Genomic DNA, 115,343 nt, shown 5'->3' on the forward strand with positions numbered 1-115,343 from the left:
CGCACGATTGCCAGCGCCCGCCGCCGCACTGCCGGAGCGGGTCGGGCATTACGAGGCGCAGCTCATCCGCGACGCGCTGCGCGACCATGGCGGCGACGTGCGCGGCGCCATCGACGCGCTCGGCGTGCCGCGCAAGACGTTCTACGACAAGCTCAAGCGCTATGGCATCGCCGCATCTGATTTCCGTCCCTCTTGATCTTTCCAAGCGAGTATCGCGAAAGCCATGAACACGACACTTGAAACGACCGCCGATCCCCTGCCGGAAGAACTCGCCTTTCTCAGTGAACGGCTGACGGCGTTCAACGACGGCGATGTCGGCGCGTCCGAAAAGAAGGCGCTGGCGGTGTTCGTGCGCGACGAGATCGGGGCGATCGTCGCCGGCATTTCAGGCTACACCGCCTGGGGCTGGCTCTACGTGCAGTGGCTGTGGGTCGACGAAGGGCTGCGCGGCCAGCACATGGCAGGCCGGATGCTCGACGCGGCCGAACGCGAAGCCGTGGCGCGCGGCTGCCAAAACGCCTGGATCGACACATTCAATCCCAACGCCGCCAAGGTCTATCAGAGGCAAGGCTACCAGCCTTTCGGGACGCTGGCCGATTTCCCTGTCGGCCGCAGCCGCATCTTCCTGCGGAAGAAACTGGTCGACTGATCAGCCAGCCAGCTTTCCGCCGCGCATCGGCCGCGGCGCGCCCGTCGTGCTCGGGAAACTGATCGGCAGGCCGCGCAGCACGCGAACCGCGAGGAAGGCAAAACACTCCGCCTCCACCGCGTCGCCGCTCCAGCCGAGGCTTTCGGCCAGCACGACCTCGACGCCGGCGCGGCCGGCGAGCATCGCCATCATTGTCGGATTGTGGCGGCCGCCACCGCTGACCACCAGCTTCTTCGGCCGGCTGGGCAGAAGGTCGAGCGCCTTGCCGACAGCCGACGCGGTGAAGGCGGTGAGCAGGGCCGCGCCATCCTCGGCGCTCAGGCCGTCGGCCATGGCCGCGCCGAAATCGAAACGGTCGAGTGATTTCGGATAGGCCTTGGTCAGATAGGGATGCTGCAACAGCTTGGCGAGCCGGGCTTCGTCCACTTTTCCCGCGCGGCCAAGCGCGCCGTCGCGGTCCATTTCGCCGAGCCCCTTCGACTTGATGAAATCGTTGAGCGGCGCGTTGGCGGGGCCGGTGTCGAAGGCGATGACATTGTCGGCGCCGTCCCACCAGGTGATGTTGGCGACGCCGCCGAGATTGAGTACCGCCACCTCGCCACTGGCGCCGGCGCCGCGCATCAGCGCGGTGTGATAGGCAGCGGCCAAAGGCGCGCCCTGTCCGCCGGCGCGCATGTCGGCCGAGCGGAAATCGTAGGCTACCTTGGTGCCGAGGATGGCATGCATGAGCTCGCCGTCGCCGAGCTGCCGGGTCTGGCCGAGCCGTCCGACCTGCGGCGCGCGATGCAGCACGGTCTGGCCGTGAAAGCCGACGACCCCAATCTCGGCCATCGTCATGCCGTAACCTTCCACGAGTTCCTTCACCGCCGCCGACTGCGCGCGCGTCAGCGCCTCTTCGGCCTTGCGGAAAATCGCAGGTTCCGGCCCGGTGAAATTCCAGGCCCGCGCCGCCGCCAGCGTCTCTTCCAGCAGCGACCGGATCGAGGCGGGATAAGGCATCAGCCGGTAAGTGCCGAAATCGTCTATCCGCTCGCCATCGGTCTTGATCAGGGCGACATCGATGTTGCCGTCAAGCACCGTGCCGGTCATCAGGCCGACGGCCCAGATTGGTTCCATCATTGAGCTCCATTGATGAGGTCGCCGACCGCTTGCCGAAGCTGAACGATGCCGCTGTCGAAATGACGTGTCGGATGGATCCGGTTGGTAAGCAAGGTCCACGCCTTGCCCTTGTCGAAGTCGATCCACAATCCTGTGCCGGTGAAGCCGGTGTGGCCGATCGTTCCCGGACCGCACAGCGCACCGCCGGACCAGCCTTGGTAAGGGCGCTCCCAGCCATGGGTGCGGGTGGCCGACAGGGGCTCGCGCATCAGCGCGATCAACCGTTCGGATGCGCCGGTTCCGTCCAGCAATCCCCAGGCGAAATCGAGCACCGAAGCAGCTGTGCCGAACAGGCCGGCATGACCCGCACCCTGCAGCGCCGAGCAATTGTCGTCGTGGACCTCGCCGGACAGCACGCGATGGCGCCAGGTGCAGTCCTCGGTCGCCGCGGCGGCATCGGGTTCCGCGAACCAGGCAAAGCCTGGGCCGGGTTCCATGGCGCGGATGCTCTTGCCCGACAGCCGCTCCATCGCAAAGCCGAGCAGGATGAAGTTGATGTCGGAATAGACAGGGTCGCGCGCCCGCCATTCGCGCTGCAGGACGAAGGCGCGCAGCAGCTCGGGGTCCCGCCCATAGGTGTAGATCGGCTCGACGGCCGGAAAGGGCGTCTGGTGGCCGAGGCACTGGCGAAACGTCACCTCCCGCTCCCATGCGTTCGCGTCATACTGGCGAAGGTCGGGAAGCAGGGAAATCAGCGGCGCGTCGAGATCGATGATGCCGTCCTGCGCCAGCGCCAGGATACGCGGCGTGGTAAAGATCACCTTGGTCAGCGACGCCAGGTCGAACCAGGTCTCAACAGTCATCGGCCTGACCTTAGGCACAAGCTGCGCGGAGCCGATCGCTCTGGTGATGCGCTCGCCATTTCTGCCGACCAGGCCGAGCACGCCGCCGGGAATGCGCGTGGCCGCCACTGCCGCCGCGAGTGGCTGGAACGCGCGGTCGAAGAGCTGGGCGAGGGGGCTCAATGCCGGCCTCCGCACGTGGGCATGTCGTCAAACGGAAAAGTCGGCGATCCTTCGCACCCCCCTCTGTCCTGCCGGACATCTCCCCCGCAAGGGGGGAGATTGGCCGTAATAGCGGCTTTCGCCAATCGCCGACGTCGCAGGAAGGGGCGGGATGCCGAAGCTGCTAATCTCCCCCCTTGCGGGGGAGATGGCCGGCAGGCCAGAGGGGGGTGCTGTCCCGCCGACCTTGCATATCCCAGTGCACCGTCCATCACACCTCCACCCTCGCCATATGATCCCCGCCAAACTGCTCCCATCGCGCCGGCGCCGGCTCAAACCCTCTCGGGCGCACCAGCGAAGGCACCTGGCGCGTATCCAGTTCGAAACGCTCATGTCGCCGGTCGATGGTCGGAACGGCTGATATAAGCTTCTTCGTATAGGAATGCTTCGGCTTCGACAGCACGGACTGTGCGTCGCCGATCTCGACGATCTGGCCGGCATAGATGACGGCGATGCGATGCGCGATCCGCTCGACCACCGCCATGTCATGCGAGATGAACAGATAGGCCAGCCCAAACTCGCGCTGCAAGTCGACCAGCAGCTCCAGCACCTTGGCCTGCACCGACACATCGAGCGCCGACACTGCTTCATCGAGGACCACGACGGACGGGTTGAGCATCAGCGCGCGGGCGATGCACAGCCTTTGCCGCTGGCCGCCGGAGAATTCATGCGGATAGCGCTCGAGGCTGTTCTTGGGCAGGCCGACGCGTTCCAGCAGGCGCGCCATTCTGGCCCGCGTTTCGGCATCCACCCGGCCGCCGGTGGCGATCACGGGTTCCGCCAGAATGCTCTCGATCGTCAGCCTTGGATTGAGAGAGGCATAAGGGTTCTGGAACACCATCTGCATGGGCTTGGCGCTGCGCCTCGGCGAGGCCGCTCGGGCATCGACCGAGAAGCTGCCGCGCGCCGGCCGCACAAGCCCTAGCACCGCCTTGGCGGCAGTGGATTTGCCCGAACCGCTTTCGCCGACGATGGCCAGCGTCTCGCCGTGCATCAGGTCGAAATCGACGCCGTCCACGGCATGCACCGCGCCGGTGGCGCGGCTGAAGAAACTGCTCTTGAGGGGAAACCGAACCACGAGGCCATCGACCTTCAAGGCCGGTTCGGCGCTCGCGCCGTTGTCACGTTGCCCATCCGAGCGCGTCGCGCGACCGCTGGCGAAATGCGGCACGGCGTGCAGCAGATGCTGGGTGTAGGGATGCTGGGGGCTGTCGAGGATCCGGTTGAGCTCACCCTGTTCGACGGCCTGCCCGTTCTGCATCACCATCACCTTGTCGGCGATGCCGGCAACCAGGCCGATATCGTGGGTGATGAAGATGACGGACATGCCGCTTTCGCGCTTCAGCTCGGCAAGCAGCGCCATGATCTGTGCCTGCACGGTAACGTCGAGCGCCGTCGTCGGCTCGTCGGCGATCAGCAGGCGCGGGTTGCAGGCCAGTGCAATGGCGATCATCACCCGCTGCAGCATGCCGCCGGACAGCTGGTTGGGCGTGTATTTCAGCCGCCTTGCGGCATCGGGAATGCGCACGCGGTCGAGCGCGTCCTTGGCTGCCGCAGTAGCCTGCCGGCCGGTCAGGCCGCGATGCAGGCGGAACGATTCCTCGATCTGGGTGCCGATGGTCAGCACCGGGTTGAGCGAGGTCATCGGTTCCTGAAAAATCATGCCGATCTCGGCGCCGCGAATGCCGGTCAGTTGCGGTTCGGTCGCGGTCGTCAACTCGAAGACGGTCCCATTGGCCCGCTTGAGCTTCATCGAGCCACCAGTGATGCGGCCGCCACCGAAATCCACGAGCCGGTTGATCGACAGCGCCGTCACCGACTTGCCCGAGCCGCTTTCGCCGACAATGGCCAGGGTCTCGCCGTCGGCGATATCGAAACTGACGCCGCGCACCACCTCATTGGCCCGGGGGTCGCGGCCGAAGCCGACGCGCAGGTCCGAGACTGACAAGAGCGGGGTCATGCGAACGCGCTCCGCATCCTCGGGTCGAGGATGTCGCGCAAGGCGTCGCCCAAAAGGTTGAAGCCCAGAATGCTGATCATGATCGCCAGGCCTGGGAAGATCAGCAGCCAGGGTGCCGTCTCCATCAGGTTGCGGCTGTCGCTCAGCATCAGGCCGAGCGACGCGGCGGGCGGCTGCGTGCCAAGGCCGAGAAAGCTCAAGCCGGCTTCGGTCAGCAGCGCCCAGGCGAGCGCCAGCGTCACCTGCACAGTCAACGGCGCCACGAGGTTGAGCAGCAGGTGGCGCATGACGATGTAGCTCGAACTGCTGCCGAAGGTACGCGCGGCGTCGACGAATTCGCGTGTCTTGAGCGACAGCGCGGGGCCGCGCACCACGCGGGTGAAGATCGGCGTGTAGACGATGCCGATGGCAACGACGCTGGTCCAGGTGCCGGGGCCGGCAACGGTGACGATGAGCAGCGCCAGGAGGATCGCCGGGAAGGCCAGCAGCACGTCCATGATCCGCATCACGACGCCGTCCCAGCGGCGCCCGAGCCAGGCGGCGGCCAACCCCAGGATCGTTCCGGCAAGCGCCGCGAAGGCCACCGAGAAGAAGGCGACGGTAAAAGACTGGCCGATGCCCGCCATCAGGCGGCTGGCGACGTCGCGGCCGAACAGGTCGGTGCCCATCCAGTAGGCGGCGCTGGGCGCATGCAGCCGGTCGATACGGTACTGCGTGATCGGATTGTGCGGCGTCAGCCCGAGCAGGCCGAGGATGGCAAGCAGCAGATAGACGCACACGATGACGCCGCCGATGCGGCCGCTGCCATGGCCGAAGATGGCACGCAGGATGCGCATCACTGTTCCCCCAGCCGGATGCGCGGATCGAGCGCGACATAGGCGAGGTCGACCAGGAGATTGACGATCATGAAGTTGAAGGCGATGAACAGCACGCTGCCCTGCACCAGCGCGTAATCGCGCTGCAGGATCGCGTCGAGCACCATGCGTCCGAGGCCGGGCAGGGCGTAGATCTGTTCGACGATGACGGCGCCGCCCAGGAGGTAGCCGAATTCTATGCCGCTCAGCGTCACGACAGGGATCAGCGCATTGGGAAGCGCATGCCGCCAGATGACGCTGCGCGCCGAAGCGCCCTTGCTGCGTGCGGTGCGCACATAATCGTCGCTCAACACGTCGAGCATTGCCGATCGCGCAATGCGGGTGACCGACGCCGCGAAGGCAAAGCCCAGCGTGATGGCGGGCAGGATCAACTGGCTGAGATTGCGCAAGGGATCCTGCCAGAGCGGCACGAATTCACCCATCGCCGGCAGTACGCCGAAGCCCGCCGACAGCGTGTAGATGATCAGCAAGCCAAGCACGAAGCTCGGCGTCGACTGGCCGATCATGGCGACGACGCGCACACCGAGATCGGACAGCTTCTCGTTGTGAGTGGCGGCGTAGATGCCGGCCGGCATGCCGACGGCAAGTGCAATGATCATAGAGAGGAGCGCCAGCTCCAAGGTCAGCGGGAAGCGCTCGAGGATGACCTCGAGAACCGGCCTGCCATAGGTGACGGATATGCCGAAATTGCCGTGCAGGATGCCGCCGATCCAGCGCCAGTACTGGACGAACCAGGGCTGGTCGATGCCGAAATAGGCGGCGAGCGAATCCCGTTGTGCCGGCGTCAGCAGGCCGGCCTCGGTGCCCAGCATCGCCGTGATCGAATCGCCGGGCACCATCCGGATCGCGACGAAGACCAGGATGGACACGCCAAGCAGGACGAGAGGAAACGTCGCTAGCCGTCGCAGGAGATAGTTCACGCCAGGAAGACCTCTCGTCCCGTTGCCGAAGCTACTGGATCGTCACCTTGCTCAGGCTGAACAGCGTGCCGGTCGGCGTCGGCACGAAACCGGATATGTTCTTCTGCTGCGCCGTGTAGCTGTAAGAGGTGTAGAGCCAGATCCACGGCGACATTTCGGCGAGATGCTTCTCGAATTCGGCGAAGATCGCTTTGCGTTTGGCTGGATCGGTCTCTGCGCGGCCCTGCTGCATCAGGCTGTCGAGCGTATCGTCGATGTAGTTTGCCACCTTTTGCAGATTGCCTGATTTGGTCCAGTAGCGGTTGTACATGGTATAGGGGTCGGCCCGGCCGCCATTGAGCGCGATCGCCATGTCGAAATCGCCCTTCAGCCAGGCGTCGACATAGACGTTGAGCTCCATCATCTTGATATCGAGTTTGACGCCGATTTCGGCGAGCTGCGACTGGATGACCTGGGCTTCCGCGGCTGCCGTCGGCGGCTCGCCCGTGGCGCCGATCACGGTCGCCGAAAAGCCGTCGGCAAAGCCGGCCTCGGCCATCAGCTTCTTGGCCCTTTCGACATCGCGCTTGTAGCAGAACAACTGGCTGGGATCGGTGGCCAGCGCCGGGATGGTCAGCGGTCCGGTGACCTTGCCTTCGCCCAGCGCGGCGGTGTCCAGCACCTCCTGCCGGTCGATGGCGCAGGAGATCGCCTGGCGCACCTTGAGCTCGGTCATCGGCTTCCGCGACGGGTTGAGCTGCAGCACGTTGTAGGCCAGCACCGGCACGCGGTTCAATTGCAAGTTGGCTTCCTTCGGCACCAGCGTGGCGACGAGCGGATCGTTGAGCAAGGCGAAATCGATCTGCTTGGTGCGCATGGCGGCGAGGATCGCCGCCTCGTCGGGCAGCACACTGATCTCGATGCCGTCGACGCCGGTCGCGCCGCCGGCCCAGTTCTTGTTGGCGCTCAAGACTTCCTTGGCGTTGGGATCCCACTTGTCGAGCTTGAACGGGCCCGAACCGACCGTCCTGGTGCCGATCGAGCCGGCCTTGATCTCGGTCGCCGGAACGATGGCCGCGTTGACGTCGCTCATCGCCGTCAGGATAGGTGCGTCGGCCTGCGACAGGTGGAACACGACGGTCGCCGCATCCGGCGTGTCGATGCTGGCGATCGACAGGAAGTTGGCGCGGGCAGCGGCACCGGTCTTCTCGTCGAGAATGCGCTCGAACGACGCCTTGACGTCGGCGGATGTCACGGCGGTGCCGTCCTGGAATTTCGCCTTGGGATCGAGCTTGAAGGTCAGCCCCTTGCCGTCCTTCGAAAACTCCCAGGAGGAGGCGATGGCGGGAATGATCCGCAGGCTGGCGTCGACGCGCACCAGCGGCTCATAGATCAGCTCCAAAAGCCGCAGCGAGGAAAAGGCCGTCTGCTTGTGCGGATCAAGCCCGGTGGCGTCCTGGGACCAGGCCATGTGCAGCGTCGCCGCCTGCGCCGAAACCGTCGCGATGCCGAGCATCGCGGCAAGGGTGATGCCCGAAAGCAGCCTTCTTGTAAGATGAACCATTCTCGTCTCCCATTATTGAACTCGGTGCCTTGCAGTTTCCGAGGACCGCTTCCAAGGCACACATGCTATGGAGTGTCGGCCCAGTCTATGCGGCTTGACGCCGTCTTGTCTAAAGTGGCTTCAGGTTGCTTCGTCGCCGATCGCCTTTCGCAGGAACCCTCCGGCCCTGGACAAAGCGGCCCGCGCCGCGTCCACGTCGAGGCCGGTGATGGTCACCAGGATCGCCAACTTGACGTCCTTGCCGGTCCGGTCGAGCGCCTGCCGCGCCTGCGGCGCGGTACAGCCGGTCGTCTGCATGACCATCCTGATCGCCCGGGCCACCAGCTTCCTGTTCGATGGGTTCAGGTCGACCATCAGATTCTGGTAGCTCTTGCCGATCCGGATCATCGAGGCCGTGGTCAGCATGTTGAGCACCAGCTTCTGCGCGGTTCCCGATTTCAGCCGGGTCGAGCCGGTGAGCACTTCGGGGCCGACGACGGGCGAGATCGCGATGTCGGCGATACCGGCAATGGTGGATGCCGGATTGCAGGAGAGGGCGACCGTCGTTGCGCCGATCTGCCTGGCATGGGTCAGCCCGCCGATGACATAGGGCGTGCGTCCGCTGACCGCGATGCCGACCACCACGTCGTCGGGTGTGAGTCCGATCCCCTGCAAGGCCTTGGCGCCCATCTTCGGGTCATCCTCGGCGCCTTCGAGCGAGCGCACCAGCGCGTCGGACCCGCCGGCAATCAGGCCGACCACCATGCCTTCGGGCACGCCGAATGTCGGCGGGCATTCCGAAGCGTCGAGCACGCCAAGCCGACCGCTGGTGCCGGCGCCCATGTAGATGAGGCGTGCGCCCCTCTCGAAGGCAAGCACGATCCGGTCCACCGCGGCGGCAATCTCGGGCAGCACCTTTTCGACGGCCGCTGGGACGATCTTGTCCTCGTCATTGATCCTGCGCAGCACGTCGAGGGTCGGCAGCAGATCGATGTCGACGGTCCTTGGGTTCCGACCCTCGGAAACCAAGCGATCCAGCTCAGACATCAACCCTTGCTCGGTCATCCCAGCGCTTTCAAAAGTTCTGCCACACGGCGCCCGGCATCGCTCGACTGGCAACCAGTGCAGACGGACCTTGGGTCTGTCATCGCAGTTTTTCTTTGTTAACTTTTTAGAATTTGATATTCACATCGTCAACAGAGATTTGGAATATTTTATTCCTGCCCGTGCTGGCTATCCCTTGCAAACCGAACGCTTGGCAAGAATGATCGCGCCGGATACGGCGTCGCCGTCGGCGGGCTTCAGGCGGCGGCGCACATCGGGAGAAAGCCAGGGCTCCAGCGGGCTGGCGAGGCCGCCCAGCAACGTCACGCGCAGTGCGCCTTTTTCGAACAATACCCGCACCAGCGTGTCGATCTGTTCGGCGGCACCTTGCACGATGCGCCGCCCAACGGGATCCCCCTGGTCGGCATGGCGCATCACCATGGGTGCAAGCGCGGCATAGTCCGTGGCGCTGGCGCGGTCCATCCAGGCGACAGCCTCCATGGGGTCGCCCGCGAAGCGCTGCATGACCTCCGCCAGCAGCGCCGTGCGCTCGTGGCGGCCGTCATGGGCGCGCAATGCCAGTTGCACGGCTTTCAATCCAAGGTCGGCGCCGCTGCCCTCGTCGGAGATCGGAAACCCGTAGCCGCCGGCGCGCAGGTCGCGGCCCTCGACGAAGCCGAGGCCGATCGAGCCGGTCCCGGCGATGACGATGGCGCCGTCCCGGCCGGAATGCGCGCCAAGGCAGGCACCGATGCCGTCGCTGACGAAGTCGATGCTGGCAAAGGGATGCGCGATTGCCCGCAACGCCTCAAGCGCGCCTTTGCGGCCGATGCCGGCAAGGCCGATGCCGGCATGGATCTTGGCGGTTTCGGCTGGCGCGAAACCTGCTTCCTCGATCGCCGCGCCGAAAGCTTTCGCGATGGAGGTCCAGGCTGCCTCGATGCCGAGCCGCGTCGTCGCCGGCCCCGACAGGCCCTGTCCCAGCACCGTGCCTTGCGCGTCCTCGAGACGGGCGCGGCAACCGGTGCCGCCGCCGTCGACGCCGAGAAAATAATCCGCTTCGGTATTCATGCGCCCAGCCGCTCGATATCGGCGCCGCACAGGCGCAGCTTGCGGTCCAGCTGCTCGTAGCCGCGGTCGAGGTGATAGACGCGGTTGATTGTCGTCTCGCCTTCACAGACCAGCGCCGCCAGCACCAGCGACACCGAAGCCCGCAGATCGGTGGCCATCACCTGCGCGCCGTGCAATTTCTCGCCGCCGCGCACCAGCGCCATCGTGCCTTGCAGCTTGATGTTGGCGCCGAGCCGCATCAGTTCGGGCACATGCATGAAGCGGTTCTCGAAGATGGTTTCGCGCAGCAGCGACGCACCCTGGGCGCAGCACATCAGCGCCATGAATTGCGCCTGCAGGTCGGTCGGAAAGCCCGGATAGGGTTCCGTCGTCAGATCCGCGGCCTTGAGCGGCCGGTCGCGCGAGACGATCAGACCGCGGTCGCCTGGCCAGACGCTGACGCCGGTCGCCTCCAGCAATTGCACCACCGAGGCCATGTGCTCGAGCCGGGCGTGCGTCAGTTCGAGCTGGCCGCCGGTGATGGCGGCCGCGATGGCATAAGTGCCGGCCTCGATGCGGTCGGGGATGATGTCGTGCCTGGCGGCGTGCCAGCTGGTGTCGCCCGCGATCAGGATACGGTGCGTGCCGGCGCCTTCGATGCGCGCGCCCATGGCAACGAGGCAGGCGGCGAGATCGGCCACTTCCGGCTCGCGCGCCGCGTTCAGGATCTCGGTTTCGCCCTTGGCCGCGGTCGCCGCCATCATGGCGGTTTCCGTCGCCCCGACCGATGGCGAGGGGAGCACGATGCGCGTGCCGGTCAGCCCGTTCGGGGCCGAGGCGACGATCAGGCCGTTCTCGACGGCGATCCTGGCGCCAAGCGCGGCGAGTGCGGCGACATGCATGTCGACCGGCCGCGCGCCGATCGCGCAGCCGCCCGGCAGCGAAACCCGGGCATGGCCGAACCGCGCCAGCAACGGCGCCAGGACGAGCACCGTCGCCCGCATTTTCCGTACCGTGTCGTAGGAGGTCTCCTTGGAAACGGCGGTACTTGTGTCGATTGTGGCGGCATGGGCGGACCGGGTGATTTCGGCGCCGTGAAGTCGCACCACGCCGAGCATGTTTTCGACGTCGGTCACATCGGGCAGGTTGGTCAGTTCCAGCGGGTAGGGGCTGAGAAGAGCGGCCGCGATCTGCGGCAAAGCGGCATTCTTGGCGCCCGATATGGTGACCGCGCCTTCCAGTCTCTGTCCGCCGACGATCCGCAATCTGTCCATGGCTGAAACCTTGACGGCCACGTCCGGTGACCTGCCCGGGATCCCGAGCGATGACCTCGGGTCGGTCGAGAATTAATTCTGCGTTCTTGGCTGTCAATCAAAATTGGAATAATTTATTCCTCGTCTTGCAGTGAAGAGCGAGGGGTTTCCGTGTCCGTCTTAAGCAGGATCAGTGCCGAGCTCGACGGCATGGCGCCCGGCGATCGCGAGATCGGCCGTTATATCATCGACAATCCCGACCAGATGCTGCGGCTGTCGACGGCCGCGCTTGCGGCCGAGATCGGCCGCAGCCAGTCTAGCGTCGTCAAGTTCAGCCAGAAGCTCGGCTATGACAGCTATCAGGAGCTCAAGCTCGCCGTCAGCGAGGCCAAGGCGCAGGATTGGCAGGTGCCGGCCGGCGTCATCCACGGCTCCATCGAGGTGGGTGACGGTTTTCCGGTCATCCTGAAGAAGCTGATCGGCAGCAAGCTGCTGTCGATGCAGCAGACCGTCGCCGCCAACAGCGAGCGCATCCTTTCCAGGACGCTGGACCTGCTGGATGGCGCGCGGCGCATCCATCTGGTCGGCGTCGGCGCCTCCTCGCTGGTGGCGCGCGATTTTTCATACAAGCTGATGAAGCTCGGCCGCAATGTGCTGCATGACAGCGACAGCCACATCCAGATGGCCAACGCCTCGACGCTCGGGCCTGACGATGTGCTGTTCGCGCTGTCCTATTCCGGCGCCAGCATCGAAACCTTGCGTATCGCGGAGCTTGCCAGCAAGCGTGGCACGACGGTGATCGCCGTCACCGGCCTGCACGACAATCCGCTGAGCCGCGTCGCCGACATCCGCCTCTACACCCTCGCCGACGAGGAACGCGCGCGCTCTTCCTCCATCACCGCGCGCGACGCGCAGCTGACGCTGACCGACCTTCTGTTCATCCTGCTGGTACAGAAGCAGCCCGACGCCAACGACTACGTTCACAACAGCGAGGCGGCGGTCACGGTGCTGAAGGCCGAGCGCTCGTCGTAAAGGCCTCAGACGCTTTCGAGATAGGTCTCGATCTCGAAATCGCTGACGTTGAGGGCAAACGTATTCAATTCCTGGCGTTTGCAGGCGACGAAGGAGTCGCGCAGGATCGCCGGGAAGATCTCCGCCACATGCGTCCCGCCTTCAAAGGTTGCGATCGCCGACGCCCAGTCCGGCGGCAATTTGGCCGGGGCAACGCCTTGCCCGTCATTCCCCGCCGGGTCGCCCGGCGACATCTGCTTCTCGATGCCGATCAGCGCGGCGCCCAGTATGGCGGCAAGCACGAGATAGGGGTTGGCGTCGGCTCCCGAGACGCGATGTTCGATGCGGCGCGCGCCGGTCGGGCCGCCGGGGATGCGGATCGCGACCATGCGGTTCTCGTAACCCCAGGCGACCGCGGTCGGCGCGTAGGATCTCGGGCGCAGCCTGCGGTAGGAATTGAAGTGCGGCGCGAACACCAGCGTGCTTTCGGCCATCGCCGCCAGCAGCCCGCCGACCGCGTGTCGCATGGTGTCGGAACCCTGGTCGGTGCCGTCGTCGAACACGTTGCGCCCATCGGCGTCGACCAGGCTGAAATGGACATGGAAGCCGTTGCCGGCGCGGTCGCCATAGGGCTTGGCCATGAAGCAGGCGGCAAAGCCGTGCTTGCGGGCAATGCCCTTCACCGTGCGCTTGAACAACACCGCATCGTCGGCGGCCCGCAAGGCGTCGGCGACATGGTTCAGGTTGATCTCGAACTGGCCGACGCCGTTTTCGGCGATTGCCGTATCGACGGGAATGCCTTGCGCGCGGCAGGCTTCATAGATGTCGTGGATGAAGGCTTCGAAATCGTCGATCTCGTCGATCGACAGCGCCGCGTCGGAATCGAGGCGCCGCCCGGTGACCGGCGAGACCGGCCCGACCGGCCGCTGCGATTGCGGATCGACCAGGTAGAATTCGAGTTCGGTCGCCGCGACAGGCGTCAGGCCGAGCGCCTTGTAGCGATCGAGGATGCGGGCCAGTGCCCGCCGGGGGTCGCCGAGATAGGGCGCTCCGCTCTCATCGGCGAGCCAGAGCGGGACGAGCGCCGTCGGATGCGCCGTCCATTCCACCGGCAGAATGCCGCGACCCGTCCATTGGCAAAGGCCATCGGCATCGCCGGTCGAGAAGACCAGGCTGTTGCCTTCGATGTCCTCGCCCCAGACGTCGAGCCCGATCAGCGAGTAGGGCATGCGCAGCTTGCCCTCCAGCGCCTTGCGGGCCTGCTCGACGGGGATGCGTTTTCCCCGCATGATGCCGTTGAGGTCGCACACCGCGGCCCTCAGGCTCTGGATGTCGCTTCGGCTTTCAAGCCAGTTCAAAACGTCCGCAATTGCATCGCCCAATTTCAAACCTCTGGTTCCCTGCGGTGTCGCGTCTGAGGCGAGCACCCTATTTCTACGACAAAGCAGCTGATGAGTTCATGAAGGCACCTCCGACATCGGTCGGAAAAGTTTCCTTCATTTTTTCAAGCAGTTAGCCGGTATGTCGGGAGGCATTTCAGGAACCAATTGCGCGATCTGCGATCGCAACATAGCGACAAGGCAAGGGAAAGCCAAGCGGCATCTGGGGTGCAGGAGACACCGGCCTAGCTCCTCGCTTCCGGGAATCTGACCTGCCGCAGGATGTGGGCAGCACCCTCGTCGATGTCGCGAACGATGGCCGCCCGCGCTCGCGCACCGTCCTGCGCCTCGATCGCGGCAACGACTTCCTCGTGATAGTCGATGTCCAGGATGGAGGAGAGGTCGTCCTCGAACCCCACGGCGAGGTTTCTGAGAAACGGGCCGACCTGCATCCACACCGTCTCGATCAGGAAGATCATCTGCTCGTTGCCGCAATGGCGATAGATCGAGAACTTAAAATCGTGGTTCTTCCTGAGATAGTCGCCGATATCGCCTTTGCGGGCCGTCAGGGTCAGTTCTGTGCAATGGCGTCGGATCGCCCGCAGATTGTTGCCGTTGATCAGTTTCGTCGCAAGCTCGGTCGCCGGGCCTTCGAGCAGTGTGCGCACGGCGGTCAATTGCGAGAATCGCTCGGCCGAGATCACCGGCACCTCGACGCTGCCATTCGGCATCGGGCTCAGTGCACGCAATGCCTGCAGCCGCATGAAGGCACTGCGCACCGGCATGTCGCTGGTGCCGAGTTCCCTGGCGAGCCTGCGCGAGGTCAGCTTCTGACCGGGCAGGAATTGGCCCGACATCAGGGCTCGCACAAGCTCCAGATAGACCTTCTCGTGCAAGGGCACGGTGTCGACGGCGGTCAAACCGAAATGTGTTCTGCCGGCCATTGGCGGGGCGCACCTTCATCCGTTCTGAAAATGACCTGACGACACGCGCCGCGGACAAAGCTTAGGCCCGGCACGGCGGGAACACCCAAGCCGCCGATTGATCGGGCATGATAGACGCTTCGGTCGTTGCGCGGCAAGCCAACCGCCGGAGCCGGCGCGGTGCGGCGGGCTGCCTTCTTTTCCGGCTATCGATCCGGGGCCGGCCCGCTCTTTTCCAGCGCCAGATGCGTCAGCAAATTCCTGGTGATCCGGCCGACGTCGTTCATGGCATCGCCCGCGGGCAAGGCGCCGCACCAGGCGACCGAACTCGCGCAGAAGATCAGGCCGCCCGAGGGCAGATGGCGCAGCGTCATCTCCGCGCAGCGGCGCTCGTCGCGCTCTCTGTCACCTCCTTCGTACCAGCGCGTGGCGTCATGGACGAAGCTGTCCGGGAACCCGGTCGCACGGGCAATGACCATGGTGTCGGGGGATGTGCCCAGATGCGGGTCGGTGGCATCGACCTCGTAGCCGGCGGCGCCGCCAAGCACGATGCCCTCGTCGCCGAAGGTCTCGCTGGTGACGCCGTCGAACAACCACGCGGCCGAGGGCTGACGGCTTTCCGGCGTACGCGTGAAAGGCCGCGCGCCATCGAAACCCATCAGCGAGATGGCGACGCCGGTCAGCGAGAACTCGCCGCGCCCGCTGGCGCGCAGGTAGCCTCCCGGCTGGTTGGTAATCGACAGTGACTGTTCGGCGATGGGGCCGTCCCAGGTCCGGCCCGCCTCGAGCGGCGAGCGGCGCAATTCCATCAGATCGTCCTGGAACGCCACCTTGCCGGCAAAGCCATTGCCGCCGAGATAGGCGATGCTGCCGCCCGCCGCCGCGAATTGGCGCAGCGCATGCTCCATCTCGACCGACATGTATTCGGGATGGCTGCCGGTGATGACCGCCTGATACTCCTGCAGGCCGGCAAGACCCAGTTCGTGCAGGTCGCGGTCGGTGATGAGATCGAAGGCGATATCATTGTTGTGGCAGAAGCGTAGAAAATGCAGGTCGACCGGCAGATTGTGCGGGCAGCCGCAGAGCGGATACTTGTAGTCGTCACGCAGCGTCGCCTTGGGCTTCCTGGTGGAACAGATCGACACGCCGCTGAGGTCGCTGTGATAGTCGTAGAGCGACTTCAGATTGTTATCGATCGCGAAGCGATGGCCGCGATCTTCGCACATCCATTCGTAGAGATGCGCCGGCAGGAATTCGTCCGCGTAAGCGAGATAGGTGGCCGTCGGCACCAGGAACAACAACGGCGCCCGGCGCTCCGACGAAGTGATGAAGAAGACGATACGCTCCGATCCTTCATCGTGACCGACCTCGAAGGCATAGACCCCGGCGGGCGCCTCGGCGGGAACCTGCAATTGGTATGAGGCCGGCCACTGCAACGCCTCCATGTCGTCGTCGTGGCAATGCACGGCGTCGTAATGCGACGGCACCAGCCGGGGGTCGAAACTCGACCCGTCCCAGCGGCGCGAGGTCATGCAGAAGGCGGGCTGGTTGACCGTTTCCAGGAAGAGGACGCGATCGGTGCCTGTCGAGGCGAGCGGGCCTCTCGGCAGCAGGGTCGGAAACGTCCAGGCGATACGGCCAGCCGCGGTTTGCAGCGAGATCGTCGAGAATTTCGCGTTGAGCGACCTGACATCGTTTGCCGTGCTGGCGCCGAAGACCATGTCACCGGTCAGGAGCCGCCACGGCAGGTCGAATCGACGATCCAGGCGAAACGGCGACAGGAGATCGTCCGAATCGATCCGCAGCACGGTCGCGCCGTCGTTCGACGAAATCTCGACCTTGAGCCAGGTGTTTGCCGGCAAGACCACGTCGCTATCGGGCGAGTTGCCGTCGTCGCCTGATATCAGCCGCCCGTCCTGCAAGCCGAGGCGCAGGTTTCCGCTTTCGAACAGCACGCGGGCGCCATCGTTGCGGGTCAAGTATACTTCGAAGGCGACGCCTTCGATCTCGGTGGCCTTGGCAAGTTCCGCCGCCGCGACCCTGAGGAAGGATCCGTGATCGAAATCGCGACGGGACACGGCATTTCCCGTCGGCTCGACGCGCCAGCCCATCGGCTCGGCCGCTTGCGTGTCGAGCCGCACGACGTGCACGTCGCGTACCGGCCGCGACGACGAGACATGGAGGGCGACTGGTGTTCCTGCCGCTGTATGCCAAGGAACGGTATAGCCTGAGACGGCCATGGCGCCGTGGTCGACGGGGCGTTTCATCGCCGCAAAAATCCGCGTCGCGATCCCGGCTGTCGCACTCTCCCCGGCTGTCGCACTCTCATTGATGGCAAACTGGACAATTCTTTCATACCTTTGGGTCAGGAGGGCGCATATATCCCCTCGGCCTTGCTTGCTGATTAAGTCCGTAGAAATCTCGCTCAGCCATCGATGGCCTCGGCAAATGCGAGTTCTAGGCATCCGTCGCAGGCATCCGCTTGGTGCCTGATCCACGACGACATTATCGCGATCGTCCGAAACCGGACAGTCGTTCTCGAAGGTCGGCCTCTTCATCACAAAACTTGACCTTCACGCTCTTGCACGTCCGGCCGCTCTCTGGCTTTTTGGGGTACCCATCCGAACGGACTGATTCGCGTCATGCCGCTCGATTGCAATGTCTTGCAGGCAGTCTGCTTGTGGGTCGTGAAGCGCACGCAATTGGCGAAGGAGAAGCAGGCATGGCCGAGTTCAAGAAGCCGGAAATCTCCGAGATGAGACCCAAGATCACCGTGATCGGCGTCGGCGGCGGCGGCGGCAACGCGATCAACAACATGATCGTGGAACAGCTTCAGGGAACCGAGTTCATTGCCGCCAACACCGATGCCCAGGCGCTGACTATGTCGAAGGCGACGCGGCTGATCCAGCTTGGCGCGCACGTCACGGAAGGCCTTGGCGCCGGCTCGTTGCCCGAGATCGGCCGTGCCGCGGCCGAAGAATCGCTGGACGAGATCATGGATCATTTGGCCGGCACCCACATGTGTTTCGTCACTGCCGGCATGGGCGGCGGCACCGGAACCGGTGCGGCCCCGATCATCGCCCAGGCGGCGCGCAAGGCCGGCATCCTGACGGTCGGCGTCGTCACCAAGCCGTTCACCTTCGAGGGCAGGCGCCGCATGCAGATGGCCGAAGAGGGCATCGAGCGGCTGCGCGAGGCCGCCGACACCGTGATCGTGATCCCCAACCAGAACCTGTTCCGGATTGCCGATGCCAAGACCACTTTTGCCGATGCCTTCGTCATCGCCGACAGGGTGCTTTATTCAGGCGTCAGCTGCATTACCGACCTCATCGTCAAGGAAGGCCTGATCAATCTCGACTTCGCCGACGTCAAATCGGTGATGCGCGGCATGGGCCGCGCCATGATGGGAACCGGCGAGGCTTCGGGCGAAGGCCGGGCGATGAAGGCGGCGGAAGCCGCGATCGCCAATCCGCTGCTTGACGAAATGTCGATGAAGGGCGCCAAGGGCGTGCTGGTGTCGATTTCGGGCGGCCGGGACATGACCCTGTTCGAGGTCGACGAGGCGGCCACGCGCATCCGTGAAGAGGTCTATGAGGACGCCGATATCATCGTCGGCGCCATCTTCGACAAGAGCATGGAAGGCCGCTTCAGGGTCTCGGTGGTGGCGACGGGCCTCGATCGTTCGCTCGGCGAGGGTGATGCCGATGCCGGCATGGCACATGGCCATTCCGTGCCGTCCGCCGCACGGACCCTGCAGTAACCTTTCTCTTCGATTGACCTCCCGGGCAGGCGACCCGCGGTATCTGCCGCGTCCCCGGGGCGGAAAAATTGCTCTTCAGGACGCCTTCTCGCCGATGAGCTCGAATCGCTCGATCTCGCATTCGCGCGCGACCAGCGCCAGGATTTCCGTCGAGGGTTCGGCGGCGTCGGACTGTCTCCATTCGAGATTGAACGAGTACACGAAGCGGTCGCGGCTGGGATCATGCTCGATCTTGGCAAGGCGCGCGCCGTAGCCGAGCGGCCGCACCATCTCCGGAAGGTCAGGTGGGAATCCGTTTGCCCAGGAAACCGACAGGATCGCATGGTGGTCGCGCGGCAACTTGAGGTCGACCCATTTCAACACCTGAAGTGTCAGTAGCGTCAGCACGGTTGCAATTGCCGCAAGACCAAACTGGCCGCCGCCAACGGCAAGTCCGATCATCGTCATGATCCACATGGTGGCCGCGGTGGTGATCCCAGTCACGAGATCGCCGCGCCGAAGGATGGCGCCGCCGCCGATGAAGCCGACGCCGGTCAGCACGCCAAGCGGCAGACGCAGCACGTCCATGCTGGCGAAGAAGTCCATTCCCTTACCCGTGGTATCAAGCAGTATGTTGGCCTGGATCATGGCCACAGCGGCTGCCAGGGCGACCAGGATGGTCGTGCGAAGCCCGGCGGTGTGGCCGCGCGCTTCCCTGTTCAGGCCGATGAAGAAACCAGCCAGCAGCGCAAGCAGCAACCGGGCGACAAGATCGGGCCATGTCGGATGAAGTGGCATATCGCAGCAAAGCGGCTCGAACATCGCCCTGTCAGGGCGGCGCTGGTGCTCCGCCCTCCATTTTTCTCAGGATTTCGGCGCCCTCGCTGACGACGTTGCTTGCGGCTGGCCGGTACGTCGCGACCTCGGGCTGTCGATGTAAGAACCTTTTTGCCTTCGTGAGGTTCCCGGCGAACCGTCGCGCGGCAGCCGACCAAACGCCATGCAATTTGAAGGTGGCGCTTGACTTCGTCCGATCCGTGTGAAAAATTTTGCAGCAACTGATAAAAATATCACCGGGATGGAAACGTGGTTGGTTTTGGAAACGGCCTTTTGCGGGACGATGATGCCAGCATGGCGGCGCGGGCCGCGTGGCTTCATTACGCCGGCGGCCTGACCCAGTCCGAGGTCGCCAAGCGGCTGGGGCTGACCAGCCTCAAGGCGCACCGCCTCATCACCAAGGCCAACCAGGAAGGCCTGGTGAAGGTCTATATCGACGGCGAAGTGTCGGAATGCGTCGAGCTCGAGGACGAATTGTCCCGCCGCTACGGCCTCGACTATTGCGAGGTGGTTCCGGATTTCGATTCCGAGGATCTGCCGCTCAAGGCGCTCGGCATCGCCGGCGCGCAGTTCCTCAAGCGCGAGATCGAGCGCGGCGAGCAGGCGCTGATCGGCGTCGGCCATGGCCGCACGCTCGCGGCCTGCGTGGAATATCTGCCGCGCACCACCACCGACCGCATCCGTTTCGTCTCGCTGCTTGGTGGCCTGACGCGGAAATTCTCGGCCAACCCGCATGATGTCATCCACCGTCTCGCCGAACGCACCGGTGCCGAAGCCTATGTGATGCCGGTGCCGATGTTCGCCAACACGGCGGAGGACCGCATCGTGCTGCTGGGCCAGAAGGGCATTAGTGAGGTCTTCGATCTCGCCAGATCCGCCGACCTGTTGTTTGCGGGCATCGGCACCGCCGAACGCGAGGCTTCGCTTGTCGCCACCGGCATGATCGAGAAGGGCGAGATGGAGGAGATCCGTCGCAATGGCGGTGTCGGCGAATTGCTCGGCCATTTCTTTGACGAGGCCGGCAAGGCAGTGGCGACGACCGTTTCCAACCGGGCGCTGGCACTGGCGCGCGAGGATATCGCCAGCCGCCGGATTGTCGCCGTCGCCGGCGGCAGGATTAAGGTTCGCGCAATCAAGTCGGTGCTGGAGGGGCGCTATCTCAAGGGCCTGATAACGGACGAGCGCACGGCGCGATCGCTCGTGGAAGAGACGCCGGTCGGGTAGCCGGCAACAGTCCAGTTGAAACTACCCTGTGGAGGAGAAGACGAAATGCATGAGAAAGAGAAAGACCTGATAGATGCCTTCCTGCGCGGACAAGTCGACCGTCGTGGACTGATCAAGGGCCTGGGTGCCATGGGTCTCGCCGCCGGCACCGCCGGCACGCTGCTCAACCTCGGCCAGACCCGCGCGCTTGCCGCGGACTTCGACTGGCAGGCGCATAAGGGCAAGACCATCAAGCTCTTGCTCAACAAGCATCCCTATGCCGACGCCATGATCGCCAATCTTGAGAACTTCAAGAAGCTGACCGGCATGAACGTCGTCTACGACGTATTCCCCGAAGACGTCTATTTCGACAAGGTGACGGCCGCATTGTCGGCGAGCTCGCCCGAATATGATGCCTTCATGACCGGCGCGTACATGACCTGGACCTATGGCCCAGCCGGCTGGATCACCGACCTCAACGAATGGATCAAGGATCCGGCCAAGACCAACCCGAACTATGCTTGGGACGACTTCCTGCCAGGCGTCAAGAATTCCTGCGCCTGGAACGGCAAGCCGGGCGGAGCTTTGGGATCGGAAGACGCCAAGCAGTGGTGCATTCCGTGGGGGTTCGAGCAGAACAACATCACCTACAACAAGGCGATGTTCGACAAGGCGGGCGTCAAGGTTCCCGGCAATATGGACGAGATGGTGGCCGCTGCCGCCAAGCTCACCAAGGATGTCGGCGGCGGCGTCTACGGCATTGGTGTGCGCGGCTCGCGCTCCTGGGCGACCATACACCCGGGGTTCCTGTCGGCCTACGCCAATTTCGATCAGAAGGACCTGAACGTGTCGGCCGACGGTAAATTGTCGGCCGCCATGAACACCGCCCAGTCCAAGGCTTTCCACAAGCAGTGGGTGCAGATGATCCAGGAGAGCGGCCCGAAGGACTGGTCGACCTACACCTGGTACCAGGTCGGCACCGATCTGGGCGCCGGCGCCTCGGCGATGATCTTCGACGCCGATATCCTTGGCTACTTCATGAATGGTGGCGACAACAAGATGGCCGGCAAGCTTGCCTTCGCCGCCTTCAAGGCGAATCCGGAGGCCAAGGCACCAACGCCGAACATCTGGATCTGGTCGCTGTCGATGTCCAACTTCTCCAAGGACAAGGACGCCACATGGTACTTCATGCAATGGGCCTCCGGACCTGAGCATGCGCTGTTCGGCGCCACCAAGATGGATTTTGTCAACCCAGTCCGCCAGTCGGTCTGGAAAGATGAGGTCTTCCGCGAGAAGCTGAACAAGAGCTATCCGGGCTATGTCGAGATGTTCGACGCCTCGGCACCCGGCGCCTCGATCAAGTTCACGGCGCAGCCGTTGTTCTTCGATCTCACCACCGAATGGGCGGCGACGCTGCAGAAGATGGTGTCCAAGGAAGTGCCGATCGACGAGGGCCTCGACAAGCTCGCCGAGAGCATCAACGGCCAGCTCAAGGAAGCCGGTCTCGGTTAAGTCGCAACGAGGGCCGGCCTGCTTGGCGGTTCGGCCCTCGCCACATCTTTCATGTTTGCGATGCGGTGCCGAAAGGTGACCGCCATTTCGCCCCACCGGCCGCCTTGCTCCCTTGGGCGGCCGGCAGGGCGAAGCGACAGCAACAACGGAGCAGCTCGATGACTGCGGTGGTATCGCAAAGGCTCAAGCCATCCGGCTTCAGGATCAGCAAGCGGGTGCTGCCCTATGTGCTCAGCCTGCCGGCCTTGCTGGTCTGCATAGGCATCCTGATCCCGTTCCTGACGTCGGTCGTTTACTCGTTCCAACGCTATCGTCTGAGCCAGCCTTGGGCGCGCCAGTTCAACTGGGGCGACAACTACATCTCCTTCTTCACCGACCCGAAATTCTGGAATACGTTGAAAGTGTCGCTGCTCTATGCCGGCACCACGGTCGTGCTGGAACTGCTTCTCGGTCTCGCCATCGCGCTGCTGCTGCAGAAGCGCTCGACGCTCAACAACTTCATCTCGATCATGCTGTTGATGCCGCTGATGACGGCGCCCGCGCTGGCAGCACTGATGTGGAAGCTGATGACCAATCCGGGCTTCGGCGTGCTGAGCTATCTCGCCAGCCTCATCGGGCTGCAGGATTTTCGCTGGGCGTCGTCACCGTCGACGGCGCTGTTCACCGTCGTGCTGGTCGACATCTGGGTCTACACGCCCTTCATCATGATCCTGCTGCTTGCCGGCCTGCGCAGCCTGCCAACGCAGCCCTTCGAGGCCGCCGCGCTCGACGGCGTGCCGAGGAGCTTCGTCTTCTTCCGCATCACCTTGCCGATGCTGACGCCCTACATCCTGACGGCGACCTTGTTTCGCCTGCTCGATTCCATCCAGCAGTTCGACATCATCTACGCCATGACACAGGGCGGGCCGGGCGACACACTGACCGTGTTCCAGGTCGAGGCCTATCTCAACTTCTTCCAGTCGACCAATGTCGGCCGCTCGGCGGCGCTGATGATCATCCTGTGGGCGATCACCTATTTCCTCTCCAACATCTTCATCAAGAACTGGCTCAGGCTGCGCGAACGCGCCCGCGGCCAGGCATAGGAGGCGGCGATGGAACATACCTCGCCTCTCGAACGCATCCTGCGCGGCGCGGCACTGACGCTGGTCGTGATCTTCTTCATGTTCCCGATCCTGTGGATCTTCATGATGTCGTTCCAGACCAACGAGACCATTCTGCGCATCCCGCCGCAGCTCATCTTCGAACCGACGCTCGCCAACTACACGGCGTTGATCACCGGCAAGCTGATGACGGCCGCCGGCACGCTCGACATCGCCTTCATGCGCAACCTCTGGAACTCGGTATTCCTGTCGGTGACCTCGGTGGCGGTTTCACTGCTGCTCGGCGTGCCGGCGGCCTACGCCTTCGCGCGCCACAAATTCCGGGGTTCGGAGGACATCGCCTTCACGCTGCTGTCGTTCAAGTTCGCGCCGGCACTTCTGGTGCTGCTGCCGCTGACCCTCTACTTCCAGAAGCTCGGCCTGGCCAACACCTATATCGGGCTGATCTGGGTCTACCAGTTGATCTGCCTGCCGCTGATCCTGTGGATCGTGCGCGGCTATTTCGAGGATATTCCGGCCGACATCGAATATGCCTACCGCATCGGCGGCCATTCCTGGTTCGCCACCTTCCGCAAGATCGCGCTGCCGCTCGCCGGCCCTGGCATCGCGGCGGCCGGCCTGCTCGCCTTCATCTTCGCCTGGAACAATTTCGTTTTCGCGCTGGTGTTGGCTTCGGCCGACAAGCAGCCGGTGACGGTCGGCGCGTTGGCCTTCATCACTTCATCGGGCATCCAGTACGGCCAGATTTCGGCGGCCATAGTCTTGTCGATCACGCCGACGCTGGCGCTCGCCCTTTACGCACAGCGCTATCTGGTCGAGGGCCTGTCGCTCGGCGCGGTGAAAGGATAGAAATGGCCAGCCTCGAACTCAGAAACGTCGTCAAGCGCTACAAGAGCCAGACCGTCCTCGACAATCTGTCGCTGACCGTTGCCGATGGCGAAACGCTGGTGCTGTTTGGTCCCTCGGGCGCCGGCAAGACGGTGCTGTTGCGGCTGGTCGCCGGCGTCATCGATCCGGACGAAGGCAAGATCCTGATCGGCGGCGAGGACATGACCGATGTCGACGCGGAATTCCGCGGCGTCGGCATGGCGTTCCAGAATTTCGCGCTGTTTCCGCATATGAGCGCTTTCGACAATATCGCGACGCCGCTGGCGGCCAAGCGCTCGTCGCAGAGCGCGATCAAGGCCGGTGTCGAGAGCGTCGCCAAATTGTTGAAGATCGGCCATGTGCTTTCCCACAAGCCGCGCGCGCTCTCCAACGGCCAGAAGCAGCGCACGGCCCTTGCCCGCGCTTTGGTCGGTTCGCCGCCGCTGCTTCTGCTCGACGATCCCTTGCGCAATGTCGACGCCAAGCTGCGTTTCGAGATGCGGCTCGAACTGCCGCGGCTGCTCGCCGATCGCGGCGCCACCGTCGTTTACGTTACCCAGGACTACAAGGAAGCCATGGCGCTCGGCGACCGCATCGCGGTGATGTCGCAAGGCGTCATCAGGCAGCTTGGTACGCCCGAGCAGATCTATCGTGAGCCCGCCAACATCGAGATTGCGCGGCTGTTCGGCGATCCGACCATCAACCTGCTCGACGTCAAGCCCGCGCGCGATGCCCGGGGGGGCTATGTCGGCCTGTCCAATGTGCAGGTCCATCTCGCCGATGCTCCCGAGGCCGCCATCGGCCGCGACTGCATCATCGGGCTGAGACCCGAGGCCCTGCATTTCGTCGGCGAAAACGAACCCGGCGCCGTTCCGGTGATCGTCGAGGCGGAGACGCCGCTCAACGAAAAGATCGTTACCCTGGTGCGCACCGTGCGCGGCCGTGAAATCCTGGTCTCGCGCCCGGCCGGAACCCCGGGGCGCAGCGAAGGCAAGGCGCATATCGCCGTCGACGGCAAGAGCGCCCTGCTGTTCGATCGGGCGAGCGGCGAGCGCATCGGCGCCAGGAATGTCGTCAAACTGCGCAACGGAGAAGCGGCATGAGCCCGAGCGCGCTCACCATATCGGGCGTCGACAAATTCTATGGCCCGATCGACAGGGGCGTTCACGCCGTCAAGAACCTGACGATGGAGATCGGCAAGGGCGAAATCGTGGCGCTGCTCGGCTCGTCGGGCTGCGGCAAGACCTCGACCTTGCGAATGATCGCTGGCTTCGAGGAGGTGTCGCGTGGCGCGATCGCGGTCGCCGGCCGCAAGGTACACACCTTGCCGCCGGTCAAACGCAACGTGGCGATGGCCTTCGAGGGCTATTCGCTCTATCCGCCGCTCACCGTGCGCGAGAACATGGCCTTTGCCCTCAAGGCCGCAAGGCTGCCCAGGAGCGAGGTCGACGCCAAGGTCGCCAGCATCGCAAAGCTGCTGGAGATCGAGGACATATTGGAGCGCTATCCTAGCTCCATTTCGGGTGGCCAGCAGCAGCGCGCCAGCCTTGGCCGGGCGCTGATCCGCGAGGCCGACCTGCATCTGCTGGACGAGCCGATGGGCCAGCTCGAGCCGCAGCTTCGCGCCGTGCTGCGCGGCCGCATCAAGCACTTCATCAAGGAACGCGGCCTGACCGCGATCCTGGTCACCCACGACCAGACCGAGGCGAACGCGCTGGCCGACCGCATCGCGGTGATGGAGGGCGGCGTGCTGCAGCAGTTCGATACGCCGGACCGGATCAAGGAGCGCCCGGCGAACCTGTTCACCGGCACCTTCGTCGGCGAGCCGCCGATGAACGTCTTCGAGGCCTTTGTCGGCACGACCGCCGGCCGCATCAGTCTCAAGCTGCCCGACGGGCTGTCGCTCGACTATGACAAGGACGCCTTCAGCACTCCGGTTCGCGACCAGCTGCTCAGCCGCGAGCGGGTGGTCATCGGCATCAGGCCCTATGCGGTCAGGCGCTCGAAGGAGGGTGTTCCGGCCAGGGTCTCGGCCAACCAATGGCTCGGCGACCAGACCCACATCGCCGCCGACTTCGCCGGCGGCTCGCTGGTCCTGGTGGAGCATGACCGCACCCGGCTCGACCTCGGCGCGCCCATCAATGTCAGCATCGATCCCAAAAACCTGCACGTCTTCGACCAAGCGAGCGGCATTGCGATCTCGCACGGCATGGAGCTCGCGTGATGCGCGATCTATTAATAGGCATCGATGCCGGCACTTCCGTCATCAAGTCCATCGCTTTTGACACGAAGGGCCGCCAGATCGCGGCCGCGGCAACGCCGAACCATTACGAGACGCTGCCGGGCGGCGGCGCCGAACAGGATCTGGCCCGCACATGGGCCGATGCCGCCACCACCTTGCGCCAGCTTGCCGACGAGGTGCCCGATCTCGCCAGCCGGACCGTCGCCATCGCGGTGACCGGGCAGGGCGACGGCACCTGGCTGATCGACGGCAAGGGCGAGCCGGTGGCCAAGGGTTGGCTCTGGCTCGACGCGCGCGCCGCCGGCGTCGTCGAGGAAATCCGTGCGCGGCCCGATGACCGGCTGCGCTTCGAGAAGACCGGCAGCGGGCTCGCCGCCTGCCAGCAAGGCTCGCAGTTCGCGTTCATGAAACGCACCATGCCCGAAATGCTCGGCAAGGCGGCGACCGCGTTCCACTGCAAGGATTGGCTCTATTTCAAGCTGACCGGCGAACGCGCCACCGATCCGTCCGAAGGGACCTTCACTTTCGGCGACTTCCGCACCCGTGACTACAGTGGGGACGTGCTCGACGTCCTCGGCGTCGCCGATCTCAGACACCTGCTGCCGCCCATCGTCGACGGCACGAGCCACAGCGCCGGACTGTCGCCGGCCGCCGCCGAAGTCACCGGCATGCTTGCCGGCACACCCGTCGTGCTCGGTTATGTCGACGTCGTCTGCACCGCGCTCGGCGCCGGCCTCCTCGACCGCGAGCGCAAGCCCGGCTGCTCGATCATCGGTTCCACCGGCATGCACATGCGGCTGGCCGAGACCCCTGATGATGTGCAGCTCAACGAAGCGGCGACCGGTTATACGATGGCGATGCCGGCGCCGGGCGTCTTCGCGCAGATGCAGTCCAACATGGCGGCGACGCTCAACATCGACTGGGTGCTTGGCCTCGCTTCGGGCATTCTCGCCTCGCAAGGCATAACCCGCAGCAATGGCGAGATGATCGCGCTGGTCGACGCCTGGATCGCGGCCTCGCAGCCGGCTTCGCTGCTCTACCAGCCCTACGTGTCGGAAGCCGGCGAGCGCGGACCGTTCGTCGATGCCAATGCCAGGGCAGGCTTCGTCGGCATTTCGTCGCGTCACGGCTACGCCGATCTGGTGCGCGCCGTCTTCGAAGGCTTGGCCTTCGCGGCGCGCGATTGCTACGCCGCCATGGGCCCGCTGCCGCGCGAAATTCGCCTGACCGGCGGCGCCGCCAGAAGCCCGGCGCTGCGCAAGATCCTGGGTGCGGCCATTGGTGCCGACACGCGCACCAGCGCGCGCGAGGAGGCCGGTGCGGCCGGTGCCGCAATGATCGCGGCGGTCTGCGTCGGCCAATACGCCTCCATGGACGAATGCGTCGGCGAATGGGTGACGCCGCTGCTCGGCGAGGCCGAGCCGAGCGACCCGGATCTCGCCGCGATCTACGACAGGATGACCCCGTCCTACATGCTGGCGCACCAGGCCCTGCGGCCGGTCTGGCGTGCCATGGCGACATCGCAGGAAAATTGAGAAGTCGAGTATGCTGAGGAAAATAGCGATCATTGGCGACAACTTCATGCTGCCGGAGGTGTTTCGCGCCAAAATCGAGAAGGTGGCCAGTGGCGACCTCGATATCAGGACATTGCGGACGGCCTGGCCCGACGAGCCGATGGAGTTCGGCAACGCCGCGCTCGGCCTCGACAAGGTCAAGGAATATTTCGGCCATCCCGACGAGGTCGTCGACTTCATCGACGATGCCGAAATCCTCGTCACCCAGCTTGCGCCCCTGTCGGAGGGCATGATGCGGCGCCTGCCGCGGCTCAAGCTGGTCGCGGTGTCGCGCGGCGGCCCGATCAACATCGACATGGAAGCGGCCAGGGTGCACGGCATCACCGTGGTCAATGTGCCCGGCCGCAACGCCACTGCCGTGGCTGAGTTTACCATCGGCGCCATCCTGGCCGAGACGCGGCTGATCCGGGTCGGCCACGAGGCCTTGCGCAAGGGGGAATGGCGCGGCGATCTCTACCGCGCCGACCGCACCGGCCGCGAACTCGGCGAAATGACCGTCGGCGTGGTCGGCTACGGCAATATCGGCACGAAGGTGGTGCGCCTGCTGCGCGCCTTCGGCTGCCACGTCCTGGTCAGCGATCCCTATGTGCAACTGAGCGCCGAGGACCGCAACGCTGGCGTCGAACTGGTTGCGCTCGACGACCTCCTGTCGCGCTCCGATGTGGTCACGCTGCATTCACGGGTGACGCAGGAGACACGCGGTCTGATCGGCAAGGACACCATCGCGCGGATGAAGCCGGGCGTGATCTTCGTCAATACGGCGCGTGGCCCGCTGGTCGACTACGACGCACTCTACGAGGCGCTGGTTTCAGGGCAGATCGCCAGCGCCATGCTGGAAACCTTCGCGGTCGAACCGGTGCCGTCGGACTGGCCCTTGCTGCAGCTGCCCAATGTGACGCTGACGCCGCATATCGCCGGCGCTTCGGTGCGCACCGTGACCTATGCCGCCGAGCAGGCCGCCGAGGAAGTGCGCCGCTACCTGGCCGGCCTGCCTCCGGTCAATCCGTGCTGAGAGCGATGGCCATGATGCGAAAATCAGGCAGTGGGGCGACGGCAAGATGAGCGTCGGCCCTGACATAGTCGACCTCTTCGTCATTGGCGGCGGCGTCAACGGCGCCGGCATCGCGCGCGACGCCGCCGGCCGCGGGCTTTCCGTCATCCTGTGCGAAAAGGACGATCTCGCCGAAGGCACCAGCTCGCGCTCGGGCAAGCTCGTCCATGGCGGTCTGCGCTACCTCGAATATTACGAGTTCCGCCTGGTGCGCGAGGCGCTGATCGAGCGCGAGGTGCTGCTGGAATCGGCGCCGCACATCATCTGGCCGATGCGCTTCGTGCTGCCGCACAGCCCGGACGACCGGCCGGCATGGCTGGTGCGGCTCGGCCTCTTCCTCTACGACCACCTCGGCGGCCGCAAGCGGCTGCCCGCCACGCGGACGCTCGACCTGCGCACCGCGCCCGAGGGGGCGCCGATCAAGGACAGTTTCAAGCGCGGCTTCGAATATTCCGACTGCTGGGTCGACGATGCCCGCCTCGTCGTCATCAATGCGCTCGACGCCGCCGAACGGGGAGCGAAGATCCTCACCCGCACCGCCTGCACCGCGGCCCGCCGCGAGGGCGGCCTCTGGGTTGTCGAGATGCGCGACGTCAGGACCGGCATCAAGACCAGTGTACGGGCCCGCGCGCTGATCAATGCCGCCGGCCCTTGGGTCAATGACATCGTCAACCGCGTTGCCGGCCAGAACTCCAGGCGCAACGTCCGCCTCGTCAAGGGCAGCCATATCGTCGTACCCAAATTCTGGGAGGGAAGGCAGGCTTATCTCGTCCAGAACAACGACAAGCGCGTCATCTTCATCAATCCCTACCAGAACGATCTAGCCTTGATCGGAACCACCGACATCCCCTACGAGGGCCGGCCCGAGGATGTGAGGGCGGATGAGAGCGAGATCGATTACCTCATCAAGGTGGTCAACCGCTATTTCAAGCGCGGCCTTGCGCGGGGCGACGTGGTCCATTCGTTCTCCGGTGTCCGGCCGCTCTATGACGACAACGCCGACAATCCGAGCGCGGTGACGCGCGACTATATTTTCGAACTCGACGCGCCGGACGCGCAGGCGCCGCTGCTCTCCGTCTTCGGCGGCAAGATCACCACCTTCCGCAAACTGGCCGAGCATGCGCTGGACAGGATCGCACCGTTCTTTCCCAGCATGGGCAAAGCCTGGACCGCGAGGGCGCATCTGCCAGGCGGCGACATCGCCAATGCCGACTTCGAACAGTTTCTTGGCAACCTCGCAAGCGAGTATCCATGGATGCCGGCATCGTTGCTCAAGCATTACGGCCGGCTCTACGGCACCAGGACGCGGTCCGTGGTCGGCGGCGCCCGATCGCTCGCCGCACTGGGGCGGTGCTTCGGCAAGGATTTCTTCGAGCGCGAGGCGAACTACCTCTTTGAACAGGAATGGGCGGAAGACGCGGCCGACATTCTCGAACGGCGCACCAAGCATGGCCTGCATTTGTCCGCCGAGGAGAAGTCGGCCTTCGAGCATTGGTGCGCGAGCCGGCAGGCGAGGGCAGGCTGATGGCGCTCATCGCCCCTGTTCTGCGCCGGCGTTGACGGGATCGCGACCTTGGCTTTCACGCTCTCCCTCAACACCAATCCGCTGGTCAACCGCTTCGCCGAGCCGGACGACCTGATCGATACCGTCGCCTATGAGATCGGCATTCGCGACGTTCAGCTCACGCATGAATTCGTCAACCCAGGCTGGCCGGCGGCGACGATCGTCAAGTTCGTCCGCCTGTTCCGCAACGCCTTGAATCGCACCGGCGTGCGCGTCACCTCCGGCATGACCGGCCCCTATGGCCGGCTGAACCATTTCGGCCATCCGGATGCCGATGTGCGCCGCTACTATGTCGACTGGTTCAAGACCTTTGCCGACATCTCGGCCGAGCTTGGTGCCAGCGGCATGGGCACGCAGTTCGCCATTTTCACGCATCGGGACTATGACGATCCCGCCCGTCGCGCCAAGCTGTTCGACATCGCGCTGGACTGCTGGCGCGAGGTCGCCGAGCACGCCCGAGCGGCAGGCCTGACCTATCTGTTCTGGGAGCCGATGTCGGTCGGTCGCGAATTCGGTCACACGATCGAGAATTGCCGGATGCTGCAGGACGCGATTGACGCGGCCGGCATGGCCATTCCGCTGGAGATGATGGTCGACATCGACCATGGCGACGTCACTTCCTCCAATCCGGCCGACGTCGATCCCTATGCCTGGGCCGAAGCTTTTCCCCTGAAGTCCCCGATCATCCACATCAAGCAATCGTCGATGAACAAGGGTGGCCATTGGCCATTCACCGCGGCCCACAACAAGGACGGCCGCATCACGCCTGAGAAGCTGCTGGAGACGGTGCGACGCGGCGGCGGCACCGACAACGAGATCTGCCTCGAACTGTCGTTCCGCGAGCGCGAGCCGGTAGACCACCAGGTCGTCGCCATGATTCGCGAGTCGGTCGATTACTGGGCGCCGTTCATTGACGCCGGCAGGGCGGGGATTTCGCCGAAGGACGGATAGAAATCGGACAGGAGCCCACGCGGCTCCTGTCCATGAAATGCTACCGGATCGAACTCAGGCGAATTTCGGATCGAGGCTGCCCGACTTGTAGCGCTTGGCCATTTCCGAAACCGGTAGCGGCTTGATCTTCGGCGCATTGCCGGCGGTGCCGAACTGCTCGAAGCGCTCCTTGCAGAGCTTCCTCATCGCCGCCATCGCCGGCGTCAGATATTTGCGCGGATCGAACTCGCTGGGATTTTCGGTCAGCACCTTGCGGATCGCGCCGGTCAGCGCCATGCGGTTGTCGGTGTCGATGTTGATCTTGCGCACGCCATGCTTGATGCCGCGCTGGATCTCTTCCACCGGGACGCCCCAGGTCGGCTTCATCTGGCCGCCATATTTGTTGATGATCTCCTGCAGGTCCTCCGGCACCGAGGACGAGCCGTGCATGACCAGATGCATATTCGGCAAGCGCCGGTGGATCTCCTCGATCACGTTCATCGCCAGCACCGCGCCGTCGGGCTTGCGCGAGAATTTATAGGCGCCGTGGCTGGTGCCCATGGCCACCGCCAGCGCATCGACATGGGTGTCGCGCACGAACTGTTCGGCCTGCACCGGATCGGTCAGGAGCTGGTCGTGACTGATCGCGCCTTCGACGCCGTGGCCGTCTTCCTGCTCGCCGCCGCCGCTCTCGAGCGAGCCCAGCACGCCGATCTCGCCTTCGACCGACACGCCGCCCCAATGCGCCATGTCGACGACGCGCTTGGTGATGCCGGAATTATAGGCATAGTCGGCCGGCGACTTGCCGTCTTCCTTGAGTGAGCCGTCCATCATCACGGAGGTGAAGCCGTGCTGGATCGCGGTGACGCAGGTGGCTTCGTTGTTGCCATGGTCGAGATGCATGCAGACCGGGATGTCGGGATGGATTTCGACCAGCGCGTCGATCAGCTTGGCCAGCACCACGTCATTGGCATAGGCGCGCGCGCCGCGGCTCGCCTGCAGGATGACCGGGGACTTGGTCTCCTCGGCAGCCTCCATGATGGCGAGGCCCTGTTCCATGTTGTTCATGTTGAAGGCCGGCACGCCATAGCCGTATTCGGCGGCGTGATCGAGCAATTGTCTCAGTGTGATGCGAGCCAACGATTAGTCTCCCGTATCTGGTTTCGAACCTGTGGTTGCGGGCCGCCCGCGCATCGTTCAGCCCACCGATGCTTCTGGCCGGAATCCCGCGCAACCGCAACCGTGACAGACCGTCCCGGCAGCAATTCTTGTTACAGCGGCGCGATAAGAGCCGGCGAATATCCCACGGAAATATCTCATTATCACAAAAATCATGATACCTATGCGATCATATCTGTTATATCTTCGCTCGATCAAGGAGCCAGCTTCTGCGTTGGCGGGTCGGCGAGAATGAAGAGCGACAACAGACGCCAAGGCATCATGGACTTCCTGGTGGACGCCGGCGCGGCGAGCGTCGACGATCTTGCCTCCCGCTTTGGCGTCTCCAGGATGACCGTGCATCGCGACCTCGACGAGCTCGAGGAGAGCGGTTTGCTGCGCAAGGTGCGCGGCGGCGCCTCGATCCAGCCGAGCAGTCTGTTTGAAAGCGATTTCCGCTACCGGCAGAAGCAGGCGATCGGGGAAAAACAGCGCCTTGCGGCGGCGGCCGTGGCTATGATCGAACCCGGCCAGACGGTCATCATCGACGACGGCTCGACCGCGGGCGGTATCGCGCGGTATCTCGCCGATCTCAGGCCACTGACGGTGATCACCAACAACCTCGCCGTCATCCAGGATCTGGCGGGTGCCGCAGGCATCAACCTGATCGCGCTCGGCGGCCAGTATTCGAAGAAATTCCACGGCTTCTTCGGCCTGCTCGCCGAAGCTTCGCTGCGGTCGCTGCGTGCCGACGTCGCCTTCCTGTCGTCGTCCGCCATCCATGGCGCCTCCGCCTTCCATCAGGACCAGGAAGTGGTGCAGGCCAAGCGACTGATGATGGCCGCGGCGACACGCAAATATCTGCTGGTGGATCACGGCAAGTTTGGCCGCAGCGCGCTGCATTTCCTGACCGATCTCAAGGCATTCGACGCCGTCTTCACCGGGCGCGGGCCGGAGCCCGGAATGCGCGACACGCTGGATGCGGCCGGCGTCTCGCTGACGGTGGTCGCCGACAAGGATTGATGATCAAACGGGGACTGAGGATCAAGGAGTGTACGCGTGGTTTACTGGGTCGGTACAAGCTGGAAGATGAACAAGACGCTCGCCGAGGCGCTTGACTTTGCAGGCGCACTGGCCGGCTTCGTGGCGGGTTTCGACGATCGCATCCAGCCTTTCGTCGTCCCGCCTTTCACGGCGGTGCGCGAGGTCGGGCAGGCGCTGTCGACGACGCGCGTCAAGGTCGGCGCGCAGAACATGCATTGGGCCGACGCCGGCGCCTGGACCGGCGAGATCTCGCCGGTGATGCTGAACGATTGTGGCCTAGACCTGGTCGAACTCGGCCACAGCGAAAGGCGCGAGCACTTCGGCGAGACCGACCGCACGGTTGGGCTGAAGACGGCGGCGGCGGTCAAGCACGCACTGATACCGCTGATCTGCGTCGGCGAGACGCTGGCCGAGCGCGAAGGCGGCAAGGCCGATGCGGTGCTGACCAGCCAGGTCGAGGGTGCACTGCAATTCCTCGAGGGCGAGGCGAGGGGAGCAAAAATCCTGTTCGCCTACGAGCCGGTCTGGGCGATCGGCGACAAGGGCATTCCGGCCAGTTCCGACTATGCCGACAAGCAGCAGGCGCTGATCAAGAAGGTCGCGGGGGGTCTGCTGCCGTCCGTGCCGCCGGTGCTCTATGGCGGCAGCGTCAATCCCGGCAATGCCGCGGAACTGATCGCCCAGCCCAACATCGACGGCTTGTTCATCGGCCGCTCGGCCTGGCAGGCCGAAGGCTACATCGACATCCTGCGCCGCGCGTCGGCCGCCATCTGAATCATCGAACTGGAAAGGACAAAAAATGAAAATAGCCATTGGAGCCGACAGCGCCGGCAAGCCGCTGCTCGACGTCATATCAGCGCATCTGGCGACCAAGCCGGGGCTCACCGTCAGCGACCTCAGCCAGGCCGGCTTCTATGCCGATCTGTCGCGGAAACTTGCCCAGACGATCGTCGACGGCGAGAACGATCGCGGCATCCTGTTCTGCGGCACCGGCATCGGCGTCTCGATCTCGGCCAACAAGGTGCCGGGCATCCGCGCCGCACTCACCCACGACACCTATTCGGCCGAACGCGCGGCGAAATCCAATAATGCCCAGATCATCACCATGGGCGCCCGCGTCATCGGCCCGGAACTGGCCAAGGCCATTGTCGATACCTGGCTGGCCTCGGAGTTCGACGAGAAGGGACCGTCGGCCGGCAACGTCCAGGCGATCGACAGGCTCGATGCGGCGAAGAGCTAAGCGAGACTGTCGCGCATCGCGCCGATGACGGTGACGGCCGAAGCCGCACCGGGATCGATATGGCCGAGCGAGCGCTCGCCGAGCCGCGACGAGCGGCCCTTGGCGGCGATCATGTCCTTGGTCGATTCCGCGCCGCGCTCGGCGGCGGCAAAAGCGGCCTGGAGGCTTTCGGCAAGGTTTTTTCCTGCTGCATTGCTGGCGCCGGCCGCTTCCGCCGCCGGTTGCCAGGCGTCGACCATTGTCTTTTCGCCGGTTTCGGCCTTGCCGCGATCCTTGATGCCTTGCGCCATGGCCTGCAGCAGCGCGACGACATCGGCATCCGCCAGCGTCGCCTTGCCCTTGACGGCGGCGGCGGCGCGCATGAAGGCGGTGGCATAGAGCGGGCCGCAGGACGCGCCGACGGCATTGAGAAACGATTTCGCCGCGGCGTTGAGGAGCGCGGTCGGCTCGGCCGCCGTAAGGTCGAGCGATGCCAGAGCATCGCGCGCGGCGTTGAACCCGAGCGCCATGGCAATGCCGTGGTCGGCGTCGCCGATGACGCCGTCGAGCTGGCAAAGCCGGTCTCTGTCGGCTTCCATCGCCACGGCGATCGCATCGAACATTCTTTTCAGGTCGAACGCGGCGATGGTCATGGAGCGCTCCTCAGCCGGCACGGAACATGGCGCAGTCGCAGGGGTGGTCGAGCATCGCCTGCAATTCTTCGTCGAGATGGAAAAGCGTCACCGAAGCGCCGGCCATTTCCAGCGACGTGCAGTAGTTGCCGACCCAGGTCGCGTGGACCGAAACGCCGATGGCGTCGAGCCTCTGCTTGACCCGGCGGTTCATGATGTAGAGCTCCATCAGCGGCGTCGAACCCAGCGAATTGACCAGCACCGCGACCTTGTCGCCGCGCTTCGGCGCCATCTCGGCGAAAATCTTGTCGAGCATCTCGTCGGTGATTTCGTCGGCGGTCCCGAGCTTGCCGCGGGCGATGCCGGGTTCGCCATGGATGCCCATGCCGATTTCCATCTCGTCCGCGCCGATCTCGAAATTCGGCCGCCGGGTCTGCGGCAGCGAGCAGGGCGACAGTGCCACGCCCATGGTGAAGGTGCGGTCGTTGGCCTTGCGCGCGACGCGCTCGCATTCGTCGAGGGAGAGCATCAGGTCGCAGGCGGCACCGGCCGCCTTGAAGATGAAGAAATTACCGGCGACACCACGGCGCTTCCGCCGCTGGTCACGCGGCGCCGAGGCGACGTCGTCGGTGGTCAGCACCGTGCGCACCTCGATATCGTCCATGGCGGCCATCTCGGCCGCCATGTCGAAATTCATCACGTCGCCGGCATAGTTGCCGTACATGAACAGCACGCCGGCGCCGCCGCTGACCGCCTTGGCGCATTCGAGGATCGGATCGGGCGGCGGCGAGGCAAAGACGTTGCCGACAGCCGCCGCGTCCGCCAGCCCCTTGCCGACAAAGCCGAGAAAGGTCGGCTCGTGGCCGGAGCCGCCGCCGATCACCAGCCCGACCTTGCCGGGCCTCGGTCCATCGCGGGCGATGATCGAGCGCGGACTGCCGTCCACGCTCCCGAGATGGCGAGGATGCGCGGCCAGGATCCCTTCGAGCATTTCGTCGACGGCACGGTTGCCGTCATTGATGATCTTCTTGGTCTGCACCGGCATCCTCCCGAACTCAGTATTTTCCGGGATACTACAGCCCGTTACCGGGATTTCCACCCCGGCAGCGCCGCTTCAGGCCGCGATCTTTTCCCGCGCGGCGAGTATCTGCACACAGGCGTTTGCCGCTTCCTTCCCCTTGACCGTGAAATGCTCGAAGAAGAAGCGATGATGCTCGGCGCTGTCGTGGAAATTGTGGGGCGTGAGCACCGCCGAAAGCACGGGCACGCCGGTCGACAACTGCACGTTCATCATGCCGTCGATAACAGCGTTGGCGACGAAGTCGTGCCGGTAGATGCCGCCATTGACGACGAATGCCGTGCCGAGGATAGCGGCGTAGCGGCCGGTCCCGGCAAGCGTCTTGGCATGGAGCGGAATCTCGTAGGCGCCGGGCACGTCGAAGATATCGACGGCAAAGCGTCCGCCGCCAATCTCGGCCAGTTCCGCCCCAAAGGCTTGCACGCACTGGTCGACAATGTCGGCATGCCAGCGCGCCCTGATGACGGCGATGCGGATTGTTTCATAGTCTTTGTGGGAATGCTGATTCATGGGTCCATCCTTCCGTTTCGAACCAGAATCAGGACGCACGATACGAAATGCGGCCCGCCGGGGCGGTCCGTCTTCCGTTTCGTTCTCTTTCATCCGGACTGTAACCGTCGGCTCCGGAATCACACCGGATCTGCTGACCTCTCCGATACCGGAGAGCGCTCGCGGGCTGCGGCCGAAACCGTTACCGCCGGTGGGGACTTTCACCCCGCCCTGAGAACATTAACGCGCTTTGTATGGGAGGATGGTGGGGCCGCTGTCAACGCAGCAGGTGTCCTTGGCCAATCACGTTTTGCCGATTGGAGCAATGCAACAGGCGGATCGTTCTAGCGTGTGCGCCATGCCGCCGCGCCAGCGGCAATCAGCATCAGCAAGGCCGCAACTGCCGCGCATGTGGCGAAGCCGAAGCCGGAATAGAGCGGCCCGAAGCCGGTGGTGCCGACGAACACCGCGAGGTAGGTCACCGCGCTGTTCAGCCCCATGATCGTGCCCCGCCGCGACGGATCGAGCGCCGACAGGCGCATCACCAGCACGTTCAGCCCGAAATGATTGGCAAGTCCCCAGGCAGCCACCATGGCGAGCGTCAAGCCATAGCTGCCGCTGGTCGCGGCGATCGCCACGTAGACGATGGCGACGAGAAGGTAGGCAAAGGGCATGACGCGTCGGGCGCCCAGCCGATCGATGATGCCGTCGAAGAGCGCCGCCGTGCCAAATCCCGCGCCATAGGCGAGGGCCGCCAGCCCATTGGCGCTGACGGGCTGCCCCAGCCCGCTGTGGAGGTGGTCGCCAAGGTAGCCATAGACACCGTAGAAGGCGGTCATGAAGGCGCCGCACGCGATGAGAAGCGGCACAATGCCGGGAATGTTCAACGCCACCAGCGGGGCGGGTGCCGGTCCGGCCTTCCGGACATCCGGGAGCGACGATGCGCTGAGGCCGCCAAGCGCTAGTGCCGCCAGCACGGCCACGGCGACAAAGACGGCGCGCCAGTGCACGAGATCGGCAAGCACCGCCGACAGCGAAACGCCGGCCACCATGCTGAGCGTCCACCCGGTCAGCACCACGCCGATCGTGCCGCTTTCCCGCCCGGGCGGGGCGATGGCCGCGGCACTGGCATAGATTGCCGGCATGGCGACGCCGGCTGCGATCCCAGCGACAAGCTGCGCGGCAACCAGCGCGCTCACCGTCGACGCGGCCGCGCTGGCGACCAAGGCCAATGCCAGCAGCAGCAAGGCCGCCCGCAGCATCCGGCGCGCGCCGAGCCGGTCGATATGGCGTGCCAGGAACAGGGCGCTCGCCGATGTGCCGAGGCCGAACGCGGCCGCCGCCATCATCACCATGGGGACGCTGGTCGAGAACGACACGGCCACTGCCGGAGCGATCGGGCCCAGCACCAGCGAATTCGAGCCGATCACGGCGATGCATCCGGTCAGCAGATAGGCGAGGGCCGGGATGGGCGGCCTGGTGCCCGCGCCCAAGGCTGTAGCTTGATCGTTGTTCGACATATCATCATAATGGCCGTATTAAATTCCGTGACAATCGGGAATACCGCTATGGATGAAGAAACAGATGGCATTCCGCGGAACAGGCCGGCGGCCCGGGATGTCGACGCGACCGACCGAAAAATATTAGGCGTTCTCGTCGAAGACGCGACTGTCAGCTATGCCGAACTCGGCGATCGCGTCGGCTTGTCGCCGCCGGCAGCGCACGAGCGCGTCAAGCGGCTTCGGCGCAGCGGCGCCATTCGCAATACGGCCGCCATCATCGATCCCAACGCGGTGAGAAAACCGCTGCTCACCTTTGTCCACATCGACACCAGCGGCTGGGGCAAGACTCCGGAACTGATGGCGATCTCGGAATATCCCGAGGTCGAGGAGATCCACACCGTCGCCGGCGATACATGCGTACTACTCAAGGTGCGCACCGAGGACACCAAGGCGCTCGAAGGCCTGCTGTTGCGTCTCTACGAGACACCCGGCGTCACCTCGACGCGCAGCTACGTGGTTCTGGCGACCTATCTCGAACGGCCGGTGCAACCCGGCATCACCGCGCAGTGGCCGACGCCCAAGCACATGGGCAAGCCGTTGTATTGAACGGCCTGGATCGTCGCTTAGCTTCCCAGCCGGATCGTCTCGAAATAGGCGTCGGTGCCGACCTGGCCGCCTTTCAGCGCTATTTCGAGGCCATCGATCTCACCGCCGCCATGGGCGACGCAGAGCGGAGATCCCGGCGATTGCGGTAACGGCATGCGCACGGTCAGCGCGTCGATGGCCAATTGTCCGAGCGCGTGGCTGGACGTATCGCCACCAGCGATCACCGCGCGCTTGAGTTTCTGCTCGGCGATCAGACGGCGCAGGATGGTCCCCAGCGCCCGCCCGAGCGTGTTCCGGGCGCCCTCGATCCGGTCGATCTCGGCGCCGCGATCGGCCTGTGGACCAAGCGCGGTGTAGAGGATGACGCTGCGGCCCTTGGCAAGGCTCGCCAGCCCGGCCGCGACCGCCTGCTCGATCGCTTCGCCGGCGCCCTCGCGGACCAGCCGCATCGCATCCATCTCAATACCGTCGAACCCGTGGGCGAGTGCGTGGCGGATTTGCTTTTCCGTGGTGGGCGAGACGCTGCCCGACACCACGGCGAGCCGATCCACCGGACCGGGCGACGCGAATGCCGCATGCCCCGACACGATGCCTTTGGCTGCCCACTCGGCAAGCAAGGCATATTCGGCGCCGGAGGATCCGACGACAAAACCATGGCCCTTTTCATGGATGCGCCAAAGCTGTTCGCCGACCCGCTGCTGAGTCCGGAGGCTATCGACGTCGAACAGGACGATGTCCTTGTCTCGCAGGATCTGATCGACCGTTTGCGAAAGATCGTCCGCCTGCAGCGCCGCCAGGTCGACCAGACCGGAACTTAGGCTGGTCTGGCGCGAAAGGTGGATGAGCAGGTCGGCCTCGTCCATCGGCGTCACCGGATGCCTGCTCATCACCGGATGCCGGTCGATGCGGAAATACGCGCCGCGGAATGCCGCGAAGAGATTGCCGAAGGCGGTGTAGCGCTTGAGCTGCGGCGCCCCGACCACCATCGGCACGCTCGCTCGGCCGAAAATACGCCTGCCGATTTCGGTGGCGCGGCCAATGCTGCCGACCGCCGGGCTGGAATCGAAGGTAGAGCAGATCTTGTAGTGGCAGATCGCCGCCCCGAGGCCTTTCAGCCATTCGAAGGCCGGCGTCAGGTTTTCCTCCATCCATTGCGGCGTTTCGCTTCGGCTGGTGCCCGCCAATCCAACCGCGCGGCAATGCGAAAATCGCGCCAGCAAGGACGGATCGGGCTGGTTCATGAACAGCACCGTCGGAACGCCGCCGAGCTCAAGCGCCTCCATGACGTCCGTCGAACCGGTAAGGTCGTCGCCATAATAACTGAGGAGCAGGTTTTGCGCGGCCATGCTCATGCTGCCTTGCCGTCGCCGAACTTTTCGATCGATCGGGCCAGTTCGATGTGATCGCGGGCATAGTCCGCCAGCGCAATGCCCTCGACCGCCGCCTGCCAGGCTTGCAGCACGGCCCGCACGCCGGCACCGGGTCCGTCCGGATGGCTGACGATGCCGCCGCCGCAGAGGTAGAGGAGGTCGACCGTGCGGCCGGTGCGCTCATAGGTTTCGGGTGCCTGGCCGCCCCATTGGCCCGAGCAGGCCACGGGCAGCGCGCAATCGTCTGATGAAAACAGCGGCGTCGTCACTGCCTCGAAGGAGCGGATGAAGGAATCGTCCGGCTCCCAATATTTCGAGCCGATGCCGTTGATCTGGAACTGGTCGACGCCGAGCAGCCGCCAGAATTGCTGCCAGACCTTGAAGTCCATGCCGAGGCCGGGGTGGCGTGTGAGAATGTCCCAGCCATTGCGATGGGCATGCAGCACCAAGCCGGAACGCTTCCGCAGAAAAGCCATGCCACCGAAGCCGATCGAGTTGATGTTGACGACCGCGCAATTGCCGCCGGCTTGGAGCACAAGATCGTGGTTGCGCATCATCTCGTCGGGATCGGCATGCGAGATGCCGAAGGCATACATCACCTTCTTGCCGGTCTTCTGCTCATGGTCGAGAATCCCTGGCATGATCGCCTTCACCCGCTCCGCCAGCGGCGAATAGGCAGGGCTCATCAGCTTCTCGTCGTCCTTGATGAAATCGACGCCGGCCTCGATCAGTTCGCCCACCATCGCGGCCGTCTCGTGCGGCCTGAGACCAAGCGCCGGCTTGACGATGGTACCGATGATCGGGCGGCCCTCGACACCGGTCAGCCCGCGGCTGCCCGCAACGCCGAACTGTGGACCCGGATGGGCACCCCGGTATTGTTCCGGCAGCTTCATGTCGATGACGCGGATGCCGGACAGGCCCCTGATCGAATAGGTGCCACCAATGGCAATGGTCATCAGTGCCGACAGGTCGGTGCCGATGGCGTCGAAGGGGAAGGCGATGTCGACATCGGCGCGCCGGAAGGGCCCGCTGCCGGATCCGGGGAGAGAGGGTTGCGTGGCATCCGGCAGGTGCCGGATCGCCAGCACGCGCGCCGCCACGCGCGCCTTCAGCTCCTCGGTCTCGCCCGGCAGCGCGACGAAGGTGCCGGTCGACTGGTCGCTGGCGATCTTGGCGGCCAGCGCCTCGATGCTGCCAGAGGTTTCGATGCGATAAGTAAGCGTGATCATGATCAGTCCGCCGCTCGAAAAAGGTTCGAAAAAAGTTTCGTCGCGCAGGAAATCTGGTATAATGAGTACATAAGTATTGCAAGAAATATCCACGCCTCGGCAAGAGTGGGTGGGCTGCCGCAAAGCTGGAGCGAACCCGCTCCAGGCGCGGGCATTCCGGTAATCCTGCCGGGAATGCTAAACAGGAACCGGGCCAGGGAGTGATTCGTCACGATGAACCGTTCGGAGCCGATCGTCCGGCGCAAACTTTCCGACGAAGTCTTTGCAAGATTGAAGCGGCTGATCACCAGCGGCGAACTGCAGCCGGGCGACGACATGCCGTCCGAGCGCGAGTTGATGGAGCGCTTCGAGGTCGGCCGGCCGGCGATCCGCGAGGCCATGCAGGCGCTGAGCAATATGGGGTTGGTCGCCATCTCGCATGGCGAGCGCGCCAAGGTGCTGCAACTCACCGCCAAGTCGATCATCAAGCAGGTCGACGGTGCGGCCAAGATCATCCTGTCCTCGTCCCGGGACACGCTGGAGCACCTGAAGACCGCGCGCATCTTCTTCGAGCGCGGCATGGTCAGGGAAGCCGCGGAAAGGGCCAAATCAGAGGATGTGCAATTGCTGAAGGCGACCGTGGCCGAGCAGCGCGCCGCGCGCGGCGATTCCGAAGCCTTCATCTCCGCCGACATGAAATTCCATACCCAGATCGCGTCCATTTCAGGCAATCCGATCTATGTCGCCGTCAGCGAAGCCACACTGGGCTGGCTGAAGGAATACCACACCGAAATGCTGATCTGGACCGGCAAGGAAAAATACACGCTGACCGAGCACGAAGAGATCATCGACCGCATCGAGCACGGGGATGCCGACGGCGCCGAGAAGGCGATGATCAAGCACCTCGAGCGCTCGCGTGCGCTCTATGTGATGAATTCCGAGAAGTAACCGATCCTGGTAATCGCATAGGGAGACATCACGAGATCGCCCCGGCCAAGCGCGGAAGCGTCGACCCGCATGTCGTTCGGTGTCAGGTTCGCCAGCCAGACGATGGTCTCGCCCGACGCGGAGCGGCCGGCCAGCGCCAGGACCCGCGTCTCGTCGCTCGTCATGGCGGAAACATGCGTCAGCCCGGCCAACTCACAAAGCCCTTTGACGGCCTGGAAAATCGGCCGCGGCGATCCCTCTGCGGCGGGTTCGCCCGATCCCGCGACCACGCCGAACGGTCCAGCGAAACTGGACAGAGTCAGCATCTCCAGTCCCGCCGGCGCGACCCGCGCGGCATAGCCGATCGTCCATGCGGCGGCGAACTGCGCGGCGTGGCGCGGGTCGCGGTTCGCCATGGCGATGCGCTGTCCCTGAGGATTGTCCTTGGTCGCGCCGCCATACGGGTTCTGGCGCATGGCAATCGTCGATGGTCCGATCCGGTACGGCTTTGTCCCGAAGATCGCCCGCGTGGACCGGGTGATGAAGGGCAGCGCCTCCAGCGACTGCATCACGCTGAGATCGTCGGCGGCATGCACGATCGGGTTGGTGCAGTGGGTGATGAAGTCGAGCTGGCCGGCTGGAACGCGCTTGCGGTTGAGTTCGGTGAAATAGCTGAACATGCCGCCGCCGAGGCGGAGGCCGGGAAAGGCGCGGCGGGCGGCCGCGTAGACGTCCTCGAGCGGTGGGCATGCCGGCCAGGCACTGCCCGGCGGCGTCGATTGCCGATCGACCGCAGGCGACACCGCGATGGCGTCGAGCCGCAGGCCTGCCCGGCGCACCATGTCGGCGACCTCGGAAAGTTCGGCGTCCAGATCGCCGGCACAAGCGACCACGCACTCCAGCGTCGTCGAAACAGGATAGGCGGCCGCCAGCCGGGCATGGGCGCGCAGCGCCTCGCGGCCGTGACCACGCGTCGGGTCGAAGTGGAAAAGCAGTTGCCGGGGACCGAGCCCTCGCAGCAACGGCAGGTCGGCAAGTGCCGCCTCGATCTCCTCGGGATAGACCACGATGCCGATATCGGGCAGCTTCGCGCCGGCTTGCCCGAGCTCGACGCGGACCGGTTCGGCCGGCGCCGCCGAGGCAGGCACATTGGCATCGCCGGTGATGCGCAGGCTGATCGTCTGGCGCATCGGTTCGCCGGCTGGCAGCACATACGGCCATGGCAGCGCCAGCGGCCGCACATAGGTTTTGTACGAGGCGTCGGACCAGTTGCGCTGGTCCTCCATCTCGAATGCGTCGCCTTCCATCCGGCATTGCGCGACAACGCCGGGCCGCACCTGATGCGTGATGGCGCGCAAATCCTTGAACGGCTGCCAGGGGTCGATCAGATCGGGGAGTTCCGTCTCGACCACGCTGCCGTCGGTGTGCTCGACGGTCACCGGGCTGCCGGCGAGGCCGGCGATCGGGTGCAGGATGCAGAAGCCGCAGCGGTTGGTTTCGAAATCGCTCTCGGGCAATGCGATTACGTCGAAGACCAGCCTGCCGTCGGCGGAGCCTTCGATTGTCGCGTGGAAGCGGAGGCTGCTGTCATCCGGACCGGTGCAGCTCGCCTCATAGCTTATCGAGAAACGGTCGTCCTTCTGGTCGACGGTCAGGTCCGTCAGGTCGGGCTCATAAGTGCCCCAGTCGCGGTCGCGCACGATGTAGGCGATGGCGCGCAGCACTTCGGTGCCGCCGTGGCGGATGGTGCGCAAATTGCCGTTGACCAGTTCCGCGCTCAATGCCCCCGCACGCAGCGTGACCGGCTTGGGCTCGGCCGCGCGCGTGCCGTAGAGCTGGAAAGCGTCCGCCGTCATCTGAGCAGCGCGTCGATCTGCACCGGTTCTCGGCTGGCGGCACCGGCATAGGCGGCCTCGACCAGGGCGAATGTCCTCAGATTGTCCGCGCCTGAAGTCGCCGGTTCCTGGCCTGATGCAAGGCAGTCGACCCAGTGCCGCTGGATGGCCAGCACGCTTTCCTGGATGTTGTGCCAAGGCCGCGAGGCCCAGGGCAGCAGCGGCGGCGAGATGTCGCTCACCTTGGTTCCGCTCTTGCCGGTGACGGTCAGCCGATAGCCTTGCGCCAGCCGGATCGTGCCGTCGCTGCCGTCGAGTTCGATGAGCGTCTCCGGGAACGGCTCCACCGCAAGCTTGGTCGCATAACTGCAATCGACCACCGAGGTGGCGCCGCCGGCGTGATCCATGAGGATCGTGGCGACATCCTCGCCGGCGATGGCCGGGTTGATGCGTTTGGTCCGCGCGGTCAGGCTCGACACATCGCCGAGCAGGAAGCGGGCGATATCGAGGATATGGATGCCGAGATCCTCGATGATGAAGCGCTTGCCCGTCGCGAGATAGGGCTGGCCGGAAAACACGTCATAGCCGGAGCGGAAGGAGATGCGTCCGAAGAAGGGCGTGCCGATCTCGCCGCTGTCGAGCACCGCGCGCACCGCCTGGATCGGCGATTGCCAGCGAAAATTCTCATGCACCATCAGCGGCACGCCGGCATCCGCGCAAGCCTTCACCATCGCCTTGGCGTCGGCCAGCGTTGGCGCGAACGGTTTCTGGCAGATCACGGGAACGCCATGCGCGGCCGCCATCTCGACCAGCGGCCGATGGCTGCCGACCGTGGTGGCAATGTCGACGAAATCGAGCGTCTCGGCGGCGAAAAGTTCCGCCGCATCGGTGTAGCGCCGCGTCACGCCGAACTGGTCGCCGACTATCTTGAGCCGCTCGGGATCGCGGTCGCAGACGGCGATGATCGCGGCGCCTTCGATGTCACGCCAGGCATGCATCTGGTTGACGGCGAAGAAGCCGCAGCCGATCAGCGCTCCACTTAAGCCCGCCATTCTCTCAACCCGCCTTTGCCGTCTGCATGAGGGTGACACGCTGCTGCAGCCGGCGCTGCGCCTGGTCGACGACCACGGCGACGATGATGACCAGCCCCTTGATCACCATCTGCCAGAAAGAACTCACGCCCATCATCACCAGCCCGTCCGACAGGATGCCGATAACGAAGGCGCCGACGATGGTGCCGCCGATCGTGCCGCGCCCGCCCGACATCGAGGTGCCGCCGAGCACCGCCGCGGCGATGGCGTTCAATTCGAAGCTCTCGCCCGTCGCCGGATGCGAGGCCATCAGCTCCGAGGAGATGATCAGGCCGACGATCGCCGCGCAGAAGCCGGAAAACATGTAGACGAACATCTTGACCATGTTGACGCGCACGCCTGAGATGCGCGCCGCCCTCTCATTGCCGCCGACGGCGAAGATGTGCCGGCCGAGCGGGGTGTAGCGCGCGAGATAGGCAGCCCCCAGCGCCACCACGATCAGAATCCAGATCGACACCGGCAGGCCGAGCAGCCGGCCGGCGCCGAGGAAGCCGAAGCCGGTGGTGCCGAGTTCCGGCTTGCCGACCAGGTTGGGGAAGGTGCGGCCGTCGGAGGACAGCAGCGCGAAACCGCGCGCGACATAGAGCACGCCGAGCGTGGCGATGAAGGGTGCGACGTTGAGCCTGGTGATCAGCAGCCCGTTGACGGCGCCGATCGCTATGCCGACCAGAAGCGTGATCAGGGCGATCTCGACGACGTTGAAATAGATGGTGTAGCCGATCTGCAGGTCGATGCCGTTGAGCACGAGATAGCCGGCCACCATGCCGCACAGGCCGACGATCGAGCCGACCGAAAGATCAATGCCGCCGGTGATGATGACGAAGGTCATGCCCATGGCCAGGAAGGCGTTGAGCGCCACGTGCTTGGCCATCAGGATCAGGTTCGCCGCAGACAGGAAGTTCGGCGCGGCGATCGAGAAGAACACCAGGACCGCGATCAGCGCGATAAAGGTCCTGAGCTTCATCAGTGTCAGCAACGCGGAGCCGCCGGAGGCGGAAGGAGCGGTCGCCTTGGCCGGAATGTCAGTCATCAGCGTTGCTCCCCATGTGCGGCCGGTCCGTGGCCCAGCGCCGACGCGGCGACGATCGCCGCCTCCGTCGCTTCGGTGCGGTCGAACATGCCGGTCAATCTGCCATTGCTCATCACCGCGATGCGGTCGGACAGTGCCATCACTTCGTCGAGGTCGGAGGTGGCGAACAGGATGCCTAGCCCGTCGCGCGAAAGCTTGCGCATGGTGCGGAAGACATCGGCCTTGGCGCCGACATCGATGCCACGGCTGGGCTCGTCCATCAGAAGCACTTTCGGTCCGGTGAGCAGCGCCTTGCCGATCACCACCTTCTGCTGGTTGCCGCCCGACAGCGACGAGACTTCCTGCGCCGGGTCGGCGACCTTGATTGCCAGTTCCCGCACCATCTGCATCACGGCCTGCCGCTCGGCGCCGCCACGGATATGGAACAGGCGTACGAAACGCGACAGGCTCGCCAGCGTCAGGTTGCTGGCCACCGAGAGGATCGACACCAGGCCTTCGCGCTGGCGGTCCTCGGGGATCAGTGCAAGCCCGCGCTGGATACGGCGCGTCGTGTCGCGCTCCTTCACTTGCCTTCCGGCGATGAAGATCTTGCCGCTGGCATGGCCGTGGCGACCCATGATGCAGTCGAACAGCTCGCTCCGCCCGGCGCCCATCAGCCCGTATATGCCGAGGATTTCGCCGGCGCGCAGCGACAGCGAGACATGGTCGACCGCCAGTCCGCCGGTGACGCGCGGCAGGCAGATCTCCTCGGCGCGGAAGATTTCCTCGCCTGGCTGGTGGCCGTCGGCCTTGGCGAAATCCTTGGCATCCGAGCCGATCATCTGCCGCACGATCCACTGCGTGTCGACGTTCTTCATTTCCTCCTGGCCGGTGATGCGCCCGTCGCGCAGCACGGTGACCGTGTCGCCGATGCGGATCAGTTCTTCCAGCCGGTGCGAGATGTAGACGATAGCGACGCCGCGCGCCTTGAGGTCGGCGATCACCTTGAACAGGATTTCGACTTCCGTAGCACTCAGCGCCGAGGTCGGCTCGTCCATGATCAGGATCTTGGCGTCGAGCGATACCGCTTTGGCGATCTCGACCAGCTGCTGCTGGCCGATGCGCAAGTCCTCGACCAGCATGTCTGGCCGGATGCCGGCCTCGAGCCGGTCGAGGAATTCGCCCGCCCGCTTTTCCTGTGTCTTGCGATCGATCTTGCCCAGCCGGTTGGTGATCTCGCGTGTGGCGAAGATGTTCTCGGCCACGGTCATATTGCCGAACAGGTTCAGCTCCTGGAACACCATGCCGATGCCGCGCGCGACCGCGTCTCCCGACGAGGAGAAGGAAACCTCTTCGCCTTCGAGCAGGATACGGCCGAGGGTCGGCTGCTCGACGCCGGCGATGATCTTCATCAGCGTCGACTTGCCGGCGCCGTTTTCGCCGACCAGCACGTTGACGGCCCCCTTGTGCACCTCGAAGTTCGCCTGCTTGACCGCGACCGTGCCGGCATAAACCTTCGAGACGTCCTCCAGCTTGAGGATAACCTCGTGAGCGGGGCTCATGGCTTCGGCCCGATCTCGGCCTCCGCCGGGGTCACCAGCGGCAGGTCCTGGCCGCCTTCGATCGTATAAGCGCCGATCACCTTGGCGGTGCGGCCCTCAAGCGCCTCGCGAGGCAGTTTGGACAGCACGGTCTTACCGGCATAGGCGTTGAAGGCCTTGCCGAACTGGGCGAAGTCGATCTGATTGGTGAAGTCGTTGAACTGGACGAAATCGAGGCTGTCTCTAAGTGCAGTGCCGCGTATCGCCGGCCCGATCTGGACGCGCGCATCGGCCTTGTCGTCGCCGTCCACGTCGACATCCATCGTTGCCGCGCGCGACTGCGTGTTGGCGGCGACGATCTTGCCCTCGACGCGGACCGCGAAGGTCCATGGCGAATTCGCCTGCTTCCTTGGATTGCCGTATTTGGCGCCGGCCGCCGCCGGATCGGTTTTCGCCAAGGCATGGACCTCGGCGAACGGCCCAGCCTTCTGCCTGAGGTAGGGGATGACCTTCGGGGCCCAGATGTCCTCGACCATCTTGTCCGGGTTAAAGGCAGACGCGCTGTTTTCACTCTGCGCCACCGGCGTCGGCAGGATTTTGCAACCGCCGAGGCCAAGGCCCGCGAGCGCGACAAGCGTCAGCCAACTAAAAGGGGTTAGCCAGGTCAATGTCTTCGGCATGGCGGTCAAAAGCACCCGGAACGTGAAATTAGAGCAATTCCAGGAAAACTGTGAAACGGTTTCCCGTCCGGAATTGCATCAAAATAAAGCACTGAGGGGCGAACGCGTGTCCGCCCCTCGCAATTATATCGTGCCGGCTCAGTTCTTCAGCGCGAAGGTTTCCAGCTTGGCGGCATTGTCGCCATTGATGAGCACGCAGTCCATCAGCTGCTTTTCCTTCTCGGGTGACTTCTTGTTCTTGATGAAGTCGTTGGCCTGTTCCACCGCCATCTGCGCCTGGGCGTAGGCCGGCTGCAGCACCGTCGCCTTGATGCCGCCCGAGGTGATGGAATCGCGCACGTCGTTCGAACCGTCGAAGCCGACGACGATGACATCCTTGCGGTTCGCCGCCGCGAGCGCCGCATAGGCGCCCATCGCCATCGTGTCGTTGCCGGAGATGACGCCCTTGATGTCGGGGTTGGCCTGCAGGATCGATTCCATCTTGGAATAGGCCTCGGTCTGGCTCCAGTTGGCCGATTGCTGCGCGACCATTTTCAGGTCCGGATAATCGTCGATGACGTCATGGTAGCCCTTGGAGCGGATGCCGGCATTGGTGTCGGATTCCTTGCCGACCAGCTCGACGAAATTACCCTTTTCGCCCATCAGCTTGACGAACTCCTGCGCGCCGAGCTGGGCGCCCTGGTAGTTGTTGGAGACGATCTGCGCCACGGCAACGCCTGTGGCGTTGATCTCGCGATCGATCAGGAAGGAGGGAATGCCGGCGTCCTTGGCCTTCTGCACGGCGGCGACGGTCGCGTCGGCGCCGGCATTGTCGAGGATGATCGCCTTGGCGCCGCGGCCGATCGCGGTATCGATCAGCTCGGACTGCTTGTTGGCGTCGTCGTCATGCACCAGCACCAGCGCCTCGTAGCCGAGTTCCTTGGCCTTGGCCTCGGCGCCGACGGCTTCCGCCTTGAAGAACGGATTGTCGTGCGATGGGGTGATGATGGCGATGAGGTCCGCCGCGTAGGCGGGCATCGCCGTGCCGAGCGCCAGCACGCCGGCGAAGGCGGCAAGCGTCATTCTGCGTGTCAGTTTCATGAAGTCCTCCCGTTTGAAAAGCCTGTGTCTCGATCGTTCGAGCCACTTGTCTGTGTTTGAATTCGTCAGCGTGTGAAGGTTGCGGAACGCCCGGGCTCAAGCCCACCAGCTCCGCCAAGGCAAGTTCCTATTCCCCCATCCTCCACCCGTCTCAGCATCGAACTCCCGGCGAAGCGTGATCCGAGCGAACATTAGCTTAGCTAACTGGTATGATGAGTCAACCACAAATTCAGGTGATCTGTACCTAAGGCAGATCTGTACCTAGAGACGCTCAAGTGATCCGCTGGATGCTGGCCGCGATCTCTTCGGGCTCGAAGACGCGCTTCCAGTCGTCGCGCATCAGCACCGGCTTGCCAAACTCGATCGCCTTGTTGCAGGCATCCGAGAACACCCCCTTGGTTTCGCCGAAGATGACGGCGCCGAGCACGTTCATGTGGCCAAGCAGGAAGTCGAGTGCCGCCTGCTGGTCGACGCCGCGCGCCACCACCTCGTCGACCGCTTCCTTCATGACGACCAGCAGCGAGGCGCACACCGTTTCCGAAAGTCCCGGCTCGAGCAGCGCCATCTGTTCGACGGAAACGCGGTGCGAGCGCATTACCGGCGCCCAGATGATCTTGGCGATAGCCTCCCCCTTGGCGTAGTCGGCCTCCGGTCCCTGCATCAGTGCGCTGACCATGTGCTGCTTGGCCTTGACGCCGCCGAAATAATCCTTCTTGGCCGCCATGTCGGTCTCGTCGTTGAAGATCGGCGGATGACAGGGATGGGTGACGAAGTAGGTCAGGTCGGGACGATTAGGCAGATGGCCGGCAAACGGTGCGGCGGCATCGAGCACGATGACCATCGTGCCCGGCGCAAGCTTGCTCTCGATGCCGGCCGCGACCTTGCCGATATGGGTGTCCGGCACGGCCAGGATCACCACGTCGGCGCCTTCCAGCGCCTCGTCGGCGCTGACCGTGTCGAAGCCCAGTCCGGTCTTCAGCCGCTCGCGCCCGGCCTCGCTGACCTCGACATGGCGGATTGTATAGGGCGAACCGCGGAAATTGGTCGAAAGGCGGTAGCCCATTTTGCCACCGGCACCGAACAGCGCAATCGTCGTCATCTAGCCCTTGCTCCTTGGTCGCGGACGCCGGCATTGCCGATCGTCACCTTATCTACTGGTATGATCACTCTACCACAGCTTGGCAAGAGAAATCATCACTCGGATTTCAGCGTGCCGTCGTCGCCTGCGCGGTCGACGGCGGCTCGCCTCGACAGCACCTGGCGGCCGGCCAGCGCCAGAACGAAGATGACGACGATGCCTTGCACGATGTCCTGCGCACCTGGCGGCAGGCCGACGATCTGCATGGTGGTGACGATGAGGATCAAAAGGATGCTGGCGAACAGCGTGCCGACGGCGCTGGCCGAGCCGCCGAAGATCAGCGTCCCGCCCAGAACCACCGCAGCGATCGACTGCAGGAGATAGGGCTGGCCCATTTCGAGGAAGGCGCCGCCTATATAAGCGCCGAGCAGCAGCCCGTTGAGCGAAGCCAGCACCGCCGAGATGATGAACGCCGACGCGATGATCCGGTTGTTGCGGATCGCCGCCAGTCGCGCGGCGGTGCGATTCTGGCCGACCGCCGACAGCAACTGTCCGAACACCGTGTAGCGCAGCACGAACGCGGTCGCGGCCACGCCGACAATGGCGATGACGGCCATGATCGGCACGCCGGAGACGCGGCCCGTCGCCAGCGTCTTCAAGAGCGGGCTGACGGCGAAACCCGATATGGCGCGGTTCGACAGCAGCGTTGCCGTCGCCAGCACATAACCCGTCGCCAGCGTGGCGATGATGGCTGGTATGTTCAGCCCGACGACGAGCAGCGAGTTCAAGCCGCCGACCGCAAGGCCGAGCAGGATCGCCGCACCCACGCCGATGGCGAGGTTGGCATCCTGGCCCTTGATGGTGAGCAGCGCCACGAAGGCGCTGAGCGTGATCACCGACGCCACCGAAAGGTCGATATTGCCGCGCCCGGTGGTGACGACGAACATCTGGCCTATGCCGACAACGGTCAGGAACGACGCCGATAGAATGATGCCCGACAGGCTGGAGAGGCTGAACCGGTTGGTGACGATGGACAGCACCAGCCAAAGCACGAGCACGCCGATCGCCGACCAGACCCAGCGGTTCTTCTGCGCCCACAGGCTGAAGGCGGCGAGGCCGTTCATTGTTCGCTCCTGCGGTCGGCGGTCAGGCTGCGCAGCGTCAGCAGGGCGATGAGGATCAGCCCTTGCGTTGCCGCGTTGAAGTCGCTGCTCACGTTCAGCGTGCCGAGCAAGGCGCCGATCAAGGCCAGCGTGACCGCCCCGGCGACGGCGCCGACCGGCGAGATGACGCCGCCCAGCAGCGAGCAGCCGCCCATCACCACGGCGGCGACGCTGAGCAGCGTGAACGAATTGCCGGAATTGATATCGCTTGCCGTGTTGATCGCGGTCAGCGACAGGCCGGCGGCAGCCGCGAACAGTCCGGCGACGAGGTAGCGCACCAGCGCATAGCGCGTCGGCGACCAGCCGGAGCGGATCATGGCGGTCGGATTGTTGCCGAAGCCGCGCAGCACCACGCCGAGCGGCAGCCGGTCGATCAACAGCACCACCAGCGCGACCGCGGCGATGAGGATGATGGAGGTGGGCAGGAAACCCAGTGACCAGCTGAACATCGCCGACAGCCATTCGGGGCTGGCGCCGCCCGGCGTCGGCTGCAGCGCATAGCCCAGTCCCATCCAGATGAAAGAGGCGCCAAGCGTGACGACGATGGCTGGGATCTTGCGTGCCTGGATCAGGCCGCCAAGCCCGGCATAGGCGGCGACCGCCGCCACCAGCGCCAGCGCGCCGAGCCATGGCTGATCGTAGAGCAGCGTGGCGGAAAGCACGCTGACCAGGCCGGCAAAGGCGCCGACGCCGAGATCGATCTCGCTGCCGCCGACGATGAACATCTGCGCCGCCGTCACCAGCACCAGCGACAGCGCCGGCATCAGGAGCAGGTCGAGCCCGAAGATCGAAGCGACCGCCGGGTTGGCCGAGATCATCACTGCCAGCACGGCGGCGAGGCCGATGAAGGGAGCCGCGTTCACCAGCCGGCGGGCAAGCCCGGCGCCGGCGGTGCTGTGTCGCGGGCCGGCGCGCGTGTCCGCCTGCTGGGCGAAGGATGCGCCGACGACGGCCGATTCCGTGATCGCCGCTCCGCTCAATTCCTTGACGATGCGCCCGCCCGAAAACACCAGCACGCGGTCGCAGGCCAAAAGCTCGGCATCTTCGGTCGTATGCCAGACCAGCGTGCGCCCGCTGCGCGCGATCTCGTTGCAGAGCCTGTAGAAGTCCTGCTTGGTGGCGATATCGACGCCGCGCGTCGGATCGTCGAGCAGCAGGATCGGCGTGTCGGCGACGAGCGCCCGGGCAACCAGCGCCTTCTGCTGGTTGCCGCCGCTGAGTTCGAGGATGTTGGAGCCGAAGCGCTTGTCGTCGAGCCGCAGCCGGCCGGCCGCTTCGGCCGCCGCCTCGCGGTTGGCACGCTGCGAAACCAGCCCCAGTGCCGGACGGCGGGCAAGGCTGCCAATGCTGATGTTTCCAAGCACGCTCCACAGCGGGAACACGCCTTCCTTCTGGCGGTCGCCGGCAATGAAACCGGCATCGCCGCTCCGGGTCACCGCGGCCCCTCTGGCGGAATCCGGCTCGAAAATGGCGTGCAGCAACTCCTTCTGTCCGCTGCCCTCGAGCCCTGCCAGTCCGATGATCTCGCCGCGGCCGATCTCGATGTCGCGGCCGAGACCGGCGGTCAGGAAGCCGGACAGTTTGACCAGCACCTCGCCGCTGCTGGCGGCGGCGGCGCCGTGCTGGTGGATCGAATTGGCGTCGCCGCCCATGAGCTGCACAAGTTGGCCGATGGAGGTGCCGGCCACATCGCCGCGCCAGGCGGTGCGCCCGTTGCGCAGCACCATCACCTGCGTGGCGATGTCGATGATTTCCTGCAGCTTGTGGCTGATGAAGATGAAGGCAAGGCCGGATTTGGCTCGTTCGCGGATGAAGGCCCGCAACTGCCGCGAGCGGTCGAGGTCGAGCGAGGAGGTCGGCTCGTCGAGCACGATCAGCTTGACACCCGGCGTGGCGGCGGCGCGCGCGATCTCGACCATCTGCCGCTCGGCGATGGAGAGATGGCCGACTTCGGCGTTCACATCGATGCCGTTGGCGGGAAAGACGGCGTCCAGCGCCGCCCGGGCGCGGGCTCGATAGAGCGCGCGCCAGCCCGGCCGGTTGCCTGCGTCGCCTGGCGTCTCCAGGAAGAAGTTCTCGGCCACGGAAAGGTTGGCGCACAGCGACAGTTCCTGATGCACCATGCGGATGCCGCGCCTTTGCGCCTCCGCCGTGTCGTAGTCGGCGAAGCCCACATCCTGGCCGGTGAACGAAATCGAGCCGAGGGTCGGTGACGTCGCCCCGCACAGGATGCGCATCAGTGTCGATTTGCCGGCGCCGTTGCCACCGACCAGGCCGATGATTTCGCCGGCCGAGACGGCGAGGTCGATTTGCGCATTCGCCAGCGTCGGCCCGAAGCTCTTGGTGATCCGCGACAGCGAGACGACGTTTGGCCTGGTGTCGGGCACCGTAGCGGCTGCACCCTCCGGATCGGTTACGGCGAGATGGGACATTCGTCCTCCGTTTCTTACGGGCAGGGGGGGGGGGGGGGGGGGGGGGGGGGGCCGGGGCGGGGCCGTTGGGCGCGCCCGGTCCCTGGCAATGGCAGCCTTACTTGCTGAGCAGGTTCTGCTTGACCCAGTCGAGCGAATAGGTAGGGCTGATGATCTGGCCGCCCGGCAGCTTCGCATACTCCTTGAGATTGCTGGCATCGACCGTCGCCACCGGCATGATCATCAGCTTCGGTGCCTTGCCGCCGTTGAGCAACGAAAGGCCGAGCCAGAACGCGGCGCCGCCAATGCCCGGCGTGGTGTTCATCGAGACGGTCTGGTAGCCGTTCTTGGCATTCTCTTCGGCCCACCATTTGACGAAGTCGGTGCCGCCGCCGCCTTCGATGATCGGCATCTTGCCGGCATAATCGCCGCCATACTGGACGAAGGCCTGGGCGATGCCGACATCGTCGCTGCCGCCCTGGCCGAGCACGGCGTCGACATGTGGCAGCGAGGGCAGGACGTTGGCGATCGCCGCCTGCGCGACCGAGGCGGTCGCCTGGCCGTAGACGGTGGCGACAACCTTGATGTCGGGATATTTCGCCAGCACCGACTGCTGCGCGTTGAACATGTCGTTGTCGGGCGCAGAGCCCTTCACGCCGCGCACCTGGATGACGTTGCCCTTGCCGCCGATCATCTTGAAGACGGCTTCGGCCTGGGCCGCCTTGTAGCCCTTGAAGTCGAAGTTGAGCTGGTAGTTGCAGGGCGCCGAAGCAACCGAATCGAAGGAAACGACGATGATGCCGGCCTTGCAGGCCTTTTCGATGATGCCGTTGACCGCGGTCTCCGAGGCGGCGTCGACGGCGAGCACATCGACCTTCTTGAGGATCAGCTCGGCGATCTGGCTGTTCTGCTGCGCCACCGAGCCGTCACCGTTCATGATGATGTAATCGGCGATCTGGCCACCTGCCTTGGCTTCCTTGGCCGAGGCCTCGAACGCCTCCACCATCTGGTGGCGCCAGGTGTTGCCGTAATAGGCGTTGGCGAGCGCGATCACCGGTTTGTCCGACGATGCGATCGCCGGCAAAGCAGAAGCACTGGCCAGCGCGGCGCCGGCAAGCGCCGCCACAATTGAAAACTTCATGATCTCTCCTCCCAAAAATCGGCCGACCTGATCGGCTCGTCTGTCACTCCGTAAAGGTGTCTCTTCCGAAGGACACCATACCAGCTACATGTTATACCAGCATACCAAATAGGCAAGCCACTCGGAACCTCATTTGACTGCGTCCACGGGAGCAACGCGCCCGCCGGGTTCTCCGTCTCATCCCTGGCCAGTCGGGCCGTGCCGACACTATGTTTGCCGTCACGCGCCGCATTGAGACTGGCCACACTGGACGCTAGGTCATCATATATGTAATGTCAATTATTAGCGGGGACCTTGCCTGTTGGTGCGACTCGGGATCGATTGCCCCCGGGAAACGATCAGGAGAGATGCGGATGGAACCGGTCCAGAAGAAGAAGTTGTATGTCGAGGTGCTCGATCGGCTGATGGCGGCGATCTCGACATCCGAATTTCCGCCCGGTTCCCAATTGCCGTCGGAAAAGGAACTGATGACGATGATCGGCGTCGGGCGGCCGTCGATCCGGGAAGCGATGCTGACGCTGCAGCAGATGGGGCTCATCCGGATATCGCACGGCGAACGGGCGCGCGTCATCAACCCGACGCCGGAGGTGATCGTCGATCAGGTCTCCGCGGCAATGGTCATGATGCTGGCGACGAATTCGCGCGGCCTCGAAGAACTCAAAGAAGTCAGGCTCTTGCTGGAAACGGGCCTGGTTCGGATCGCCACGCGACGCGCCACGGCCAAGAGCCTGGAACGGCTTGCCGGGACCTTGCGCCACCTACGCGAGGCGAAGGGCGACCAGGCTCGGTTCGTAACCGCCGACATGGAATTCCACGCCGTCATAGCGGAAATGAGCGGTAATTCGATGATCGCGGCCGTGGCCAAGGGCATGCTCGAATGGCTGTCGCGCTTCAAGCGCGATCTCGTGGCCGTGAAAGGCGCCGAGCGTCTGACGGTCGAGGAACACGAACGCATCTACAAGGCGATCGCCAGCGGCGACGCCGAAGGCGCCAGCGCCGCCATGGCGGACCATATAGGCCGCGCCAACGAACTCTATTCGAAACTGGCGGGCAACGACGGCGGGGACTGACAGTCGAAAATTTTTTGACCGGGAAAACTCATGTGATGACATGATGTCTTTTTGATGCTATCGCTCCCGTTGTGAAGTTCATTCCAGCCGGGAAGCCTGCATTGACCGGTCGTCTTAACGCCACCTACCTGATCGAAACCCGCTATCCCATGGAGGTCGCCGCGGCCGCGATGGCGGGTGAGCAATCGAGCGGGACATTCCGTCCGATCCCTGGGGAGACGCCGGAACTGCTGCTCAGATTTGGCGCGCGCGTCGAATTCATCGAGGATCTTGGCGAGGTCGATGGCGAGGCGTTGCCGTTTTCGCGCGCGCCCGGAGATGCGGCGGCCGTCAGGCCGCGCCGGGCCCAGGTGGGTCTTTCCTGGAACATCGAGAACATGGGCACCGTGCTGGCTTCGGTCTGGTCGACGGTGCTCGGCAATCTGTTCGAGCTGCATCATTTCTCGGCCATGCGTCTGCTCGACGTCAGCTTTCCCGATGTCTTCGCTGATGCCTATCCGGGGCCGGCTTTCGCTGTCGAAGGCACGCGTCGTCTGACCGGCGTCACGGGACGGCCGCTGATCGGCACCATCGTCAAACCGAGCGTCGGCCTTACGCCGCGGGAGACCGCGACCCTGGCCGATACGCTGATCTCAGCCGGCCTCGACTTCATCAAGGACGACGAACTGATGGGAGATCCCCCGCATTCGCCGTTCGAACAGCGGTTCGAGGCGGTCATGGCTGTCATCGACCGGCACGCCGACAGGACTGGGCGCAAGGTCATGTACGCGGCCAACATTTCCGGCGACATCGACGCCATGCGCCGCCAGCTTGACCTGATCGAGCGCCGTGGCGGCACCTGCGCCATGCTTGTCCTCAATTCCGTCGGCCTGTCGGGTGTCGTCAAGATGCGCCGGCATTCCGCCGTCGCGCTGCACGGCCATCGGGCGGGCTGGGGTCTCTTCAGCCGTTCTCCTGATGTCGGCATGAGCTATCTCGCCTACCAGAAATTCTGGCGCCTGGCCGGCATCGACCACATGCACGTCAACGGGCTGTCCAACAAGTTCTGCGAGCCCGACGATTCGGTGATGGCATCCGCCCACGCCTGCCTCACTCCGATGTTCGGCCGGGCCGACCGGCCCGATACGGTGATGCCGGTGTTTTCGTCCGGACAGACCGCGGTGCAGGCGGGCGAGACCTATGGAAGGCTCGGCACGAACGATTTCATCTATTGCTGCGGCGGCGGGATCATGGCGCATCCCGGCGGTCCGGCCGCCGGCGTTCAAAGTCTGCACGATGCTTTCGAAGCCGCCGCGGCAGGCATTCCCGCGCGCGACTACGCCGCCACGCATCCGGAACTCGAGGCCGCGCTGCAAGCGTTCGGCTGAACCTGCGCCATCGGCGCGCCATCAAGAGGAAATGGGAGAGAAGCAAATGACGACATCCGTGGCGGTGCTTGGAGCCGGAGGGAAGATGGGCTTCCGCGTGACACGCAAGCTGATCGAAGCAGGTTACGATGTCCGCGCCGTGGAGATCGGCGAGGCCGGCCGCAAGCGGTTGGGAGAAGCCGATATCGCCGCCGTCGCCATGGAGGAAGGCATTCCCAGCGCCAAGGTCGTGGTGATGGCTCTGCCGGACAACATCATCGGCCAGGTGACGCGGCAGGTCTCGCCGATGCTTGCCAAGGGCACCATGATCCTCGTTCTGGATGCGGCCGCACCCTATGCCGGCGACCTGCCGAAGGACAGGCCAGATCTCACCTATTTCGTCGGCCATCCGTGCCATCCGCCGCTGTTCGGCGACGAGACGGAGTGGGCCGCGCGTCGCGACTATCATGGCGGCATCGCCAGGCAGTCGATCGTCTGCGCCCTGATGCAGGGACCTGAAGAGGACTACGCGCTTGGCGAGGAGGTGTGCAAGGCGATGTGGTCGCCGATCATCGACAGCCACCGGGTGACGGTCGAACAGCTGGCGATCCTGGAGCCCGGCCTGTCCGAAATGGTCGCCATGCCCTTCGTCGACACGATGGTCGAGGCCGTCGAGGAGTGCGAGCGCAAATATGGTATTCCCAGGCAGGCCGCGCTCGACTTCCTGATCGGTCATCTGAATGTCGAGATCGCCATGTGGTTCGGCTTCTCGCCGAAAGTGCCGTCCGACGCCGCACTGCGCCTGATGCGCTTCGCCAAGGGCGTCGTGGTCCGTGACGACTGGCGCGAGGCACTCTCGCCGGCCAAGGTGAAGGAAGCCTCGGAATTGATCGTCTACGGCAAGGGAGCCTGAGCCCTGCCTTCGCGGATCATATCGGTCTCGACCGCTCTCTTCGACGGCTATTCCATGGAATTGGCCGTCGAGGAGATTGCCGCTGTGGGTGCCGCCCATGTCGAGCCGGCCTTTATCAGCGGCTATGTCGATTTCGACGAGGGTCTGTTTGCGGCTGCGCACGCCGCGAAGCTGCGCCGGGCAGCGGAACATGCCGGGCTGGGCATCAACGCCGTATCGGCTCATATCGACCTGTCGGGGCCCGATGCGATCGAAGCATTGTCCCGGCGGATCGGCTTTGCCGCTGGTCTTGGCGCTTCGTTCCTGATCACCAATGCCGGTCCGGCGAGAAACAGCACGGCGATCCGCGCGACGATCGACGCTCTCCTGCCGAGGCTGGAGGAGGCCGGCATGGTTCTGGCGCTCGAAAACCCCGGACATGGCAGTGGCGATCTGCTCGGCAGCGCGCGATCGGGGGCAAGCTTCGTCCGCGACATCGGATCGCCGTACGTCCGCCTGAACCACGATGCCGGCAACATCTTCACCTACAGCGGCGAGACGATGCAGCCGGCGCAAGATATCGCCGATGCCATCGATACGGTTGGACATGCTCATCTGAAGGATGTCGTCAGCACCGGCGAGGGATGGGCCTTCTGCGCCATCGGCGACGGCTCTGTCGACTATGCATCCTACTGGGCCGTGCTGCCCGCCACGCTGCCAGTCAGCATCGAACTGCCATTGCGGCTGCAGCGCCCGCAGCGCAATGATCCCCAGCGGCGAAGCACGCCGGTGGATATCGGCACCATTCGCGGCGCCTTGCGGCGCTCGCTGGAATTTGTGAACGCGCTGGACAATGCCGAGTTCTGAGCGCGGCCCGCCTATCCCCGCTCGGGGAACATCGCCTTCAGCCCCTCGCGCGACGCTTTGGCGATGCCGCGCTCGGTGATCAGCCCGGTGACCAGCCGCGCCGGCGTCACGTCGAAGGCGGGGTTTGCCGCAGGCGTTGCTTCGGGCGAGACGCGAACCTGGGCGATCTCGCCGCTCGCTGTCTTGCCCCACACCAGCGAAACCTCGTCGCCGGAGCGCTCCTCGATCGGGATTTCGGCAAGTCCGTCGCCCACCGTCCAGTCGATGGTCGGCGAAGGCAGCGCAACGTAGAACGGCACGTCGTTGTCCGCGGCGGCGAGCGCCTTCAGATAGGTGCCGATCTTGTTGCAGACGTCGCCGTCGGCGGTGGTGCGGTCGGTGCCGACGATGACCATGTCGATTGCGCCGCGCTGCATCAGATGGCCCCCGGCATTGTCGACGATCAGCGTGTGCGGCACGCCGTGGCCAGCCATCTCCCAGGCGGTGAGTTGGGCGCCCTGGTTGCGTGGGCGTGTTTCATCGACATAGACATGGACCGGAATGCCGGCTTCGACAGCGAGGTAGATCGGTGAAGTGGCTGTCCCGTAGTCGACCGTCGCCAGCCAGCCGGCATTGCAGTGGGTGAGGATATTGACCGTCTCGCCCGGCTGCTTGCGCGCCGCGATATCCTTGATGATGGCGAGACCGTTCTCGCCGATGGCGCGGTTGAGCCCGACATCCTCGTCGGCGATCTCATTGGCACGCCGGTAGGCGGCCGCGGCGCGTTCACCAAGCGGCAACGGCCGCAGGAAACGCCGCATCTCGTCGAGCGCCCAGCGCAGGTTGATTGCCGTCGGCCTGGTATCGTGCAGTACCTCCCACACAGTGTCGAGCGCTTCGTCGGATGCATCATCCGTCATCTGCATGGCGACGCCATAGGCCGCGGTGACCCCGATCAACGGTGCGCCACGCACCCACATGTCGCGGATCGCGGTGGCGATGCCGGCGACCGTGACGAGCTTCTCGATACGGAACTCATGCGGCAGCCAGCGCTGGTCGATAATCTCCACCGAGCGGCCGTCGTCGCTCAGCCAGATGGTCCGAAAGTGGCGGTCGCCGACGTTCAAATGCTGTTCTCCTGTTCGATCAGCGCGGCCAGATTGTTGACCTCGTCGATGCTGTGGATCTGGCGCCGATTGACGGCGATGTGGCGGCCGAATTTCAGTGCCTTCGCCTCACAACTGGCGCGCAGATCTTCATCGGCAATGGTCTCGAAGTCGGCATTGTGGGCGAGGCCAAGGATGCGCCTGTGAACCTCGATGCCGGCAAAGCCGAGCAGATCGTCCCAGATCTGATGCAGGACATTATCGAGTGCCTGCTCGGCGCCCAGCCGGTCGCCCTGATCCTCGAACAGGCTTTTTTGATAGAGCATGCCGGTGCGCTCGGTGCGCCATAACAGCGAGAACTCGGCGCGGAACACGGCCCAGGTCTCGGCCGTGACGCCGAGCAGATAGGCACGCATGGCGTCGCGCCTGCCGTTCTGCTCATGCCCGCGCTGCGAGAAGAAGGACATCCAGAAATTGGCGAGCAGCATGCCGACGTCGAAGGCCATCGGGCCGTAGAAGGCGAACTCCGGATCGATCATCCGCGTTTCCTGATCGGTGACCATGATCGAGCCGGAATGCAGGTCGCCATGCAAAAGCGTCTCGGCATTGGCGGCGAACATATGCTTCAGCCGCTGCGCCTCCACCTTGAGGTCGCGGTCGGCCCGCAGTTCCGCCACCAGCCTATCGAGCTGCGGACTGGTGTGGCGGTTCATCTTGGCGTCGAAATAGGGGTCGGAAAACACCAGGTTCTCGGTGATGTCGCAAAGCTCGACATTGTCGGCGAACAGCGCCAAATCCGCCTTGCGCTCCTTGGTCACCATCGACAGGTCCGAACCGCGAAACAGCGTGCGGGCCATGAACAGGCCGATATCCCTGGCAATGTTCGGCAGTCGGCGCCCATCGATCAGGGCGCGCCTGAGAATGATGTGGGGCGGTGCCAGATATTCCATGATGATCAGCGCCTGGACCTCGTCGAAGTAGTAGATCGCCGGCACCGAGCCCGGCGCGCGCGCCTCTTGCCGGGTCAGTGCGTGGTATTCGAAGAAGGAGCGTTTTAGCGGCAGCGGCCAGCTGTCGCCCACCAGGCGGACATAGGGCAGGGCCTGCTTGACGATGGCGCCGCCACTGGCGCCTTCGACGATGAACACCAGGTTCAGATTGCCGTCGCCAACCTCGCGAACTTTCCAGGCGCTCGCATCCTTGCCGATCTTCGCGCACAGCGCTTCGTTCGTGCCGAGACGGGTTGCGAGCGTCTCCACCGACAATGCTTCGAACGGCAAGTTCCCAGTCATCCTTGTTCCCTCCCGCCTATGTGCTCCGATCATAAGGAGCCCAAGCGGCGGGGCCAAGCTAGGAAGCTGTCTGGCAATTGTCAATCGTGTTGACAATTGCCTACATTGACCATAGCGTCATGACCAGGGAGGAACGCATGGTCGGCAATGCCGTGTTCCGCGTAGAGGGACTGAGGAAATCCTTTGGCCGCAACGAGGTGCTTGGCGGCATCGGGGTGAACCTCCATGCCGGCGAAGTGACCGTGCTGATGGGCGCCAACGGCGCCGGCAAATCCACCCTCGTCAAGATCATCAGCGGCGTCTACGAGCGTGGCGGCGGCTCGATGACCCTCGCCGGTGCGGAGTTCGCGCCGAACAAGCCGGCGGAAGCGATCCGCGCGGGTGTCGTCACCGTGCACCAGAACATCAATGACGGCGTGGTCGCCGATCTCGATGTCGCCACCAATCTCACGCTCGACCGGCTGAGCGGCCGGGGCGTGCCGACCCTGTTCAATCCCGCTCGCGTGCGCCGTGAGGCCAAGGCGGTCGCCGACCGCATGGGGCTGGCCATCGATTTGAAGGCGCGCGTCAGCGATCTTTCGCTGGCCGACCGCCAGATGGTGGCGATTGCCCGGGCGCTGGCGCACCAGCCGAAAGTGCTGATCCTCGATGAGCCGACCTCGTCGCTCTCCAGTGCCGAGGCCGACAGGCTGTTCGCGCTGGTCGACCGTCTGCGCGAGCAGGGCGTGGCGATCCTCTATATCTCGCATCGCATGTCGGACATCAGGCGGCTCGCCGACCGCATCGTCTCGATGCGCGACGGTGTCGTCTCGGGCGCCTTCGATGCCAAGCCGCTCGATTATGAAGGCGCGGTCAACGCCATGCTCGGCCGCAAGATCCATCTCGACCGGATCGTGGCCAGGAGTTCCGCCAGGGCGGTCCTGAGCGTCGAAGGCCTGCGCATCGCGCAGGGCGCCAAGCCGATGTCGCTGACACTCGGCGATGGCGAGGTCGTCGCCATCACCGGCCTCGTCGGCGTCGGCAAGACCGCGCTTGCCGAGACGCTGTTCGGTGTGCGCCGGCCGCTCGACGGCACCATGACGATGAACGGCAAGCCTTATGCGCCGCGCTCGGCGGGCGACGCGATCGCCGCCGGCGTGTTCCTCGTCGCCAAGGATCGTGCGACCAGCGGCATCGTCGACGGCTTCAACATCGAGCGCAATGTCAGCCTGCCGTTTCTGAAGCGCATGTCCAGTCTGAGCGTGCTCAGGCGCCGCCTCGAACGCGCCACCGCGCGCAGGCAGATCGAGCAACTGGGCATCGTCTGCCGCTCCGAGAAGGACGAGATGTCGGCGCTGTCGGGCGGCAACCAGCAGAAGGTGATGGTCGCCCGCTGGATGGCGCAGAATGCCGCGCTGTTCATCCTCGACGAGCCGTTCCAGGGCGTCGACATTTCGGCCCGGCGCGACATCGCCGCCAAGCTGAGGGCCAGCGCCAATGGCCGCGCCACGCTTCTGTTCGTCACCGAACTCGACGAAGCGCTGGAGACGGCAGACCGCATCCTGGTGATGTCGGAGCACACGATCGTCGGCGAACACCGCAATGCCGATGTCGACCTCGACCGCCTGCTGGCCGAGGTTGCCGGTGGACCGCTGCACAGCGCTGCCTGAGCGTGGCGGCCGATGGAATTAGAATGGAGAGACCATGGCTGCGAGTTGGGTAAATGGGGCAGCGGCGCCGGGGTGCGCCGAATGACGCTGCGCGACTACGCCATCCGCTATGGGTTCATCGTGCTGCTGTTCGGATTGGTCGCCTATTTCGCGATCGCCGCCGACGGGTTCGTTTCGCCGCAAAGTGCCGTCTTCATCTTCCAGTCTGTCGCCATTACCGGTGTGCTGGCGCTCGGTGTTACCGCCACGCTTGTCGTCGGCGGCTTCGACCTGTCGATCGGTTCGGTCGCAACCTCTGCCATGATGGCTGCGGCCTATGTGATGGTGGTGCTGGAGCAAAACGCGTTCGTGGCGGTCATCGTCTGCCTGTTGATTGGCGCCATTGTCGGCCTGATCAATGGCTGGCTGATCGTCTACATGCGTGTACCCGATCTGCTGGCGACGCTCGGGATGATGTTCCTGCTGGTCGGCCTGCAGCGCATCCCCACGGAAGGCCGCTCGATCGCCACCGGCATGACCATGCCCGATGGCTCGGTCGCCAGCGGCAAGTTCTCCGATGCCTTCCTGGCGCTCGGCCGCCACCGCTTCGACTTCTTCATCCCAAACCTCATCCCGGTCTCGGTCGTCGTGCTTCTGGTGCTGGCCGTGCTGATCTGGTTCTTCCTCGAATACACCCGCTTCGGCCGCATGATGTATGCGGTCGGCAGCAATGAGCGCGCCGCCGAACTCGCTGGCGCGCCTGTCAAGGCATACAAGATCTGGGCCTACGTTATTTCAGGCGTTTTTGCCTCGATCGGCGGCATTTTGCTCGCGGCCCGGCTTGGACGCGGCGACATCGCCTCGGGTAATAATCTGCTGCTCGATGCGGTTGCCGCGGCGCTGATCGGCTACGCGGTGCTCGGCGCCGCCAAGCCGAACGCCTTTGGCACCGCCATCGGCGCGCTGTTCGTCGGCATCTTGCTGCAAGGCCTGACAATGATGAACGCGCCTTACTACACGCAGGATTTCGTCAAGGGCGTGGTTCTGGTCGTCGCCCTTGTCTTCACCTTTGCCCTTTCGGGCAGGGGCAGGAACTAGCATTCGGCCGGATAGGATTTTGGGTTCAACAAAAGTGGAGGAAAACAAGGTGAACATCACTAGAAGACTTCTGGGGAAAGTGGCGCTCGGGCTCGCCGGCGCAACCATGCTGATGCAGGGGGCATTTGCCGCCGACAAGCCGGCGCCGTTCGACAAACCCGGCGTCAAGATCGCACTGGTTCGCTATCTCTCGACCGGCGACTTCTTCCAGGCGTATCTGTCGGGCGTCGAGGCGCAGTCGAAGGCGCTCGGTATCGACCTGCGCGTGCTCGACAGCCGCCAGGACGCCGCCCTTCAATCCGACATGGTCGACCAGGCCATCGCGCTCGGCGTGCAGGGCATCATCATCCAGCACGGCCTGACGGAATCGATGAAGGACGCCGCGCAGCGCGCCGTCGACGCCGGCATCAAGGTGGTGGCATTCGACGTCAATGTCGAAAACCCCAAGATCCCGCAAATCGAACAGTCGGACAAAGATCTGGCACGGCTGGCGCTCGAACAGGCAGTCAAGGACAATGGCGAAAGCTGGAACGCCGGCTATGTCTATGTCGCCGGCATCGCTCCGCTCGACCGCCGCAACGAGACCTGGGTCGACGTCAAGAAAAAATATGCCGGCATAAAGGAAGCCGCCATGTTCGGCACGCTCGACAATCCGATCGCCAACTCCGTCGCCAACCAGGCGCGCTCAGTGCTGTCGGCGCACCCCGACATCAACGTGATGTTCGCGCCCTATGACGAGTTCGCCAAGGGCGTGAAGATCGCCGTCGACGAGGCCGGCCTGAACAAAAAGATCAAGATCTATTCGGCCGATATTTCGACGTCCGACATCGCTGCGATGCGCGAGCCCGACAGTGCCTGGGCGGCTACTGCGGCGACCAACCCGGCCGTCGTCGGCCAGGTCTCGGTGCGCGCCCTGGCGCAACTGCTCGCCGGCGAAGATCCCGGCCACAACGTCATCGTGCCGCCGACGCTGATCACCCAGAAGGAGCTGATCGACAAGGACATCAAGAACATGGAAGACTTGTCGGCCAAGCTGCCGCAGTTCGCCCATGCCGATGTCGCCATGCCGACATGGATGCCGAACCCGAACGCGAAGTAGCGCGGCACCAATAGGAAAGCGAAAGGGCGGCTATGAACCGCCCTTTCGTATCGATGTTCAGCCTTCCGGTTACAACCAGTGTTCCGGATCGCGCATTCCATGAACGATCGCTACGACCAGTACACCGTCCGGCTGTGGTTCATAGATGACGATATAGCGGCCTTCGATGAGCACGCGGGCCGTCGCGCTCAATTCCGGCCGGGCCGAACCCATCTTGGGATGCCCTGCCGCCAGTTCCATCTTGTCGAAAATGCGCATCAGCAGCTTATCGGCTGCCTTTTCATTTTCGATTGCGATGGTGTGCCAGATGTCGCGCAAATCCTGCGAGGCGCGCGGAGTAAGCCTGTATTTAGCCACCGGCGCGGCGTTCTGCATTCAGGCCCCGAATGAACTCGACGGGTTCGACTTCGACTGGGTTGCCGCTGGCCATGCCGTCGGCGTAGGCCCGTTTCAACTGATCCAGTTCCAGGGCACGCAATTGCTCGCGCTGCTCCCAAAGGCGCAAGGCTTCGCGGACGATTTCACTGTTCGAGGCGTATCCTCCGCCCTCGACGGCGCTCTGCAGGCGGGCGACCTGCTGCGGCGTAAGCGATATGGTCAGGGTGCGCATAGGTTCAGCTTTCATACCGACTATATATAGCGCACCTCACAAGGACTAACAATGTTTACTAGTCTTCGTCTCGATCCTGCCTGGCGCTAAAAGGATAGCAGAGATTGCCTTATCGCAGCGCCGCCGCGATATTGCCGCCGTCGACCGTCGTCACATCGGCGGTCGTCCGGTCGGCCAGGGCATGGTGCAGGAAGGCCTGCGCCACGTCCTGCGCGGTCACTTCCTGGCCGAGCAGATTGCCGGACATGTATTCCTTCTCCGACACGCCGCGTGCGCCCGAGCGGCTGGCGATCATGGCGTCGGTCAAAAGCCCGGAGCGGATGCGGTCGGCGTTGACGGCGTTGGAACGGATGCCATGGGCGCCGTAGTCGAGCGCGTATTGCCTTGACAGGAACAGCGTCGCCGCTTTCGGCACGCCATAGGCGCCGAATTTCGGACCCGGATTGACCGCCTGCTTGGAGGTGTTGAACAACAGCGCCCCACCTGTACCTTGTTCCAGCATGATGCGCACGGCGTTCTGCGCCGCCGACTGGTGAGCGAAGAAATTGAGCTCGAAGCTCTTGCGCAGCAGCGTATCGTCAAGCTCGCCGATGCGGCCTTCCCAGGCAGCACCCGCATTGGACACCAATATGTCGACGCCGCCGAAGACGGCGACCGCCTTGTCGAAGGCGGCACGCATCTGGTCCGGGTCGGTGATGTCGGCGCCGACGCCAATCGAATTGTTGCCAGCTTTCCTGGCGGCATCGGCGGCCTTTTCGGCGTCGAGATCGACGACGACGGCATGAGCGCCATTGTCGGCGAACAGTTTTGCGGTCGCCGCACCAATCGCACCGGCGCCGCCGGTGATCAGCACCACTTGGCCGGTCAGCGGCTTCGGCTTGTTGGAGGCGAGCTTGGCCTGTTCCAGCGACCAGTATTCGAGCGGGAACAGGTCGGCCTTGGATAGCGGGTGGAAACGCCCGACGGCCTCGGCGCCGCGCACGGCCTCGATCCACATCTCGCCAACGTCCGAGGCGATCCTGGCATCCTTCAGCGTGCGGCCATGGCCGAACATGCCGAGCCCCGGCACCAGCGTCAGCCGGGGCATCGGATCGAGCATGGTGCGCTTGACGTCGTCGAGCGCGTCATTGGTCTCGAAATAGGCGCGGTAATCCTTGGCGAAAGCGTCGACATGGCTCTGGATTACGGCCTTGTAGTCGCCGATCTTGTCGGCATCGGGCGCCGGCACGGCCAGCGGCCCGGTCTTGATGCGGATCGACAGATCCGGCGTCGACACGCCGCGTCCTGCATAGTCGGCGATCTCTGCAGAATTGATGAAATCGACAATCGCGTCCGAGGTGCGGAAGTCAGAGATCATGCGGTCGAAGCGGCCTTCGCCGCGTGGCGCCGCTACAGCGCCGCGCAGCATGGGCGCGATCGCCGCCGGTGACGCTAGCCTTGCCGGCAGCGCTATCTTCGCAGTCTTCGGTTTGGCATGCTCGGCCACATAATCCTCGGCGACGTTCACATAGTGGATCATCCGGTCATAGGCCTGCCTGGCATCGTCGCCGAAAGTGAAGATGCCGTGCTTGTCGAGGATCAGGCCTTCCACCGTCGGGTCGGCGTCGAAGACATCGGCCGCCGCCTTGGCGAGATCGAAGCCCGGCATGATGTAGGGCACATAGCCCATTTTTGCTCCGAACACCTTTGCCACCAGCGGCTTGCTGTCTTCCTGGTCGACGATAGCCAGGATAGCGGTCGAGTGGGTGTGGTCGACGAACTTGTGCGGCAGGAAGGCATGCAGCAGGGTCTCGACCGAAGGGTTGGGCGAGGCGGGGTCGATCAGGTTGGCCCGCTGTAATGCGACCATGTTCTCGTCGGAAAGCCTGTCCAGCTTGCGCGCCTTGAGCAGGGCGCCCATCTTGACCGCCGGCAGGCCCTGCGGCTCGATGACGGCCATGTCCCAGCCGCTGCCCTTGACGCACAGCACGTCCCATTCGTCACCGACGAGGTCGGTCGCCTTGATCTTGCAGGAGGTGTTGCCGCCGCCATGCAGGACCAGTTGCGGCACGCCGCCCAGAAGCCGCGTCGTGTAGACACGCAACGCCAGATCGCGGCCGACGCCCTTCTTCGCGTAGTCGGCAACGAGTTGTTCGGCCGCGTCGTCGTTCCACAGATTCTTCATGTTCGCTTCGTCCAGTTGCTGTCTTTGATGGTGAACAGGAATGCCGCGACGCCTTGATGACGATGCGCCGGCAAAGGATTGGTTTTCAGGACGCCTTTTCTGCTGACGTTCCGGCATGATCGAGCAGCCGCTGCGCCATATGCGCGCCGACCACCAGATGCGTGCAGAGGCCGCCGGCGATCGCGGCGAGCAGCGGCTCGAACTTGCTGTCTTCCTGCACGACCATCAGCCGCTTACCGATGACGCGCAGTGAAGCAAGCCCCGCCGAGATGACCCGCCGGTTGTAGCTGCAGTCGAGCAACTCGCCACGGGCATCGATGATCTGCCCGGCAATGACACCCGCGGCACCTTCCCTGCGCAGCGCCGCCATCTCGGCTGCCGTCAGCGCGCCGCACTTCACCAGATGGCTGTCGGCATCGACCGCGCCGATGGAGTAGAGCGCAAGATCGCAGTCGCTGATCCCGGCAAGCTGGTCGCGGATCACAGGTTCGGCGCGCAGGCCTTGCGCCAGTTCCTCGGTCGACAGCACCAGGGGCGCGTAGAAGTTGAGGCCCTTGGCATTGAGCCGGCGCGCGATTTCCATAGTGCATTGATCGGGCCGGTAGGAATAGGGTGCGCCGAGATTGCCGCAGAGCTGCACCACGGTGACGTCCTGCAGGTCGGCATAGGACATGATGTCGGCGATGGTGTAGACGGTGCGGCCCCAGGCGACGCCGATGCGGTCGCCTTTCCCGACGAGTTCCAGGAAAACGCTTGCCGCCAGCACCGCGATATCGGTCGAGGGGTCGGCGAGATAGGCGTTCTCAGGCGCGATCCAGACGGCGTCGAGCTTCAGGGCGTCTTCCAGTCTACGCGCCATGACGTCGTCGGTGAAGAGCTGCGTCGAGGTCGAGATGTTGACGATGCCTGTCTCGCGCGCCTTGCGCAGATACATGGCGACGGAGGCGCGCGAAATGTTGAGTTGATTGGCCACTTCGTCCTGGCGAAGCCCATGGGCATAGTAAAGCCAGGCCGCCTTGTGGATGAGCTGTTCTGCCGGTCGGATCGCCATGCCGCCTCCTTGGCTGACATTAGTCACGGCTCTCGACAAAAGTCAAATTTGGGTAAACAGGAAGAGATCTCCTGCCGGCGCGGCACAGACCCCCATTCTAGCAAGTCGGTGCAGGATAGCATTCTCAGCCCTTCAGGGGGATAGCGTGACGACGAGCGTAAGGTTAGAAAGCTCGAAAAGACTTTGGGGAGAATGGGATGGCCAATCCCTACGAACAGGATCTCGACAGGAACGCGGCCAATCACCAGCCGCTGACGCCGCTCACCTATCTGGAGCGCGCTGCAAGAACCTATCCCGACCATGTCGCCATCATCCATGGCAGCCAGCGCATCAGCTACCGCGATTTCTGGCGCCGTTCGTTGAAGCTCGCCTCGGCCCTGCACAAGCATGGCATCGGCAAGGGCGACACGGTGACGGTCATGCTGTCGAACACGCCGCCGATGCTGGAAGCGCATTTCGGTGTGCCGATGACCAAGGCGGTGCTGCACTCGCTCAACACGCGTCTCGACGCCGCCGTCATTGCCTTCCAACTCGACCATGCCGAGACCAAGGTGCTGATCGTCGATCGCGAGTTTTCCGGCGTGGTGCGGGAAGCGCTCGGTCTGGCCGTGGTCAAACCGCTGGTCATCGACTACGACGATCCCGAATACGCCACCGACGCGCCCTATCCGAAAGGCGAGAGGGTCGGCACGGTGAACTATGAGGCCTTTGTCGCCAATGGCGACGAGGCGTTCGCCTGGTCGATGCCGGACGACGAATGGGACGCCATCTCGCTCAATTATACTTCGGGCACGACAGGCAATCCCAAGGGCGTCGTCTACCATCACCGAGGTGCTGCGCTGATGGCCTACACCAACACCATCCATGCCGGCATGGCCAAGCACGCGGTCTATCTCTGGACCTTGCCGATGTTCCACTGCAATGGCTGGTGTTTTCCCTGGACGCTCGCCGTCCAGGCCGGCACGCATGTCTGCCTGCGCTGGGTGCGGCCGAAGCCCATTTATGACGCTATCGCCGATCATGGCGTCACCCATCTGTGCGGGGCGCCGGTGGTCATGTCGGTGCTGATCAACGCCAAGGACGAGGACAAGCGCGCGTTTGCGCAAACTGTCACCTTCAACACGGCGGCCGCCCCGCCGCCCGAAGCCGTGCTGTCGGGCATGGCCGATGCCGGCTTTGCCGTCACCCATCTCTACGGCCTGACAGAGACCTATGGTCCCGCTGTCGTCAACGAATGGCATAATGGCTGGGACGCACTCGACAAAGGGGCGAGGGCGGGCAAGAAGGCACGGCAGGGCGTGCGCTATGCCGCGCTCGAAGGCCTTACGGTAATGGATCCCGAGACCATGGCCGAGACGCCCGCCGACGGCGAGACCATCGGCGAGGTGATGTTTCGTGGCAACATCGTCATGAAGGGTTACCTGAAGAACCGCAGGGCGACTGACGAGGCTTTCGCCGGCGGCTGGTTCCACTCGGGCGATCTCGGCGTCATGCACCCGGATGGCTATATCCAGCTCAAGGACCGCTCCAAGGACATCATCATCTCCGGTGGCGAGAACATTTCCTCGATCGAGGTCGAGGAAGCGCTCTACAAGCATCCCGCCGTCGCCTCCTGCGGCGTCGTGGCGCGCCATGACGACAAATGGGGCGAGGTGCCTGTCGCCTATGTGGAACTGAAGCCGGGCAAGGAGGCGAGCGAGGCCGAGATCATCGAGCACTGCCGGACGCTGCTCGCCCGCTTCAAAGTGCCGAAAGCGGTGATCTTTGCCGAGATACCGAAGACCTCGACCGGCAAGATCCAGAAGTTCCGGCTGCGGGAGATGGCCAAGGTCGCCTGAAGCCCCCGGGGATTTTCGAGAATATTTTCAATGGTCCGCATCCTGAGGGCGCCTTGTGACGTCTACTGGATGTCACCAATTGTCACCTATCGTACGCGTACACCGAATCCGCGTTGACACCGCGCTCATTTAGATTTACGGGTGATGAAAATCGAAATTCGTCACTCGTTATTTGACAGAGAGCTATGTCCGAAGCCGCCAACATCGTCGCCGACGTCGCCCGACAGGAAAATGTAACGCGCATTCTCGATTGCGCCGAGCGCCTGTTCCGGCACTATGGCTACGGCAAGACCAATGTTGCCGACATCGCCCGCGAACTCGGCATGTCACCGGCCAACATCTATCGTTTCTTTGCCTCCAAGGTCGAAATCCACCAGGCCGTATGTGGCCGGATGCTCGGCGCCAGCTACAAGATGGCTTACGAGATCATGCACCTGCCGATCAGCGCCGAGGAGCGGCTGCGTCGTTATGTGCATGCACAATACAAGCTGACGATGGAGGTCATGCTCGACGACCAGAAGGTCCACGAGATGGTCATCGTCGCGCTCGAGCGGGACTGGGGCGTGATCGACAAGCATGTCGACAGCATTCACGATCTCTTCGCCGAGGTGATCGGCGAGGGCATCGAGGCCGGCGAGTTCAGGAAGCAGGACCCGGTGACCGCATCGCGTTGCTTCGGTGCCGCCACCGTCATCCTGTGCCATCCGCAGATGGTGGCGCAGTGCCTCGCCAAGACCAATCGGGCAATGCCCGACGACCTCATCGATTACGCCATTAGAGCCTTGAAATAGCCGTCGCCAGCCGATGCCGGTGTCGACAGTCCGTCTCCAGTCGGGAGTATCGAAATGTTTTTGCCCAGTTCCATCCTTCGCAAGCTGCCAGCTGCCGGCCTGATCGTCGCATCGCTTGGGCTTGCCGGCTGCTCGCAGGAAAAAGCCGAGGTGAAGGACATCATCCGTCCGGTCAAGGTCGTCGAGATCGCCCAGGCGCATGACACCCGTACGCTGTCCTATTCCGGATCGGTGCGCGCCCGCACCGAGAGCACGCTGGGTTTCCGGGTCAATGGCAAGATCACCGAGCGTCTCGTCGACATCGGCCAGCACGTGGCGCCTGGCGACGTGCTCGCCCGCATCGATCCCTCCGACTATGACCTGTCGGTCAAGAGCGCGCAGGCGGCACTCGATGCCTCTGAACGGCAGGTCGAGACGGTCGAACTCGCCCGTAAGCGCGCCGAACAGCTTTTCGCCAAGAACTTCGCGCCGAAATCGCAGCTCGAACAGGCGACACTGACCTATGACCAGGCAATCGCCACGCGCGACTCCGCCCGCTCTACGCTTGCCCAGGCCAGGAACCAGGTCGGCTATACCGACCTCAAGGCCGACAGGGACGGCATCGTCACGGCGGTAAACGCCGATGTCGGCCAGGTGGTCGGCTCGGGCACGCCCGTGGTCACCGTCGCGGTCGACGGTGAAAAGGAAGTGCTGATCGCGGTTCCGGAAATGGAGATCGCCGAGTTCAAGCCGGGCAAGGACGTCAAGGCGGGCTTCTGGTCGGACGATGGGCTGAAGCTTGACGGCAAGGTCCGTGAGGTCGCCGGCAGCGCCGATCCGCAGTCGCGCACCTTTGCCGTCCGCGTCAGCCTGCCCAACGACCCGCGCGTGCTGCTCGGCATGACCGCCAATATCGAGGCGTCGGCGGTCAACGAAAAGCAGCTCGTGTCCATCCCGCTCAGTGCACTCGCCGAGAAAGACAGCCAGTCGATCGTCTGGACGGTCGATCGTGGCGCCGACACCGTGCATGCCCGTTCGGTCAAGGTCGCCGAGTTCGCCCCCGACGGCGTGCGTGTCGCGGAGGGATTGAAACCGGGCGACGTCGTGGTCGCCGCCGGTACGCAGTTCATGACCGAGAACCTGAAGGTGAAACTCCCCGGCGGCACCGCACAGCAGTCCGCCTCGGCCGAGGGCGACGAAGCCAGCCAGTTGCGCTGACGACAGACAGGTCGGCCGCGCGTTCCCGCGGCCGCAGGTTTCCGGGCGGCGTGCCCGAAGGTCGAGACGTCAAGGCCGATGTACCCCCGCATCGACCCTCGCGTCCCACCGAGTGTCTCTCCGCTTGAAGAGCAACGCCGCCCGGAAGCCAGTATCGAACGCAGATGATTTCGTTCCGCGCGCGCTTCCTCGAAGCCCCTTTTTCGAAGCACCAAGCGCCGGCAACCAAGCAAAGTGGACCACTTCCGATGACGACCCCCACTGAAGAAAAGCGTCCCTTCAACCTGTCCCGTTGGGCCATCGGCCATCCCTCCATTGCGCGCTTCCTGTTCGGGCTGATCATCATAGCCGGCGCGCTCGGCTTGATGCGCATGGGCCAGAAGGAGGATCCCGACTTCACCTTCCGCGTCATGGTCGTGCAGGCGATCTGGCCGGGCTCCTCAATCCAGGAGATGGAGGACCAGGTCGTCAACAAGATCGAGCGCAAATTGCAGGAGACGCCGCATCTCGATTTCGTGCGTTCCTTCACCCGCGCCGGCAGCGCCATCATTACCGTCCAGATCAAGGGCGACACCAACGCCGCCGAAGTGACGGATGCTTTCTATCAGGTGCGCAAGAAAGTCGGCGATATCCAGGGCGACCTGCCGCAAGGCCTGCTCGGCCCGTATTTCAACGACGAGTTCGGCGACACGTTTATCACCCTGCATTCGATCAGCGGCGACGGCTTCTCCTTTCCCGAATTGAAGAAGTTCGCCATCCAGGCGCGCGATATGCTTTTGACGACGCCCGGCGTCGAAAAGGCCGTCATCATCGGCGACCAGCCGGAAAAGCTCTATATCGATGTCTCGTCCAAGGCGCTGGCCGAACGCGGCCTGACGCTGACCGACCTGCAGAACGCGATCAAGGGCCAGAACAACGTCGACCCCTCGGGTTCCGTCGATACCGGCGTCAATTCGGTGCGTATCTCGGTCGAAGGCGATGTGGCCAAGGCGGCCGATATCCGCGAACTGCGCCTGCGCGCCGGCGGCCAGATCACCCGACTGGGCGACATCGCCACCGTCACTTCGGGCCTGGAGGACCCCTTCCAGCGCAAATACCGCTTCAATGGCCACGACAGCGTGCAGCTTGGCGTGGTCATGGCCAAGGGTTTTAAAGTCACCGATGTCGGCAAGGATGTCGAGGCGACCTACAAGCGCTTCGAGGAGGCGCTGCCCTATGGCGTTTCGGTCGACCAGATTTCCGACCAGCCGGGCGTCGTCACGGATGCCGTCAGCGAATTCATGCATGCGCTCGGCGAAGCGTTGCTGATCGTGCTCGTCGTCTCGTTCCTGTCGATCGGCTGGCGCTCGGGGCTGGTGATCGCCATCGCCATACCGCTGGTGCTCGCCGCCACCTTCGCCATCATGTACGAGATCGGCATCGACCTGCAGCGCATTTCGCTGGGCGCGCTGATCATCGCGCTCGGCCTGCTTGTCGACGACGCCATGATCGTCGTCGAGATGATGGAGCGCAAGCTCGAAGAGGGGCTGGTCAAGATCGAGGCGGCGAGCTTCGCCTATTCCTCGACCGCCTTCCCGATGTTGACCGGCACACTGATCACCACCGCCGGCTTCATACCGGTCGGGTTCGCTGCTTCGACGGCTGGCGAATATGTGCGCACCTTGTTCTATGTCGTCGGCATCGCGCTGATCGTGTCGTGGTTCGTGGCGGTCTATTTCACGCCCTGGCTCGGCTATATGATCCTCAAGCAGCGCAAGCATGCCGGCAGCCATCACGACGCCTTCGACACAGGCTTCTACCGTCGGCTGCGTGCCACGGTGGGCTGGGCCGTGCGGCATCGCATCATCGTTTTGGTGATGACGCTGGCGACTTTCGGCACCAGCCTTTGGGCGTTCCAGTTCATCCCGCAGAATTTCTTCCCGCAATCGTCACGGCCCGAAATTCTCGTCGACCTCTGGCTGCCGGAAGGCACCAGCATCAAGGAGGTCGAGGCGCAGGCCAAGGCCCTGGAAGCCAAGATGATGGACGACAAGGACAAGCGTTTCATCGCCACTTATATCGGCGAGGGCGCCCCGCGCTTCTTCCTGCCGCTCGACCAGCAACTGCGCAACCCGAACTTCGCCCAGCTGCTGGTCATGGCCAATGACGAGCCGGCGCGCGAGCGGCTGATCGTCAAGCTGCGCACGGTTCTGGCCGAAGACTTCCCGTCGATCCGTGCCAAGGTCGACCGCCTGTTCCTCGGACCGCCGACCGGCTGGCCCGTGCAGATGCGCGTCATGGGTCCGGACCGCCAGGAGGTGCGCCGCATCGCCGACCAGGTGAAGGCGAAGTTCCGGCAGGATCCCCTGCTCGGCGCCGTCCATGACGACTGGCTGGAGCCCGTTCCGGCGATGAAGCTGGTCATCGATCAGGATCGCGCCCGTGCGCTCGGCGTCACCTCGCAGCGCATCCGCCAGATGCTGCAGGCGACGATGTCCGGCGCGCCGCTCGACGATTTCCGCGACGGCGAGGAGACGGTGTCGATCGTCGCCCGCGAGCCGGATGCCAGCCGCAGCCTGCTGTCGTCGGTGGACTCGGTCTATATACCGACCGATTTCGGCGGCTTCGTGCCGCTGTCGCAGGTGGCCAAGGTGGTGCCTGTGCTGGAGCAAGGCATCGAGTGGCGCCGCGACCGCCTGCCGACGATCAGCGTGCGCGCCACCTTGCCAGACGGCGTGCAGTCCAACGACGTCGTCACCAAGATGTACAAGGACATGCAGGGCCTGCGTGACGGTCTGGCGCCCGGCTACAAGATCGAGATCCAGGGCGGTGCGGAGGATTCGGCCGAAAGCCAGGCTTCGATCGCCGCCAAGGCGCCGATCATGCTGGCCATCATCGTCGTGCTCCTGATGATCCAGCTGCAGAACTTCGGCAAGGCGATGCTGGTGCTGGCCACCGGCCCGCTCGGCATCATCGGCGCGGCCGCGGCTCTGCTGATCAGCGGTGCACCGTTCGGCTTCGTCGCCATCCTCGGTGTCATCGCCCTGCTCGGCATCATCATGCGCAACTCGATCATCCTGGTCGACCAGATCGACCAGGACATTGCCAAGGGCATGGACCGTTCCGAAGCGATCGTCGGCTCGGCCGTGCGCCGCTTCAGGCCGATCGTGCTGACGGCGATGACGGCGGTGCTGGCACTGATCCCGATCTCGCGCGGCGTGTTCTGGGGACCGCTCGCCTATGCCATGATGGGCGGCATTCTGGTCGCCACCGTGCTCACCATCCTGGTGCTGCCCGCGGGCTATGCGCTCTTCTTCGGCCGCGAGCCGAAGAAGGCGAAGACCGACCAGCAGGCGCCGGAGCCAGGGGAGATCGAAGGCATCGAACGGCCGCAACTGCCGTTGGCGGCGGAATAAAAAACCGGCCGGTCGATTTGCGACCGGCCGGTTTTCCTTGATGCAATGGTTTAGGCCGCAGTCAGACCATCAGATGACGAACACCCAATTCGCGATGAGCATGACCGCCACGCCGGCGACCAGCGTCAGATAGGGCAGCATGCCCGCCTTCTTGACCGAAAGGTCGGCTCCCGCCATGCCGAGATCGGCCAGCATGTGGTCGGGGAATTTGCCCTTGTCCTGGATGTAGTGGCGGAAGCAGAACACCGGGATGATCAGCGCCGCCGTGATCAGTCCGGCCCACAGCGCCATCGGGTTCCACACTTTGGCGCCTGCGCCCATGAAGATCGCGTTGACGTAGGCGAAGATCGCCCCGATCCCCAAGAGCCAGCTCGGTGCTTTCCACGGCCGTGCGATATGGCCGTTGTCGATGCGGTGGATCCAGCCGGCATTGAGGTTGAGGAAATTGAAGATGATGTAGCCGCAGTTCGACACGGCGAGGATGAAGAAGAAGCTCGTCGCGTCGGCCGAGGCGATCGCCAGCACGACCAGATTGAAGCAGAGATCGGTCCACATGGCCCGCGTCGGCGCGCCGTGCTCGTTGACGTGGCTGAGATAACGGGGCAGCCAGCCGTCGACCGAGCCCTGGTAGAGCGTGCGCGACGAGCCGGCCATCGCCGTCATGATGCACAGCACCAGCGCCAGGATCATCAGCATCACCAGCAGACTGTGGATAAGCCTGCCGCCGCCGACCATGCCGGCCAGCGCATCGGCCACGCCGGAGCCGTCGACGATCGGTGTTGCCAGCATGCCGTTCAAGCCCAGCACGCCCTGGAAGGTGAAGGGCACCAGGATGAACAAAAGCATGCAGAGCAGGCCGGAATAGAAGATGGCCTTGAACGTATCGGTACCCGGGTTCTTGAACTCCGACGTGTAGCAGACGGCGGTTTCGAACCCGTAGGTCGACCATGCGGCGATGAACATGCCGCCGAGCGCCAATGTCCAGCCGGCGATGTTCCAGGAGCCGGGCTCAGGTGCATAGGCGGCGGCGAGCGGCACCAGCGGCGAAAAGTTCGACCAGTCGATCTGGCCGGTGAAGATCGGCACCACGCCGACGATCAGCATCGGGATAATGACCAGCAGTCCGATATATTTCTGCACGCTGGCAGTGCCCAGGATGCCGCGATGTTGGATCGAGAAGATGATCAGCATCAGCACCGCGCCGATGAAGAAGGTGGCATTGAGCGTGAAGGACACCGGGCCTAGCGTGTGGCTCCACAGCGTCCAGTTGCGGATCGCCGGCGTCGCGGCGGCGGTCACCGCGGTGATGGCGTCGGCAGGTGCCGTTCCGGCGTGCGCGGCGATGTAGGCGACGACATCGGGCGAGGCCTCGGTGAACAGCGGCACCGGCGCCAGCGCATTGAGGATATAGGCGGCGGCGATCGAGCAGCCGAGCGACAGCACCGGCGACCAGGCGAACCAGTTGCACCACACCGACAGCGGCGCGATGAACTTGGAGTAGCGCAGCCAGGCGGTGGCGCCGTAGATCGAGGCACCGCCGGACTTGTTCGGGAACAGGCCGGCGATCTCGGCATAGGTGAAGGATTGCAGGAAGCCCATGATCATGGACACCGTCCAGATCAGGAACGCCAGCTTTCCCGTCGTGCCGGCAATGCCGCCGATCGAGAACAGGACCAGCGCCGGAACGCCACTCGCCACCCAGAAGGCGCCGCGCCAGTCGATATGCCTGAGCAGCTTGCTTTCGACAGGCTGGTCCAGGACCGTACTTATTGTGCTCATGTGGATGAGTTCCCCTTTTTCGATGTTCCCCGCCAGTGGTGTCTCGGCTACGCGAAACTTACTCCCCGGCAAATGATCGTTCCGGCCGCAGTGTTTCCACTCAGTCGTATTTTTTTCTTAGGAGTGAAGATTGATCCGGCGCGGCGTCACGTCAAGCGATTTGTGAAACCATGCACATCACGCTTGCGCGCGCGGACATCAAAGCGTCCGGCGGTGCGGCCGGCGGGCGCTTTGCGAGTCCCAAAAGGGCAGGTCAGGAACGTGGTTTGGTCTTTTGCGGATCGTAGTGGGCAAAGGCCACGACCCGAGCCGGCAGCCGCTTGGCGTGGCCGTCGAGCTTGCCGATCTCGACCTCCGTGCCGATAGCGGCATGAGCGACGTCGAGCCGCGCCAGCGCGATGTTCTTGCTCAGCACCGGCGAGCGCATGCCCGACGTGACGACGCCGATCTGGGCGCGCCCGACATGGACGCAGTCGCCGTGGCCGACGGCGACATTGCTGTCGATGTCGAGGCCGACCAGCTTTGTCTGCGGATGATCCTTGCGCCGGATCAGCGCCTCGCGGCCGATGAAATCGTCGGTCTTGCTCTTCAGCGGCACGGTGAAGCCGATACCAGCCTCGAACGGATCGGTCTGGTCGGAAAATTCGTAACCGGCGAAGATCAGTCCGGCCTCGATGCGCACCATGTCGAGCGCCTGCAGGCCCATCGGCTTCAGCCCATGCGGCTGGCCGGCCTCCCAGATCGCGTCGAAGACTTTTTGCGCGTCGCGCGGATGGCACCAAATCTCGTAGCCGAGTTCGCCGGTATAGCCGGTGCGTGAAACGAGGACGGGGATGCCGTTGCCGCCGCCGATCCTGGCGACGGCGAAGCGGAACCATTCGAGTTCCTCGATCGATGGCTGCAGCGGCGAGGTCCACATCACCTCCTTCAGGATGGCGCGGCTCTTTGGCCCTTGCACGGCGATGTTGTGCATCTGGTCGGTGGACGAGCGCACCAGCACGTTGAGGCCGAGTTTTGTCGCCGTCTCGCGCAGCCATTCGCCGGACAGATCGTCGCCGCCAACCCAGCGGAAATTGTCCTTGCCGAGCCGCAGAAGCGTGCCGTCGTCGATCATGCCGCCATGTTCGTAACACATGGCGGAGTAGACGACCTGGCCGACGCCGAGCTTCTTGACGTCACGCGTCAGCGTATATTGCAGCAGCGCTTCGGCATCCGGGCCGGTCACTTCGAACTTGCGCAGCGGCGACAGGTCCATGATCACGGCATCCTGCCGGCAGGCCCAATATTCGGCGATGGCGCCTTCCCTGGCGAACGAATTGGCCAGCCAATAGCCCCTGTACTCGACGAAGTCGCGTGTGTGTTTGGCAAAGCTCGAATGGAAAGCTGTCTCGCGGGTCATTTTCGGTTCCGAATCAGGCGTCATGCGTCTGGCGATCGCTCGCGAGAATTTGTGCTGGCCGGAATAGGTCCGCACGTGGATGTCGGTCAGGTCCCAGCCATTGGCCGGCGTCGTGTCGTCGGGGCAGGCCGAGGAGACGCAGACGATGTCGGTCAGCGCTCTGAGCAGAACATAGTCGCCGGCCCGCGACCATGGCTCGTCCGACACCATGACGCCATGGGCGTCGATCGCCGTGTTGAAGAAGAAGTTGATCGCCATCCAGCCGGCGCGGGGATTGACGCCCTTGCCGTCCAGCGCGCGATTAAAGTTCTCCGAGCAGTTGGTGTGGCCGGGATAGCCGATGTCGTCATAATATTTCGCCGCGCAGGCGAGCGCGAAGGCATCGTGCCGGCCGCACGTGTCCTGCACCACCTCAACCAGCGGTTCCATGTCCTGGTCGTAATATTTCGAATGCAGGCCGGGCATCGGATAGCTCGCGCCCATCAGCGTGCGCGTCGTCGTGACGTCGAGCGGATGGTCGAGCCCCTTGTCCAGCTTGCGGGCCGAGAAACACTGGAAGTCGGTGCACTGGCGCCCGTCGACATCGATGATCTGCAGATAGTCGCCCGCCTTGACGAAATACGATTCCGCCGTCGCCGAATGAACGCGCAAATCGAGCACCGGATCGGCCAATGGATCGGCAAGCCGGGATTTCGTTTTCAGGCGGATCGTGTTGCGCCGCACGACGACGCTGAGCGGCGTCACTGTGTCGTGCCCGTCGACCAGCATCGGACCGCCGGGTGCGGCGATCAGCATCGCGCCGTCGCGCGCGACTGTGAATGCCTGCTCGGTACCGGCTGGTGTGGTGCCGCCAAACACGCGCACCGCCTCGGCCTGCCCAAGCTGAACCTGGCGGCGTTCGAGGCCGCGGCGCACCGCCGAAAGACTGTCGTCGCCCTCGGTGAGCAGCGCCTTGATGCCGGCGGCATTGCTGTTGGATTTTTCACCGAGCATGCCGGGATCGCTGGCGCCTGACCTGTCCCAGGCCAGCAACTCGCAGGCCTGGCCTCCCTCGACGTTGCGAACCGTGATCGTATCGCCGGCCTCGACCTCGATCAGCACCGCGCCATTCCCCTGTACGGTATAGCGCTCCATGCCGGCCGGCAGCGCGATCTGGCCAGGCCGCAGGATCAGGCTTGGCCTGGGCGGTCCGGCTGTCACGGTGGGGTAGGGCGACTGGCTCATCTCAGCCTTGCGGTTCGAGAAACAAGTTTGCCTGTGTGTGAAATTATTTTAGCAGCAAGAATAGCAGCGGAGCGGAGTTTGGCAAGGCGGGGAAGAAGCGCAGTGCTACGCCAAGTCCTCCGAATGCCCGATCTCGACACCATACTCGGCAGCCGAGTCCAGCATCGTGTGCCACAGGCTTTCGGCGAAGGTCGAAAACACCAGAACGGTGAAAACAGCCTGTCCGTCCGGCGCATCATTGCCGCGCCACAGCGTGACGCTGGTGTGATCCATCGAGGTGGTTGCCGCGGCTCCGACCGGGAACGCCGCCGGATACAGATCGATCGACGACAGTTTGGCGAGCAGGGCGCGCGCCTTGGTGCCGGAAATGCTGATCAACACCCGCGCATGTGACTGGTCCGAGAGCGAAGCCGAGGTCGCGAAAACCGGGGCCAGCGACTCCACCGTGTGTCTGCCTTTCGACAGCACGAAGAACTGATCCGGTCCCGACCAGATGAGCGTGGCTTCGGCTGCTGCGGCCGTCTTCGGTGTTTCCGGCGCCGTCACGCCGAAATGCGCGTTCGCGGCGCTCGCCATCTCGGCCGTCTTGCCGCGCCGCGCCATCACCTGGACAAGGTCGAAATTGCGGATCTCGCTCAGGGTCACGCCGGCGTCGCCTCGCGCGCCGTGTGGACCGGCGACGAGTGCGCGGTGGAGAGGGCTGCGGGTTTCCCAGGAAAACTCAGCCACGCTGGCGCCCTCCATCCGGGTCATAGAAGACAGGGTTGCACAGTTCCAAATCGTAATCCTCGCCGCGTAGCGGATCGTGCGCATGCACGATCTCGCCGAACCGCTCGCGGCCGCGCTCGACAAGTGCAAGCCCGATCCATTGGTCTGATGTCGGCGAAAAGCAGACCGAGGTGACGTAGCCCTGGTCGTTGTCGGGCCCGGGTGTCTGCCCCTTCGGAATGATGTGCGCGCCGGAACGCAGGCGCCGGGCCTTGTCGGTCGGCTTGATGCCGACGACGACCTGCCGATCAGCTGCGATCAGCGCCTCGCGTCCGGCCATGACGCGGCCGATGAAATCCTTCTTGGTCGACATCATCTTGCCGAGGCCGAGATCGGCCGCGGTGGTCGTGCCGCTGAGTTCCGGACCCGCGACGTGACCCTTTTCGATGCGCATGACGCCGAGTGCCTCGGTGCCGTAAGGCGTCACGCCGAACGGCTTGCCCGCAATCATCAAATTGCGCGCCATCGCCTCGCCGTAGCGCGCCGGCACCGAAATCTCGAACGCCATTTCGCCCGAGAAGGAAATGCGGAACAACCGCGCCCTGACGCCGCCGCGCAACGCGACTTCGCGCGCGCCCATGAAGGGGAACCCTTCGTTGGAAAGGTCTTCCGAAGGATCGACGATCTCTTTCAACAGGTCGCGGGTTTTGGGCCCGGCAATCGAAAATTGCGCCCACTGGTCGGAGACCGAGGTTAACTGCACATCGAGTTCCGGAAACAGCACTTGCCGGCAGAATTCGAGATGCTGCATCACCAGCCCGGCCTTGGCCGTGGTGGTGGTGAGGAAATAGTGGTCCTCGGCCAGCCGCGACGTGGTGCCGTCATCATAGACGATGCCGTCCTCGCGCAGCATCAGCCCGTAGCGCGCTTTTCCCACCGCAAGAGTGGAGAAGGTGTTGATGTAGACACGGTCGAGGAAGGTGCCGGCGTCCGCGCCATGCACGTCGATCTTGCCCAGCGTCGAGACATCGCAGAAGCCGACGCCTGAGCGCACCGCCTTGACCTCGCGGGTCACCGATTCCAGCCAATCCTTCTCGCCGGCGCGCGGATACCATTGCGCGCGCTTCCACAGGCCGGTGTCGACGAAGATCGCGCCCTGTTCGGCGGCCCAGTGATGCGACGGCGTCAGCCGCGTGGCGTGAAAATTCTCGTCGCGATGATGGCCGGCGAAGGCGCCGATGGCGACCGGCACATAGGGAGGCCGGTAGATTGTCGTGCCGGTCTCGGGAATGGATTTGCCCGTGACCGCCGCCATGATGGCGAGGCCGGCGACGTTCGAGGTCTTGCCCTGGTCGGTCGCCATGCCGAGCGTGGTGTAGCGCTTCAGGTGCTCGACCGATTCGAACCCTTCGCGCTGCGCCAGCTCGATATCCGATGCGGTGACATCATGCTGCTGGTCGACGAAAGCCTTGCCTTTGCCGGCAACGTGCCAAAGCGGCGCCAGTGAAAAGGCTTCGTCGTCGGCCACCGGCGTGGAGCCTGAGCCATTGCCGTGTCCGGCATCACGTGCCGCAGCCGCGCCCGCCGCAAATCCTTCGCGCAAGCAGGCGCCAAGCCCGAAGGCGCCGTTGGCGGCACCAGCCGCGACCATTCCCGGAGGCGCGCCGTCGGGCACGAAGGCGGCGATATCGTCGCGCCATTTCGGCCGGCCGCGATGATAGGAGGTGAGCCCGACCGCCGGGTTCCAGCCGCCGGAAACGGCAAGCCCATCGGCTTCCACTTCGGCACGCGCGCCGCCGGTGAGTGAGACGGAAATCTTGCGCACGCCATTCTTGCCGCCATCGATGCCGCTGACGGAGCCATGCAGAACCGCAAAGCCGCCCTTGCTGGCAAGCGAGCGGTGCTCGGAAGAGATTTCCGCGCGCGCGTCGATCACGGCGGCGACCTGCAGTCCCGCCCCGAGCGCTGCCTCGACGGTGCGCCAGCCGTCCTCGTTGTTGGTGAACAGCGCGATGCGTCTGGCCGGTGCCGCGGCATAACGTGCGATATAGCTGCGCATGGCGGACGCCATCATCACGCCCGGCGTGTCGTTGCCGGCAAAGACGATTGGCCGTTCGAGCGCGCCTGCCGCGACGACGCAGCGCTTGGCCACGATCCGCCATAGCCGCTGGCGCACCTGGTGCTCCGGCGGCGAGGGCAGATGGTCGCTGACACGCTCGATCGCGCCATAGGTGCCGCCATCATAGACGCCGAACAGCGTCGTGCGCGTCATGATGCGGACATCAGGCATGGCGGCAAGCTCACTGAGCGTGCGCGCGATCCATTCGTCGGCAGGCATGCCGTCGATCATGCCGCCATCGGCAAGCAGGCGCCCGCCGGGAACAAAGTCCTCTTCGCACAGGATGACGCGGGCGCCGCTGCGGCCTGCTGCGAGGGCGGCTGCGAGGCCCGTCGGGCCGGACCCGGCGATCAGCACGTCGCAATGCGCCCACGCCTTGTCGTAATGATCCGGATCGGCAATGCCGGCTGCACGGCCGAGACCCGCGGCGCGGCGAATCGCCGGCTCATAGATCGCTTCCCAGAACTTCGCCGGCCACATGAAGGTCTTGTAGTAGAAGCCGGCGACGAAGATCGGCGCGAACAGCTGGTTGACCGACATCACGTCGAAGGCGAGCGACGGCCAGCGGTTCTGGCTGGCGGCGTCGAGCCCTTCATAGAGCTCCGCTGTCGTCGCCTTGGTGTTCGGCTCGCGCCGTGCACCGCTGCGCAGCTCCACCAGCGCGTTAGGTTCTTCCGATCCCGCGGTCAGGATGCCGCGCGGGCGATGGTACTTGAACGAGCGGCCAACCAGCTTGACGCCGTTGGCAACCAGTGCCGAGGCAAGCGTGTCGCCTTTGAAACCGGAGAAGCTCTTGCCGTCGAACCTGAAATTCAGCGGCGCCGAACGGTCGACGAGACCGCCGGATGTGAGACGATGGGGTTGAGAGGTCACGATGTCCAGCCTCTCGTCGATTCGATGTCATGGCGGAGGGCAGCACTGCCCCTCATCGCCCTGCCGGGCACTTCTCCCCGTATAGTGACGGGGAGAAGGGGGCTGGCCGCTAAGTTGGCTTCCTTCTTGCAGCGCTGGCGATCGGCGAAACCGGGGACGGCAGCACCCCTCTCCCCGTCATTATACGGGGAGAGGATGCCGGCAGGCAGGTGAGGGGCGGCGCCGAGTTGGCAGGAAATATTCATTTCGCAACCTGCCTCGCCCCGGCACCCGCCGCCGGTTCCACAGCCGAAATCTCGTGCGTCAGCGTGTTGCGGGTGACCTTCAGCCAGGCCCGGCAGCCGCCGCCATGATACCAGTTCTCATCCATCACGCCGGCGATGTTGTCGCGCAGATAGACGTAATCGTAGACCTCATCTTCCGACGCTCCAGGCGCCGGCCGCACCGGCTTGGCGTCGCCGAGATAGGTGAACTCGCCGAGCTCGCGTTCACCACAGAAGGGACAGACAATACGCATGTTTTTCGACTGTCCTCAGTGCAGGTTCGGTTGGGCGCCCTGGCCCTTTTCGTCGATGACAGCACCAGACCGGAACCGGTCGAGCCGGAAGCGGGCGGCCTCGGCGTGCGATTCATCGCGAGCAAGCAGATGGGCGAAGACGAAGCCTGAGCCGGGTGTCGCCTTGAAGCCGCCATAGCACCAGCCGGCATTGAGGTAGAGCCCGTCGACCGGTGTCTTGTCGATGATCGGCGAGCCGTCCATCGACATATCCATGATGCCGCCCCATTGGCGCAGCAGCCGCACGCGGCCTATCATCGGCATCAGCGCCATGCCGCCTTCGCAGACATCTTCCATGACAGGCATGTTGCCGCGCTGGGCATAGGAATTGTAGCCGTCGATGTCGCCGCCGAAGACAAGCCCGCCCTTGTCGGACTGGCTGACATAGAAATGGCCGGCGCCAAACGTCATGACGCCGGGAATGAGCGGCTTGATCGCCTCCGAGACGAAGGCCTGCAGCACATGGCTTTCGATCGGCAGCCGCAGGCCAGCCATCGCCGCGACGCGCGATGAGGACCCGGCCACCGCCATGCCGACCTTGCCGGCGCCGATCCTGCCGCGCGAGGTCTCGACACCAGTCACCTTGCCGTTGGCGTCCCTGACAAAGCCCGTGACTTCGCAATTCTGGATGATGTCGACGCCGAGTTCGCTGGCAGCGTGGGCGTAGCCCCAGGCCACCGCATCGTGCCGCGCCGTGCCGCCGCGCCGCTGCAGCAGCCCGCCCTGCACGGGAAAGCGCGCATTGTCGAAGTTCAGGAACGGGATCATCTTCTTGACCGCCGCCAGGTCGAGCAGTTCGGCATCGATGCCGTTGATGCGCATGGTATTGCCGCGCCGTGCATAGGCGTCGCGCTGCGCATCGGAATGGTAGAGGTTGATGACGCCGCGCTGGCTGACCATCGCGTTGTAGTTGAGGTCCTGCTCCATCCGTTCCCAAAGCTTCATCGACAATTCGTAGAAGCCGGTATTGCCGGGCAGGCCGTAGTTGGAGCGGATGATGGTGGTGTTGCGGCCGGCATTGCCGGAACCGATCCAGCCCTTTTCCAGCACCGCGACATTTTTGATGCCGAATTCGCTGGCCAGGAACCAGGCGGTGGCCAGCCCATGGCCGCCGCCGCCGATGATCACCACGTCGTAGCGGTCCTTCGGCGCGGCGTCGCGCCAGGTGCGTTGCCAGTTTTTATGGCCGGAAAGAGCGGCGCGGGCGAGCGAGAAGATCGAGTATTTCATACGTTCATTCCGAGGTCGCCCGCCCCACACAGGAACTTTCTTGACGCATCGCCTTTGCCGAAAACCGTGTCACACTTTTTCGGTCCGATGCTCTAGATGTCCAGCGTGTGGTCGCGCTCCCATTGCGTGAAGTGCGAAGCATAGGAATTCCATTCCTGGTGCTTCAGCTTTAGATATGCCGACGAGAATTCCTCACCCAGCGCCGCCTTGAGCGATTTGTCCTTGTCGAACTCGCGCAACGCATCGAGCAGGTTGAGCGGCAGCTTAGGCGCGCCCTTCACCGTGTGGCCATGCTGGTACATGTCGATATCGTAGCGCTTGCCCGGATCGGCCTTCGAGCGGATGCCGTCGAGGCCGGCGGCGATGATGACCGCCTGCAGGAGATAAGGGTTGGCAGCGCCATCGGGCAGGCGCAATTCGAAGCGGCCGGGGCCGGGCACGCGCACCATGTGGGTGCGGTTGTTGCCGGTCCAGGTCACCGTGTTCGGCGCCCAGGTCGCGCCCGAAATGGTGCGCGGCGCGTTGATGCGCTTATAGGAATTGACCGTCGGGTTGGTGATCGCGGCGAGCGCCGAAGCGTGCTTCATGATGCCGCCAAGGAAGTTCTTGCCCTTGGCGGAAAGACCGAGCTCCATCGAATTGTCGGCGAAGACATTGGTCTTGCCCGATCTGTCCCAGACAGAGATGTGGGCATGGCAGCCATTGCCGGTCAGGCCCTGGAACGGTTTGGGCATGAAGGTGGCGCGCAGCCCATGTTTTTCCGCGATCGACTTGACCATGAACTTGAAGAAGGAATGCTTGTCGGCGGTCGGCAGCGCATCGTCGAACGCCCAGTTCATCTCGAATTGGCCGTTAGCGTCCTCGTGGTCGTTCTGGTAAGCGCCCCAGCCGAGCGCCAGCATGTGGTCGCAGATCTCGGCGATGACATCGTAACGGCGCATCACCGCTTGCTGGTCGTAGCAAGGCTTCGATGCCGTGTCGTACTCATCGGAGATCGTCTTGCCGTCCGGCGAGATCAGGAAGAACTCGGCCTCGACGCCGGTCTTGACGTGCATACCGTCGGCGGCTGCCTCGGCGATCAGCCGCTTCAGTGTATTGCGCGGCGCCTGGTCGACGTCCTTGTCGTCCATGATGCAGTTGGCGGCGACCCAGGCGACTTCCGGTTTCCATGGCAACTGGATGACCGAGTCCGGATCCGGCACCGCCAGCATGTCGGGATGCGCCGGCGTGAGGTCGAGCCAGGTGGCGAACCCGGCAAAGCCGGCACCGTCCTTCTGCATGTCGGCGATGGCTTGCGCCGGTACCAGCTTGGCACGCTGGCCACTGAACAGGTCAGTGTAGGAAATCATGAAATATTTGACGTTTTTCGCCCTTGCGAACTCTGCAAGATCAACTGTCACTGAAGTTCCCCATTTCTTATCGATTGTTGGCCCTAGAGCATATGGCCTTCGGCCCTTTGTTGATCAGAAGCCGTTCTTCCCCGGTATCCAGTTGGTGCCGGCCAGTGGCACGCCGGCCATGGCGGCAGCCTCGATCGTCAATGCGACGAGGTCCTCGGGTTCGAGATTGTGGAGGCTGTTCTTGCCGCAGGCGCGGGCGATGGTTTGCGCCTCCAGCGTCATCACCTTCAAATAGTTCGCCAACCGGCGCCCGGCGGCCACGGGGTCGACCCGCTTCATCAGTTCGGGGTCCTGCGTGGTGATGCCGGCAGGATCCTTGCCCTCATGCCAGTCGTCATAGGCGCCTGATGTGGTGCCGAGTTCGTTGTACTCCGCCTCCCAGCGGGGATCGTTGTCACCGAGCGCCACGAGTGCCGCGGTGCCGATCGACACGGCGTCGACGCCGAGCGCCAGCGCCTTGGCCACATCGGCGCCGTTGCGGATGCCGCCTGAGACGATGAGCTGAACCTTGCGGTGCATGCCGAGATCCTGCAGCGCCTGCACCGCCGGCCTGATGCAGGCGAGCGTCGGCTGGCCGACATTCTCGATAAACACTTCCTGCGTTGCAGCCGTTCCGCCCTGCATGCCGTCGACCACGACGACATCGGCGCCGGCCTTCACCGCAAGCGCTGTATCGTAGTAGGGCCGGGCGCCGCCGACCTTGACGTAGATCGGTTTTTCCCAATCGGTGATTTCGCGCAGCTCGAGGATCTTGATCTCGAGATCGTCCGGTCCGGTCCAGTCGGGGTGGCGCGAGGCCGAGCGCTGGTCGATGCCTTTGGGCAGCGTGCGCATCTCGGCGACACGGTCCGAAATCTTCTGGCCGAGCAGCATCCCGCCACCGCCGGGCTTGGCGCCCTGGCCGACGACCACTTCGATCGCATCGGCGCGACGCAGGTCGCGCAGGTTCATACCATAGCGCGAGGGCAGGTACTGATAGACCAGTTGCTTGGAATGGCCGCGCTCTTCCTCTGTCATGCCGCCATCGCCGGTCGTGGTCGAGGTGCCCGACAGCGTCGCGCCGCGCCCGAGCGCTTCCTTGGCGGGACCGGACAGCGAGCCGAAGCTCATGCCGGCAATGGTGATCGGTATCTTCAGTTCGATAGGCTTCTTGGCGTGGCGCGAACCGAGCACCACGGATGTGTCGCAGCGCTCGCGGTAGCCTTCCAGCGGGTAGCGCGAGATCGAGGCGCCGAGGAACAGAAGGTCATCGAAATGCGGCAGCTTGCGCTTGGCGCCGGCACCTCTGATATCATAGATGCCGGTCGCCGCGGCGCGGCGGATTTCGGAGAGCGTGTAGTCGTCGAAAGTCGCGGATTTGCGCGGCGTCGTCGGCGGGTTGCGATAGGTCATGCTGCCTCAATACGCGTCGGCGTTGTCGATATTGAAATTGTAGAGCGTGCGCGCCGAGCCGTAGCGCTTGAACTCCGACGGCTTGACGCCGGTCACGCCGGCGCGGTCGAGCAGACCCTGCAGCAGTTCCAGATGCTCGGGCCGCATCTCCTTGGCGATACAGTCCGCACCAAGACTGTCGACCTTGCCGCGCACGAAGAGCCGCGCCTCGTAGATGGAATCGCCCAGTGCATCGCCGGCATCGCCCAGAACAACGAGGTTGCCGGATTGCGCCATGAAGGCCGACATATGGCCAATATTGCCATGCACGACGATGTCGATGCCCTTCATTGAGATGCCGCAGCGCGACGAGGCATTGCCTTCGATGACCAGCAACCCGCCCTTGCCGGTGGCGCCGGCATACTGGCTGGCATCGCCCTTGATGACGATGGAACCCGACATCATGTTCTCGCCAACGCCGGGGCCGGCCGAGCCGTGCACGGTGATGGCGCTGCCGGAGTTCATGCCGCCGCAGTAATAGCCGACGCTGCCGCGCACATCGATGCTGACAGGGTGGTCGACACCGACGGCGACCGAATGGCTCCCTTTCGGGTTGAGCACTTCCCACGCCGTCTCGTTCGAACCCGGAGCCAGATTGTGGAGCGCTTGATTGAGTTCGCGCAGCGACAGGACGTCGAGGTCGAAGACGCGCGCATGGCTGTCGCGCGTTGCCTTGGAGGTTGCCGCCATGAACTCAATGCTCCCAGAAATAAACGGTTGCGGGCTCCGGTTCCCAGACCCTCGCATTGTCTATGCCGGGCAGTTTGGTCAGCGCGCGATATTCCGAGCCGAAGGCGACATACTGGTCGGTCTCAGCCATCACGGCGGGCTTGCAGGCGATCGGATCGCGCACCACGCCAAAACCATTCTTGGTGCCGACGACGAAGGTGAAGAAGCCATCGAGGTCGGACAGCGTGCCTTCAAGTGCCTCGCCGAGGTTCTTGCCATGCGCCATTTGCGAGGAAAGGTAAGCGGCCGCCACTTCGGTATCGTTCTCGGTCTCGAATTTCATGCCTTCGCGGATCAATTCGCGGCGGACATTGTTGTGGTTCGACAATGAACCATTGTGCACGAGACACTGGTCGGCACCGGTCGAGAAAGGATGCGCACCCATCGTCGTCACTGCCGATTCCGTCGCCATGCGGGTATGACCGATGCCATGCGTGCCGGTCATCTTGCGCACGTCGAAGCGATCGACGACGGCTTCGGGCAGGCCGACTTCCTTGTAGATTTCCACCGCTTCGCCGGCGCCCATGATGCGGATGTCGGGCCTGAGCGACTGGAGGGCTTCACGCGCCGCGTCGACCTTGTCCGGCGTGGTCCTGACCACCGCGTGCGTCGATTTCACCGCAATGCTCACCGGCGCTCCGACGGCCTTCGCGAGTTCGGCGTCCAGGCCGCGGAAATCGCGTTCCGGCTTCGGCGACTGGATGGTGATCTTGGCCTCGTTGCCGGATGTCGCGCCATAGATGGCGATGCCGGCACTGTCAGGGCCGCGATCGCTGAGCGATACCAGCATCTCCGACAGCATCGCGCCGAGCTTCGGCTCCAGCGCCTTGTCCTTCAGGAAAAGTCCAACGATTCCGCACATGTCAGCCTCCCGACGTTTGTGACTAAGATGATGTACCGAATGAAATCCTCTAATTCAATGGTATGAAAGAAATTTTCCTCTGGTTACGTATGCGGCTCAATGCCGCTCTGCGTACCGTTTCCTTCCGGCCGGGCATTATGAGCCCATTTGGCGGTACGAATGCGGGCGATCTTGTAGGCGTCGAGGATCGACAGCGCATAGATCAGGAAGCCGCCGGCGTGACGGCCGACGAAGCTGGCGTCCGGCGGCGAAATCCTGGCGGTCACCCAGGCCAGTATGACCATGAAGAAAAGAAACTGCAGTCCGCGCACCGGGATGCCCAGAATGACATGGCCGCTTGCCGGCAGCACGATTGCGGCGCCCAGGACGAGATAAGGGCTCACTGGCGCCGGCGAAGTGTCTGAAGTGCTCATGCGGCCTGCCGTTCGCTTCGGTTGATGGCGTCGCGCAGATCCGAGAGTGATACGAGCAACCGCTCGATCAGCGCAGAATCGATCCGTGTGTCACCGAACGCGGCTTGCCGGAAGACACCGTAGCGTGCCCGCTCGGCCTCGGCCAGCAGCCACACGATGCGCACTCCGTTCGGCGTGATCAGCAGCTCCTTGGCGCGGCCTTCTGAAAACGGTTCCATATGGCCGGCGATGATGCTCTGAGGGAACCGTGTGCCCCTGCGGTCTGTCCGCAGCACCGCCTCGGCCGGAAAACCGGGCGCCTTCGGCAGCGTATGCTGGAGATGGTCGAAATTGGAGAACGTCGTCGGCGAGCCCGGCCGCATCATCATGTCGAAAATGGCAGGTACCGAGACCTTCTCGGTGATCGAAACGCTGAGCCAGCGCGCCGGCAGTTTCCGCGTCGCCAGCGTGTCGACGATGGTGCGCACCTGCACGCGTTGGCCGTTCCATGATCCTTCCCAGGTGATGACGCCGGCGGTGCCGTCCGAGACATTGTCTGCATCCGCGACGACGGCGCGAATGCCCGCCTCATCGGCGGCCAGCGCTGCCGAGGCCCTGTCGCGGCTGCGGCGCGCCTGCCACGCAAAGTGAAGGACGAGAGCCAGGACAATTGCCCCGGCAAGCAGTGCTGATGTCACGTCTGACATTTTATCGTGCAAGGCCCATCCAAATCCTGGACGGGCCTACTCCCATCAATAGCCCTGCGGTTTCGGCCACGGCATGGTGAACTGGTCCCCACGCCGCACGAATTTGTAGCGATAGAAATGGAACCACAGCGAAATCAGGAAATAGAAGGCGACCATGGCGATCAACTGCGAGCCGAAGCCGAGGAAGATGGCGAAGAAGGTCACTACGCACAGGCTGAACAGGACGATTGCCGGCAGCGGATGGAAGGGGTGCGTGTAGCCGCGGCGGATCGAGCCCAGCGGCCACTTTTTCCTGAACATCATGATGTTGATGCTCATGAAAGTGTATTGCAGCACGCCCGACAGGATCGAGAAGGTGATCGCCTGGTTAAGGTCGGCGATGAAGGCGAAGGCCAGCGCGATCGGCAGCAGGAACAGGATCGAGCGATAGGGCGTGCGGTATTTCGGATGCACCGCCGAAAACCAGCTCGGCAGATAGCGGTCGCGTCCGAGCGAGAACCAGGCGCGCGCCGCGTCGTTGATGCAACCATTGGCGGAGGCAAGCGCGGCGAGCAGCGTCGCTATGAACAGGAGGTTCTCGAGCAGGGGGCTGCCGGTCAGTTTGCCGGCGTCCCACAGCGGATAATAGGTGATGCCGAGATATTCCCAAGGCATCAGCGAGGCGCAGACATACCAGGTCATGGCGGCGGCGATGAGCAGCGTGATCATGCCGGCCATGGTGCCGTAGGGCAGGGAGCGTGCCGGCGAGCGCACTTCCTCGGCGGCCTGGGTGGTCCCTTCGATGCCGAGATAATACCAGATGCCGAACTGGAAGGCGGCGATGACGCCGATCCAGCCATAGGGCAGCGCGTTGCCTGGAGTGACCAGTTCGTTGAGCTTCAGCACCGCGCCTTGCGTCCAGGGGCTGACCGAGAAGAACAGGACGACGATCGAGACATAGGCGATGGCCGTGATGACGAAGTTGACGTTGAGCGTCATCAGTACGCCGCGATAGTTGAGCCAGGCCAGCACCACGATGGTGGCGGCGATGAAGGAATTGTGGGTCAGCCCTTCCACACCCGCCTTGGCGACGATGGTGTCGCCGAGCAGGATGGCATCGGACACTTCCAGCATCGTATAGGCAAAGACCAGGAACAGCGCGACGTTGAACGCCATCAACGGCCCGACAATGTGCTTTGCCTGCGCATACTGGCCGCCGGCGGCGGCCACTGTCGACGTCACCTCGGAATCGATCATGGCCACCGAGGTGTAGAGCAGCCCGACGACCCAGCACACGATCAGGGCAGCCAGCGCGCCGCCCTTGTCGGCCGAGAAATTCCAGCCGGTGAACTCGCCGACCAGAACGATGCCGACGCCGAGCGCCCAGACATGGGCCGGGCCAAGCACCCGAAGCAGCGATACCCGGTCGCCGTGAATTGTGGTGGTGGTGGTGTTTTCAAGCGCGACCGTCATCGATCAATCCCCACTCAGATCCGGTGTTTTTCGGAAGCGGCTTCAAGCTCGCCTTCACGCGACGAGGTCAAAACGTCCTCGGAGTAGTTCGTATCGACCTTGAACCAGTCGTAGAGCATCCACAGCGCGAGCACGATCGAGATGCCCCAGCATGCGTAAGAGAGTGCCACCCACATGATCGTGTCCCCAAATTCTTCGTCGCCAAACTTTACCTGTCGTCGAACTTCTCGTTGATCACATCGCGATATTCGCGGTCGGATGCCCGGAACAGGAACACGAAATAACCGATCAGGACGGCCGCCATGATGATCAGCGTCGGCCAGTCGATGATGTAGTGGAACCGGTTCTGGATGATGTCGTGCGCGGTCTCGGGCGTATAGCCGAGCTTTTCCCAGATCGACGCCATGGTCGGATTCTGCCCGAGCGCTTCCCAGGTCTTGGCATCGAGCGCGTCGATTGATTTTGCGGCACCGGCAAGACCAAGCTTCAGCGGCAGCCACAGCGCCACGAAGATGGCGACCACGACAACGGCGATGTCGAAGACTTGCCCGGCCTTGCTCTGCTCCGGCGGCGTATAGCGGGACATTGTTTCTCCCCTCAGGACTTGCGGTTGCGGGATGCGTCGGCGTTCTTGATGTCGAGCCCGTAGATGAACTCCTTGTCTTCCTTGTAGTGTTTGACCATCGCCAGGATGGCTGCCGTGTTGAAGATGAGCACGGCGGCGGCGGCAATGGCGACGACAGCCTTGATGCCGCCCTGCGGAATGTATGGCCATGTCATGAAGAGAACGAAGAGGATCGTCGCCCACAGGCAGATGATCAGGAGCGCGGATCCGCGCAAGTCGGAGCGGTACAGCGCCTCGATGCGCTGCTGCAGGTCTGCCATCGGTTTTCCCCTTCTTTGCCGACGTCCGGTTCCGAATCCACCGCCCGCCGCTCTCTTTCAAGAGAGTGAAATTTTTTTCATAGATTCAGGCCGAATTTCGCAATTGTCAAGACGAATTTACGCTGAGTTAACCGCTTGCTTCGACCTGCCGATTTTGCCTGACAATGAAATTATTTGCTTTTAGGGGATTGCGGGCCTCCCGCGTTTGCGATCAATATTCGACCAAGCTCCCGGCCTAGCGCACGGGAGCAGGGAACAGCAGCATTTTCGAATGGAGGACGAGCGGATGACGGCATCCTGGAGATTTTCGACCCTGGCGGATCGCCATCGTGCGCTGGGTTCGAAACTCGAAGACTGGAGCGGTATGGGCACCGCCTGGACCTACGACAAGGATGCCGACGAGGAATATATCGCCATCCGCACCAAGGCCGGGCTTATGGATGTTTCCGGCCTGAAGAAGGTGCACATCACAGGGCCGCACGCCTCGCATCTGATCGACCTCGCCACCACGCGTGACGTTGAAAAGATCTATCCCGGCAAGTCGGCCTATGCCTGCATGCTGAACGAGGCGGGAAAATTCACCGACGACTGCATCCTCTACCGCATGGGACCGAATTCCTGGATGGTGGTACACGGCTCGGGTACCGGCCATGAGGAACTGCAGCGGGCGGCGATGGGACGGGACGTGTCGCTGCGCTTCGACGACAATCTGCACGATTTGTCGCTGCAGGGGCCAACAGCGGTCGACTATCTGGCCAAGCACGTGCCCGGCATCCGCGACCTCAACTACTTCCATCACATGCAGACGCAGCTGTTCGGCTTTCCCGTCATGATCTCGCGCACCGGCTATACCGGCGAACGCGGCTACGAGATCTTCTGCCGTGGCCAGGACGCCGGCACGATCTGGGACAGGATTCTCGACGAGGGCAAGAACGCCGGCATCATTCCCTGCCGCTTCACCACGCTCGACATGCTGCGCGTCGAAAGCTACCTGCTGTTCTACCCCTACGACAATTCCCAAAAGTATCCGTTCGAGAATGAAGGCCCCGGCGATACGCTTTGGGAGCTCGGCCTCGACTTCACCGTCAGCCCCGGCAAGACCGGCTTTCGCGGTGCCGAGGAGCACTATCGCCTGAAGGGCAAGGAGCGCTTCAAGATCTATGGCGTCCTGCTCGACGGCAAGGAGCCGGCGGACGAGGGCGCTCCGGTCTATCGCGACGGCAAAAAGGTCGGCGTTGTCACCTGCGCCATGTATTCGCCGCTGGTCGAGAAATCGATGGGCATTGCCCGGCTCGACGTCGACTGCGCGGTCAAGGACACCACGCTCGAAATCCGCAACAAGAGCGGATTGATCAAGGCCACGGCGCAGCCCTTGCCGTTCGACGATCCCAAGAAGACCAAGCGCACGGCGAAAGGCTGAGGCATAATCGACAGCGAAGGTTTTCGAGGCACAAAGAGAGAATGGCAGCCAAGACCATCATCAGCCGGCCCATTTACGGAACCCTGTCTCCGCAGCCTGGCAGGCATCATCTGTTCATCGCCGACGCCGAAGGCGCGCTGGCGATTACCGATATGGCCCGAACCGCGCCACCTGGCTTTTTCGATTGTGCCGAGATCGTCTTCATTCCCGGTCCTGACGGCAAATATATTGCTGCCCTCGAAGGGTTGAAGCCGGCGCAATTTCACACCGCCCCGTCCTTCGCCAGTCTGCTGCCGCGTCTGAAGCAGACGCTTGATAACGCGCATATGGGTCTGCGCCTCTATCTCGCCGGCACCGAAGGGCTGATCGGGCAGGCTATGCAGGTGGCGCTCGAAGCCGGCATCGACCACACCTCCATGCAGACCGAGCATCGCGGCTCGCTGGCACGGCGCATGCAGTGCGTGCACTGCAAGGGCATCACCGAGAATGTGACGACGCAGCCGGCGACCTGCTCGCATTGTGGCCTGCTGCTTCTCGTGCGCGATCACTATTCCCGGCGCCTTGCCGCGTTCCAGGGCGTCTGCATCAATGCCGAGGATCGCAGTGAAATTCCTCCGATGGAGGAGATATTTCGATGAGCACCGGCACCACCAAGCTCGACGTCGTCGTCAGCGATGTCGTCCCGGTCAATGAGCTGGTCACCCGGTTCCATTTTCGCCGGCGTGATGGCGAGCTGTTGCCGACCTTTTCCGGCGGCGCCCATGTCGTGGTCGAGATGCGCGATGGCCAGCGCACAAGGCTCAATCCCTATTCGCTGATGGGCTCGCCGCTAGACACGCGCGAATACACCATCTCGGTGCGCCGCGACGACGTCGGTCGCGGCGGCTCGCTGTTCATGCACAGGTCGGTCAAGCCGGGCCTGGAGATGGTGATCAGCTATCCGGTCAATCTTTTTTCGCTCGATCTGCGCGCTAAGAAACACCTGATGCTGGCCGGCGGCATCGGCATCACGCCGTTCATGGCCCAGACCGCGCAACTGGCGGGGGAGGGCGGCAATTTCGAACTGCACTACACCTGCCGCACCGCTTCGCTTGGCACTTATGCCGACGTGCTGCGGGAACGCTACGGCCGTCGCGTTCGGCTCTACCATGATGACCTTGAGGAGCGGATCGAACTCGACCGGTTGCTATCCTCGCAGCCGCTCGGGACGCACCTCTATGTCTGCGGCCCGGCCGGCATGATCAACTGGGTACGCGACCGCGCAGCTAACCTCGGCTGGCCGCCGGAGACCGTCCACTACGAGCATTTCGCGGCGCCGCAGCCCGGCCTGCCATTCGACGTGACGCTTGCCGTCAGCGGCAAGGCCATCCGCGTCGGCGAGCAGCAGAGCCTGCTGGAAGCCATCGAAGCCGCCGGCGTCGATCCGCCCTATCTTTGTCGTGGCGGCGTCTGCGGCCAGTGCGAGACCAACGTCATCTCGTGTGACGGCAAATTCATCCACAACGACCATTGGCTGAGCGAGGAAGAGCACCGTTCGGGCAGGAAGATCATGCCGTGCGTGTCGCGCTTCGAGGGCAGGTCGCTGGTCTTGGAAAGATAGGAGGCGAGAATGGGCATCACCTTTCGCAAGGAAACGTTCCGCGACGACTTCACTTTCAAGAACAGCCCCGAGCACATCAGGCGGTTTCCGTTCCCCTTCCATGAAGACAGCTACATGTACGCGGTCAACATCGAGCCGCATGTCGTCGGCCCCAAAGGCTCGGTGCTCGAAAACCTGATCGACGTCGACGAACACTATGTCGCCGAGATGCAGGACCGCGCCTTGGTGCTGGCCGAGGATCCCCTGCGCTGCCAGTCGCTGCCGCACATGACGCTCGCCGGCTGGGACCTGCTGGAGCTTTTGATGGAGCAGCAGGCGCTGGGCTATCCCGAGCATTTCACGCTGACGCGCGACGGCGACCGCTGGCGCTGGATCAACCGGCCGCTCGGCATCGATGATACTTTCACCTTCGGGGACACCTCGACTTTGCCTTATGGGCCGATGGAATACATCACCCGCCAGAGCCAGGGCGATTTCTGCATCCTCGACCAGCGCGACGGCAATCTATGGATGGACGCCGGCATGGTCACCACCCAGGCCGACTGGTCGCTCGATTTCGACATCGGCATGAATTTCTTCGAATGGCACGCGCCTGTGCCGCTGGCGCATGAGAAGGGTATTTTCACGCGCGCGCTGAAGTTCCTCACCAACATCCAGCAGGGCAAGCCGGCACGGCGCCTGAACTGGACGATGACCATCAATCCGCGGCTGGACACCAGCCCGGAGAATTATCACAAATGGGGTCCGGACCGCGCGACAGTGACGTCGGAGAATGTCGGCGACAAGGGGCATCTGCGGGTCGAACTGCAGAGCTTCTGGCGGCTGCCGCGCTCCAATGGCATCGTCTTTCCGATCCGCTGCTACCTGATCAAGATGGACGAGCTGGTGACGCAGCCGAAATGGGCACGGCGCCTGCACCGCGTCATCCGCGACCTACCCGAGGAACTCGCCAGCTACAAAGGCCTGACGCGCTTTCGCCCGACACTGGTCGAGTGGTTGTCGAAGCTGGACGATGGCAGCCCGACGAGCCCGGGGTTCGGGCCGGATTGAAAGCCCCCCTCATCCGGCCGCTTCGCGGCCACCTCCCGAGGGGAGAAGAGATCGCCAACGCTGGCGTCGGGCTCCTCTGCCCTAGGGGCAATCCGGGTGAGGGGCTGCGGCGGCCCGCCTACCCAGCACTGCCCTGCGGGTAGCAGATAATCGACAAATACCGCATCGGCAGTTTCGTCAGTTGCTCCGGTCCGTGCGGCGCGTCGGCGTCGAAGAACAGGCTGTCGCCGGGCTTCATCGGGTAGAGGTTGCTGCCGTGCCGGTAAACGACCTCGCCCTCGAGCATATAGAGGAACTCCATGCCCTCGTGCTGGAAGGTCGGGAATACGTCGGAATCCTCGGTCAGCGTGATCAGATAGGGCTCGACGACGACGCCGCTGGTGTTCGAACCGATATGGCCAAGCAGATTGTACTGGTGGCCGGCGCGCGTGCCGCGGCGCTCGACGTCGAGGCCTTGGCCGGCCTTGACGAAGACGGCGCTGCGTTCTTCCTCGAAGCGGCGGAAGAAGGCGGTGACGGGAACGCCGAGCGCCCGCGACAGTGCCTGCAAGGTGGTCAGCGACGGCGAGGTGATGCCGTTCTCGATCTTCGACAACATGCCCAGTGAAATATCGGTGGCGACCGCGAGATCCGCCACGGTGATGCCGAGCTTCTTGCGGAAGGCCCGCACCTCGCGGCCGATCGCGACCTCCAGCACTTTTTCGCGGGTATCGCGAATAGCGTGCGGGTTTTGTGTCAGCGGCGCGCGTATGGTCCTGCCGTCCGCCGACACTTTCGGCGACGGCTTTGCCTTTGCGCTCGCGGGAGCCTTGGAATTCGAATTCGCCTTTGCCATGTCGCCCCCAATCGTCAGGATTTATTTCACTCAAGGTGAACATGTCAGGTGCCGATACAGGACCGCAACCGCAACGGCAAGCCATCTTATGTTGCGCGCGGCAGTGCGACCATCGCGGCGCCCACGGGTTTTCCGCCAGGAATCCACTGCGCGCAAACGCCGTTCCAGCAGATGTCTGTTGACAGCACCAAGAGGCCAATTACTGTCACTACCAGTGAAATTTGTTTCGCTGGGGAAATCAAAAAAGGAGGCCCGGAATGAACACTCGCGTTGCCGTCATCGGAGCCGGACCGTCCGGTCTGGCCCAACTCAGGGCTTTCAAGTCGGCGGCCGACAAGGGCGCCGAGATTCCCGAGATCGTCTGCTTCGAAAAGCAGTCCGACTGGGGTGGCCTGTGGAACTACACCTGGCGTACCGGCCTCGACGAACATGGCGATCCCGTGCACGGCTCGATGTACCGCTATCTCTGGTCGAACGGGCCGAAGGAATGCCTGGAATTCGCCGACTACACATTCGAGGAGCATTTCGGCCGGCCGATCGGCTCCTACCCGCCACGTGCGGTGTTGTGGGACTACATCAAGGGCCGCGTCGAGAAGTCGGGCCTGCGCAAATGGGTGCGCTTCAATAGCCCGGTGCGCATGGTCACCTTCTCGGACGAGACGAAGAAATTCACCGTCACCGCGCATGACCGCACTAACGACGTGACCTATTCGGAAGAGTTCGACAATGTCGTCGTCGCCTCGGGGCATTTTTCGGTGCCCAACGTGCCCTATTTCGAGGGCTTCTCGACCTTCAACGGCCGCATCCTGCACAGCCACGATTTCCGCGACGCCATGGAGTTCAGGGGCAAGGACATCCTGATCATCGGCCGCTCCTATTCGGCCGAGGACATCGGTTCGCAGTGCTACAAATATGGCGCCAAGTCGATCACCTCCAGCTATCGTTCCAAACCGATGGGTTTCAAATGGCCCGAGAATTGGAAGGAAGTGCCGCTGCTGCAAAAGGTCGTCGGCAAGACGGCGCATTTCAAGGACGGCACGACCAAGGATGTCGACGCCATCATCCTGTGCACCGGCTATCTCCATTCCTTCCCGTTCCTGACCGACGATCTCAAGCTCAAGACCGCCAACCGCATGTGGCCGTTGGACCTCTACGAGGGCGTTGTCTGGGAGAAGAACCCGAAGCTGTCCTATATCGGCATGCAGGACCAGTTCTACACCTTCAACATGTTCGACGCGCAGGCCTGGTTCGCGCGCGATGTCATCATGGGCCGCATCAAGCTGCCGTCGGCCGAGGCGATGGCGGCGCATGGCGCCAAATGGCGCGCCCGCGAGGAGACGCTGGAGGATGCCGAGCAGATGATCTGGTTCCAGGGCGACTATACCAAGGAACTCATGGACCAGACCGACTATCCCGGCTTCGACGTCGAGGCGGTCAACCAGACCTTCATGGAGTGGGAGCATCACAAGGCCGAAGACATTATGAGCTTCCGCGACCATTCCTACCGCTCGCTGATGACCGGCACCATGGCGCCGCTGCACCATACGCCCTGGCTGCAGGCATTGGACGATTCCATGGAGAGCTATCTCGAGGTGAAAGGAGTGGCGGCCGAGTAGGCCGCCGCCGCTACCCCAGCCTTGCCCGCGCCTTGGCCGTCCAGGCATTGAACAGCCGGTCGGCGACGATGCCGATGAAGGCGATGGCGAGGCCGGCGACGATGCCGCGGCCGGAATCGGCTTTCGACAGCGCGATGAACACTTCCTGGCCGAGATCGCGCGTGCCGACCATGGCGCAGATGATGATCATTGCCAACGCCATCAGGATGGTCTGATTGACGCCGAGCATGATCTCCGGCAGCGCCAGCGGCAGTTGCACGCGGAAAAAGGTCTGGCGCGGGGTGCAGCCCGACACTTTCGCTGCCTCGATCAGTGCCGGCGGCACCTGCCTTATGCCGTGATTGGTGTAGCGGATCGCCGGCACTACGGCGAAGGCTATCGTTGCAATCATCGCCGTCACGTCGCCAACCCTGAACAGCATCACGACCGGGATGATGAAACAGAAGGACGGCAGCACCTGCAGGGTGTCGATGACGGGTGTGACGATCTTTTCGAAACGGTCGCTACGGGCTGCCATCAGGCCGATGGGAATGCCGATCAGGCAGGCGATGAAGGCGGAGATGCCGCAGAGATAGACCGTCGCCATGGTCTTTTCCCACAGGCCGGTGACCGCGCAGAAAGCGGTCAGCATTGCCACCAGGACGGCCAGCCGCGGGCCGGAAAGCTGGTAGCCGGCAAGGCCGAGCAGGAACACCGCGCCCAGCCAAGGGAAGCCCTCGCAGAAGGCGCGCAGCGGATTGAGCACATTGAGGATCAGCGCCACGCGGAAGGCTTCGATGAGATCGAAGAAGTTGATCGTCACCCAGTTCACCGCCGCTTTCCACAGTGGCGCGGTGGTGAAGGTGATCGCCTTGGGCACGGCCGCGAAGGCGGGTACGAACAGGCCGAGCAGAGTGGTGACGGCAAGGATGGCGACGGCGAGCGTCAGATTGGGATAGCGGCGCCAGAACCTCGGGCTCGCGGACCGGTGGACATTGCCCTTCGCCTGCTTGTGGGCGATGGCCTGGCTCAGCCGGTCGAGCGCGATGGCCAGTGCGACGATGGCAAGCCCGGCTTCCATCGCCTCGCCGACCTTGAGCGCGCGTAGCGCCAAAAGCACGTCGTAGCCTAGGCCGCCGGCGCCAATCATCGAGGCGATGATCACCATGTTGAGTGCCAGCATGATCACCTGGTTGACGCCGACCATCAGCGTCGGCCGCGCCGACGGCAGCAGCACGCGCCACAATTTCTGCCGCGCCGTGCAGCCTGCCATCTCGCTGAAATCGTCGATCTCGGACGGCACCCGGGACAGGCCCAGCATCGTCGCCCGCACCATCGGCGGCGTGGCGAAGATGGCGGTGGCGATCATCGCCGAGACCGGGCTGTTGCCGAACAGCAGCAGCATCGGGATGAGATAGGCGAAGGTCGGGATCGTCTGCATCAGGTCAAGTGCTGGGGAGACCACAAGCCGCTCGGCCCACGGCCTGCGCCAGGCCCAGATGCCGGCGAACAGCCCGGTGAGAATGCAGAACGGCACCGCGATCGAGATCAGCGCCAGGGTCAGCATGGCACTGGTCCACTGGCCGAACAGCGCGATGTAGAGGAAACATCCGCCAACCAGCAGGCTGAGCTTCCTGCCTCCTGCCGCATGGCCGGCGAGGAAGGCGACGGCGCAGACGCCAACCCAGGACAAACGCGGCAGCACGAAAGCGTCGGCGCCATGGCCGAACTTGAAATTCTTGGCCAAGAGATTGAGCGCGAAGTCGAGCGGCACGCCGAGCACCGCGGTGACCGAGCGCGTCAGCCAGGACAGGTTCGACTTGATCCAGCCCATCAGCGCGCTGACCCAGTCGGCGACGGGGACGACCGCCTCGACCGGGTAGTTGACGGCCCATGGCAGCCTGTCCTGCAGCAGGAACATCACCAGCACGGCGGCAAGCGCGAGCACCCAGATCACCAGCCACCGTTGGATCGGCGGCCTTGTCCGGCTGGCGTTTGCGGTTACCGTCATGCGCCGGCTCGCTCGATGCCGGCCAGAAGATCGATCACCGCTTGCGGCGTCACTTCGCCGATCGGGATGCCGGTGCCGTTGATCACGGCGAAGGGTTTGCCGGCGGCAACGATGCTGGCCGAAAAACTCGATATCTTGGCCTCGGGCGCCACCGTGCCGCCGTGCTCGGCGCCATCGCAGCTACGCATCAGGCTGCGCGCCGAGATCACCTTGGCGCGGTCGACGTCGCGGGTGAACTCGGCGACATAGCCGGTCGCCGGATTGACCACCAGTTCCTCCGGCGTGCCGATCTGGATGACTTGGCCGTCCTTCATGATGGCGATGCGGTCGGCCAGCCTGATGGCCTCGTCGAAATCATGGGTGATGAAGACAATGGTCTTGTGCAGCATGGTCTGCAGCCGCATCAGCTCGTCCTGCATCTCGCGGCGGATCAGCGGATCGAGCGCCGAGAACGGCTCGTCGAGAAACCAGATCTCCGGCTTGGTGGCGAGGCTGCGGGCGATGCCGACGCGCTGCTGCTGGCCGCCCGACAGTTCGCGCGGATAGAAATGCTCGCGGCCGCGCAGACCGACGAGTTCGATGACTTCCCGGGCGCGCGCCTCGCGTGTCGGCCGATCCTGTCCCTGGATACTCAGAGGAAAGGCGATGTTGTCGAGCACGTTGAGATGCGGCAACAGCGCGAAATTCTGGAACACCATGCCCATGCGATGGCGCCTGAGTTCGATCAGGGCCGCATCGGAAATCTTGAGCAGGTCCTTGCCTTCGAATTCGACCTTGCCATGTGTCGGCTCGACCAGCCGCGACATGCAGCGCACCAGCGTCGACTTGCCGGAGCCGGACAGGCCCATGATGATGAAGATCTCGCCCTGGCGGATATCGAGGTCGACGGCGCGCACCGCACCCACAAGGCCTGCCGCCGAGACCTCCGCCATGCTGGCCTTGCCCTCACGCTCGCGAATGAAATTGGCGGCGTTCGAGCCGAACAATTTCCAGAGGTTGCGGCAAGCAAGTTTTATCGGGCGGGCATCCGTCGAGTCGGATGCCTGTTCAATCGCTTCCGTCATTCAGTCGCCCTTCTGGAACATCAGGAATTGAGGTCCGGCCGGTCAACAGCCGGGCCTCCCTTCCAGTCGAAGGTCACTGCGCCCAGGCTTTCCAGTCTGCCTCGTGAGCGGCGATCCAGGCGGCGGCGACGTCTTCCGGCGTCTTGCCGTCAAGATCGATCTCGCCGCTCATCTTGTTCAACTCGTCGGTGTCGATCGTGTAGGCCTTGGCCACTTTGTAGGCGACCGGCCATTTGTCTTTCATGCCGTTCCAGGAATACTTCCAGATCTCGCCATGCGGCTTGCCGCAGTCGTATTTGGCGTCCGGGTTCACGCCCCATTTCGGGTCGGTGTAGCATTCGGGCGTGTATTCGGGGAATTGCACCCATTCGCCCTTGTATTTTGCAGGCGCCCAATGCGGCGAATAGATCCACAGCATGATCGGCGCCTTGCGCTGATAGGCGGAATCCAACTCGGCGAACATCGCGGCATCAGTGCCGGCATGGATCACGGTGAAGGGCAGCTTCAGCGCCGCGACACGCTCGTCGTCAAAGCCTTCCCAGGTCACCGGGCCGCCGAGATAGCGCCCCTTTGGCGCCGTCTCGGCGGTCGAGAACGATGCCGCGCAGGTGGCGTCGAGCAGAGCGTGCCAGTCCGGCAAGGTCGGACATTTCTCCTTCATGTATTCGGGGAACCACCACTCTTCCTTGGCCTTCGGGCCGAGCTTGCCGAGCCTTTCGGTCTGGCCCGTGGCATCGGAGGCCTTCATCGCTTCGCCGGCCGTCGTATCCCAGAATTCCAGGCCGACATCGATATCGCCATTGGTGAGGCCGGTTGTCAGGCTGGAGAGATAGTCGGCGGTCGGGTATTCGACGGTATAGCCGAGCTTTTCCAGGATGCCGCCGAGGATCTTGGCGTTGAGATTGACGCTGGTCCAGTCGAACAGCGCGATCTTGATCGGGTCGTTGGATTCCGGCGCCGCTGCCTGCGCTGTCGGCGTCAGGACACTTGCCGCGGCAAGTGCAAAAGCTCCCATTGAGGATTTCGATATCACACTGCGAAATGGCATTGCTTGGTTCTCCTTCAAGCTGTGACGGTTATTGGTCGTTCCCTTGTTGCGTCTTTTCTTGATTGTGTTGGAAAGGCAGGCGGTTGTGCAAGACCGTTCTCGCCATGTCGGGGCCAAGCCGGCACAGGCGCGATGATGCTCGATTTCGGTGAGGACGGACGCTGCCCAGACAGCCAGTCTCATGGCCGATCGATCGCCGCGATGGCGATCGTCCGCGGATCAATTGTCAGTCCTGCGGCGCCCTGCAACATGCGAGCCATCAAGGTCCCATGATCCCGAGCATTTCCGGCGGAATTGCTCTCGGCTATCGCCTGGCAAGCCCCATCTCGCCAGCGCGGTTTCACAGGATGAAAATATATATACCAACGTTCATGCCGCGCAACGACTAACGCCGCGAGGAAGCAGAATTCCAGACTGCAGGCGAAGCCGGCCGACGACGGCGGGACACGGGTCGCACGCCCTGTTTACCAGCAGACGTAGCCGCCATCGACGATCAGGTCGAGGCCGGTGACGAAGCTCGACGCGCGGCTGGCCAGGAAAACCGTCGGCCCGACCATTTCCTCCGGCGTCGCCATGCGTCCCATCGGCGTGTCGCGTTTGAAGATCTTCACCTCTTCGGCCACTCCGGCCGTTTGTTCATCGGCGTCAGCGTGTAGCCCGGGCTGACGACGTTGACGCGCAGGCCGCGGTCGGCCCACTCCATGGCAAGGCTCTTCGACATGTGGATGACGGCGGCCTTCGAGGAATTGTAATGCGCCTGCGTCAGTCCGCGATTGACGATGGTGCCCGACATCGAGGCGATGTTGATAATCGAGCCCTTGCCCCGCGCCAGCATCTTGCGCGCTTCTGCCTGGCAGGACAGGAACACGCCGGCGACATTGACCTCGTGCACCTTCCGCCATGTTTCCAGAGCCAGTGTCTCCGCTGGTTCGGAGCCGGCAATGCCGGCATTGTTGACGGCGACCGTCAACGGGCCGAGTTCGGCTTCGACGCGATCGATGGCCGTGGCCAGGTCGCCCTCCGACGTCACTGTGCCCGTCAGCACCAGCGCCCTGCGGCCGAGTGCCGTGACCCGGTGAGCGGTTTCGTCCAGCCCACCCTTCGACGCATGGCCAAAACAAGCGACATCGGCGCCTGCCTCGGCCAGTCCGATCGCGATTGCCTGGCCAATGCCGCTGCCAGCGCCGGTGACCAGCGCAACGTCGCCGTCCAGTTTGAAAAGATCCATCGATAGCCCCCCTGCTCAAGGAGGGTATGCGCTGATCTATATCTCGATCAAGCCTTCAGCGGGCCGCGGCATGCCTAGAAATATCCGTCGGACGCGGCCGTGGCTTCCTTCGAGATTTCGACCCCATCGACCAGGATCTTGTCGACCAGTTCGTGGTGGAAGCAGACCAGTCCCTTGATGCGTTCTGCCTCGTGCACCGGCTCCGGATAATACCAGACCATGTTCTCGTGCCGTTTCTTGGGCGTGGTCACGTGATAATAATTGGAAATGCCCTTATAGGGGCAGCGTGAGATGTAACGGCTGGGCGCGAACATATCGAGGCGCGTGTCGGAGATCGGCAGATAGTGGCGCACCGGGTGGCCGGTTTCGAACAGGAACACGCCGCGCCGTGAATCGGCGACCTGCTCGCCATCGAGGATGACCTGGACGCGCCGCGACGACGGCAGGCAGTCGACGCGGCGGAACGGGTCGCGGGCGTGCACGAAAATCTCCTCGTCTTCCTCGAACCAGTGGCCCATCTTGCTCCACACGAACGACATGTAGCCCGCGATCGGCGGACAACCCTTGACCGGATCGAGATAGCGCCATGCACCGTCTTCGACCAAGGTGATGCCTGTATTGAGCGAGTAGTGCGTGGCGATGCCTTTGTACGGATCTTCCGTCGTCGTCTTTGAGGGCAGCAGGAACTCCTCGCGCACGTCCTCGATCGGGAAATAGTAGACCGGCAGATGATCGGATTCGTACAACACCAATGCCTTGGTGGTGTCGGCAACGGTCATCGAGCCGACCTGGACCCGCAGCCGCTTCAGCGACGGCATGGTGAAGGCGACATAGCCGGGCTCGAACTCGTACTGCTCGATCGTGTCGAGCACGGGGAAATGCGGTCCGCGACCGCGCAAATGAGGCTTGCGAATGGTAGTCTCCTGTTTCTGTCTGTCGTCGGCGCGTGGTTAGGACGATATGAGGCTGGGCCGACGGCCGGCGCGGGCTTCCGGACGGTGGGCGTTTGCCGGTGTCGAACCGTTGGAGCGATGGCCCCCATCGTTCGTCGCGGGCCTGTTGCCGGATAGCCTCACCGCGGAGCCGTCCAATATTGCTTCTGCCTGCCGAGCATGATCTTGGCAGCATCTACCCCAGCGACACCCGATCGAGCAGCAGCCCGGCGGCGATCGGCGGCAAGCCGCTGACATTCTTGCGCACCGGAACCAAGAGATCGGGGAAGTAGCTGAAGATGATGGGTGTCTCGTCGAGCAGCAGTTTCTGGATGTCGGCGGCTGCCGCGCGCTGCGCGCCGATATCGAGCGCCTTGAGATAGCTGGTGACCATGCCGTCATAGGCAGGGCTCTTGAAATGCGCCGCGTTCCAGGGGCCGTCGCTGACCAGCGGGCTCTTGAGGAACACATTCGGCACGCTACGATGAGCGTAGTCGGTGATGCCGAGTGGGCTGTCCAGCCAGTCCGATTGGCCGAATACGGCCTTGCCGTAATATTTGTCCTGGTCTTCGATGTTGAGCGAGATGCGGGCGCCGATCTCCTTGGCGAAATTCTGGAACAGCTGCGCGTAGCCGGGGATATCGGAGTAGCGCAACGTCGTCAGTGTGATGTCGAAACCATTGGCAAGCCCCGCCGCCTCCATGAGTTGCTTGGCCTTGGCGATATCCTGCGTGCGTTGCGGCACCGACTTGTCGGTTGCGGGAAAGGCCGGCGCGAACGGGCTGTCATTGCCGGTCGCCGCCATGCCGCGGCACAGTCCGTCGACCAGCTTGGACCGATCGACGCTGAGCGCCAGCGCCTGGCGCACGCGCTTGTCGGTGAAGGGCGCCATGTCGCAGCGCATGTGCAACTGGCGATGCGCGGTCGAGGCGACGCGCAGCACCATGATGTCGGGGCTGTTCAGCACCACCTGGCTGACATCGAGCGGAACCGCGTCGAGAATGTCGACCTCGCCGGCCTGCACCGCCAGGATGCGCGGCTGCACGTCGCCGTAGAACTTGAATTCGAGCCGGTCGGGCAATGCCCTCTCGCCCCAATAGTCGGGATTGCGCACGAAGGTCGCGCCGACCTTTGGCGTATAGGTCTCCATCCGGAACGGCCCGGTACCCTCAAAAGTCTTTTCGTAATCGCCCTTGTAGCTCGCCGGCAGGATGACGGCGTTGTAATTGTCGATCGACACCGAATAGGGAAAGCTGCCGTTCGGCGCATCGAGATGGAAGGTGACGGTGTGATCGTCGACCTTCCGGGTTCCACCCTTCGACAACAGGCCCTTGAACACCGACAGCGCGTTGGAGGCGCCGTTGGGATCGGCCAGCCGGTCGAACGTTGCGACGACGTCATCGGCTTTGAATTCCTCACCATTGTGGAATTTCACGCCCTTGCGCAGCTTGAAGGTCCAGACGCTGCCGTCCGCATTGGGCGACCAGCTTTCCGCCAGAACCGGCTTCAGCGTGAGGTCCGGCTGTGTGACGCAGAGGAATTCGGCGGTCTGGAAAACCAGTTGGTAGCTGCCACTGTCATAGTAGGTGACGGGATCAATGGCGCCGCCTGGCGTCGCCACGCCGGCGCGCACCGTGCCGCCCGGCTTGCCCTCGGCGCTGGCCTTCCGCGTGTCGAAACCGGCCGCTCCCAAAATGCCGCCAAGCAACGGCAGCGACAAGCCAAGCATGCTGCCGTGGCGGAGAAAATCACGCCGGTCGAGCCTGCCTGCCAGCAACTCGTCGACAGCGGAATTTTCGATTTCCGTGAGGCTTTTGCGGGCGGCGTCGATCGTCATGAAATGCCTTGGCATGGCTGCATTCCTCGCTTGCCCTCGGGAGAGTGGCCATTTAGGTCATTGTTGACCGCGACCGGAAAGCGATATTTTTTGATGAGGCCCATCGAAATTTTCGATGCTGGAGTGATGGCATGGATACCGAAAACCTGCGCAGCTTCCTGGAGGTCGCCGAGCATGGCAGTTTCACGGTCGCTGCCAGCCGGCTCAATCTCGCGCAGTCAACCGTCAGCGCCCGGATAAGGGGGCTGGAGGAGCAGTTGGGGCGCCGGCTTTTCGTAAGGGATCGCGACGGCGTCACGCTAACGCCGGCTGGCCGGCAGTTCCTGCCGCATGCCTCCTCCATCACCCGCACTTGGGAGCAATCGCGGCAGGACATCGCCGTTCCCGACGGCTACGAGTCGCTGTTGCGCTTCACCGCGCCCGCCTATCTCTGGGATCGCGTCACCTCGCCATGGATCGCGTGGATGCGGGCCCAGCGGCCGAACGTGGCGCTGCGGCTCGAAGGAAGCTTTCCCGACCTGGCGATCGACCAATTGGCCGAAGGACTGCTCGACATCTGCATTCTCTATCTGCCGCGGCCGCATCCCGGCATCGTCTACGAGACGCTGGCCGTCGATCAGGTCGTGCTTGTCCAGCATTCCGCGCAGGCAGGACCGTGGACGCAAAACTACATCCTGATGGATTGGGGGCTCGAATTCCGCATCGAGCACGACCGTGCCTTCGCCGGCATGGTGCGGCCGGCAATCTCGGCCGGGCTGGTCTTCATCGGCCTGCAGCACGTGTTGTCGCAAAAAGCCGCGGCCTATCTGCCGCTCAGTGCCGTCAGCGGCTACATCGAGAACGGTGAGATGAAACGCATCGAAGATGCGCCTGTGTTTCAGCGGCCGATCTATCTCGCCTATCCCAGCAATCCCGTATCGTCGGATGTGCTCGACGTCGCGTTGACCGGATTGCGGACGCTGGCAAGGGACTGGACCGGTGATCGGGGCTTTGCCGAGGGGGACCGCTCCTTCAGCATGATCGGCCAGGCGTGATCGATACGGGCCGCTTACGCCGGCAGGGCTGCCGCCGCCGGTTTCTGCAGCCGCCTCAACTCGGCATAGGGAATGTGGCAGCGGATCGAATGCCCCGGCTGGGCCTCGGCGAGCGGCGGCTCCTGCTGTTCGCAGATCGGCCCGATCTTGCGTGGGCAGCGCGTGTGGAAGACGCAGCCCGATGGCGGGTTGCTGGCGCTGGGGATTTCGCCATCGAGCCGGATGCGTGCCGTCTCGGCCTGATCGAGCTTGGGCACGGCCGATAGCAGCGCCTCGGTGTAGGGGTGATGCGGCCCGGAAAAAACGTCCTCCGATGGCCCGATCTCCATGATGCGGCCGAGATAGAGCACGGCGATCTTGTCGGAGAGATAACGCACCACGCCAAGGTCATGCGAAATAAAGATGTAGCTGACGTCTTCCTTGGCCTGCAGGTCGGCGAGCAGGTTGAGGATCGCCGCCTGGACGGAGACGTCGAGCGCCGAGGTCGGCTCGTCGCAGACGACGATACGCGGATCGCCGGCGAAGGCACGCGCAATGGCGACGCGCTGCTTCAGCCCGCCCGAAAGCTGGCGCGGCTTGACCGCCAGATGCCGGTCGGTGAGCCGCACCGAGCGGACGAGATCGTTGAGGCGCGCCTCCAGGGCGGCACCCCTCAAGCCCGCCAGCCGCCTCAGCGCACGGCCGATCAGATGGCGGATCGAATGCGAGCGGTTGAGGGCGGAGTCCGGGTTCTGGAAGACGATCTGCATCGCCTTGACCTGGTCGTCGCCGCGGTTCTCCAGCTTCGGCGCCAGCGCCTTGCCTTCGAGCTCGATGGTGCCGCCCTCGTCGGGAGGCACCAGCCCGAGCAGCAGCCTGGCGAAGGTGGTCTTGCCCGAGCCGGATTCGCCGACCAGCCCGAGCGTCTCACCTGGCCTGAGATCGAGCGAAACGTCCTTGACGGCGCGCAGTGCATGGCCGTGGCTGGCGTAAGTCTTGTTCAGCCCGGCGACGCGCAGCACCGGCGCCGTTGTGGGTTTCGGTGCGCGCACCACGTTGGCGGGCGTGGCACGTGGCAGGGCCTGCGCCTGGTCGTGGTAGTGGCAGCGCGACAGCCGCCTCCCGCGCTCGTCGGTCAGATCATAGAGCGGCGGCAATTCGGTGCGGCAGCGGTCGGTGGCCAGCGCGCAACGGTCGGCGAAGGCGCAGCCCTTGATGTCAGCGCCGATGCCGGGCAGGAAGCCCGGGATGGTGTCGAGCCGGCCCTGGTCCTTGCGCTGGCCGCCGCGCGGCAGGCAACGCAGCAGCGCCACCGTGTAGGGGTGGCGCGGATCGTTGAAGACGACATCGGTCGGTCCTTCCTCGACCAGCATGCCGGCATAGAGCACGCCGACCCGGTCGCACATGTTGGAGACGACGGCGAGGTTGTGGCTGATGAAAAGGATCGACGCCGACAGTTCCTGCCTGAGCTGCGCGATGAGGTCGAGCACCTCGGCCTCGACCGTCGCGTCGAGGCCGGTGGTCGGCTCGTCGAGGATCAGCATCGAGGGATCGTTGGCCAGCGCCATGGCGATCGCCACGCGCTGCTGCATGCCGCCCGACAGCTGGTGCGGATAGCGCTGCATGACGCTTGGCGGATCGGAGATGCGCACGCGGTTCAGCATGGCGATGACGCGATCGGTGGCAGCTTGGCCCGTGATGCCGCCAAGCTCGAAAATTTCGGTCAATTGCCGGCCGATGCGGATCGACGGGTTTAGCGCCTTTCCCGGGTCCTGATAGACCATGGAGACGCTTTCGGCGCGCGCGCGCCGAAGCGCCTCCGCGTCGAGCTTCATCACGTCCTGGCCGTCGAGTGAGATGGCGCCACCCGATATCGAGCCGTTGCGCGGGAGGTAGCGCACCACCGTGAGGGCTACCGTCGACTTACCGCAGCCGGATTCGCCGACCAGCCCATAGGCCTCGCCTTGGCCGATGGTGAGGCTGAGATCGCGCAGCACCGCGCGATTGCGGCCGGCGACCCGGTAGGCGACCGACAGGTTCTTGATATCGAGCGCGTCCTTTGCCTTCCCTGTCGTTGTATTGGTGGGTTCAGTCATTGAAGGCCCCATGCACGCCGTCGGCGGCCAGGTTGACGCCGATCACCAGCGAGGCGATGGCGAGTGCGTCGAACAGCACCGTCCACCAGAAGCCGCCGCCGATCATGCCGTAATTGCTGGAGATGGAGAGCCCCCAGTCGGGTGACGGCGGCTGGATGCCAAAGCCCATGAAGGAGAGGGTAGCGACCGCGAAGATGGCGTAGCCCAACCGCACCGTGGTCTCGACCAGGATCGGCGGGATGACGTTGGGCAGGATCTCGACGAACATCGTATGCAGCGCGCTCTCATGCCTGAGCTGTGCGGCGGCGACATAGTCGAGCTCGCGCTCGGCCAGCACCGCCGAACGCACGGTGCGCGCGATGATCGGCGCGAAGCTCAGGCCGATGACGATGATGACGGTGGTCTTGGATGTGCCCAGCGCGACGATGGCAAGCAGCGCCACGATCACCACGGGGATCGCCATGAATGCTTCAAGGATGCGGCTGACGACATCGTCGACGAGGCCGCGGAAATAGCCGGTGAGCAGGCCGAGCGCGGTGCCGGCGACCGTCGCCAGCAAGGTCGCCAGGGGCGCGACGGTGAGGATATCGCGCGAACCGACGATGACGCGCGAGAACACGTCGCGGCCGATCTGGTCGGTGCCGAACCAGTGTTCGCGCGAAGGCGGCGCCAGCGCGTTGATGATGTCGTCGGCGAGCGGATCGTAGGGGACAAAATGTTCGCCAAACAGCGCGCAGACGACCCAGAACAGCACGATGGCGATGCCGACGAGGAACGTTCGCGAGCGCAGCAGTGAAAAAAAGACTTCGGCCAGCGGGCCGCGGCCCCGCATGTCGTCCTGCGCGGGGGAGGGGGTCTGGACGGCGCTCATTGGTCTGACCCCAGGCGGATGCGCGGATTGAGCACGGAGTAGAGGAAGTCGGCGATCAATGTGGCCACCGCATAGACGATGCCGATGGTGAGGATGCCGGATTCCAGCATCGGAAAATCCTTGCCGCGCGCGGCGGTGAAGATCAGCGAGCCGATGCCCTGGTAGCGGAACAGCGTCTCGATCACGACAAGGCCGCCGATGAGATAGCCGGTCTGGGTCGCGATGACGGTGATGGTCGGCAGCAGCGCATTGCGCAGCACATGGCGCCAGATCACAGTGCGCCAGGGCAGGCCCTTGAGCACGGCGGTTCGCGTATAGTCGGAATCGAGCGCCTCGATCATGCCGGAACGCGCCATGCGCGCGATATAGCCGAACAGCACCAGGAACAGCGGCAGCGACGGGAGGATCAGGTAATAGAGCTGGGTGAAGAAGCCGGCATCCCTGGGCCACGCGGCCGAGATCGGCAGCCAGCGCAGCCACACGCCGAAGATCAGTATCAGGATGATGCCGGTGACGAATTCCGGCAGCACCGTCACCGACAGGCCGCCGAGGCTGATCATGCGGTCGAGCGGGCGATTGAGGTTGAGTGCGGCAATGACGCCGCCGAGGATGCCGATCGGCACCACCAGCACGAAGGCGACCGCCGCCAGCTTCATCGAATTGCCAAGCGCACCGATGACGAAGGGCGCCACCGGCGAGCGGAATATGTAGGAGGTGCCCATGTCGCCCTGGACGAAGTTCGAGATCCAGCTCCAGTACTGGGTGAGCAGCGGGCGATCGACGCCGAGCGTGTGATTGAGCGCGTCGACCGCGCGTTGGTCGGCGAACGGACCGAGGATCGCGCGCCCGACATTGCCAGGCAGGACCTGGCCGCCCAGGAACACCATGATGCTGAGCAGGAACAGCGTCACCAGGGACAGGGACACACGCCGCGCAAAGAAGGAGAGAATGGCTAAGACTCCTTGCAAAGCCAGCCCCCCGGGGGAGCTGGCTGTTTGAGGACTGGCTTTCCCTTTTCGCTTACGCCTTCGATGCCTTTTCGAGGAACAGCTGCGACATGGCTGTCGGTTGCACGCCGGCCACGCCCTTTGCCGTCGCCGTCAGGTAGTCATAGAAATAGCCGAAGATGACAGGCGTTTCCTCGAGCAGAAGCTTCTGGATCTTGCCGGCGTCGGCCTTCTGCGCCTCGAGGTCGAGCGCCGCGATATAGCTGGTCGCCAGCGCGTCGTAGTCCTTGTTCTTGAAGTGCGCGGCATTCCAGGTGCCGTCGCTCTTCAGGGGAGCGGCAAGATAGACATTCGGCACGCCGCGATGGCCATAGTCGGTGATGCCCATCACCGAATCCAGCCAGTTCGATTTGCCGAACACCGCGTCGCCATAATAGGCGCTCTGGTCGAGGATGTTGAGTTCGAGCTCGATGCCGATCTCCTTGACCCAGTTCTGGATGAGCTGGGCATATTCGGGGATTTCGAGATAGCGCTCGGTGGTCAGCGTGATCTTGAAGCCCTTGCCGGCACCGGCCGCTTCCATGAGCTGCTTGGCCTGCGCGATGTCCTGCTTGCGCTGCGGTATGCTCGTATCGGTCGAGGGGTAGACCGCGGCGAATGGGCTGTCATTGCCAAGCGCCGAGCGTCCCTTCATCAGGCCGGCGGCGAGCTTGTCGCGATCGAGGCAGAGCGCGATGGCGCGGCGCACGCGTGCATCCTTCAATGGGCCGTCGTCGCAGCGCAGATGCAGTTGCTGGTGAGCCGACGACTTCAGGCTGATGATTTCGAAGCCCGGATCGTTGAGCAGGGCCACGCCGGCCAGCACCGGCATCTGGTTGATGATGTCGACCTGCCCACCCTGCAGCGCCAGGATCATCGGCTGCACGTCGGTAAAGAAGGTGAACTCGGTACGGTCAGGCAGCGCCTTCGCTCCCCAGTAGTTCTCGTTGCGGACGAAG

98 protein-coding genes, 1 pseudogene and 1 riboswitch (2 of these 100 running past the window's edge) are annotated in these 115,343 nt (G+C 63.9%); of the genes and pseudogenes, 36 read left to right on the plus strand and 63 right to left on the minus strand.

The window, feature by feature from the left end; genetic code table 11:
• Together LB554_RS01120 and LB554_RS01125 are read left to right on the plus strand one after the other, a co-directional pair.
• Positions 1-196: the end of a sigma-54-dependent transcriptional regulator gene (locus LB554_RS01120; RefSeq protein ID WP_140724545.1), read on the plus strand. It extends 1,160 nt beyond the left edge of the window; only the last 196 of its 1,356 coding nucleotides appear in the window; the start codon falls outside the window, past its left edge; it ends in the stop codon at positions 194-196.
• A 27-nt stretch (positions 197-223) separates the two neighbouring features.
• Complete coding sequence (locus LB554_RS01125; protein WP_224582777.1) at positions 224-649, plus strand: GNAT family N-acetyltransferase; 426 nt, start codon at positions 224-226, stop codon at positions 647-649.
• Here the strand turns inward: LB554_RS01125 and LB554_RS01130 are convergent, their stop codons facing one another.
• The 9 genes from LB554_RS01130 to murA all read right to left on the minus strand — a co-directional run bounded on the left by LB554_RS01130 (position 650) and on the right by murA (position 11,456).
• Positions 650-1,765, minus strand: coding sequence for an anhydro-N-acetylmuramic acid kinase (locus LB554_RS01130; protein ID WP_224582778.1), 1,116 nt, complete (start codon positions 1,763-1,765; stop codon positions 650-652). It lies immediately after the preceding gene.
• The gene (locus LB554_RS01135; RefSeq protein WP_224582779.1) at positions 1,765-2,772 is read right to left on the minus strand and encodes a serine hydrolase domain-containing protein; all 1,008 of its coding nucleotides are present in this window, start codon (positions 2,770-2,772) and stop codon (positions 1,765-1,767) included. Before LB554_RS01135 ends, LB554_RS01130 begins: the two co-directional genes overlap by 1 nt.
• 250 nt (positions 2,773-3,022) lie before the next feature.
• A complete protein-coding gene (locus LB554_RS01140; RefSeq protein WP_224582781.1) occupies positions 3,023-4,771 on the minus strand; it encodes an ABC transporter ATP-binding protein in 1,749 nt (582 codons plus the stop codon).
• On the minus strand, positions 4,768-5,607 hold the full coding sequence (locus LB554_RS01145; protein ID WP_224582782.1) for an ABC transporter permease: 840 nt from the start codon (positions 5,605-5,607) through the stop codon (positions 4,768-4,770). Before LB554_RS01145 ends, LB554_RS01140 begins: the two co-directional genes overlap by 4 nt.
• Positions 5,607-6,566, minus strand: a complete 960-nt coding sequence (locus LB554_RS01150) for an ABC transporter permease (protein ID WP_224582783.1) — start codon at positions 6,564-6,566, stop codon at positions 5,607-5,609. Before LB554_RS01150 ends, LB554_RS01145 begins: the two co-directional genes overlap by 1 nt.
• 31 nt (positions 6,567-6,597) lie before the next feature.
• Entirely contained in the window at positions 6,598-8,109 is a 1,512-nt protein-coding gene (locus LB554_RS01155; protein ID WP_224582784.1) for an ABC transporter substrate-binding protein, read from the minus strand.
• Positions 8,110-8,229: 120 nt separating this feature from the next.
• Positions 8,230-9,153 (minus strand): N-acetylmuramic acid 6-phosphate etherase, encoded by a 924-nt coding sequence (gene murQ, locus LB554_RS01160; protein ID WP_140715193.1) that lies wholly within the window; start codon positions 9,151-9,153, stop codon positions 8,230-8,232.
• Positions 9,154-9,321: 168 nt separating this feature from the next.
• A complete protein-coding gene (locus LB554_RS01165; RefSeq protein ID WP_015318978.1) occupies positions 9,322-10,203 on the minus strand; it encodes an N-acetylglucosamine kinase in 882 nt (293 codons plus the stop codon).
• Positions 10,200-11,456 carry a UDP-N-acetylglucosamine 1-carboxyvinyltransferase gene (gene murA / locus LB554_RS01170; protein ID WP_140617418.1) on the minus strand — a complete coding sequence of 419 codons (1,257 nt, stop codon included), beginning with the start codon at positions 11,454-11,456 and terminating at the stop codon, positions 10,200-10,202. Before murA ends, LB554_RS01165 begins: the two co-directional genes overlap by 4 nt.
• Before the next feature lie 150 nt (positions 11,457-11,606).
• On the opposite strand from murA, the gene LB554_RS01175 reads away from it, so the two are divergent.
• Positions 11,607-12,467 carry a MurR/RpiR family transcriptional regulator gene (locus LB554_RS01175; RefSeq protein WP_015318976.1) on the plus strand — a complete coding sequence of 287 codons (861 nt, stop codon included), beginning with the start codon at positions 11,607-11,609 and terminating at the stop codon, positions 12,465-12,467.
• A gap of 5 nt (positions 12,468-12,472) precedes the next feature.
• Here the strand turns inward: LB554_RS01175 and LB554_RS01180 are convergent, their stop codons facing one another.
• The 3 genes from LB554_RS01180 to LB554_RS01190 form a co-directional block, all read right to left on the minus strand.
• Positions 12,473-13,828, minus strand: coding sequence for a glutamine synthetase family protein (locus LB554_RS01180; protein ID WP_015318975.1), 1,356 nt, complete (start codon positions 13,826-13,828; stop codon positions 12,473-12,475).
• A gap of 242 nt (positions 13,829-14,070) precedes the next feature.
• Positions 14,071-14,769 (minus strand): GntR family transcriptional regulator, encoded by a 699-nt coding sequence (locus tag LB554_RS01185; RefSeq protein ID WP_140661516.1) that lies wholly within the window; start codon positions 14,767-14,769, stop codon positions 14,071-14,073.
• A 185-nt stretch (positions 14,770-14,954) separates the two neighbouring features.
• Positions 14,955-17,015 carry a N,N-dimethylformamidase beta subunit family domain-containing protein gene (locus LB554_RS01190; RefSeq protein WP_224582786.1) on the minus strand — a complete coding sequence of 687 codons (2,061 nt, stop codon included), beginning with the start codon at positions 17,013-17,015 and terminating at the stop codon, positions 14,955-14,957.
• A gap of 455 nt (positions 17,016-17,470) precedes the next feature.
• Here LB554_RS01190 and ftsZ point away from each other — a divergent pair, with 455 nt between their 5' ends.
• Entirely contained in the window at positions 17,471-18,508 is a 1,038-nt protein-coding gene (gene ftsZ / locus LB554_RS01195; RefSeq protein ID WP_140715186.1) for a cell division protein FtsZ, read from the plus strand.
• A gap of 75 nt (positions 18,509-18,583) precedes the next feature.
• On the opposite strand, the gene LB554_RS01200 is transcribed toward ftsZ, so the two are convergent.
• Positions 18,584-19,309 (minus strand): MgtC/SapB family protein, encoded by a 726-nt coding sequence (locus LB554_RS01200; protein ID WP_140715185.1) that lies wholly within the window; start codon positions 19,307-19,309, stop codon positions 18,584-18,586.
• Positions 19,310-19,573: 264 nt separating this feature from the next.
• Between LB554_RS01200 and LB554_RS01205 the strand changes: the two genes are divergently transcribed.
• The 10 genes from LB554_RS01205 to LB554_RS01250 all read left to right on the plus strand — a co-directional run bounded on the left by LB554_RS01205 (position 19,574) and on the right by LB554_RS01250 (position 31,388).
• Positions 19,574-20,548, plus strand: coding sequence for a sugar-binding transcriptional regulator (locus LB554_RS01205; RefSeq protein ID WP_015318970.1), 975 nt, complete (start codon positions 19,574-19,576; stop codon positions 20,546-20,548).
• A gap of 45 nt (positions 20,549-20,593) precedes the next feature.
• On the plus strand, positions 20,594-22,039 hold the full coding sequence (locus LB554_RS01210) for an ABC transporter substrate-binding protein (protein ID WP_140715183.1): 1,446 nt from the start codon (positions 20,594-20,596) through the stop codon (positions 22,037-22,039).
• A 158-nt stretch (positions 22,040-22,197) separates the two neighbouring features.
• The gene (locus LB554_RS01215) at positions 22,198-23,121 is read left to right on the plus strand and encodes a carbohydrate ABC transporter permease (RefSeq protein WP_015318968.1); all 924 of its coding nucleotides are present in this window, start codon (positions 22,198-22,200) and stop codon (positions 23,119-23,121) included.
• A 9-nt stretch (positions 23,122-23,130) separates the two neighbouring features.
• Positions 23,131-23,988 carry a carbohydrate ABC transporter permease gene (locus LB554_RS01220; protein WP_224582787.1) on the plus strand — a complete coding sequence of 286 codons (858 nt, stop codon included), beginning with the start codon at positions 23,131-23,133 and terminating at the stop codon, positions 23,986-23,988.
• Positions 23,989-23,990: 2 nt separating this feature from the next.
• A complete protein-coding gene (locus tag LB554_RS01225; protein WP_224582788.1) occupies positions 23,991-25,109 on the plus strand; it encodes an ABC transporter ATP-binding protein in 1,119 nt (372 codons plus the stop codon).
• Positions 25,106-26,230 carry an ABC transporter ATP-binding protein gene (locus tag LB554_RS01230; protein WP_224582790.1) on the plus strand — a complete coding sequence of 375 codons (1,125 nt, stop codon included), beginning with the start codon at positions 25,106-25,108 and terminating at the stop codon, positions 26,228-26,230. The genes LB554_RS01225 and LB554_RS01230 overlap by 4 nt, the downstream gene beginning before the upstream one ends.
• Positions 26,230-27,783, plus strand: a complete 1,554-nt coding sequence (locus LB554_RS01235; RefSeq protein ID WP_224582792.1) for an FGGY-family carbohydrate kinase — start codon at positions 26,230-26,232, stop codon at positions 27,781-27,783. Before LB554_RS01230 ends, LB554_RS01235 begins: the two co-directional genes overlap by 1 nt.
• Before the next feature lie 10 nt (positions 27,784-27,793).
• Entirely contained in the window at positions 27,794-28,834 is a 1,041-nt protein-coding gene (locus tag LB554_RS01240) for a 2-hydroxyacid dehydrogenase (protein WP_224582793.1), read from the plus strand.
• Positions 28,835-28,880: 46 nt separating this feature from the next.
• Complete coding sequence (locus tag LB554_RS01245; RefSeq protein ID WP_224582796.1) at positions 28,881-30,398, plus strand: glycerol-3-phosphate dehydrogenase; 1,518 nt, start codon at positions 28,881-28,883, stop codon at positions 30,396-30,398.
• A gap of 48 nt (positions 30,399-30,446) precedes the next feature.
• Positions 30,447-31,388 (plus strand): sugar phosphate isomerase/epimerase family protein, encoded by a 942-nt coding sequence (locus LB554_RS01250; protein WP_224582797.1) that lies wholly within the window; start codon positions 30,447-30,449, stop codon positions 31,386-31,388.
• A gap of 54 nt (positions 31,389-31,442) precedes the next feature.
• On the opposite strand, the gene fba is transcribed toward LB554_RS01250, so the two are convergent.
• Positions 31,443-32,507 (minus strand): class II fructose-bisphosphate aldolase, encoded by a 1,065-nt coding sequence (fba, locus tag LB554_RS01255; protein ID WP_015318960.1) that lies wholly within the window; start codon positions 32,505-32,507, stop codon positions 31,443-31,445.
• Positions 32,508-32,777: 270 nt separating this feature from the next.
• Here fba and LB554_RS01260 point away from each other — a divergent pair, with 270 nt between their 5' ends.
• From LB554_RS01260 to LB554_RS01270, 3 genes are read left to right on the plus strand one after another with little or no spacing between them, the layout of a single operon-like run.
• A complete protein-coding gene (locus tag LB554_RS01260; protein ID WP_224582799.1) occupies positions 32,778-33,548 on the plus strand; it encodes a DeoR/GlpR family DNA-binding transcription regulator in 771 nt (256 codons plus the stop codon).
• Between the two features lie 36 nt (positions 33,549-33,584).
• Positions 33,585-34,343 carry a triose-phosphate isomerase gene (locus LB554_RS01265; protein ID WP_224582802.1) on the plus strand — a complete coding sequence of 253 codons (759 nt, stop codon included), beginning with the start codon at positions 33,585-33,587 and terminating at the stop codon, positions 34,341-34,343.
• Between the two features lie 25 nt (positions 34,344-34,368).
• Positions 34,369-34,809 carry an RpiB/LacA/LacB family sugar-phosphate isomerase gene (locus tag LB554_RS01270; RefSeq protein ID WP_140617404.1) on the plus strand — a complete coding sequence of 147 codons (441 nt, stop codon included), beginning with the start codon at positions 34,369-34,371 and terminating at the stop codon, positions 34,807-34,809.
• On the opposite strand, the gene dhaL is transcribed toward LB554_RS01270, so the two are convergent.
• The 4 genes from dhaL to LB554_RS01290 form a co-directional block, all read right to left on the minus strand.
• The gene (gene dhaL / locus LB554_RS01275) at positions 34,806-35,441 is read right to left on the minus strand and encodes a dihydroxyacetone kinase subunit DhaL (protein WP_140617403.1); all 636 of its coding nucleotides are present in this window, start codon (positions 35,439-35,441) and stop codon (positions 34,806-34,808) included. The genes LB554_RS01270 and dhaL overlap by 4 nt on opposite strands.
• Positions 35,442-35,451: 10 nt before the next feature.
• Complete coding sequence (locus LB554_RS01280) at positions 35,452-36,459, minus strand: dihydroxyacetone kinase subunit DhaK (protein WP_224582804.1); 1,008 nt, start codon at positions 36,457-36,459, stop codon at positions 35,452-35,454.
• Between the two features lie 75 nt (positions 36,460-36,534).
• The gene (locus LB554_RS01285) at positions 36,535-37,008 is read right to left on the minus strand and encodes a 6,7-dimethyl-8-ribityllumazine synthase (protein WP_015318954.1); all 474 of its coding nucleotides are present in this window, start codon (positions 37,006-37,008) and stop codon (positions 36,535-36,537) included.
• A 77-nt stretch (positions 37,009-37,085) separates the two neighbouring features.
• Positions 37,086-37,230, minus strand: a riboswitch (FMN riboswitch).
• A gap of 101 nt (positions 37,231-37,331) precedes the next feature.
• Positions 37,332-38,507, minus strand: coding sequence for an MFS transporter (locus tag LB554_RS01290; protein ID WP_224582806.1), 1,176 nt, complete (start codon positions 38,505-38,507; stop codon positions 37,332-37,334).
• 48 nt (positions 38,508-38,555) lie between these two features.
• Between LB554_RS01290 and LB554_RS01295 the strand changes: the two genes are divergently transcribed.
• The gene (locus tag LB554_RS01295; RefSeq protein WP_015318952.1) at positions 38,556-39,095 is read left to right on the plus strand and encodes an Lrp/AsnC family transcriptional regulator; all 540 of its coding nucleotides are present in this window, start codon (positions 38,556-38,558) and stop codon (positions 39,093-39,095) included.
• A gap of 17 nt (positions 39,096-39,112) precedes the next feature.
• Here LB554_RS01295 and LB554_RS01300 read toward each other — a convergent pair whose 3' ends face one another.
• Together LB554_RS01300 and oiaX are read right to left on the minus strand one after the other, a co-directional pair.
• Complete coding sequence (locus LB554_RS01300) at positions 39,113-40,441, minus strand: four-carbon acid sugar kinase family protein (RefSeq protein WP_140715166.1); 1,329 nt, start codon at positions 40,439-40,441, stop codon at positions 39,113-39,115.
• A gap of 2 nt (positions 40,442-40,443) precedes the next feature.
• Positions 40,444-41,694, minus strand: a complete 1,251-nt coding sequence (gene oiaX / locus LB554_RS01305; RefSeq protein WP_140661500.1) for a 3-oxo-isoapionate-4-phosphate decarboxylase OiaX — start codon at positions 41,692-41,694, stop codon at positions 40,444-40,446.
• Positions 41,695-41,907: 213 nt separating this feature from the next.
• Between oiaX and LB554_RS01310 the strand changes: the two genes are divergently transcribed.
• A complete protein-coding gene (locus LB554_RS01310) occupies positions 41,908-42,621 on the plus strand; it encodes a transcriptional regulator NanR (protein WP_140617398.1) in 714 nt (237 codons plus the stop codon).
• Here the strand turns inward: LB554_RS01310 and LB554_RS01315 are convergent.
• The 10 genes from LB554_RS01315 to LB554_RS01360 form a co-directional block, all read right to left on the minus strand.
• A complete protein-coding gene (locus LB554_RS01315) occupies positions 42,597-44,456 on the minus strand; it encodes a hypothetical protein (RefSeq protein WP_224582808.1) in 1,860 nt (619 codons plus the stop codon). The genes LB554_RS01310 and LB554_RS01315 overlap by 25 nt on opposite strands.
• On the minus strand, positions 44,453-45,487 hold the full coding sequence (locus LB554_RS01320; RefSeq protein ID WP_224582810.1) for a Gfo/Idh/MocA family protein: 1,035 nt from the start codon (positions 45,485-45,487) through the stop codon (positions 44,453-44,455). The genes LB554_RS01315 and LB554_RS01320 overlap by 4 nt, the downstream gene beginning before the upstream one ends.
• A 4-nt stretch (positions 45,488-45,491) precedes the next feature.
• Positions 45,492-46,556, minus strand: a complete 1,065-nt coding sequence (locus LB554_RS01325; protein WP_224582812.1) for an ABC transporter permease — start codon at positions 46,554-46,556, stop codon at positions 45,492-45,494.
• Positions 46,556-48,097, minus strand: a complete 1,542-nt coding sequence (locus LB554_RS01330) for a sugar ABC transporter ATP-binding protein (protein ID WP_140724612.1) — start codon at positions 48,095-48,097, stop codon at positions 46,556-46,558. Before LB554_RS01330 ends, LB554_RS01325 begins: the two co-directional genes overlap by 1 nt.
• Positions 48,094-48,756 carry a DUF2291 family protein gene (locus tag LB554_RS01335; RefSeq protein WP_015318944.1) on the minus strand — a complete coding sequence of 221 codons (663 nt, stop codon included), beginning with the start codon at positions 48,754-48,756 and terminating at the stop codon, positions 48,094-48,096. The genes LB554_RS01330 and LB554_RS01335 overlap by 4 nt, the downstream gene beginning before the upstream one ends.
• A 138-nt stretch (positions 48,757-48,894) precedes the next feature.
• Positions 48,895-49,836 carry a D-ribose ABC transporter substrate-binding protein gene (locus LB554_RS01340; protein ID WP_015318943.1) on the minus strand — a complete coding sequence of 314 codons (942 nt, stop codon included), beginning with the start codon at positions 49,834-49,836 and terminating at the stop codon, positions 48,895-48,897.
• 271 nt (positions 49,837-50,107) lie between these two features.
• The gene (locus tag LB554_RS01345; protein WP_015318942.1) at positions 50,108-50,935 is read right to left on the minus strand and encodes a phosphogluconate dehydrogenase C-terminal domain-containing protein; all 828 of its coding nucleotides are present in this window, start codon (positions 50,933-50,935) and stop codon (positions 50,108-50,110) included.
• A 95-nt stretch (positions 50,936-51,030) separates the two neighbouring features.
• Complete coding sequence (locus LB554_RS01350; protein ID WP_140617393.1) at positions 51,031-52,038, minus strand: ABC transporter permease; 1,008 nt, start codon at positions 52,036-52,038, stop codon at positions 51,031-51,033.
• Positions 52,035-54,509 (minus strand): ATP-binding cassette domain-containing protein, encoded by a 2,475-nt coding sequence (locus tag LB554_RS01355; protein WP_224582814.1) that lies wholly within the window; start codon positions 54,507-54,509, stop codon positions 52,035-52,037. The genes LB554_RS01350 and LB554_RS01355 overlap by 4 nt, the downstream gene beginning before the upstream one ends.
• A gap of 97 nt (positions 54,510-54,606) precedes the next feature.
• The gene (locus tag LB554_RS01360) at positions 54,607-55,629 is read right to left on the minus strand and encodes an ABC transporter substrate-binding protein (RefSeq protein ID WP_224582816.1); all 1,023 of its coding nucleotides are present in this window, start codon (positions 55,627-55,629) and stop codon (positions 54,607-54,609) included.
• A 353-nt stretch (positions 55,630-55,982) separates the two neighbouring features.
• Between LB554_RS01360 and nanR the strand changes: the two genes are divergently transcribed.
• The 4 genes from nanR to LB554_RS01380 all read left to right on the plus strand — a co-directional run bounded on the left by nanR (position 55,983) and on the right by LB554_RS01380 (position 59,804).
• Positions 55,983-56,699 carry a transcriptional regulator NanR gene (gene nanR, locus LB554_RS01365; RefSeq protein WP_015318938.1) on the plus strand — a complete coding sequence of 239 codons (717 nt, stop codon included), beginning with the start codon at positions 55,983-55,985 and terminating at the stop codon, positions 56,697-56,699.
• Positions 56,700-56,800: 101 nt separating this feature from the next.
• Entirely contained in the window at positions 56,801-58,066 is a 1,266-nt protein-coding gene (locus LB554_RS01370; RefSeq protein WP_263485684.1) for a ribulose-bisphosphate carboxylase large subunit family protein, read from the plus strand.
• 46 nt (positions 58,067-58,112) lie between these two features.
• Positions 58,113-58,958, plus strand: coding sequence for a phosphogluconate dehydrogenase C-terminal domain-containing protein (locus LB554_RS01375; protein ID WP_224582820.1), 846 nt, complete (start codon positions 58,113-58,115; stop codon positions 58,956-58,958).
• Positions 58,959-59,012: 54 nt separating this feature from the next.
• Complete coding sequence (locus LB554_RS01380) at positions 59,013-59,804, plus strand: sugar phosphate isomerase/epimerase family protein (RefSeq protein WP_224582822.1); 792 nt, start codon at positions 59,013-59,015, stop codon at positions 59,802-59,804.
• 11 nt (positions 59,805-59,815) lie between these two features.
• On the opposite strand, the gene mtnA is transcribed toward LB554_RS01380, so the two are convergent.
• Both mtnA and mtnK read right to left on the minus strand, forming a co-directional pair.
• Positions 59,816-60,910, minus strand: a complete 1,095-nt coding sequence (gene mtnA / locus LB554_RS01385; RefSeq protein WP_224582824.1) for an S-methyl-5-thioribose-1-phosphate isomerase — start codon at positions 60,908-60,910, stop codon at positions 59,816-59,818.
• Positions 60,907-62,181 (minus strand): S-methyl-5-thioribose kinase, encoded by a 1,275-nt coding sequence (gene mtnK / locus LB554_RS01390; RefSeq protein ID WP_140617386.1) that lies wholly within the window; start codon positions 62,179-62,181, stop codon positions 60,907-60,909. Before mtnK ends, mtnA begins: the two co-directional genes overlap by 4 nt.
• Positions 62,182-62,318: 137 nt before the next feature.
• Here mtnK and LB554_RS01395 point away from each other — a divergent pair, with 137 nt between their 5' ends.
• From LB554_RS01395 to LB554_RS01405, 3 genes are all read left to right on the plus strand, one after another.
• The gene (locus LB554_RS01395) at positions 62,319-63,830 is read left to right on the plus strand and encodes a sugar ABC transporter ATP-binding protein (protein ID WP_224582911.1); all 1,512 of its coding nucleotides are present in this window, start codon (positions 62,319-62,321) and stop codon (positions 63,828-63,830) included.
• Positions 63,831-63,911: 81 nt separating this feature from the next.
• Positions 63,912-64,907: an ABC transporter permease gene (locus LB554_RS01400; protein ID WP_140823384.1), complete on the plus strand. Its 996-nt coding sequence runs from the start codon at positions 63,912-63,914 to the stop codon at positions 64,905-64,907.
• Between the two features lie 49 nt (positions 64,908-64,956).
• Positions 64,957-66,006 carry a substrate-binding domain-containing protein gene (locus LB554_RS01405; RefSeq protein ID WP_015318930.1) on the plus strand — a complete coding sequence of 350 codons (1,050 nt, stop codon included), beginning with the start codon at positions 64,957-64,959 and terminating at the stop codon, positions 66,004-66,006.
• Positions 66,007-66,075: 69 nt separating this feature from the next.
• Here the strand turns inward: LB554_RS01405 and LB554_RS01410 are convergent, their stop codons facing one another.
• The 4 genes from LB554_RS01410 to LB554_RS01425 all read right to left on the minus strand — a co-directional run bounded on the left by LB554_RS01410 (position 66,076) and on the right by LB554_RS01425 (position 69,831).
• Positions 66,076-66,381, minus strand: coding sequence for a type II toxin-antitoxin system RelE/ParE family toxin (locus LB554_RS01410; RefSeq protein ID WP_224582826.1), 306 nt, complete (start codon positions 66,379-66,381; stop codon positions 66,076-66,078).
• Positions 66,356-66,616 (minus strand): type II toxin-antitoxin system ParD family antitoxin, encoded by a 261-nt coding sequence (locus LB554_RS01415; protein ID WP_181171256.1) that lies wholly within the window; start codon positions 66,614-66,616, stop codon positions 66,356-66,358. The genes LB554_RS01410 and LB554_RS01415 overlap by 26 nt, the downstream gene beginning before the upstream one ends.
• 109 nt (positions 66,617-66,725) lie before the next feature.
• Complete coding sequence (locus tag LB554_RS01420; RefSeq protein WP_224582828.1) at positions 66,726-68,780, minus strand: bifunctional aldolase/short-chain dehydrogenase; 2,055 nt, start codon at positions 68,778-68,780, stop codon at positions 66,726-66,728.
• An 85-nt stretch (positions 68,781-68,865) separates the two neighbouring features.
• Positions 68,866-69,831, minus strand: coding sequence for a sugar-binding transcriptional regulator (locus tag LB554_RS01425; RefSeq protein ID WP_140715138.1), 966 nt, complete (start codon positions 69,829-69,831; stop codon positions 68,866-68,868).
• 197 nt (positions 69,832-70,028) lie between these two features.
• On the opposite strand from LB554_RS01425, the gene LB554_RS01430 reads away from it, so the two are divergent.
• The 4 genes from LB554_RS01430 to LB554_RS01445 all read left to right on the plus strand — a co-directional run bounded on the left by LB554_RS01430 (position 70,029) and on the right by LB554_RS01445 (position 77,052).
• Positions 70,029-71,669 (plus strand): acyl-CoA synthetase, encoded by a 1,641-nt coding sequence (locus LB554_RS01430; RefSeq protein ID WP_224582829.1) that lies wholly within the window; start codon positions 70,029-70,031, stop codon positions 71,667-71,669.
• A 185-nt stretch (positions 71,670-71,854) separates the two neighbouring features.
• On the plus strand, positions 71,855-72,460 hold the full coding sequence (locus LB554_RS01435) for a TetR family transcriptional regulator (RefSeq protein WP_015318925.1): 606 nt from the start codon (positions 71,855-71,857) through the stop codon (positions 72,458-72,460).
• Between the two features lie 54 nt (positions 72,461-72,514).
• On the plus strand, positions 72,515-73,657 hold the full coding sequence (locus LB554_RS01440) for an efflux RND transporter periplasmic adaptor subunit (protein ID WP_224582831.1): 1,143 nt from the start codon (positions 72,515-72,517) through the stop codon (positions 73,655-73,657).
• Positions 73,658-73,905: 248 nt separating this feature from the next.
• Positions 73,906-77,052, plus strand: a complete 3,147-nt coding sequence (locus LB554_RS01445; RefSeq protein ID WP_224582832.1) for an efflux RND transporter permease subunit — start codon at positions 73,906-73,908, stop codon at positions 77,050-77,052.
• A gap of 69 nt (positions 77,053-77,121) precedes the next feature.
• Here LB554_RS01445 and LB554_RS01450 read toward each other — a convergent pair whose 3' ends face one another.
• From LB554_RS01450 to LB554_RS01525, 16 genes are all read right to left on the minus strand, one after another.
• Entirely contained in the window at positions 77,122-78,831 is a 1,710-nt protein-coding gene (locus tag LB554_RS01450; RefSeq protein WP_224582834.1) for an APC family permease, read from the minus strand.
• Between the two features lie 253 nt (positions 78,832-79,084).
• Positions 79,085-81,454: a DUF1989 domain-containing protein gene (locus LB554_RS01455; RefSeq protein ID WP_224582836.1), complete on the minus strand. Its 2,370-nt coding sequence runs from the start codon at positions 81,452-81,454 to the stop codon at positions 79,085-79,087.
• A gap of 105 nt (positions 81,455-81,559) precedes the next feature.
• Entirely contained in the window at positions 81,560-82,183 is a 624-nt protein-coding gene (locus tag LB554_RS01460; protein WP_224582913.1) for a sarcosine oxidase subunit gamma, read from the minus strand.
• Complete coding sequence (locus LB554_RS01465) at positions 82,176-85,154, minus strand: sarcosine oxidase subunit alpha (protein WP_224582838.1); 2,979 nt, start codon at positions 85,152-85,154, stop codon at positions 82,176-82,178. The genes LB554_RS01460 and LB554_RS01465 overlap by 8 nt, the downstream gene beginning before the upstream one ends.
• Before the next feature lie 241 nt (positions 85,155-85,395).
• Positions 85,396-85,671, minus strand: coding sequence for a sarcosine oxidase subunit delta (locus tag LB554_RS01470; RefSeq protein WP_140617375.1), 276 nt, complete (start codon positions 85,669-85,671; stop codon positions 85,396-85,398).
• A gap of 15 nt (positions 85,672-85,686) precedes the next feature.
• Positions 85,687-86,940: a sarcosine oxidase subunit beta family protein gene (locus tag LB554_RS01475; protein ID WP_140617374.1), complete on the minus strand. Its 1,254-nt coding sequence runs from the start codon at positions 86,938-86,940 to the stop codon at positions 85,687-85,689.
• A 92-nt stretch (positions 86,941-87,032) separates the two neighbouring features.
• Entirely contained in the window at positions 87,033-88,340 is a 1,308-nt protein-coding gene (gene glnT, locus LB554_RS01480) for a type III glutamate--ammonia ligase (protein WP_140878046.1), read from the minus strand.
• 63 nt (positions 88,341-88,403) lie between these two features.
• Positions 88,404-89,732 carry an FMN-binding glutamate synthase family protein gene (locus LB554_RS01485; RefSeq protein WP_015318914.1) on the minus strand — a complete coding sequence of 443 codons (1,329 nt, stop codon included), beginning with the start codon at positions 89,730-89,732 and terminating at the stop codon, positions 88,404-88,406.
• 6 nt (positions 89,733-89,738) lie between these two features.
• A complete protein-coding gene (locus LB554_RS01490) occupies positions 89,739-90,461 on the minus strand; it encodes a GXGXG domain-containing protein (RefSeq protein ID WP_224582841.1) in 723 nt (240 codons plus the stop codon).
• Positions 90,462-90,465: 4 nt separating this feature from the next.
• On the minus strand, positions 90,466-91,362 hold the full coding sequence (locus LB554_RS01495; protein WP_015318912.1) for a class II glutamine amidotransferase: 897 nt from the start codon (positions 91,360-91,362) through the stop codon (positions 90,466-90,468).
• An 83-nt stretch (positions 91,363-91,445) separates the two neighbouring features.
• Positions 91,446-91,775, minus strand: coding sequence for a hypothetical protein (locus LB554_RS01500; protein ID WP_224582843.1), 330 nt, complete (start codon positions 91,773-91,775; stop codon positions 91,446-91,448).
• Positions 91,772-92,461 (minus strand): hypothetical protein, encoded by a 690-nt coding sequence (locus LB554_RS01505; protein ID WP_181166354.1) that lies wholly within the window; start codon positions 92,459-92,461, stop codon positions 91,772-91,774. Before LB554_RS01505 ends, LB554_RS01500 begins: the two co-directional genes overlap by 4 nt.
• Positions 92,462-92,506: 45 nt before the next feature.
• Positions 92,507-93,913, minus strand: a complete 1,407-nt coding sequence (locus LB554_RS01510; protein WP_015318909.1) for an APC family permease — start codon at positions 93,911-93,913, stop codon at positions 92,507-92,509.
• 14 nt (positions 93,914-93,927) lie between these two features.
• Positions 93,928-94,089 carry a hypothetical protein gene (locus tag LB554_RS01515; RefSeq protein ID WP_015318908.1) on the minus strand — a complete coding sequence of 54 codons (162 nt, stop codon included), beginning with the start codon at positions 94,087-94,089 and terminating at the stop codon, positions 93,928-93,930.
• 32 nt (positions 94,090-94,121) lie between these two features.
• A complete protein-coding gene (locus LB554_RS01520) occupies positions 94,122-94,499 on the minus strand; it encodes a hypothetical protein (RefSeq protein WP_015318907.1) in 378 nt (125 codons plus the stop codon).
• A gap of 11 nt (positions 94,500-94,510) precedes the next feature.
• Positions 94,511-94,798, minus strand: a complete 288-nt coding sequence (locus LB554_RS01525; RefSeq protein ID WP_140617370.1) for a hypothetical protein — start codon at positions 94,796-94,798, stop codon at positions 94,511-94,513.
• Positions 94,799-95,084: 286 nt separating this feature from the next.
• Between LB554_RS01525 and LB554_RS01530 the strand changes: the two genes are divergently transcribed.
• From LB554_RS01530 to LB554_RS01545, 4 genes are read left to right on the plus strand one after another with little or no spacing between them, the layout of a single operon-like run.
• Positions 95,085-96,218: an aminomethyltransferase family protein gene (locus LB554_RS01530; RefSeq protein ID WP_224582845.1), complete on the plus strand. Its 1,134-nt coding sequence runs from the start codon at positions 95,085-95,087 to the stop codon at positions 96,216-96,218.
• Positions 96,219-96,259: 41 nt separating this feature from the next.
• Complete coding sequence (locus LB554_RS01535; RefSeq protein ID WP_140617368.1) at positions 96,260-96,856, plus strand: dimethylamine monooxygenase subunit DmmA family protein; 597 nt, start codon at positions 96,260-96,262, stop codon at positions 96,854-96,856.
• Positions 96,853-97,818, plus strand: coding sequence for a PDR/VanB family oxidoreductase (locus LB554_RS01540; RefSeq protein WP_224582847.1), 966 nt, complete (start codon positions 96,853-96,855; stop codon positions 97,816-97,818). The genes LB554_RS01535 and LB554_RS01540 overlap by 4 nt, the downstream gene beginning before the upstream one ends.
• 9 nt (positions 97,819-97,827) lie before the next feature.
• The gene (locus tag LB554_RS01545; RefSeq protein WP_224582849.1) at positions 97,828-98,868 is read left to right on the plus strand and encodes a heme-dependent oxidative N-demethylase family protein; all 1,041 of its coding nucleotides are present in this window, start codon (positions 97,828-97,830) and stop codon (positions 98,866-98,868) included.
• 118 nt (positions 98,869-98,986) lie between these two features.
• On the opposite strand, the gene LB554_RS01550 is transcribed toward LB554_RS01545, so the two are convergent.
• Positions 98,987-99,703 carry a helix-turn-helix domain-containing protein gene (locus tag LB554_RS01550; protein WP_140617365.1) on the minus strand — a complete coding sequence of 239 codons (717 nt, stop codon included), beginning with the start codon at positions 99,701-99,703 and terminating at the stop codon, positions 98,987-98,989.
• A gap of 257 nt (positions 99,704-99,960) precedes the next feature.
• Here LB554_RS01550 and LB554_RS01555 point away from each other — a divergent pair, with 257 nt between their 5' ends.
• Positions 99,961-101,319, plus strand: coding sequence for an NAD(P)-binding domain-containing protein (locus LB554_RS01555; RefSeq protein ID WP_140661467.1), 1,359 nt, complete (start codon positions 99,961-99,963; stop codon positions 101,317-101,319).
• A 10-nt stretch (positions 101,320-101,329) separates the two neighbouring features.
• Here the strand turns inward: LB554_RS01555 and LB554_RS01560 are convergent, their stop codons facing one another.
• The 6 genes and pseudogenes from LB554_RS01560 to LB554_RS01585 all read right to left on the minus strand — a co-directional run bounded on the left by LB554_RS01560 (position 101,330) and on the right by LB554_RS01585 (position 109,433).
• On the minus strand, positions 101,330-103,309 hold the full coding sequence (locus LB554_RS01560) for an ABC transporter permease (RefSeq protein WP_224523612.1): 1,980 nt from the start codon (positions 103,307-103,309) through the stop codon (positions 101,330-101,332).
• Positions 103,306-104,373 (minus strand): glycine betaine/L-proline ABC transporter ATP-binding protein, encoded by a 1,068-nt coding sequence (locus LB554_RS01565; RefSeq protein WP_224582851.1) that lies wholly within the window; start codon positions 104,371-104,373, stop codon positions 103,306-103,308. The genes LB554_RS01560 and LB554_RS01565 overlap by 4 nt, the downstream gene beginning before the upstream one ends.
• Before the next feature lie 73 nt (positions 104,374-104,446).
• Complete coding sequence (locus LB554_RS01570; protein WP_140617361.1) at positions 104,447-105,421, minus strand: ABC transporter substrate-binding protein; 975 nt, start codon at positions 105,419-105,421, stop codon at positions 104,447-104,449.
• 464 nt (positions 105,422-105,885) lie between these two features.
• Positions 105,886-106,649 (minus strand): annotated as a pseudogene (locus LB554_RS01575) (SDR family oxidoreductase).
• 74 nt (positions 106,650-106,723) lie between these two features.
• Positions 106,724-107,521, minus strand: coding sequence for a DUF427 domain-containing protein (locus LB554_RS01580; RefSeq protein ID WP_224582854.1), 798 nt, complete (start codon positions 107,519-107,521; stop codon positions 106,724-106,726).
• 256 nt (positions 107,522-107,777) lie between these two features.
• A complete protein-coding gene (locus tag LB554_RS01585) occupies positions 107,778-109,433 on the minus strand; it encodes an ABC transporter substrate-binding protein (protein ID WP_224582855.1) in 1,656 nt (551 codons plus the stop codon).
• A gap of 116 nt (positions 109,434-109,549) precedes the next feature.
• Between LB554_RS01585 and LB554_RS01590 the strand changes: the two genes are divergently transcribed.
• Positions 109,550-110,452 (plus strand): LysR family transcriptional regulator, encoded by a 903-nt coding sequence (locus LB554_RS01590; RefSeq protein WP_224582857.1) that lies wholly within the window; start codon positions 109,550-109,552, stop codon positions 110,450-110,452.
• A gap of 14 nt (positions 110,453-110,466) precedes the next feature.
• On the opposite strand, the gene LB554_RS01595 is transcribed toward LB554_RS01590, so the two are convergent.
• The 4 genes from LB554_RS01595 to LB554_RS01610 all read right to left on the minus strand — a co-directional run.
• The gene (locus tag LB554_RS01595; protein ID WP_224582859.1) at positions 110,467-112,527 is read right to left on the minus strand and encodes an ABC transporter ATP-binding protein; all 2,061 of its coding nucleotides are present in this window, start codon (positions 112,525-112,527) and stop codon (positions 110,467-110,469) included.
• Positions 112,520-113,398, minus strand: coding sequence for an ABC transporter permease (locus LB554_RS01600; RefSeq protein WP_224582860.1), 879 nt, complete (start codon positions 113,396-113,398; stop codon positions 112,520-112,522). Before LB554_RS01600 ends, LB554_RS01595 begins: the two co-directional genes overlap by 8 nt.
• Complete coding sequence (locus tag LB554_RS01605) at positions 113,395-114,348, minus strand: ABC transporter permease (RefSeq protein WP_083883283.1); 954 nt, start codon at positions 114,346-114,348, stop codon at positions 113,395-113,397. Before LB554_RS01605 ends, LB554_RS01600 begins: the two co-directional genes overlap by 4 nt.
• A 70-nt stretch (positions 114,349-114,418) precedes the next feature.
• Positions 114,419-115,343, minus strand: the 3' portion of a protein-coding gene (locus tag LB554_RS01610; protein ID WP_015318889.1) for an ABC transporter substrate-binding protein. Its footprint extends 740 nt past the window's final position; only the last 925 of its 1,665 coding nucleotides appear in the window; its start codon lies beyond the right edge, outside the window — the gene reads right to left on this strand; it ends in the stop codon at positions 114,419-114,421.

Source organism: Mesorhizobium sp. CO1-1-11, assembly GCF_020164995.1.
GTDB lineage: Bacteria > Pseudomonadota > Alphaproteobacteria > Rhizobiales > Rhizobiaceae > Mesorhizobium > Mesorhizobium australicum.

Excerpts from the sequence above, each read along its gene's own strand:
- LB554_RS01125 (WP_224582777.1), top strand. The coding sequence starts at position 224 with ATGAACACGACACTTGAAACGACCGCCGATCCCCTGCCGGAAGAACTC.
- LB554_RS01130 (WP_224582778.1), bottom strand. The coding sequence starts at position 1,765 with ATGGAACCAATCTGGGCCGTCGGCCTGATGACCGGCACGGTGCTTGAC.
- LB554_RS01140 (WP_224582781.1), bottom strand. The coding sequence starts at position 4,771 with ATGACCCCGCTCTTGTCAGTCTCGGACCTGCGCGTCGGCTTCGGCCGC.
- LB554_RS01145 (WP_224582782.1), bottom strand. The coding sequence starts at position 5,607 with ATGCGCATCCTGCGTGCCATCTTCGGCCATGGCAGCGGCCGCATCGGC.
- LB554_RS01155 (WP_224582784.1), bottom strand. The coding sequence starts at position 8,109 with ATGGTTCATCTTACAAGAAGGCTGCTTTCGGGCATCACCCTTGCCGCG.
- murQ (WP_140715193.1), bottom strand. The coding sequence starts at position 9,153 with ATGACCGAGCAAGGGTTGATGTCTGAGCTGGATCGCTTGGTTTCCGAG.
- LB554_RS01165 (WP_015318978.1), bottom strand. The coding sequence starts at position 10,203 with ATGAATACCGAAGCGGATTATTTTCTCGGCGTCGACGGCGGCGGCACC.
- murA (WP_140617418.1), bottom strand. The coding sequence starts at position 11,456 with ATGGACAGATTGCGGATCGTCGGCGGACAGAGACTGGAAGGCGCGGTC.
- LB554_RS01185 (WP_140661516.1), bottom strand. The coding sequence starts at position 14,769 with ATGGCCGGCAGAACACATTTCGGTTTGACCGCCGTCGACACCGTGCCC.
- LB554_RS01190 (WP_224582786.1), bottom strand. The coding sequence starts at position 17,015 with ATGAAACGCCCCGTCGACCACGGCGCCATGGCCGTCTCAGGCTATACC.
- ftsZ (WP_140715186.1), top strand. The coding sequence starts at position 17,471 with ATGGCCGAGTTCAAGAAGCCGGAAATCTCCGAGATGAGACCCAAGATC.
- LB554_RS01200 (WP_140715185.1), bottom strand. The coding sequence starts at position 19,309 with ATGTTCGAGCCGCTTTGCTGCGATATGCCACTTCATCCGACATGGCCC.
- LB554_RS01210 (WP_140715183.1), top strand. The coding sequence starts at position 20,594 with ATGCATGAGAAAGAGAAAGACCTGATAGATGCCTTCCTGCGCGGACAA.
- LB554_RS01215 (WP_015318968.1), top strand. The coding sequence starts at position 22,198 with ATGACTGCGGTGGTATCGCAAAGGCTCAAGCCATCCGGCTTCAGGATC.
- LB554_RS01220 (WP_224582787.1), top strand. The coding sequence starts at position 23,131 with ATGGAACATACCTCGCCTCTCGAACGCATCCTGCGCGGCGCGGCACTG.
- LB554_RS01225 (WP_224582788.1), top strand. The coding sequence starts at position 23,991 with ATGGCCAGCCTCGAACTCAGAAACGTCGTCAAGCGCTACAAGAGCCAG.
- LB554_RS01230 (WP_224582790.1), top strand. The coding sequence starts at position 25,106 with ATGAGCCCGAGCGCGCTCACCATATCGGGCGTCGACAAATTCTATGGC.
- LB554_RS01235 (WP_224582792.1), top strand. The coding sequence starts at position 26,230 with ATGCGCGATCTATTAATAGGCATCGATGCCGGCACTTCCGTCATCAAG.
- LB554_RS01240 (WP_224582793.1), top strand. The coding sequence starts at position 27,794 with ATGCTGAGGAAAATAGCGATCATTGGCGACAACTTCATGCTGCCGGAG.
- LB554_RS01245 (WP_224582796.1), top strand. The coding sequence starts at position 28,881 with ATGAGCGTCGGCCCTGACATAGTCGACCTCTTCGTCATTGGCGGCGGC.
- LB554_RS01260 (WP_224582799.1), top strand. The coding sequence starts at position 32,778 with ATGAAGAGCGACAACAGACGCCAAGGCATCATGGACTTCCTGGTGGAC.
- LB554_RS01270 (WP_140617404.1), top strand. The coding sequence starts at position 34,369 with ATGAAAATAGCCATTGGAGCCGACAGCGCCGGCAAGCCGCTGCTCGAC.
- dhaL (WP_140617403.1), bottom strand. The coding sequence starts at position 35,441 with ATGACCATCGCCGCGTTCGACCTGAAAAGAATGTTCGATGCGATCGCC.
- LB554_RS01285 (WP_015318954.1), bottom strand. The coding sequence starts at position 37,008 with ATGAATCAGCATTCCCACAAAGACTATGAAACAATCCGCATCGCCGTC.
- LB554_RS01290 (WP_224582806.1), bottom strand. The coding sequence starts at position 38,507 with ATGTCGAACAACGATCAAGCTACAGCCTTGGGCGCGGGCACCAGGCCG.
- LB554_RS01295 (WP_015318952.1), top strand. The coding sequence starts at position 38,556 with ATGGATGAAGAAACAGATGGCATTCCGCGGAACAGGCCGGCGGCCCGG.
- LB554_RS01300 (WP_140715166.1), bottom strand. The coding sequence starts at position 40,441 with ATGGCCGCGCAAAACCTGCTCCTCAGTTATTATGGCGACGACCTTACC.
- oiaX (WP_140661500.1), bottom strand. The coding sequence starts at position 41,694 with ATGATCACGCTTACTTATCGCATCGAAACCTCTGGCAGCATCGAGGCG.
- LB554_RS01310 (WP_140617398.1), top strand. The coding sequence starts at position 41,908 with ATGAACCGTTCGGAGCCGATCGTCCGGCGCAAACTTTCCGACGAAGTC.
- LB554_RS01315 (WP_224582808.1), bottom strand. The coding sequence starts at position 44,456 with ATGACGGCGGACGCTTTCCAGCTCTACGGCACGCGCGCGGCCGAGCCC.
- LB554_RS01320 (WP_224582810.1), bottom strand. The coding sequence starts at position 45,487 with ATGGCGGGCTTAAGTGGAGCGCTGATCGGCTGCGGCTTCTTCGCCGTC.
- LB554_RS01325 (WP_224582812.1), bottom strand. The coding sequence starts at position 46,556 with ATGACTGACATTCCGGCCAAGGCGACCGCTCCTTCCGCCTCCGGCGGC.
- LB554_RS01330 (WP_140724612.1), bottom strand. The coding sequence starts at position 48,097 with ATGAGCCCCGCTCACGAGGTTATCCTCAAGCTGGAGGACGTCTCGAAG.
- LB554_RS01335 (WP_015318944.1), bottom strand. The coding sequence starts at position 48,756 with ATGCCGAAGACATTGACCTGGCTAACCCCTTTTAGTTGGCTGACGCTT.
- LB554_RS01340 (WP_015318943.1), bottom strand. The coding sequence starts at position 49,836 with ATGAAACTGACACGCAGAATGACGCTTGCCGCCTTCGCCGGCGTGCTG.
- LB554_RS01345 (WP_015318942.1), bottom strand. The coding sequence starts at position 50,935 with ATGACGACGATTGCGCTGTTCGGTGCCGGTGGCAAAATGGGCTACCGC.
- LB554_RS01350 (WP_140617393.1), bottom strand. The coding sequence starts at position 52,038 with ATGAACGGCCTCGCCGCCTTCAGCCTGTGGGCGCAGAAGAACCGCTGG.
- LB554_RS01355 (WP_224582814.1), bottom strand. The coding sequence starts at position 54,509 with ATGTCCCATCTCGCCGTAACCGATCCGGAGGGTGCAGCCGCTACGGTG.
- LB554_RS01360 (WP_224582816.1), bottom strand. The coding sequence starts at position 55,629 with ATGAAGTTTTCAATTGTGGCGGCGCTTGCCGGCGCCGCGCTGGCCAGT.
- nanR (WP_015318938.1), top strand. The coding sequence starts at position 55,983 with ATGGAACCGGTCCAGAAGAAGAAGTTGTATGTCGAGGTGCTCGATCGG.
- LB554_RS01375 (WP_224582820.1), top strand. The coding sequence starts at position 58,113 with ATGACGACATCCGTGGCGGTGCTTGGAGCCGGAGGGAAGATGGGCTTC.
- LB554_RS01380 (WP_224582822.1), top strand. The coding sequence starts at position 59,013 with ATGGAATTGGCCGTCGAGGAGATTGCCGCTGTGGGTGCCGCCCATGTC.
- mtnK (WP_140617386.1), bottom strand. The coding sequence starts at position 62,181 with ATGACTGGGAACTTGCCGTTCGAAGCATTGTCGGTGGAGACGCTCGCA.
- LB554_RS01395 (WP_224582911.1), top strand. The coding sequence starts at position 62,319 with ATGGTCGGCAATGCCGTGTTCCGCGTAGAGGGACTGAGGAAATCCTTT.
- LB554_RS01400 (WP_140823384.1), top strand. The coding sequence starts at position 63,912 with ATGACGCTGCGCGACTACGCCATCCGCTATGGGTTCATCGTGCTGCTG.
- LB554_RS01410 (WP_224582826.1), bottom strand. The coding sequence starts at position 66,381 with ATGCAGAACGCCGCGCCGGTGGCTAAATACAGGCTTACTCCGCGCGCC.
- LB554_RS01415 (WP_181171256.1), bottom strand. The coding sequence starts at position 66,616 with ATGCGCACCCTGACCATATCGCTTACGCCGCAGCAGGTCGCCCGCCTG.
- LB554_RS01420 (WP_224582828.1), bottom strand. The coding sequence starts at position 68,780 with ATGAAGAATCTGTGGAACGACGACGCGGCCGAACAACTCGTTGCCGAC.
- LB554_RS01425 (WP_140715138.1), bottom strand. The coding sequence starts at position 69,831 with ATGGCGATCCGACCGGCAGAACAGCTCATCCACAAGGCGGCCTGGCTT.
- LB554_RS01430 (WP_224582829.1), top strand. The coding sequence starts at position 70,029 with ATGGCCAATCCCTACGAACAGGATCTCGACAGGAACGCGGCCAATCAC.
- LB554_RS01435 (WP_015318925.1), top strand. The coding sequence starts at position 71,855 with ATGTCCGAAGCCGCCAACATCGTCGCCGACGTCGCCCGACAGGAAAAT.
- LB554_RS01440 (WP_224582831.1), top strand. The coding sequence starts at position 72,515 with ATGTTTTTGCCCAGTTCCATCCTTCGCAAGCTGCCAGCTGCCGGCCTG.
- LB554_RS01445 (WP_224582832.1), top strand. The coding sequence starts at position 73,906 with ATGACGACCCCCACTGAAGAAAAGCGTCCCTTCAACCTGTCCCGTTGG.
- LB554_RS01450 (WP_224582834.1), bottom strand. The coding sequence starts at position 78,831 with ATGAGCACAATAAGTACGGTCCTGGACCAGCCTGTCGAAAGCAAGCTG.
- LB554_RS01455 (WP_224582836.1), bottom strand. The coding sequence starts at position 81,454 with ATGAGCCAGTCGCCCTACCCCACCGTGACAGCCGGACCGCCCAGGCCA.
- LB554_RS01470 (WP_140617375.1), bottom strand. The coding sequence starts at position 85,671 with ATGCGTATTGTCTGTCCCTTCTGTGGTGAACGCGAGCTCGGCGAGTTC.
- LB554_RS01475 (WP_140617374.1), bottom strand. The coding sequence starts at position 86,940 with ATGAAATACTCGATCTTCTCGCTCGCCCGCGCCGCTCTTTCCGGCCAT.
- LB554_RS01485 (WP_015318914.1), bottom strand. The coding sequence starts at position 89,732 with ATGACCTATCGCAACCCGCCGACGACGCCGCGCAAATCCGCGACTTTC.
- LB554_RS01490 (WP_224582841.1), bottom strand. The coding sequence starts at position 90,461 with ATGGCGGCAACCTCCAAGGCAACGCGCGACAGCCATGCGCGCGTCTTC.
- LB554_RS01495 (WP_015318912.1), bottom strand. The coding sequence starts at position 91,362 with ATGTGCGGAATCGTTGGACTTTTCCTGAAGGACAAGGCGCTGGAGCCG.
- LB554_RS01500 (WP_224582843.1), bottom strand. The coding sequence starts at position 91,775 with ATGAGCACTTCAGACACTTCGCCGGCGCCAGTGAGCCCTTATCTCGTC.
- LB554_RS01505 (WP_181166354.1), bottom strand. The coding sequence starts at position 92,461 with ATGTCAGACGTGACATCAGCACTGCTTGCCGGGGCAATTGTCCTGGCT.
- LB554_RS01510 (WP_015318909.1), bottom strand. The coding sequence starts at position 93,913 with ATGACGGTCGCGCTTGAAAACACCACCACCACCACAATTCACGGCGAC.
- LB554_RS01515 (WP_015318908.1), bottom strand. The coding sequence starts at position 94,089 with ATGTGGGTGGCACTCTCTTACGCATGCTGGGGCATCTCGATCGTGCTC.
- LB554_RS01520 (WP_015318907.1), bottom strand. The coding sequence starts at position 94,499 with ATGTCCCGCTATACGCCGCCGGAGCAGAGCAAGGCCGGGCAAGTCTTC.
- LB554_RS01525 (WP_140617370.1), bottom strand. The coding sequence starts at position 94,798 with ATGGCAGACCTGCAGCAGCGCATCGAGGCGCTGTACCGCTCCGACTTG.
- LB554_RS01530 (WP_224582845.1), top strand. The coding sequence starts at position 95,085 with ATGACGGCATCCTGGAGATTTTCGACCCTGGCGGATCGCCATCGTGCG.
- LB554_RS01535 (WP_140617368.1), top strand. The coding sequence starts at position 96,260 with ATGGCAGCCAAGACCATCATCAGCCGGCCCATTTACGGAACCCTGTCT.
- LB554_RS01540 (WP_224582847.1), top strand. The coding sequence starts at position 96,853 with ATGAGCACCGGCACCACCAAGCTCGACGTCGTCGTCAGCGATGTCGTC.
- LB554_RS01545 (WP_224582849.1), top strand. The coding sequence starts at position 97,828 with ATGGGCATCACCTTTCGCAAGGAAACGTTCCGCGACGACTTCACTTTC.
- LB554_RS01550 (WP_140617365.1), bottom strand. The coding sequence starts at position 99,703 with ATGGCAAAGGCGAATTCGAATTCCAAGGCTCCCGCGAGCGCAAAGGCA.
- LB554_RS01555 (WP_140661467.1), top strand. The coding sequence starts at position 99,961 with ATGAACACTCGCGTTGCCGTCATCGGAGCCGGACCGTCCGGTCTGGCC.
- LB554_RS01560 (WP_224523612.1), bottom strand. The coding sequence starts at position 103,309 with ATGACGGTAACCGCAAACGCCAGCCGGACAAGGCCGCCGATCCAACGG.
- LB554_RS01565 (WP_224582851.1), bottom strand. The coding sequence starts at position 104,373 with ATGACGGAAGCGATTGAACAGGCATCCGACTCGACGGATGCCCGCCCG.
- LB554_RS01570 (WP_140617361.1), bottom strand. The coding sequence starts at position 105,421 with ATGCCATTTCGCAGTGTGATATCGAAATCCTCAATGGGAGCTTTTGCA.
- LB554_RS01585 (WP_224582855.1), bottom strand. The coding sequence starts at position 109,433 with ATGCCAAGGCATTTCATGACGATCGACGCCGCCCGCAAAAGCCTCACG.
- LB554_RS01590 (WP_224582857.1), top strand. The coding sequence starts at position 109,550 with ATGGATACCGAAAACCTGCGCAGCTTCCTGGAGGTCGCCGAGCATGGC.
- LB554_RS01595 (WP_224582859.1), bottom strand. The coding sequence starts at position 112,527 with ATGACTGAACCCACCAATACAACGACAGGGAAGGCAAAGGACGCGCTC.
- LB554_RS01600 (WP_224582860.1), bottom strand. The coding sequence starts at position 113,398 with ATGAGCGCCGTCCAGACCCCCTCCCCCGCGCAGGACGACATGCGGGGC.